The organism is Balneola vulgaris DSM 17893 (assembly GCF_000375465.1).
GTDB lineage: Bacteria > Bacteroidota > Rhodothermia > Balneolales > Balneolaceae > Balneola > Balneola vulgaris.
The window spans coordinates 980,414-1,095,756 of sequence record NZ_AQXH01000001.1 but is presented as its reverse complement, the minus strand read 5'-3'; the positions used below and the strand labels follow the sequence as shown (position 1 = coordinate 1,095,756).

Here is a 115,343-nt window from a genome sequence, read left to right as displayed (position 1 = left end):
CTACATCTTTATTGAGTAGTCCTTCTATCACTATTTCTGAGCCTTGATAGGATGATAACACTGAAAAAGGATAAGACTCTACCGTTGAATCTAAACGGGTATAGCTAGGCGGATATTGATTAGCCGTCAAATTCTGGAAGCGAGGACGTAATTGAACTGTAGCCGTATAAATTTCAGATTGAAACTCGTCCATTGCTACATAATAGCTTAAGGAGTTATTGAGGTTAATAGGCGCTGAGTTAAACTGCCCATTAGCTCTATCATTCATAGCGATAGGGCGAAAAGAGCTTTCAACATCAGTTTTTACCATTAAACTTAACTGTTCAGGAATTTGGTTGCCTTCAAAAGTGATGGTGGCAATAAACTCATTCCCTTGTTCAAGAGTTATATTCTGAGGAGATATGGAATAATTGTAGGGGTTGGGAGCTTCGAAATTTTTCCAAAACAGTGCACTTCTTTTCAATCCATCGCCAATCAAAAAGATACTCCCTAGCATACATAAAGCTAATACTCCAAGTACAATGGCACCACGAGTATAGGTTTGGCTTATGGGTTGTTCTTGAACGTAGTGCTCTAAGCTGTTATTAAAGTCCGACCGGTTTACAGTAGAGAGGTTTTGTTCGATAGCTGCTTGAACAAGAAGTGGGTCGGCTTGGGTATTATCCTCTAGATCTAATAGATATCGGATGTTCTCAAGTTGGGTACTGTAAGCAAAGTGCGTGATAAATGAATTCTTCTGAGTTGAAGAGGGGAGAGCCTTATACTTTCGATAACCAATGATGAGCGTAATGAGTGTTACTAAGCCGAAGTAAAGAGATTTATCACTCGCTTCTAAAAAAAATTGTTGCTCAATGAAGCCTAGGATTAGCCATCCCAAACCTACTACGGATGAACAAATTAGTAGGATGCTTAAACGACGACGAAACAGAATTTTTCCATATGCTTTATCAAGCGCTTTTTTGAAATAGTTAATCGCTGTGTTCGACGGTTGTGAATGCATGAGTTCAAGTAAAGAAAATCTCTACTAAGTTACTCTAAAAAACCGTAAATGCAGTGTATTATTGTCGCTTAGAGCTCATTCAATGTCAGAGAATCAGCAACTTTTACCTTCTTTCCGTCTTGCTGAAGGGTGATGATCTCTTTGTAGTAATCATGTTCTAAATACAGATAAATTGATTCTTCTACTGCTCGATGTAGAAAGGCTTCTTTTTCTTTGAGAGTAGTAGCTGGGTACATATCATATCCCATTACCCAAGGCAGAGGTACATGTACATGAGTAGCTAATAAATCGGCCACAAAACAAAGTTTCTTTCCATCCGCTTCAATAAGAGGAAGTTGCTGCCCTAAAGTATGGCCATTTACAACAATAGTGCTTAAACCTTCTTCATATACCACATCATCGTCTACCAAATTGAGATGCTTGGTTTCCTTAAGTGGATCAATGTTTTCTTTTAAGAAACTCGCTTTTTCACGTGCATTAGGGTTAGTTGCGGTTTCCCATTGTTCTTTGTGCACATGATAGGTTGCATTAGGAAATGTATACTCGGCTTCCCCTTGCTCATTGTAATATGTAGTAGCGCCACAATGGTCGAAGTGAAGGTGAGTAAAGATAACGTCGGTTACATCATCGAAGCTAAAACCATGCTCCTTAAATGAAGCTGCTAAACTGTGTGTGCTAAAATCGATTTCATAAATGGCTTGTAGCTTCTCGTTGAACTTAGTGCCCACTCCATTATCGATAAGGTATACACGGCCAGTAGTATTTGATTTAATGAGCAAACAGCGCATGGTCATTTGAATGCGGTTATTTTCATCTGCAGGTATACCTCTCGACCATAAAGTCTTCGGAACAACACCAAACATGGCTCCCCCATCTAATTTGAAGTCGCCGGTTTCAATGGTGTATAATTCAAAATTGCCGAGGGTGGTTTTAGATAAACTCATAGTTAATTCAAATACTCTTGGTTAGTAAGTGGGAAAGTACAAATTTGAAGACTTCTGTATACAAAAAAAGCCCGATCAAATAGACCGAGCTTTTAAAAGTGTTGAAGGTAGTTAGAATGAAGGAACTACCGGAATTCGATATAAGGTATCTAATAGGGTTACCGCAACCATTAGAATGAAGAATGCAAATGCACCAATTAATAGCATAGTATTGAATTTGGTGTCCCAGTAGAGGTTCATAAAGAAAGCAGCTACTAAGAATGCTTTACCCACTGCAATAGTTAGGGCTACAATGATATCGAATGGAGCAGGAATCTCAACGTACTTTGCTACTACTACAGTTAGAATAGTAAGTACAGTTAGGGCAATACCGATAGCCCAAAGTTGACCTGCTGAAGAAATGTGATGTTCGTGTTTGTGTGCGCTCATTTTAAATCTCCTATCATTCAATTAAGTAAAGTAGTGGGAATAAGAAAATCCAAATCACATCCACTAAGTGCCAGTAAAGTCCTACGATCTCAACATGTGTGTAATATTCACTGCTGAAAGCGCCTTTACGAGCTTTGCCGTAAATCCATAACATAAGTCCAATACCCACAATAATGTGAAGTGCGTGAATTCCAGTCATGATGTAATAGATGCTAAAGAACACGTGGGCTAGCGGATGGTCGATGCCATCATAGGTATACAGACCTTCACCTGGAAGGATACCAATGTGAATCTTATGCGAGTACTCGAAATACTTAATTACTAAGAACACACAAGCCAACGCTATTGTGATTAGTAAGTTAATCTCGATTCCTCTTTTCTGATTCTTTTGAGCCGAGCGGATGGCCATTGCTACCGTTAAACTACTACCGATAAGCACTACGGTGTTAACAGCACCCCAAAAGGTGTTGAGTTCGGTTGCTGCTTGAGTGAATAGATCGGGGTACCATGCCCTAAAGACAATGTATGCACAGAATAAACCGCCAAAGAAAAGAATTTCATTAACGATGAATACCCACATCCCCATTTTCGCTGCATCGAACTGCTGGTCAGAATCCACAAAGTGGTGCTGAACATGTGATGCGTGTGCTACTGAATGATTCGACATTTAGATTTCCGCGTTTAGTTTTATTGTTAATTTCTTAGTTAGATTAGCCTAAGCTGTAGTTTTTCCATTGCTCACGTTCACTATCAACTACTTCTTTAACTTCTTGAGTTGAATCGTGTCCGTTGCCCTCTACGGCTAGTCCTAACTGGAACTCTTCCATTGGCTGGTGGTAATCATATGGTCCATGAATTACTACCGGAGTATGGTCGAAGTTGTGGAAGTCAGGAGGTGAAGTTGCTTGCCATTCTAATCCACGGCTATTCCATGGGTTAGCTGGGGCTTGTGCTCCTTTGAATAAAGAGTGTAATAAGTAATACAGAATCAATAAGAATCCAACACCAAGAATGTATGAACCAATGGTTGATGTTTGGTGGAATGGAGTGAATTGATCGATGTAGTTATAATATCTACGTGGCATACCTTGCGAGCCCATAATGAACTGCGGTAGGAAAGTCATGTTGAACCCGATGAAGATGAATCCAGAACCGATTTTAGCTAATCGTTCGTTGTACATCTTACCAGTCATTTTTGGCCACCAGTAGTGTAAACCAGCTAGTAGTGCAATTAAAGTACCACCCATCATCACATAGTGGAAGTGAGCAACTACGTAGTACGTATCATGTAAGTGAATATCTACAGATAATGCACCTAGCGTAATACCAGTGAAACCACCGATAGAGAAAATAAACAGGAAGCTAAATACATAGATCATAGGGGTGTCCATCTTGATGGACCCTTTGTAGAGCGTAGCTAGCCAGTTAAAGATCTTAATACCCGTTGGGATACCAACTAAGAATGTTAAGAACGAGAATACAGTCGTTGCAATCGCAGACTGACCTGATGTAAACATGTGGTGACCCCAAACTAGGAAACCAATGAATGCAATTGCTAGAGATGAAAGTGCAATCGCCCAGTATCCAAATACTGTTTTCTTAGAGAACGTAGAGATTACTTCAGAGATGATACCGAAACCAGGTACAATCATGATGTATACTGCCGGGTGAGAGTAGAACCAGAAGAAATGCTGGAATAATACAGGGTCGCCACCAATAGCAGGATCAAAAATACCAACGCCTAACCACTTCTCCATCGTTAGTAGTAGAACAGTGATTGCAAGTACTGGAGTTGCTAATACCTGAATAATAGAAGTAGCGTATAAGGCCCAAATATTCAATGGAAGCTTACCCCAAGTGATACCTGGTGCTCTTAGCTTGTGTACCGTTGTAATGAAGTTGGTACCTGTTAAGATAGAGGAGAACCCAAGGATGAATACACCCATGGTAACCCAAATCACACTAGTGGTTGATTGTGTACTATACGGAGTATAGAAAGTCCAACCGGTATCTAAACCATTTTGCGCTAAAGCGATGAAAGTAAAAATAGCACCTGCTACATAGATGTAGAAACTAGCTAAGTTTAATCGCGGGAAGGCTACGTCTTTTGCTCCAAGTTGAATCGGTAAGATAAAGTTACCAAGAGCAGCTGGGATACTCGGTACCAATACAAAGAATACCATGATTGCACCGTGAAGGGTGAAAATCTGGTTGTAGGTATCTGCTTCAATAAAAGTTTTAGCAGGTGTTAACAGCTCTGTACGTAGAAGGATAGCAAGCGCACCACCTACGGCAAAGAAGAATGCTACAGCCACTAGATACATGATACCGATCTTCTTGTGATCGACGGTAGTCATCCATGCCCAAACACCTTTTTCTTCAGTGTAGCAGTTCGTTTCAGGATTATCAGAGGGTTTAAATCGCTGTACTTTCAGCGTTTTTACATTAGATACTTCAGCAGTTGCCATATCACTTCAGAGTTTTAAGATATTCGATAATATTGGTGATCTCATCGTCTGAGATACGTCCTTCATAAGAGCTCATTACGTTGTCGTAACCTTCAACGATTTTAGCTGCAGGATTTAAAATAGATTCACGGATGTAGTTTTCATCAACTGTAACCGTGCTGCCATCTGTTAGGTTTTCTTGGCTATCCCAAAGGCCTTTAAACGATGGGCCAATTAGGCGAGAGCCGTCTACAGAGTGGCAAGTTGCACAACCTTGTAAAGAAACGAGTTGCTCACCTTGCTCAGCTGGGGTACCTGTAACGCCGCCACCATTTTGCTCTAACCAAGTGTCAAAATCTTCTTCAGTGTGTACAATTACTTTTGCTAACATATCAGAGTGCCCTGTACCGCAATATTCTGTACAGAATACAATCGATTCACCCACTTCATTAGCTTCAAACCATACATAAGTATATCGGTTTGGGATTACATCATGTTTTACGCGGTAATCTGGCACGAAGAAAGAGTGAAGTACGTCCTGAGATTGCATTACTAACTTAATAGGCTGCCCTTCAGGAACATGGATTTCGTTTAATGTTTGTGCACCGTTTTCGTACTTAACGGTCCAGCCCCATTTGAAAGCGGATACTTGAATTTCATACGCATTATCAGGAACAGACTTTAAGTTCAACCATCCGGTATAGCCCCAACCAAATACTACAAAACAGATTAGTAGAGGAATCACAGACCAAGTGATCTCAAGTGTGTTATTATGTGTGATCACAGGTGTTTTGTCATCTTCTGATTTACGCTTGTATTTGAAAGCGAAATAGAGGAGTGAAAATGCGATCCCGATTAGGAAAATTAGACTCACTTCACTAATGAAGTGAAATAAGGCGTCGGTGCTGTCGGCTGTAGGCGATTTGGCCTCAGGAAGCATAAAATCGAATAGTCTGCCCATTAGTTATAATCGATGTTTTGTGATTGTTTTTTGCGTCTTTCTCGTACCCAAAATAGAGTCAGGAATATACCGAGAATTATTAGTGTAGCCAAGCCCCCGAGCTTCATTATATTCATAGCAACGGGTACATAGCTGTTTGAATCTGGATCGTATTGATAACAATACATGAGAATTTTATTCACTGTACTGCCAATTTCACCATCAGCAGATTCAAAAAGTGCATTTCGTACATCAAACTCTTTGTACCGAATTCCATACAGGTACCGAGTTATTTTGCCATCTGGCGCCAACATAATGATAGCCGCCGTATGCGCATATTCACCCGTGCCTTGAACTTCGCGGTATTCAAAACCAGTGGCTTCGATTACCGCATCAATTTGCTTCTTTTTACCTGTTAAGAAATACCATCCCTCTTCAGCATTAGTTGAAGTGAGTTTATTGATATACTTCGTACGATATTCTTTTGCGAGTTCATGATTCTCGGTAGGATCAATGCTAAAAGATATGATCAAATAATCTTTCCCGGGCTGCCATGCTAACTCATCTACCACATCTATCACACCATCAACTACAAGTCCACATAACATTGGGCAATCGTAGTACAGTGGATTCAGAATGATAGGCTTGCCTTCCTCTAGTAAATCGCCTAAACGGATGCTGTCACCATCTACGGTGGAAAAAGTGGCATCAAGAGGAATATAGTCTCCTAATTTCTCATCGATACCCACACCTTGCAGCGCTTCTAAGTTACTGCTGTTAACCTGTGCGTAACTTGACGGAGAAAGAAAAAGCACTGCAAGCGTAATAAAGGCATACAGTGCAAAGCGATTCATAATTATATTAGTCTACAGCTATTTTGTCGATAGCTTTGTCTACAGGGATACGGTATACACCGTTTTCTAGATCAACAACACCATAGCTATTGAGCGTTTCCGCATCTTTAGCTTTTATTTCATCAATCTCAGTTTCACCACTGTTGAAAGATGCTTTTTGTTGTGCTTTAAAGTAGCTGTCTTTTCCAAATTGGATTAGGCCGATAATAATAACGATAACTAATACAGTACCGAAAGTAGTCCAGAACGTCAGTGATTTGTAGTTCAGGTCATCATTATGAACACCGAAATTTACGGCTTGAGCTAGTTCTTCATCCTGAGTTTTAAGCTCTACATCTTCACCAACGGCATGATGATGTCCACCATGAGAGTCCGCTGATCCTTCAAAAATATTAGCGGATTTAGCTTTAAGAGCTGAAACCCACTCCAATACTTCGGTTTTAGTTACCCCATGTTTTTCTGCAAAGGCATCGAGTTCTTCAACTGGAAGCTTGATGGCTTCAAGAGCGATATTTGCTTTAAATTCTGCGCTGTGCTTAGACGACATAGTTCAGCTATTATTGATGATAAGATTTTGATAGACAGTCATCCATTTTAGGATCATTCAGTGGTACCATGCTTTCTTTCTTAAACTTGTTAAAGAAGAAACCAAAGAACATTCCACCTAGTCCTAAAAAGGTTGCGATATCGATCCAGCTAAAGTGTAAACCATGAGCATCACCCGAGTGGTTTGCTGGCATCGAGATCCAGTAAATTTCTAAGAAATGCATAACCAGTACAATGATAGACACGATGGTTAGCATTAAACGGCTCTTCTTTGTTTCTCTGTTTAACAGAAGCACAAATGGGAGAGCAAAACGGAAAATTAATAAGCCATATGCGATGTACTCAAAGCCGCCTTCTAATCTATGGTAGTACCAAAGCGTTTCTTCGGGAAGGTTAGCGTAGTAGATGAGTAAGAACTGGCTAAACGCGATGTATGCATAAAATACTGTGAAGGCAAAGAACCAAGCACCTAAGTCATAGATATGTACTTTTTGGATGGTGTTTGTGAGTAAGCCTTGGCGCTGTAAGAAAAATACAAGCAAGATCATTACTGGCCAGAATGCCTGGAAGTTGATTGCGAAGAAATACACACCGAACATAGTAGAGAACCAGTGTGGATCTAAAGACATCAACCAGTCGAAGCCAGCAAATGCTACTGATAGTCCAAATAATGGGATACCAGGTGCACTAATCTTTCTCATTAAGGTAGTGATGCCCCAATCGCCAGTTTTATCTAGCTCTATAGAAGCTTTGTATAATTTATGGCCTAACCATCCCCAAATAGCAAAGTAGAGTACTTGACGGATGATGAAAAAAGGAGTGTTTAAGAATGCTGATTTACCTTTAAGGATCTTATCAGCGGCAACTACATCTTCGTGAGACCAATGGTATAGGTTATGAATACCTAGTACTACTGGTAAGAAGAATACAGTCCATAACAATAGGTTAGAAGAGAATACTTCTGGAATTCTTCTGAATACTACACCCCAAGATGATCGTGTGATATGGTGTAACATGATCATGATAAGAGATGAAAGGGCAATACCTGTAAAGAAGGTAAAGCTTACAATGTATGAGAAGAAAAATTGGTCGGGTTGAAGAAAATAGCCGATTAGGCTGGCAATCAATCCGGCAAATCCAAGCCCGAATGCAGCACGAGGTATCATGCTTTGTGCGGGAAATTCTAAAGAATCGGTAATGGTTGGCTTATGACTCATTATAAATGTATTAAGCTATTTTCTTAGTTATCGCTGAGAGATTTAATGTAAAGGATCAAAGACTCAAGCTCAGTTTCAGATAGATAATCGTAGGGAGCCATCACGCCTTGTTCGTATCCTTCGGTCTTTTTAGCTTCTGGAGCTACAATAGATTCGCGGATATAGGCTTCGTCTTTATTGATGGTGATAGTCTCACCAGCTTCATTAATACCTTGTGATTGACTGCCGAATAGGCCTTTCCAAGTTGGTCCAATACCTCCTGGAGTGCCGTCCACGTTATGGCAAGTCTCACATGCATACTGTTGTACTAGTTTCTTTCCTTGATCGATGCTGGCTTCAGCTTCTTTTTCTGGCTTACGAGCCTCAGCAAGTGCCGCTAAACGCTCCTGTTCCGCCGTATATTCAGCTTCTAATTGCTCCACATCTACATCTTCAGCTCTTAATTCAGATTCAGATGCATTCTGAGACTCTTGAAGAGCACGGATATAAGCTACGATAGCCCAACGGTCTTCAACTTTAATTTGAGTAGCATACGAAGGCATGGTTCTTACACCATTGTAAATCGCTGAGTATAACTCACCGTCAGTAGCTTCACGTAAACGAGCTTGGTGATACGTTGGAGCAGGTACATAACCGTAGTTACCAGTCATAATGATACCATTTCCGTCACCTGTTCCACCGTGGCAAGGTGCACAATAAACATTGTAGCGATCTTGTCCTCTGTATAATAAAGCTCTAGTGATTTCAACGGGCATATCTTCAACCCATTCGCCATTGGCGTCTACACCTTCGTAATAAGCTTTATCATCTTTTTTGAGGCCACGAGCAACTGTGCCAGCAACGGGCTGGCGCATAGAACGGTTGTCCTCAAAGAACTTATTTACTTCTTGAGCCTCCATTCTTGGTTGCTGATCCATGTTCATGTTAGGATGAATAGGCGGTTTCTCTGAGATTTGTCCGCGACAAGCGCCTAACAATAACCCAACACCACACATGCAGGTGAGTTTTAAAATACCTTTGGTAGTCATCAAAGAGCTTTTCATATTTTTATTAGTCATAAACTTCCTCGATATGCGTTGCACCAGCTTCTTGGAACAGTTTTTTAACTGTTTCCGCCTCGAATAGAGAGTCTTCAGCTTCGATGTAAGCAAAGAAGCCATCATCGGTAGCTTTTTTGAAGCGCTCAACGTTAAATAAAGGATTATGAAGCTTAGGGAGTCCGTTTAGGAAGAACATTCCAAATACAGCTCCAAAAGCAGAAAGTAATACAGTTAATTCGAATGTAATAGGTACCCAAGCAGGCGCATTAAAGAATGGCTTACCACTAATGTTGATAGGGTAATCCATTACAGACATGTAGTACATCATTGCGAGTGCACCTGTAAGACCTAATAAGCCATGCCCTAATACAATCCAGCCAAGCTTAGATTTTTTTAGGTTCATTGCTTTGTCCATTCCATGAATAGGGAAAGGACTAAAAGTGTCAAAGTTTGTGTATCCAGACTTAACGATTGTTTTTGAGATATCCGTTAACTCTTTAGGATTTCTGAATTCGGCTAATATGCCGTATAACTTTGGAGCTTCTTCCGTTTTCTTTGCTTTAGTACTCATAGTCTTTAAACCTTCTCAACTTGAGGCTTAGGAATTTCAACTTTTGGTGCGTGGTATTCACCGGTTTCCTCATCATAGTTATGAGGGTCAGCCAATGGAATAACAGCTTTTACTTCGGCCAATGCGATCATTGGTAAGAAGCGTAAGAAAGCGAGGAACATGGTAAAGAATAATCCAAACGTACCTACGTAAGTTAATACATCCCATAGAGTTGGAGAGTAATAATCCCAACTTGATGGTAGGTAATCGTTTGCAAGAGAGGTTACGGTGATTACAAATCGCTCGAACCACATACCAATGTTTACAACAATAGAGATGGCAAATGTGAAGCCAACGCTAGTTCTTAATTTCTTGCTCCAGAAGAACTGTGGAGATAACACGTTACACGCCATCATCGTCCAGTATGCCCAAGCGTAAGGGCCAGTTGCTCTTTTAATGAAAATAGCTTTTTCGTACTCAACACCACTATACCATGCAATAAAGAACTCCATCATGTAAGCGAAACCTACCATAGATCCCGTTACAAGGATAATGATGTTCATTTTTTCCATGTGGTCATCCGTCATGATGTCTTTCATGCCATAAATCTTACGGCAAATAATCATCAGTGTAAGTACCATCGCAAATCCTGAGAATACCGCACCTGCCACGAAGTAAGGAGGGAAGATGGTAGTATGCCATCCTGGAATCATAGATACTGCGAAGTCAAAGGATACAATAGTGTGTACAGAAAGTACAAGAGGAGTAGCTAAACCAGCTAAGATCATGTACGACTTCTCATAATTCCACCAGTGGCGGTTTGAACCAGTCCAACCTAGTGAGAATAAGCCGTAAGCAAACTTTCTTACTTTATCTACAGCGCGATCTCTAAGTGTAGCTAAATCAGGAACTAAACCTACGTACCAGAATAGGAGTGATACGGTAAAGTAGGTAGATACTGCGAACACATCCCAAAGTAGAGGAGAGTTGAAGTTCGGCCACATCTGCATTTGGTTAGGAATTGGGAATACCCAATAAATAGCCCAAATACGCCCTACGTGAATACCAGGGAAGATCAAGGCACACATAACGGCAAAGATGGTCATTGCCTCCGCAAATCGGTTAATTGCAGTACGCCAGTCTTGTCGGAAAAGGAAAAGGATTGCAGAAATTAGGGTTCCTGCGTGGCCAATACCTACCCACCATACAAAGTTGATGATGGCCCAACCCCAACCAACAGGGTTGTTAAGTCCCCAGATACCGGTTCCTTCCCAAATTAGATACCCGATGGAGCCAAGTAGTAGTACCAACAGCCCATTGGCTGCGATCATTGCCAAATACCAGGCTTTTGGAGTAGGTCTTAAGTTTATATCAGTAACCAATCTTGTAAGGCTGGCGAAATCGTGATCACCTTTTACAAGAGCGGGTTCCGGTACGTATTCGTATTTACTCATGTTTGGATTTATTCCTGATTAATTTCTTATGCCAAAGCAGGGTTTGGGTTTCTTAATTTCGCCATGTACGATGTTCTAGGGCGTGTATTCAGCTCTTCAAGCATCTGATAGTTACGCGTATTGCGCTTCATCTTAGCTACTTCACTATTATCGTCGGTTAAATCGCCGAAGTAGATAGCATCTGCTGGGCACGCTTGCTGGCAAGCTGTCTTAACAGCACCGTCAGCCGGTTTTGGAGAACCAGTCTCGATTTTTGCTTCGATCTTAGCTCTGTTAACACGTTGTACACAGTAAGTACATTTTTCCATTACACCACGGAAACGAACAGTTACTTCAGGGTTCATCGCCATTTGGATGATATCTGGTTCGTCGCCTGTAATTAAGAATTCTTTCGGGAAGTTGAAGAAGTTGAAACGACGTACTTTGTACGGACAGTTGTTTGCACAGTAACGAGTACCAATACAGCGGTTGTAAGTCATCTGGTTCATACCATCATCACTGTGTGTAGTAGCAGCAACAGGGCAAACTTGCTCACATGGTGCTAATTCACAGTGCATACATGGCACAGGCTGGTGTACAGCATGTGGTGCATTTTCGTCTTCACCTACATAGTAGCGATCGGTACGAATCCAATGCATCTCACGTCCACGGTTCACTTCTTTCTTACCAATAACAGGGATGTTATTCTCAGACTGGCAAGCAATCACACAAACTCCGCAACCAAAGCAAGAGTTTAAGTCGATAGCCATACCCCATTGTGGCTCAGAGTCTGGGTAAGTTTGTTCGTCAAATAAAGAGATTGGAGCATCTTCCCCGAGTTCAGCGGCTTCTTTCATACCAGGAACTGGGTAGGTATGTACATCAGCGAATGACGCGAAGTCTGGGTTGCTCTTATATTCTTCTAGAGTAGCCATGCGATACATATCGCGGCCTTCTAAGCTATGGTGATCTTGCACACAGGCAATCTCATATGTGTCACCAGTTTTTGATACAGTAGCTTCGCTAAATAATGAATTAGCGTCTAGCATTGGGTAAGTATCAACACCACCGGTAGTAAAATCGATGTAACGGTTTGCTACACGTCCAATTCCATCTCTACCATAACCAACAGTTAAAGTAATAGAGTCGTCTGCATGACCTGGCTGAATCCAAGCTGCAATCTTAATGGTAGCACCGTTTGCTTTAATTTCTACAACATCTTCGTTCTCAACGCCCAGCTTTTTAGCAGTTCCAGCACTCATAAGAGCCACATTATCCCAAGTAATCTTGGTCATTGGGTCTGGAAGCTCTTGCAACCAAGCGATGTTCGCATAACGCCCATCGTTTAGTGTGCCGTCTTGTCGAATCACAACTTCAATACCTGAAATACTTCCTGTAGAAGGAGTAGCAGGCGAGAACGAGTTGCTTAAACGTACATTGGCTGAACGGAAAGAAGTGTTCGGCTCAATACCGTCGTGTAATAAATTGGTCCATTGAGTATCAAAAGAAGAACCAAAGTATCCTTTAAAAGTATCTTGAACTAAGTCGAAAGCGTTTTCAAGCTCACCATTAACAATGATGTTCAAGAACTCAATTTCATTTACGCCATCATATAATGGTTGAATCTGAGGCTGAATAATAGAACGAGCACCACCAAATGAGTGACCGTCGCCCCAAGTTTCTAAATAATGAGCGCGGTTTACATGCCAGCTTGCATTCTTAGAAGTCTCATTCACATAGTCAGAAAGGTGAATTACTTCTTCAACATTCTCAAGCGCAGCGTTAAAGTCTACATTCTGTGCCGAGTAAGATGGGTTTGTTCCTATCATTACAACCGCATCAATAGAGCCCGCTTTCATATCTGCAACAACGTTTGCAAATGCTTCTTTGCGTTGCTCATCTAAGTGAGGAACTTCAAGATAAGAAACCGTCTTGCCGTCGTTGCCAAGAGCTTTGTTGATTGCAGCTACAATAGCATGTGCATTAGCAGAATGCTCGAATCCAACAGATACTGCTGAAGTACCACGGTTATTTAATAAGTCGTCAGCTAATGCTGAAATCCATGGATGGTCGCTGTATGCATTGTTTGCATTGCTAAATGCGCCTAAACCTGAAATGCTTTTCGCTAATTCACCAGCAAGAGCATAAGCAAAAGCTTCAATCTCACTAGCTTTTAAACGTAAACGGTGATCAGCATAAGAACCCGTTAATGTAAAGCCGTTTTCAACTGCATAAATACGGCTCATAGAATCGTTGGTAGAAGTAACCTTACGTCTAGAGCTTAATTGCTTAGCGTATTCCACACTGTTAGGGTGGTTACCACTCATCATGTCGTCATCTAAAGAAACTACTACATCCGCTTTGCTGTAATCGTAGTACGCTCTTAAACGGCGACCAAACGCTAACTCAGTACCTGCGAGGGCATTGTCTTCACCAAATGCTTCGTAAGTAACCCAAGTTGCGTTGTTAAATTTGTTAAGTGCATTCTCTTTAACTCTTAATAGAGTAGGAGATGAAGTAGCTTCAGAGATGAATGCAATGTTTTTAGAGGTATCAGCGAAGTATTCAGCAGCAAAAGCAACAAAGTCATCCATTGTTGCTTCTGTACCTTTACGTAATACTTTTTTAGATCTATCAGGATCATACATGCCAAGCACAGAAGCTTGGTTATAGATAGATGTACCTCCACGGCTTCCAGGGTGAAGGTCATTACCTTCAACTTTAGTAGGGCGACCTTCATGGTTCTCTACTACTAAACCTGTTAAGCTGCCTTGATAAGGCATAGCCGATGCGTAAAATAAAGGAATACCAGGGACGATGTCTTCTGGTTGTTTTGAATATGGTAAAATCTTTTGAACCGGACGGCGAGCGAAATCACAACTCGCTAGTAATACGGCCGAACCCATGATGCCTAAGAATCCACGACGTGAAAAACCGTCGGTTAATTCAGATGCATTCTCAGGAAATTCACGATCAACAAATTTTTGATATTCCTGGTTTTTAGCTAATTCATTTAAGCTTTTCCAGTATGTATTTTGTTTAACTTCGCTCATTAGATAATGTATAAGTTCTAAAATCCGTAATTAGTAGTGGCAGCCCTGGCAATATTGAGGGGGACTCACATTTTTCTTCTTAACCAGCTCTGCGCCTAATTCTGCCTGGTTTTCGGCTTTGTAGCCCATAGTTGTTACTTCTTCAACAGGGCGTAAGAATTTTTCTGGTTCTCTGTGGCAATCTAAGCACCAGCCCATACTAAGTGGCTCTGCTTGATATACAACTTCCATTTTATCTACACGACCATGGCAGCTTTCACACCCTACACCCACATTTACGTGAGCAGCGTGATTAAAATACGCATAATCAGCTAAGTTGTGAACGCGAACCCATTCAACAGGCTCTCCTGTTTCCCAGCTTTCACGGATAGGAGCAAGTTTCTCGCTATCAGTTTTAATTTGGTTGTGGCAATTCATACACGTTTGTGTAGGAGGAATATTTGCCTGTTTAGAATCGAATACACTGGTATGACAGTATTGACAGTCTAATCCGAGCTTATCCACATGTAACTTGTGGCTATAAGGAACCGGTTGCGTTGGTGCGTAACCAACATCAGTGTATTGAGGAGAGAAAAAGTACCATATTGAGAATATCAGAGCATTGGCTACAACGATGATACCTATCAATAGTTTTCGGGGAACTTGATTTGTCCACTTGGGGAAAATCTGCGCCATAAAGATTGCTTATTTTAGTTAGCGGAACCGTGCTTAATTACCCTTAATTGAAGCGGCGCAAATCTACCGATATTTTCCCTCGAAGTGAAGGATGAGATCAATAGAACCTTTATTTAAAACGGTTCTAAATAAAAATGTGCCGAATCAAAACTTGGTTATTTTAAAGCAATGAAGATAACATACATTTCTAAAATATTCTTAGATAAAAACCGGAAATCTGTAAACATTTGTTTGAGTATGCATTAACTTTGACTCCCATTATATTAGAACGAATTTTGAATTATGTCTGCACGTATGAATATTCCTGAACAAGCAAAAATTCTGCAACAGGTGAGCGCGAAAAAAGCATTCACTACTATTATCGCAGTAAGCGTTGCAGCTCTCTTATTTCTGATTTGGTTGATCTATTTAAAAGATGGAGCTACCACTTCTTATAGCTGGGTGCCTTACCTGCCAGCTTGTAACGCAGCTTTTAATTTTTTGAGTACGGTATTCTTAGTGCTTGGATTGCGTGAGATTAAGCAACGTAATTTTAACAGGCATATGAAAATGATGACCCTTGCTTTCATCACTTCAGCTTTATTTCTGGTTAGCTATGTGATCTACCATCATTTTCAAGGTGATACTAAGTTCTTAACCGAAGGGATTATTCGGTATGTCTACTTCTTTATATTAGTCACTCATATTCTACTTTCAGCTTTTGTAGTGCCTCTAGTATTGAGCAGTTTCTACTTAGCATTGAGCGGAAATTTCCAGAAACATCGTAAAGTTTCGAAATGGACTTTTCCTATTTGGCTTTATGTTTCGGTAACAGGTGTGGTGATTTTCTTTATGCTGAAGTACATAGGCTAGATTTGAGCCTATATATAAAGGACAAAATTTTAAGGCATCTCAATTTCAGAGATGCCTTTTTTATTTATTCATCAAAAAGAGGAGAGCTGAGGTATCGATCACCTCGGTCGCATACTATACTAACTATTACGCCGTGATCTATTTCGTTGGCTACTTTCAAAGCAGCGGTCATAGCTCCGCCACTACTCATTCCGGCAAGAATAGCTTCTTCTTTTGCTAATCGTCGTGTCATGGTGGTGGCTTCTTCAGTACTTACATCAATAATACGATCAACACGATCTGCTTCATAAATTTTGGGTAAAAATTCTGGCGACCATCTCCTTATGCCCGGAATTCGTGAGCCATCTTTAGGCTGAGTACCTACAATCTGTACATCGCTATTTTGTTCTTTGAGATAACGAGACACTCCCATAATGGTACCTGTGGTTCCCATCGCTGATACAAAATGTGTGATTGCCCCTTGGGTATCTTCCCAGATTTCGGGACCTGTAGTTCTGTAGTGCATCTTATAGTTATCTGCATTCCCAAATTGATTGAGCATGAAGTAGTCTCCGGAGGCCGCCATTTCTTCAGCTAACTCTCTGGAATACTCTATAGTTTTTGCTTCAGGTGTGAGAATGAGTTCTGCTCCATAGGCACGCATTGTTTTTTTGCGCTCTTCAGTAGCACTTTCAGGCATAATGAGGGTGATATCTAAGCCCATGATGTTGGCAATCATAGCTAAGGCAATACCAGTATTTCCACTGGTGGCTTCTACCAAGCGGTCTCCCTTTTTTATTTCACCACGTTCTAAGGCGCCTGTAATCATACCATAGGCCGCACGGTCTTTAACGCTTCCTCCGGGGTTTTGACCTTCTAGCTTGGCATATATCTTCACATTTTTGTTCTGGTTGAGATGCATAATCTCAACTAATGGAGTATTTCCTATAATCTTATCTAAGCTCATGATTTATTCTCGTGTGTAGGGTTAGGCGTATACTGCTCTTGAATTACTTTCGTTTGATAGGTTACTCGGGTATCGGCTTCAACGCTATCGGTAAGCCACACATTTCCCCCTATCATTGATCCTCGCCCTATTATAGTTTTCCCTCCTAGAATAGTGGCATTGGCATACAATACTACATCATCTTCAATAGTTGGGTGGCGTTTCAACTTGGCATCTTCTTTCCTCACACTTAATGCCCCAAGTGTGACCCCTTGATATATTTTCACGCGGTTGCCAATAACGGTTGTTTCTCCAATTACTATACCCGTTCCGTGATCAATACAAAAGTGTGATCCAATAGTAGCACCAGGATGTATATCGATGCCCGTTTCGTTGTGAGCATGTTCGGTGATCATCCTCGGAATTATTTGAATTCCTTGTTTATACAACTGATGAGCAAATCGATAGGCAGCAATGGCATAGAAGCCCGGGTAAGATCGAATGACTTCTTCTGTAGATCGTGCAGCTGGATCCCCTTGATGCATGGCTTCTACATCTAAAACCAGTGCTTGGTAAACCTCAGGAATTTGGCTGAAAAATGAATCAACGTGCTCTTCAATGCTTTTGGGTAGCTGATGCTGTTGCGAAATTAACAGAGCGGCTAAATCCTTTTTTAAACCCTTTATGGTATGTAGAATGGCAGATTCTGAATCTAAAACTTCATTAGAGAAATTGGGGAAGAGGGTGCCCAAGAGTTTAGTGTAGAATGAGCTTACTTCTTCTTTCGAAGGGCACTGAGTGCACTCTGTATGTTTGGTTAAAAGGGTATGTAAAAAGTTCTTATCCATGGTTATGCTGTTTCAACCAAAGATAAGAACTTAAGGTTCTGATATCGAATTGCTTAAACCAATGAGCTCAATCGAGATTCTATTCTCCATTTGGAGGAGTGAATCTAGTTACTAGGTTCTTCACTGGTTTAATGCTTCTCAAGTATGCGTAAATAGCAGAAAGTTCTTCTTCGCTCATCTTGGAATAATTCATCCATGGCATCACCGTATTGTATTCACCTTCTTGTATTGGGTAATGCTGGAAGGTGGAGTCATTATGGCTTTTGAACCTCTTAATGAATGCTTCTTCTGTCCATGCACCTATACCTGTGCTTTCATCGGGTGTGATGTTAGCCGTGCGAACGGTTCCCCCCGTTTTTAAAGTAAAGGGTGAACTACCAGCCAAAGTTAATTCTTCAATAAAAGCACCTTTATTCCGGGGTGTATGGCAGTCGTTACAACTAGCTGCATTCACAAGATACTTACCATAGGCAATTTTATTGCTTGGCGAAGGACGTTCAGTAAAGTTTGCTGGTTTGGGAATGGTGTTGATGATAAAGTTCATCGGGAAATCTGAAGTTGATTCCGGTACCGTACTTTCAATAGGTTCTAAGGTACGTAAGTAGGCAATTACTGCTTTGATATCCTCTTCATCCATTTTGGCATAATTCTCATAGGGCATAATCGGAAATAGCGCCCGCCCATCTTTACTCACACCAGTTGTGATACTGTGAAAGATTTCACCGTCAGTCCATGAACCCAACTCTGCAGGCGTGATATTTGTAGAGTAATAAGTGCCCGGCAAAAGCTCGGCTTTCCCAAATTCAACACCACCTGCACCAAACTTAGTGCTATCCAGCGGATTGGTGAATTTTTTTGTGTCGTGAGGAGTGTGGCAATACATACATGCCATTACATTATTGGCTAAATGCCTACCTCGTTCGATGCGTTCTTGAGTTAACTCAATGTTCATTTCAGGAGCTTCACCTGCATTTGGAAGTGCTGTGGATATATATGTTAATCCTATACCTACAAGAAGTAGAAATGCTATTAAAACCCCGCTTATGATTTTTAATCCCTTTTTCATGACCCTATTATTTTATGTTGAGGGAACTCTCCATACCCCTATTCCCCATGTACTTAGATGCTTATAAAAATAACAATTGGTTCCAAAATTCCTAACCTAACCCTTTAAAAACTACAAGTGGGGGATACATTGAGGAAATCGTGCCCGAACTTTCTGTATATTCGTCGAAATTGAAAATCTACGATTCTACTATTCATGAAAATCATATCGTTTCTATTATTAGCCTTCTTATTTCTATCTGATGTAGCACATGCTCAACTTTTTGGTAGAGAAGCAACATTCACTAAGCAAGACACCTTACGAGGAAGTATAACTCCTGAACGTGCATGGTGGGATTTAACCTACTACCATCTTCAAATGCAGGTACATCTCGACGATAGCACCTTTTCGGGTTCAAATACCATTCGATATAAAGTGGACTCGCTTACCACGAATCGTATGCAGGTAGACCTTCAGGCTCCAATGAGAATTACTAAAGCCGAGCAGAATGGGAAAACTTTAAACATTGAACAAGTTGGAAGTGCCTATTTCATTGAGACGCAAAAACCTAATGAAGTTGGTGAAGAGCATGAGGTTGTAGTGTACTTCGAAGGCAAACCACATAAAGCGATACGTGCACCATGGGATGGTGGTATTACTTGGACACGTGATCAGAATGGGAATCCATTTATTGCTTCATCAAACCAAGGTATTGGAGCGAGTATTTGGTGGCCTAATAAAGATCATGGGTATGACGAGCCTAATAATGGAATGAAGTTGAGTATTCGTGTGCCTGATCCTTTAATGAATGTATCTAATGGTAGATTAGTGGAAGAGGAAAAGCATGGTGATGGAACCACCACTTGGCATTGGGAGGTGATCAATCCGATCAATAATTATGGGGTGAACATTAACATTGGTGACTACAAGCATTTTAAAGAAATCTATGACGGTGAAAAGGGCATACTCGACATGGATTTTTATGTACTCAGTTACAATCTCGAAAAGGCGATGACACATTTTGCTGATGCAAAGCGCACTATGCAAGCCTTTGAGTATTGGTTTGGGCCCTATCCATTTTATGAAGACAGTTTCAAACTTGTGGAAGCTCCTTATTTAGGTATGGAGCATCAGAGTTCGGTGACTTACGGCAATGGATATCAAAAAGGATATTTAGGTCGTGATTTAAGTCAGTCGGGGTGGGGACTTAAATTCGACTTTATCATTATTCATGAAACGGGACACGAATGGTTTGCCAATAACATCACTTACAAAGATGTTGCAGATATGTGGATTCATGAAAGTTTTACCAATTACTCCGAGTCTTTATTTCTTGAGTATCACTATGGGAAAGAAGCCGCAGATGAATATGTGATTGGTACTCGCTTAGCTATTCAGAATGATCGCCCGATTATAGGTATCTACAATGTGAATTATGAGGGCTCGTCTGACATGTATTATAAAGGAGCGAACATGCTTCATACCATACGTCAGTTAGTTAACAACGATGAAGCTTGGAGAGCCTTACTGCGTGGTTTAAATAAAGATTTCTATCATCAAACTGTAAGCTCAGCAGAGATTGAAGCATATATGACGGAGAAGACTGGATTAAACTTAAAGCCAGTATTCGATCAATACTTAAGAGATTACAGAGTGCCCATTTTGGAGTATTCATTCAAGAATAATCAACTGTTATATCGTTGGGGCAATGCTGTTCGAGGCTTCAATATGCCAGTGAAAGTATACATTGATGGCAAGGAAACGATGCTAGAACCTACCACTAGTTGGAGAGCAATGAACAGTAGAGGGGAAGATCTTGAAGTAGATAAGAACTTTTATGTAGGCTCAATGAATGTTCTGGGGAATTAACCTCAGAACATCCAAAGGCTTTAAAATAGTTTAGAAGTACGCGTGTAAAGCTAGGAAGAAGTTTCTTCCTGGGGCTGCAATTCCTGATGAGTATGGTTTGTAGCGTTGATCGGTAATGTTATCGATACCCGTGCTTACCATAAAAGAATCACTTAATTGATACACAGAGTTTAGATTCAGTGTGTACCAAGAGGGTGAATATGGAAGGCCTCTAGTGTTGCTGGCATAGATATAATCTTTGCTCTGTTCCGATGGTGCTAAGTCTTCATGTTTTATTTCGCCGTTGTATTCAGCAAATAAATCAACTTCAAGTCCGCTCATTGTGTAGGTTAAATGAGTGGAACCAAAGGTAGGGGCTGCATGGCGAAGGGGAGCATAGCTTCCATCTTCTTGCTCTTCTTCTCCTTTTTGTATATTCAGTTTTGAGGACAAGCTAAACCCGGATGGTAGTTCAAGGCGAATACCCGCTTGTATACCGTACACTCGAGCATAAGCCGCATTTTGAATAGCTTGAACCTTGCTGTTTTGCCCGTCATACATGATGCTATCTTGGCCATTGATGGTGAAGTCTCTGCGAATTAGTGCATCACTCAGGATGGTATAATAACCCGTTAAATCAATCTTGAGTGCTTCATTGATAACCTTCACAAAACCGATGTCGGCATTGTAAGCATATTCTGGTTTTAAGTTCGAGTTTGGCACTACCACTGAACCCGGCTCGGAATCAAATACTTTGGCTGCATCATCAATGTTTGGTGCTCTATAACCTGTGGAAAGGTTGGCACTCATTTGAAGGGATTCATCAGGACTGTATGAAATGCCGGCACTACCAGTAATAGCCCCTTCATTGATAGAAACATCGTTAAATGGGATAGGGTAATAAGTAGGGTCGAAGCTCGCATCTAAATAAAAGTGACTGTATCTAAAACCCGACTGTAGGGTAACTTGATTAGATATTTTGAACCTATGACTCAGGTAACCCGAGAATGAATTCCAATCAGAACCATCGGGGTAACGTGTAGAAGTTGGAGTGCTTTGCTCGTCCACAATGTCGGTTATTTTCCCCGTTGATGAGATATCGTTGAAAACCATCTCAGCTCCATAAAACAAACGGTGTTTTTTCGAAGCATTCTTCTCCAGATCAAGATTCAAGGTATATACATCTACTTGTTCTGTTCGTGATCGAAGGTTACGCGATTGATAATCACGATCATGTCTACTCTCTTCAAAAAATTGCGTGGATAAAGTTAGGCTAGCTTGATCAAACACAGAGTTACTATCCTGCAATAACACATTCAGATTGTGCATTCGCCAAATTTGAGGCCCATAATACCACTCAGCTGAGCGAGGTTCGCCATTGCGTGTTCGAATCAAACGATCGTATCGATCCATATCCGACGACTCAGACACATGTAAGCCGTAGTTTATATCCCATTTACTATTGGGTTGCCAGCGAAGTTTCTGAGTTAAATTAAATTGATTGAACCCTGTTGGAGTTTGCAGTTCCGGGTCGCCAGACATATTTACCGAATCGTTTCCATTTGGTGAAGGTATTACATAAAAACTACGTAGGTATTCGCTTGGGCCATACGATCCAATTCTTAAATCATCGTAGCTGGTATAACTTACACTGGTAAAAGATCCGAATTTCTTCCATCCTAAACTGAGTTCGCCATGATTGGTGAATTCACTGTTTGCTGATGAAGCACGTGATACCACTTTCCCTTTAGCTAGGATGCCATCACCAGTTGCAAATTGAGGTTTTACGCTATAGAAACTCATCACACCACCGATAGCATCACTGCCGTAGATAACAGAGCCTGGACCAAAAATGATTTCAGTATCCTGAAGGGCAAAGGGATCGATGGAAATTACATTGTGAACATTCCCACTTCGGAAAATGGCCGTATTCATTCGTACTCCATCAATAGCGAGTAAGACTCGATTGGTCGCAAAACCACGAATCATAGGGCTACCACCCCCTAACTGACTTTTTTGAACGTAAACTTCACCTGAAACAGTGAGTAAGTCGGCTGCGGTTTGAGGGTTGCGCAATCGAATTGTGTTGGGTTGAATAGTGGTTACTTTTAAGGGAACTTCACGCGTTTCTTGCTTCCATCGTGCAGCAGATACCACCATTTGATCTAAAGTGAGTTCAGAAGGGATTAGCCTCACTTCGAAGTCGTTGCGCTTTAATTTGCTAAAAGTAGTTGAAATGGTTCGGTAGCCAACTAGTCTAAAGTGAATTTCAGAAGATGATTTAAAGGCCTCAACATCCGCCTTACCACGAGAATTGGTGGAAGCAGAGAGGTTCATATCTTCGTTGTAGATTAAAACAAACTCTAAAGGTTGACCTGTTAAATCATCAGTTACGGTAACTGTTTGTGCAAGAGTTGGGCTTACTGAGATGATAAATAAGAAAGTAACTAGTAGCAGTTCCCTCATATACGTTTCGTTTTCTATTCGTTAAAACAATTGAGAATATATAATAACCTTAGGCTTAAAAAATTGTGTAATTATACCCTTTTAATTCAGCTATTGGGGCACTTTTTTGAAATGTTTTGTAAAAGGAAATCCAAGCCTACACAATCCAAGCGCTTATATTAAAAAAGCCGACTCGATATAAATCAAGTCGGCCTGTAATTAGTGTGCAAGCTTAATAGCTCATGCTTACAATTTTAGCGGCGTCATCAGGAGTTACATTTTTGCGTTCTCCTAAACCTTCCCAGCCACGTTCTTTAAAACGTTTAGCGATGATCTCAGCTGTGCCTTCATAGTCTTCGGTATAAGCAGAAAGCTTGGTATCGATTTCTAATGAGTGGAAGTACTCTTCTGTTTTCTGAATAGCTTGTTCGGCAATTTCTTCAATGGTTCCACCACGAATTCCCCAAACACGTTCGCCATACTGTGCTAGCTTCTCTTTCTTATCTTCAAAATTATGGCGTAAATGGCTAGGGTGAATGATAGCTAATGTTCTGGCATGATCAATACCATACAAGGCCGTTAATTCATGCGCCATCATATGTGTTGCCCAATCATTCGGTGTTCCCATTCGAAGTAGTCCATTAAGCGCCATGGTACAACTCCACATAAAATCGGAAGCCGCATCATAATCAGAAGGATCTTTCATGATTTTTGGTGCCACTTCAATAAGGGTCTGCATTACGCTTTCAGCAATACGGTCTTGTAGTTTGGCCGCTACAGGGTAAGTTAGATATTGCTCGATTACGTGCGAAAATGAATCCACTAGACCATTGGCAATCTGTCGTTTTGGAATTGAATGAACCACTTCGGGATCTAATACAGAGAATTGAGGGAATAAGCCTGGCCCACCCATGGTTCTCTTTTCTTTTGTTTCAGCACGTGTGATTACAGAACCAGAATTCATTTCTGAACCGGTAGCAGGTAGAGTGAGTACAGTTCCAAAAGGAACTCCTTCATAGGTACGGATGCCTTTGGCAAGTATATCCCATGCGTCTTCGCCATCAAATTTCGCAGCCGATGAAATAAACTTCACTCCATCTATAACAGAGCCTCCACCAACAGCTAATAGATAATCGATGTTTTGATCTTTCACAATCTTAACGGCTTCCATCAAAATGGCATATTCAGGATTTGGGGGCACCCCTTGGAATTCTACCACTTCAAAGTCTTCTAAAGCTTTTGTTACTTGATCGTACACTCCATTCTTTTTGATGCTTCCCCCACCATACACCATAAGTACTTTGGAGCCTTCAGGGATTTCGTTCTTTATTTTAGCGATTTGGCCTTTACCAAAGAGTACTTTGGTTGGATTATGAAATTCGAAATTCAACATGTGTTGAGTGCGTCCTTAATTTAAATTCTTATTTACTTCGAGTACCATTGTTTAAGTACAACATTGATGCCAGAGTCGGCTTCAGTCACAATTTCTTTGAATCGGTTTATATCTTGCCCTCTATGATGGTATGGATATAAAATGGCAGGCTTAAATTCTAACACAGCACTTGCCGCTTGATAGATATCCATAGTGTAGGGTAAGTTCATGCACACAAAGGCGATGTCAATATTTTCAAGTGCCCTCATCTCAGGAATGTCTTCAGTATCCCCTGATAAATAGACATGCTTGCCGCCAAAATTGATGACATATCCATTTCCACGACCTTTTCGATGCCTTGAGTTTTCATCATCTGGGAGGTTATACATTGGAATGGCTGTTACTTGGAAGCTTACCTCATCCGTCGTTTCACCATTATTGAGAACCAGTATCTGCGACTTCTTAACTCCTTCAAGTCGATCGGCAACAGCTTGTGGCACAATGAATGTAGTATTGCTTATATCTAGCTGGCCGAGAGTTTGTTGATTGAGATGATCACCGTGAATATCCGTGATTAAGATGATGTCTGGGGCTTTAAAAAATTCGAACTTTTCTGCACCCCCATAAGGGTCAACAAAAATCGTTTTATCATCAAAGGTGAAGGCAACCGTTCCATGATTGATAGGGTAGATGGTTAAATCACCCATTTCAGTTTTGTAGCTGTCGGCACTGCTATCTAGTTGAGCATAGCTGTGACTAGATAAGAATAGTAGGCCGAGGATGAGGGATAGGAGAGATTTCATGGCGAAAAATTTAAAGTTTCTATTTGAGGGTATAATTCATTTGAAATAGATTCCATTCAGTTTAGTTGAAAAATATATTTCTTCTTGTCGATGTGTAAGATATAGTTAAATTGTGCCTATGTAACAACGAAGCTTTGATTTTGTCTTTTTACAGGCGAATGGTTACCGTAAAGCTTCAAAATAATAAACCTCAGAAATTGACTTCTATGAATCCTAAACGACTGTTTACAAGCTTAAGAGTACCCATGGTACTCATTGGCGGAGCAGTACTTTTTGGAATGGCTTGTAAAAGCTCAGAAACCGTACAATCAAACGATATCAAACCCACCCGATCTACGGCAGAACTCGAAGAGCTTTATTGGGCTCGTCGTGACAGTGCAAAGATGAACTTCACACAAGCAGATGTAGATTTCATGACAGGAATGATAGGGCACCATGCGCAGGCATTAATTATGTCTCGTTTAGCTCCAGAAAATGGAGCAAGTCCTTCGGTTCAAACTTTAGCCGCACGTATCATCAATGCTCAGAAAGATGAGATTGCTACGATGCAACGCTGGTTAAAAGACAGAGGCCAACCCGTTCCTGAAGTACATATCGATGGTCTAAACCTAATGATACATGGTGCTGGATCACAGCATGCTGGTCATGGCGATCATACAATGATGCCGGGAATGCTTACGCAAGCACAACTAGTGGAGCTTAGCAAAGCTAAAGGCGAAGAGTACGACAAGTTATTTCTCAAATACATGATTGAGCATCATCAGGGCGCTGTAACTATGGTTAAAAAATTAATCAATACAGACGGCGCTGTACAAGATGAAGCGGCTTTTAGATTAGCTACTGATATCAATGTAGACCAGATCACAGAAATAGAACGCATGAAATTGATGCTGAGAGAAATCGAACTCGGCGATACCAACAGTGCGAATTAACCACTACGAATTAACATTTAACATTCATAAAAACTCACTATGAAAAAACGTTACCAATCTAAATTTATAACCAAAGGAGTTCGGGCTTCATTGCTAATGCTTACAGCATTAACGGTGACTTACGCTTGTTCTTCTTCTACCCCGATGATGGATGCTAATTATTCAGCACCTGATGTTCGATCAATAGAACGTATCAACAAGCCAACTCCAGATCCTCGTGTAGGACTAGAGCCCGGTTTATTTGATGCAGAAGAAGCATTTTGGAATCTTGAAATGCTATCACAAACGCCTCCACCATCCGACTTTGTTGGCGTTACTAACTCAGATTTAGCATTCAAAGACAACTATGTATTTCAGGGAAACTACAACGGTATTATTGTTTGGGATGTAAGCAATCCGAAACAACCTGAATTGGTTAAAGATTATTTATGCCCGGCTTCACAAAGTGATGTTTCTGTGTATGGAGACCTTTTATTTGTATCGGGAGAAGGCTACAGTGGTCGTTTAGATTGTGGTACTGAAGGTGTTCAAACAGCGGTAAGTAAAGACCGTTTACGTGGTATTCGTATTTTCGATATCAGTGATGTTCAAAACCCAGAGTATGTTGCAAATGTTCAAACATGCCGTGGTTCACACACGCACTCTGTACTAAAAGATCCAAATGACGATGATAATGTATACATCTATGTGTCTGGTTCAGCTTCGGTTCGTCCAGAAGAAGAATTGCCAGGCTGTGTAAGTGCACAACCTGAAGAAGATCCAAATTCTGCTTTATTTAGAATTGAGGTGATTAAAGTGCCTCTCGATAATCCTACTGAAGCGGCTATCGTAAACTCTCCACGTATTTTTGAAGATCTAAAAGCTCCACCTACACACGGACTTGCTCCTGCAGATATTGCTAAAGTTGAAGAAGCTAAAGCAAACGGTGCTATTACTTACACAAGAAATGGAACTGAGCGTGTACTACCTGAAAACTTTGCGCGTGCTCTATTGAATGAAATTGTTAAGCAGCGTGGTGGAACAGGTGAGCCAACTGAAGAAGATCGTGAGACGTTAAGAGCGAATATCGATTCTATTATTGCAGCTCGATTTGGTTCAGGCGAAGGTGGCGAACGTAAAGGCCCAACTCAGTGTCATGATATCACACTATATCCTGAAATTGGATTAGCAGGTGGTGCATGTGAAGGGTATGGTTTATTACTTGATATCTCCGACCCTGCAAACCCATTCCGTATTGATGCCGTAGCTGATTCAAACTTTGCTTACTGGCACTCTGCTACCTTCAGCAACGATGGCGAGAAAGTATTATTCACGGATGAGTGGGGTGGTGGTGGCCAGCCTAAGTGTCGTGCAACCGATCCAATGGAATGGGGTGCAAACGCTATTTTCACTCTCGAAAATGGTAAGATGAAATTTGAAGAGTACTTCAAAATGCCAGCCGCTCAAACAGAATTAGAAAACTGTGTAGCACATAATGGTTCACTTATTCCAGTACCAGGCCGTGATATCATGGTTCAAGCATGGTACCAAGGTGGTATTACAGTATTCGATTGGACAGATCCTAAAAACCCAGTTGAGATTGCATTTCACGATCGTGGACCAGTTTCAGGTGAAGAAATGGGTAACGGCGGTAGCTGGTCGGTGTACTGGTACAACGGCTTAATCGTGAGTTCTGAAATTGCTCGTGGTTTAGATGTATTTGAGCTAAAGGCTAGTCCATACCTAACTGAAAATGAAATTGCAGCAGCGAATACTGTTCAGTTAGACTACTTGAACCCACAAGGTCAGCCTAAATTTGTATGGCCAGCATCTTTTGCTCTATCAAAAGCATATGTTGACCAATTAGATAGAAACGGTGAACTAAACAGCACTGGACTATCTATGGTGCGCCAAGGATTAGCTAACGCAGAAGCATCTCCTTCAAAGAAAAGAAGCAAAATGTTAGCTTCTTTAGCTACTGAAGTTGAAGCAATGGCGGGCTCTTCTAAAAACAGTGCTAAAGTGAGAATGTTAGCTGCCAGCATTAGAGAGTTAGCAGCGAACTCTTAACCCAGAGAAAAATTACGTATCTTTGGTTTTATTAAGCCTTGATATAGTGGCAATATGATTGTTACTGTATCAAGGCTTTTATATGTGATCTAGATTGATAGAACCGATACGATGCAGAAAGAACTACAGCTACAAGTTACACCCGAACAAGCCGCCAATGGCGAGTTACTAAAACAATATGTAACACATACTACAGATATCGCAATGGATGATATAACGTATGTGGAGATCTTAAAAAGATCGATAGATGCGCGCCAGAAAGAGGTGAAAATAAACCTCAAAGTTCGAGTGTATATCAATGAAGAATATGTAGCTCCAGAGATCACAAAACCAAGCTATGAAGATGTAAGCAACCAACCGCCGTTGCTGATTATAGGTGCAGGCCCAGCCGGACTTTTTGCAGCCCTCAAGTGCTTGGAAGTAGGACGTAAGCCCATTGTTTTAGATCGCGGTAAAGATGTAAAGGCTCGAATAAAGGATCTCAAAAACATCAATGTAAACCACATTGTGAATCCAGACTCTAACTATTGTTTTGGTGAAGGAGGGGCAGGAACCTACTCGGATGGTAAACTGTATACCCGTTCCAAAAAGAGGGGAGATGTTCAAGAGATTTTAAAACTCTTAGTTGCCTTCGGTGCTAAACAAGAAATTACGGTAGATGCCCATCCTCATATCGGCACAAATAAATTGCCCAAAATCATAGCGGCCATTCGTAATCATATTCGTGAGTTTGGGGGCGAGGTTCATTTCGAACAGAAAGTAGTTGATATCCTTGTGGATTCTGATGCAGTACAAGGTGTGCGAACAGCGGACGGTACACTATTTGAAGCTCCTCAAGTGCTTTTAGCAACGGGGCATTCAGCCCGAGATATTTTTGAATTACTGTATGAAAAAGGTATCGAGATTGAAGCTAAACCTATAGCGATGGGTGTAAGAGTGGAGCATGAGCAAAAGCTTATCGATTCTATTCAGTATAGCTGTGAAGATAGAGGGGAATATTTACCACCAGCACCCTATCGCATTGTGAAGCAAGTTAATGACCGCGGAGTATATTCATTTTGTATGTGCCCAGGTGGGGTAGTAGCGGCATGTGCCACGCACCCAGGGGAAGTGGTTACCAATGGATGGTCGGGTTCTCAGCGTTCTAGGCCTACAGCGAATTCAGGCATTGTGGTAGAACTTCGCTTAGAAGATTTTAAGGACTACGAGAAATATGGACCTCTAAGAGTGATGGAATTTCAGAAAGCCATTGAACAAAAAGCATGGGAGCTAGCAGGTAAAACCCAACGAGTACCCGCACAACGGTTGGTCGATTTTACTAAAGGCAAAGTATCAACAGATCTTCCTAAAACATCTTATTCTCCAGGTTTAACTTCTGCGAACCTTAAAGAATTATTCCCTGATTTTATGTACGAAGCCTTACGAAAAGGCTTTATAGAGATGAATAAAAGCATGAAAGGCTACCTAACAAACGAGGCTGTAGTTCATGCACCTGAATCTCGAACCTCATCGCCTGTGCGAATTCCTAGAAATCGTGAGACTTTGGAACATGTGCGAATTAAAGGATTATATCCATGTGGAGAGGGTGCAGGCTATGCTGGCGGTATCATCTCTGCAGCTATAGATGGAAGAAAATGTGTGGAAGCTGCACACAAAATTTTTAATCAAACTCAGTAACTATCGGTTCCTCAAAAAAACTACATATAGTATTACTAGAACCTTTTTTCTCAGGATCACATCAGCAATGGGCTGAAGGTCTAAAAAAACACTCATCTCATCGCATTGAGATACTTAGTTTAAAAGGTCGACACTGGAAATGGAGAATGCATGGGGGCGCTATAAGCCTTGCAAAACAATTTAATGAGCTCACTGAAAAACCCGATTTGATATTGGGAACGTCGATGCTCGATTTAACGACTTTTTTGGCGTTAACAAGAGAAAAGTCATCAGGGATACCTGTTGCCATCTACTTCCACGAGAACCAGCTAACCTATCCGTGGTCGCCTCAGGATAGAGACCTCAAAAAGAAAAGAGACAATCACTACGCATTTATAAACTATGTATCTGCGTTAAGTGCCGATAAAGTATTCTTCAATTCAGAATACCATAAAAAGTCGTTTCTAGGCAGCCTGCCTAGTTTTTTGAAGCAATTCCCTGATAAACGAGAGAAAGATCAGTTAAAAGGCCTAACAGAGAAGAGTGAAGTATTGCCATTGGGATTAGACCTAAGCCGATTTGATGACTACAGAGATTCAGACAAAGAGAAGCAATCGGAACCGGTAATACTGTGGAATCATAGATGGGAATATGATAAACGACCGAAAGCTTTTTTTAAGCAATTGTTCCGGCTCAAAGAACATGGCCATGCTTTTAAGTTGGTTGTTCTTGGTGAGCAAAATGATGTGAACCCGCCCATTTTTGAAGAAGCCAAAGAGCACTTGAAAGACGAAATACTTCACTGGGGCTATGCCAATACTTTTGAAGAATATGCACGATGGCTTTGGAGAGCAGATATACTCCCAGTAACCTCAAAGCAGGATTTTTTCGGCGGCAGCGTGGTGGAAGCCATGTATTGCGATTGCCACCCAATACTACCGAATCGTTTAGCATACCCTGGGCATTTCCCTAAGAAGATACGGCGCGATTACTTGTATGAAGAGGGTGAACTTGAAGTACGTTTAGAAACAGCTCTCGAAACTTTTATGTATCTCCGCCAGATCGATTATCAATCACTTGTAAAGCATTACGATTGGTCTGAATTGATTGAGAACTATGACGACGCACTAAGAAATGTAGTTGAGTTGTAACATCCATAGTTGTTGATAGTAAGAGCCATAAATTTTTGGATAAAAACAGATTTATGGACCTATCAATACAGACTTTGCTTTCTCATCTTGAATTGGCTGCTCGTATTTATGCAGCTATAAAATTGTCGATTTACGGCTTAGGTAAAATAGTAGGTGGACAATTCTACCAAAATGAAATACCAGAGGCCGTGAACTCCCTACCTATATCAGAGCTATCGGGCTTCGATTTAGCATGGACATTCTTTGGGTACTCATTTGGCTATATACTGTTTATAGGTGGCACTCAGTTATTGGGTTCAATCATGTTACTATTCCAGAGAACTAAAATTCTTGGGGCAGCCATTTTAATTCCCGTACTGCTAAACATTATTGTAGTGGATTACTTTTACGAGATTTCGACAGGAGCAATGCTAAGCGCCATAAGTTATTTACTAGCAATCAGCTTTGTATTGGTTTATAACCGCGATCGAGTGATTGAAGCCGTGAAGTCGGTATTAGTTAAGAATGAGAAGACTCATCCCTTAAAGCAGAAAGTAACTCGAGTGGTTATCGCTTTTGCTTTTTTAGTGGTACTTATGTTTTTAGAGAATGAAATGTTAACTCTAGTAAGTAGGTAATTCAGAAATTACTCTGCAAAAACATCAAGCCAAAGTGCTTCTACTTCATCTCTTGCCCATTGGTGGCGACGTAGAAATTTAAGACTGCTTTTTACAGTGGGCTCGTTTTTGAAACAGTTGATATCAACATGATAGCTTAATTGCTCCCACCCGTAGTAGTTAACTAAGTCTTCTACTATTTGTTGAAGTTTAACGCCGTGTAATGGATTGTTAGGCTGTGAATTCATTCTTGAGATATCAGATAGTATGCGCAGGTTGACACAAAATTCCTTAGTACAGGAATTTTAGCTATCAAAGATAACTGTTCTCTTACTTTAAGGTTGAATTTATAGGTGTAAATCGGATTGATAAAAAAGAGTTTCTTAGCCTTAAAATGGAGTCCACTTGCTTTTATAATTCGCTCAAAGCGTTCGATACTAATCCCCGTCAATTTAATATCCACTAAGTTCTGAATGTTCTTTTCAGACTCTCCACCAATTTTTAAAACCCATTTATAAACGGGCATTGGGAGTAAGTGAAAGAAGGGGAGATACATCAAAAATTTATTGCGGCACATTTGCTGGTGGCCACCGAATGGCATTTGCCAAGGCGGAAACCCAAAGAAAATATGTCCGTTAGGCGCTAGGAATTTTTTGAGTTCAGGAATAAAGCGTTCTTGATCAAAAATGTGTTCAATCACATCTTTTAAGATAATGATATCGAATGTGTGACCGATTTCATCTTCTACATCCACTTCATAAATATCCTTAGCTATAAAGGAGATTTGCCCTGATTCGACGGCTTCTGGTAAAAATGATTTAGCAAGTTCAACACGGCTTTCACTCAGCTCAATTCCTGTACAAGTATTCCCATGTTCGAGGAATGCTTTTAATACTCCAGCTTCAGCACAACCGATTTCAAGAACTTTGTAGGTCTCTTTTAGTGGAACAGACCCCTGTATAAAAGGAATGATGTATTCTTTTGAAGTGAGGTACTGCATGTTGAAGTACCTTTTTTTATCTGTATGAAACTCATACATCTACTGCTCGGCTACTTCTTTAAGCTTTGGTAAAACGGCTTTCCACCCTTTTTGAGTTTCTATATAGCGCACTTTGCCATTAGCTACATAGTTATAGCCTTTTTGAGTGATAGTAAGCTCTGTGCTACCATCTTGTTCTTCTAGCTCATAGATGATTACGATATAATTTTCGAGAATATCTTCGATTTCTGAGCCTGCAGGGAAAATGGTGTGTTCAAGAAGTTTATGAGGTTCAGATCGAATCACCTCACCTTTCACAACCGTTACATCTTTATCACCCTGTTTGATGAAATAGTTTGCCTTTGCTCCGGGAACCCAAGCACTCTCGCAACGAGAGCCAAACATATATTGCTCGATCTTGTCTGGGTTTGTAATTGTATCCCATACCTTTTCGGCAGAGGCGTTTATAGTAATATTGAATATAATACTGTTTTCCATAGTAGATTATTTAATCACCTTATTTAACCACGTTATCATAGATGAAAAAGCCTGATCACGGACATCTTTTTTAGAGAGAAATATATCGTGCATTCCTTTTTTAATCGGCAGGAAGGTAACTTTTTTTCCTAATTTCTTACCAATTTCTTTTATGTGCTCAATATTAAGTACAATATCCATTCCCAAAATCTCAGGGTCCCATTTTCTGGGCTTCTTAGATTTTTCTGAATGCATTACCAAAACAGGTACTTTTATATCGGACTTTTCTTTGAGTGTATTTTGAGCTTCGTGAATAGCTATTAACCATTTGAAGTATGCGGGAAACCCACGTTCGGGCTTCCATTCTTCTTTAAAGTCCCATTCTCCATAATATTTCTTATGGATGCTTTTGGTGTATAATAGGGAAAGTGGTTTTCGCTTATTAGCATAGGGCATGAAAAATGAGAATGCCTTTGCAGCTAACAGATTCCAGAATTTCGTTGATGAGTTCACATTAAATTCAAAAAAGGGAGAGTTCAATACCAATGAATGAACTTCATGTCTTAATTCACCAAAATTCATATACATCGAGCAAATTAAGCCACCCGTAGAGTGCCCTAACAGTATTATTGGTGCCGTGTGGGTATTGCGAATAATTTTGATAGCCTCGTTGATGTCTTCGTAGTATTCGTTTACATCTCTGCAATAATTGGGATGTTGATGAGGTAGTAAAGACCGGCCATATTTTCTTAAATCGAGTGCATAAAAATTATAGTTCGCTTCATGTACGGCTTCAGCTACATGAGGATGAAAAAAATAATCATTATACCCATGTACATATAGGATAACAGGGTTTCCATCTTGATTGAAGGTTGACCGCAATAAAGTGGCAATTACACGGCCTTCATAGTCATCTTCAAGCTCAATGGTAAAAGGTTCAAAATCGTTAAGTGTCATAGTAGATGTTAATAGACGTTCAAGACTTCTATTTAGTCAATGATGTCATATTTCTGTGAACAGGCTTCATAAGAGGCTTCTATTAACTCTCGAAGCACATTGATATCAACGTCGGCTAATTTTTTGATGTATAAACAGGATTTGCCTGTTTTATATTTCCCAAGTTTATCCATTAAATCCTGATGCCTAGGAAAGCCTGTCATCACATAAAGGGTAATGGCATTTACTCTATTACTGAATCCCGTCATAAGCATATCCCCTTCACGTCCGCTTTCATATTTATAGTGATAAGTGCCAAAACCCACTATAGCATGCCCCCACATTTTTGGACTTTTTTGAGTAACCTCTTTCATCATGTCGTGAATAACCGTGCAATCTTCTCTTCTTTGGTCATTTTCAATTGCAGCCAAATAATCAGAGACTTTCAAATCGGTAGGACGTGTTTTATTTTCTGCCATAGGTCGGATTTAACGGGTTACGTGAAGCAGGATTTTAACCCCTACATTCTATATACTCAAACATGAATTTTCAAATTAAGAAATACTTTGGTCCTAGTACCTTAGTAACCGCTGCTTTTATTGGTCCTGGAACCGTTACCGTTTGTACTCTTGCCGGTGTTAATTCGGGATATATGCTTCTTTGGGCATTATTGTTTTCCGTAATAGCCACCATCATTCTTCAAGAAATGACTGCTCGATTGGGGTTAATAACTCAAAAAGGTTTTGGAGAAGCAATTCGAAATGAACTGAAACAGCCTGTTCTCCGCGTAGCCGGTATACTACTAGTATTAGGCGCTATCGTAATTGGAAATGCGGCATATGAAGGGGGTAACATTTCAGGAGCGGTGCTTGGGTGGCAGGCTATAGTGGGAGAGTGGTCCATTAATGTAGGGGCAACAACTATTCGATTTACCCCACTTCTGATAGGCGTAATCGCATTTTGGCTATTGTTTTCAGGGAATTTTAAACGTATTCAGAATTTTTTGATAGGACTTGTGATCATCATGAGTGTGGTCTTTTTAACTACAGCCATTATCGTAGCTCCTAATTTAATGGATGTACTAAAGGGGTTATTAGTGCCCACAGCGGACGCCGATCAACTATTGACGGTAGTTGCCTTAATCGGAACTACTGTAGTGCCTTACAACCTATTCTTACATGCATCCTCTGTTCAACAGAAGTATCACTCACCAAGCCAGCTAAGTGATTTAAGGAAAGAAAATATCACAGCTATCGTACTTGGAGGATTGATTTCCATGACCATTGTAATCACAAGTGCGGCAGCTTTTGGAGGTGAGGGGGCAACGATATCGAGTGCGGCCGATATGGCGGTTCAACTCGAACCACTATTGGGTAGTTGGGCAAAATATTTCCTAGCATTGGGACTGTTTGCAGCGGGTATTTCATCTGCAATCACGGCGCCATTAGCCGCGGCTTATGCGGCCCGTGGCATTCTAGGTTGGCAGGTTGATATGCATCATATCAAATTTAAAACAGTATGGATGATCATTCTTGTAATTGGGGTACTCTTTTCGATGCTGAATTTTAAGCCTGTACAAATCATACAGTTTGCACAAGTGGCCAATGGAATTCTATTACCACTGATTGCTATTTTCCTTTTATATATCGTAAATAAGAAATCGTTATTGGGTGATTATGTAAATACACTCACTCAAAATATACTCGGTGTTATTGTTATAACAGTAGCACTATTAGTGGGATTTAGAAGTTTAAACTCAGTTTTTCAATTTCTTTAATGGAAATAAAAGTTGATCTGAATTGTGATTTAGGAGAATGGCGAACGGATGATGGCCCCAAAAAAGATGAGGCGATTATGCCTTATATCTCCTCATGTAATATTGCATGTGGTGGGCATATAGGGGATGTGAGAAGTATGACGAAAACGGTGGAATTAGCCCGTTCGTACGAAGTGGCCATAGGCGCCCATCCATCCTATCCTGATAGGTCAGGTTTTGGTCGCCGTGAAATGGAAATGGATCCAAATGAATTGAGCGACTCCATTAAGCAGCAGATTTTAAATCTAAATAGGATAGTTGAAGAGAATGGGAGTTCATTGCATCATGTAAAACCACATGGGGCATTGTACAACGCAGCGAGTGTTCAAGCTGAAACAGCAAACTTGATTTCAAAAGCAATTGTCGACTTAGATTTAAATGTAATCGTGTATGGGCAATCTGGGTCAAAATTTGAACAGGCAGCTATAGATCATGGCTTGGTCTTCAAAGCAGAAGTTTTTGCTGATCGTAGTTATAATGATGATCTGACCTTAAGGTCGCGAAAGTTAGAAGGAGCCGTGCTCAGTAATGCAGAAGCGGTGTTAGAGCAAATAAGATCAATGGTACTATCTAGTACAGTTACCAGCTATAATGGCAATACCTATCCAATAAAGGCAGAAACTATTTGCCTACATAGCGATACGGACGACGCTCAGTCATTGGCAAAAAGCATTCATAAGTTTTTAGAGGATCATGGAGTTAAAATCACTTCAGTTTAACGAAGTTGAGTGGCGTGTATTTCAACTTTCCGAATACGCCATTCTAATATCACCTGTGGGTGTGGTTGATCCATTACGTGAAGTTCATAAGGCAATGGCCGCATTCAATAGCCTGAAAGATGCAAGGGTATCCGAATTTATCCCTGCCTTCGATTCTATCACAATTCTATTCAATAGTTGGAAAGATGCCACTATACATGCCTTAGAAGACCTTTTTGCACAATTAAGCACTATAAATGTGACGGCATTAGCTCCTCAAAAACACATCGTGAAGGTATGTTATGAACTCGGTCTTGATTGGGCTGAGGTTGAGGCACATACGGGGTTAACTAAAGAAAATATCATCCAACAACATTCTGGTACTGAATACACTATTGCAATGATGGGGTTTTTGCCGGGCTTTATATTCTTAAAAGGATTGGACGAAGCATTGCATTGTCCAAGAAAAGAAAGCCCAAGAGTATGTTTGCCAGCGGGTTCGGTTGGAATTGGAGGGGCTCAAACAGGACTGTATTCCTTGCAAAGTCCAGGTGGGTGGCAAATTATTGGTCGATCACCGGAGTCTTTTTTTAATGCCAATGAACAACCACCTACTACACTTAATGCTGGTGATACCTTGATATTTCAGCCCATTACTGAATCGGAGTACCAAAAATTGAGTGCACATGGCTGATACTATAAAGATTTTGGACCCCGGTGTGTTTGCTACTATTCAAGATTTGGGTCGAGTAGGGTACCGAGAATATGGGGTTCCACTTTCAGGTGCGATGGACCAAACGGCAGCTAAACTTGCAAATAGGCTGGTTGGAAATCCCGCTCATTTTCCGGTGATTGAATTCACCTTAAAAGGAGGGAGCTTCAAAGTTCTGCATTCAGCTACCATTGCTATAACGGGTGCCGATATGAAAGCTACGCTGAATGAAATGAGCTTAGAAAGAAATCAGAGCATTAATGTACAAGCCGGAGACATCGTTAAGATGAATTATGCTCGTTCGGGGGTACGATCGTACTTGGCAATAGCGGGTGAATGGGACATAGAAAAAGTGATGGAGAGCTATTCAACTTTTGTGCCGGGGCATTTTGGAGGTTTCAACGGACAAACATTAAAAGGTGGTGATGTGATTTCAGTGAAAGAGCCGTCTACTTCGGAGTTAAAGCAAGCATCACCAAACGAAATTCCCTATTACAGCCATAAGTTAACGGTGGAACTCCTTCTCGGACCTGAATTTGAATACTTGTCAAAGGATGCTATTGAGCAATTAACCAACACTGAATTTAGCATTCAACCACAAAGCAATAGAATGGGAATCCGTTTGGCTTCAGATATCCCTTTACCAACTCCTAATCTTGAATTGAAATCATCGGGTGTTGTACCTGGGGTAATCCAATTACCTCCATCGGGACAGCCAATCATATTAATGAGAGATGCACAAACAGTAGGGGGCTATCCTCGCATTGCGAAGGTACGTGAGCATTACTTGGATCCATTAGCGCAAATGCAGGTAGGAAGTGTAATCCGATTTAAAATTTCATAATAAAGCACTTACCGCTTCTAAATAAAAAAAGTGCTTCCCTAAATGAATAGAAAAGCACTGTTAAGACTGTGTAATTAGCTTAGTTTACTTTGCTAACATCAACTCTGGTAGGCGTATCGTCGCCTGATATAATACCTTCTGCTGCTCTAGAAATGGCACGAATGGTATTGGTCATATGACTAATATCAATGGTTTCGAATTCATCAGATACTTCATGGTAATCTGGATCAACATCGATAGGAGTTGTGCTTATTGAATGTGCAGGAACTCCAAGACGAGCTAAAGTAGCATTATCACTACGATAGAATAGATTCTGCGCTGGATACGGATCTGGGTAAAACTCATAGATAGTACCCTCGGTGCTTTTTTGAAGTAGCTCACCAAACGACGAACGTTCGAAACCTGTAATCCATGCTGAATTAGGGCCAGATACAGCTGGTTTACCAATCATTTCGATATTAAACATCGCCATGATTTCATCCGGGTTTAATTGCTCCGAGAAGTATTTAGAACCATATCCACCAGACTCTTCAGCGGTAAATCCCACGAATAATAAACTACGTTCTGGTTTACCCATACTTGCAAAGTAACGAGCTAGTTCAATCACTGCTGTTACACCAGAAGCATTATCATTGGCACCATTAGCAATAGAATCGGCGCCAGCTTCTTGTGGAGTACGAACACCAATGTGATCATAGTGCGCTGAGAAAAGAACATATTCATCAGTGCGATTTCCTTCAATCATACCTGCAACATTGGCCATTTCAATTACATCTACTTTCTTAGTGATGTTGATGTCGAAATTGGTTGATGCTGATGCGTTTGATAATACAAACACTACATTCGGACTTTGCTTATCGGGGAAGGTTCTGGATGCTCGTGAAAAGAAAGACTGATATCTTCTGAAGTTTTCTTCTTGGCTATTATGAACCAAAACGAGCGCGTCTTCCGTGCCATTTCTAAATTCATTGAATTTTGCTCTAAAATCTTCGCCTCGTTTAATTTGATGTGTGGTCACATCGTCAGCTGAAGACCATGAAATGGGTTCTGCATTTACCATAGCAAAGAAATCATTGCTACCAACAGTACGCCCGTTTACACTTATTGAAGCTTCATCTACACCAATAGAATACAATTCAAAGCTTTGTCTGTAATCAGACTCACCATTAAGTGGCTGAAGCCCGATTTCAGAAAATTCATTACTTATAAAATCTGCGGCCATTTCAATTTCAGGAGAGAAAGCATGGCGGCCTTTCATTTCATCAGAGCTCAATGTTTTTAAAATTCGAGCTGAGTTCTCTTCTGAAAACTCATAGGTGTTTTGGCACTGTATAAATACTGGCAGTGCGAATGCTATTAATAAGCTAATTCGTTGTAAGCGATTCATTTAATTTGGGTAAAGTGATCATTGATACGTGAAGTATAACAATGTGTATTATAGCAATCCGTAAAATTTTGTGCTATACCCAGTTCTTAATCACTCTATATAAAGACTCTAAAGTGATGGGTTTGGCTATGAAGTCATCCATACCCGAATCTAAACACCGTTGCTTGTCTTCGTTTAACGCATTAGCGGTCATGGCAATAATGATTGGTGCTTTATCCAGTTTGTGCAGGTTCTCTTGAAGCTTTATAGTTGTTTCAATCCCATCCATTTCTGGCATTTCGATATCCATAAACACTATATCATAATGTCCTTTCATGATTTCGTTATATGCTTCGATGCCGTTCTCTGCTATGTCGGCTTTATATCCTAAACGCTCTAATATTCTAATAGCCACTTTTTGGTTAAAAATATTGTCTTCAGCTACCAATACGCGTTTGTCAGATATGGTTTTAGGAATAGGAATACTTCTAGTTTCCTTGTCATCTCCTTCACGTTGATTTTGGAATAGTTTGTCTAGTTGATGAATCAACTGTGAGTGCTTAACGGGTTTGGTAAGATGGAGATTGAAGAGATCTTCTTCTTCAGAACTAATTTCGTTGTGAATAGAGCTTAATAACACAATAGGGAGTGTATTCAAGTCATATTCTTTGCGAATCTCTTTGGCGATGTAAACACCATCAAGTTTAGGCATATGCATATCCATGATCATAATATCAAAGTTTGCAAGATCCTTGATGTTGCCTGTTGTGAGAGAGAAATGCGTAGCGGTCTCAACTTCTATGTTATGAGCTGTTAGTTGTTGAGACAGTATATGTAAATTGGTTTTATTATCGTCTAATAAGAAGGCTCGTTTATTTTGAAGGGCCACTGATCTAAATGGCTTTAACGTAGAGGAACCTGCCTCAACTCGAATGGTGAACGTAAAAGTAGTTCCAATACCAAGGGCACTTTCAACATGTACGGAACCGCCCATTGATTCGGATAATCGTTTACTGATTACAAGACCTAATCCTGTTCCCCCATATTTACGAGATTTGCCTTCTTCAACTTGAGAAAAACTTTGGAAGAGCTTCTGTTTTCCTTCTTCAGAAATCCCAATTCCAGTATCCTTGATGTTTACTTTTAAATAAAACTCTTCGTTGTCTTCAATTTCTAACTTGTTCACAGATACAAACACTTCGCCTTCTTCCGTAAACTTTATCGCATTATTTATCAGGTTTACTAATATCTGTTGAAGTTTAACAGGGTCAGAAATAATGAAAGCAGGCACATCCTCATCTATATCGTAGATGAGTTCAACGTTGGGGTTATTGTTTAATGGGGCTACAACTTCAAGAGCATTTTCGATGATTTCACGAAGCTCAAATTCGGTTTGCTGAATCACCATTTCATTGGATTCAATTTTAGAGTAATCCAATATGTTGTTGATGATACTGAGTAAGTTCTCACCACTCATTTTGATGGTTTTAACAAAATCGTACTGCTTGATATTTAACTTTGTCTCACTCAGAAGTCCAGAAAGCCCAATAATGGCATTTAACGGAGTTCTAATCTCATGACTCATGGTGGATAAGAATTGAGATTTTGCCCGTGATGCTTCTTGTGCTTCAGCGGTTACACGCTTCAAAGAAGTAGAAAATCGATATGACAGCACCAACGATTGGAAGAAGAAAAAGGAGATGTAGCCTACAGCATTTATTATTAACGACCGTGGCAAATAGCCCATATAAACGAAGAGGTCGTGGAAAAAAACGAAGAATACAATGGTGGTACTTGTAGTTGCAAACAAGGATCCATCGCGTTTATGAATGGCTGCCCGTACATATACTAAAAAGGTATATAGAATATATACTACCATGATGGCAAAGAAGGTCATCAACATATTCGTGAAGTAGAAAACAGGAAGCACAATGGCGGATAAGGCAAACAATAAGGAGATACCACTTAGGAGGGATATAATTTTCCGAGAAGCTTCATGAGGGTATAAATTCACTGTGTACTCACCAAAAAAGAATACAGCCATGTAAAGAGTGAGGTATTCCAACTTCAGGCCAAGTATCCACGGCAAGCCTGGCATAATGAAGTGGATGGGGTAAATTCCTGTGCCTGCAATTCTGTAACTATACACTATACAGAATAGAGAGAAGTAGAGTATGGCCTTTTCATGGGTGCCAAACAAAAAGAGCCCTAAAAAGAAAAATCCACCCATCAGAATAGTGCCCGTTAGGATATAGGTATAAGCTAGTTCCTGCTCACGAGCACGGTGTAAAACTTCTTCATCACCAATGAAGATGGGCTTATAAGAACCCCCTCTACGATGATGGAAATTAGTTGTATGCACTACAATTTCAATTTCATCGCCCTCAATATTATCAATGGTTAAAGTTCTGGGATTATAATTTGGCTTATAGTTTTCTTTTGAAGTTCCTACTACACCATTACTATGAAATAATTTCCCATTTAAATACAGTGAAAATGCTAGATAGAAGTCTGGGATCTGTAAGGCGAGGGTAGGCCTGTTTCTAGGAATTTTAATTTTAGCCCGATAGGTAGCATAGCCAAAAGGGGTGTAGTCTTCATTCCAAAGTTTAGTGAATGCTCTATAATTTTTATCCTCTTGAAGGGCTATTTCAGAGGGTGGAATAAGTGACTCCCAATAGAATTCCCACTCCCCATAAAGAGGTACAGACCGCCCATATAACGAATATTCAGTTAAATCAATTACCCCTTCCTCTACTTTAGGGATATCATCTTGACCAAAGACAGGAGAAATAGACAATATCATAAAGAGTACTAAAAAGTAGAGTGCTTTAGGTACACCTGTCCCAGTAATAATTGATCTATTATTCCCCATCTATTTTCCGAATATGAGAGGTGAGTACATTATTTGTTGGTACTACACCTTAATTTAATGTGATTTTTTAAAGCTTTTTGATCGCTTCTTTCTTTTGTGCCCGATTCTTTGAATACCTCATTTGCAATAATTCTACTAACAAGGCAAATCCCATAGGTAGATAAATATATGCCTTAGGAACTTCTTTGTGGAATCCTTCCATGAATATGGTAATTCCGATGCTTATTAAAAATGAGAGTGCCAATATCTTTAATGCGGGGTTCTCAGTAATAAAATCGCCAATGGGCTTCGCAAATATCAGAATAAGGGTATAGGATAAAACTACAGCAGTGATGATTACCCAAACTATATCTGTTAAACCGATCGCTGTTATAACACTATCCACAGAGAATACTATATCTAGCAGCACGATTTGAGTAATCACAGAACTGAAGGTACTCTTTTTGTTGTTAGCTAGGTCTTCTTCGTCTTTTAGCTCTACGGTATGATGAATCTCTTTAACGGCTTTATATAGCAAGAACAAGCCACCCACTATCAAAATGATATCGCGTATGGAAAAGTCCATAAACACAGGATTGGTAAGTTCTGTGAGCTGAAGAAGGAGAGCTAATAATACCAAACGCCCAACCATGGCTAATGCTAAGCCAATATTCCTGGCTTTATTTTGATACTTCTCATCTAGGCGACTTACGAGAATGGTGATAACGAGAATGTTATCTATACCTAGCACTAATTCTAATCCAATAATAAGAGCGAAAACACCAATTAAATCTGCCATAGATAATTTTTTGCCTGAAAATGAGCATAGCTCATCGGATTTACAAGCTTCTAAATTTTAGATTGTGGGGTTTTTCAAATTTTTGAGTTTATTAGGAGAGTTGAAACGTTCTAGAAAACATATCGTCTGATTAACATGAAGTCTACTTTCCTAACATTCGTACTCTCATTTGTTTGCCTTACCATTTTCGCACAAAATGTAAGTTACCCAACTAGCTTTTCGGAGCCCATGCCACTTTACTTAAAGGCTTTAGGCGATTTTTCTTATCCACTGAATAATTCTAATGAAAAAGCACAGGCTTATTTCAATCAAGGCTTCCAAATGATGTATGCCTTCACAAAAGTGGATGCCGCTCGCTCTTTTCGAGAAGCTCAAAAAGCCGACCCTACGTGTACACTTTGTTATTGGGGTGAAGCTTGGGCTTGGGGTTCATACTTAAATGGGGATATGAGATCAGATGAAGGCCCACGAGCTTATGCCAAAATTCAAGAAGCGGTTGAGGTTGCCAAAGAACATGGAACTCAGAAAGAAAAAGAGTTAGTAAATGCATTTAGTGTACGCTACCTGCCTGAATACGATAATGACAAGCTTGCTAGGCAAGACACCTTATATGCCATCGAAATGGAAAAGCTTTACAAGAAATACCCAAACGATTTAGATATCGGTACACTGTATGCTGAATCATTATTTCTATTGGAGCCACGCAGAGGTACTCGCGATGTAAACGACCCCGATGTAATAAAACTTCATGATGTTTTAGAAGAGATTCTTCAAAAAGATATAAAGCACCCCGGGGCCTGTCATCTATACATTCATGCAACAGAATCTAGCCAGAACCCCGAATGGGCGGCTTCATGCGCAGAATATATTGGCACCTCGATTCCAGGAGCTAGCCATATCAATCATATGCCGTCACATACCTGGAATGAAATGGGGCGTTGGGCCGATGCTGTACGATCTAATATCATGGCTTGGCATTCAGATATGAAAGCGTCGGTAGGTGAAGGCTTCGCTATCTATCCTTCTCACAATCTTCATATGTTGGCTTTTGCAGCTAGTATGGATGGGCAAGGTGCAATAGCTATTCAAGCAGGTAAGGACTATGCGAAGCTAACAAATAACAACATGTATCATGTGCTTACCCTCATCCGTTTTGGCCGTTTTGATGAAGTTTCAGCAATCTCAAAAAAGCCATCTCATGATGTACATGGAGGGATGTGGGATTTTGCTCAAGGATATGCCGCTCTTAAACTTGGAGACATCGACAAAGCAATGGAGCATAAAGAAAAGGTGTTAGAAACAGCTGCTTCATCGAAGGCACGATTTAGATTTCACTCGGCAGAGCATCTACTTCATACTGTTGGGTACATCTTAGAAGGGGAAATTGCCTGGACAAATGAGGACTACCAAGGTGCGAAAAAAGCCTTTGAAAGTGCAATTAGCTACTACGATCAATTGACTTACGATGAACCTGAACCTATTCCATTTTCACCACGACATTGGTATGGTGCACTTTTAATTGAAATGGAAAACTTTGAAGAGGCGATTAGTGTTTACAAGAAAGAATTAGAGCATCACCCGAATAATGGGTGGTCGCTATTTGGCATCAAGAAAGCTTTGGAAGGATTAAATAGAGAAGATGAGGACATAAACAAAGCCTTTGCTGAAAGCTGGGCTCGGTCTGATACTTGGATTCGAGGATCCAAGTTCTAAACTAAACTAAAATATCATCGAGAAGAGGAACACTACATACCGAGGGTGGTTATTACTTAGCTTATTATTTGGGCTAGTAGGGATCGCATGTGTTCCTAATAAGATGATTGAGCCATCTCGGGATAGGGATATAGAGTTTGAAAGCCCCTACCGGTCGCGAGTTACCATTCCATTCGATGTAGTAAATAATTTGGTGGTAGTGCAGATGCGCATCAACGATTCTGCACCCCTGAATTTTATTTTAGACAGCGGCGCTACTCGGATTATCCTTACTGAAATTCCTGATGGTGAAGAACTCACCCTGAACTTTACACGTGAAGTGCTTATCAATGGATTGGGGAATGAAGCTCCCAAAGAAGCCTTGCTTTCATTAGGCAACAATGTGTTTATGAAAGAAGTGAAGGGCACAAATCAGGACGTAATCTTTCTTCATAAACATAAGCTTGATTTGTCCTCTTTCATGGGGATGCCCATACATGGCATTCTAGGGTATAATCTGTTTCAGGATTTTGTAGTTGAACTCAATTATCAGCGAGAGCGCTTAGTATTACATCATCCGGATGTTTACCAATCCAAGTTCAATGAGCTCAAAAAGAGCAAGAAGTGGCATTACCTGCCCATTACTGTTGAGGGGCGTAAACCTTATGTAGAAGCTCAAGTACTTCAAGAAAATGGAAATGCTATCAACACAAAACTTCTGGTAGATTCTGGAGCTAGTAACTCCTTTTCACTGTATGTAACCGAAGAAAGCGGGGTGTATTTACCACCAAAAACTATTGATTCATTTCTTGGTACAGGACTAAACGGGGAAGTCTTTGGCAAGATTGGACGTGTTGATCGAGTGAAAATACACGATGTAGTGGTCGACCAAGATCCGGTGGTTTTTTACCCTGATAGCGAAAGTATAAAGTTGGCACTCGAGGAAGGCGACCGGCAGGGGGTAATGGGTTCAGATTTCTTATCCAGATACAGAGTGATTTTTAATTATGAAGCAGATGGGATGTTACTGAGGCCAACGAGTAAGGCAAAAGAGGAGTATTCCTATAATAAAGCGGGGCTTGAAGTATTTGTATCGGATATTTCACCCGTACTAATAAAATATTCATACAGTGTGGCAGGCATGCAAAGAACGAAGAGTTTGAGTTCTCTTCCATTCTATGAAGTGTCGCAGGTTCGCAAAGGGTCACCAGCCGATGAAGCAGGGATATTACCGGGGGATCTCATCCGACAAGTAAATACACGAAGAGCCTATTTGTTTACTCTGAATGAGTTGATTGATATTCTTGAAGGCGGACGAGGAAACACCATTCGCATTACCGTTACGAGGGATGATAAACAGCTTAGATTTTTCCTGCGATTGAAGGATGAAATAGCATTAGATTCATAACCTTACTGGTCTAATACCTTACCCATATAGACTTGGCTCAAAACTTTATCATAAGCTTCAAAAACATCGGGTAAGTATGCCCATTGCTCGAAGCCAAATTTTTCAGTGAGCTTTATGCTTCTTTCATTCCCATCTAGAATAATAGCTATGATCACCTTGATTGAGGTTGTTTTAAGATAATTGATCAAGTATTGAAGAAGGGCAGAGGCTACGCCTTTTTGGAAATGCTTATTATCAACGAAATAACTAATTAGGGCTGTTCTATCTAGTGATGGACGTTGAGGCCGGTAAGCAGATAATGCAATATATCCTATCAGTTGGCCATCCTCCTCGTACACAAACACAGGGTGGTTTCTAGTTCTATGTTCTATCCAGTGTTTACGTTTTTCAATACCCATAGGAGATTGCAAAGCAGTCACATATTTTAAATCTAGCGACTGCTGTACAATCTCTTCGATGCGTTCAGCATCATCAATATGGGCATGTCGAATCATTACTTAGCCAAGAAATTGTTCACCAGCTTTAGGTATTACCACCTCAACATCTGCAATTTCCTCTAGCACTTCTTGAAATTCGGTTGGGTCGGCATCAATCGGAGGCCATGTTCCATAATGAATTGGAAGAGCCATTGTTGGATTTACCATTTCAACAGCATAAGCCGCTTCTTCAGGTCCCATTGTAAAGTGATCGCCAATAGGTGCAAGCACAACATGAGGTTCGTAAAGCTCACCATAGAGGGATAAATCAGAAAATATGTTGGTGTCGCCCATATGATAAATACATAGATCGTCTTCGAATGAAACAACCAATCCAGCTGGATCACCTGCGTATTCGCCATCAAAAGAAGAACTGTGATTGGCAGATACCATAGTTACAGAAAAATCTTCAAAATGAACGGTGCCACCTTTGTTGAAGGCAATCGCTTGGTTTTCGCTCAAACCCTTCTTTTGTAGTAGCCCCATCAACTCAACAATACCCACTACGGTACACCCTGTATTTTTGGCAATCTCCAAAGTATCGCCCACATGATCTTCGTGTCCATGCGTTAAAAGGATATAGTCGGCTTCTTTTACTTCTTTAAGTTCCTCAGGAGTACTAGGATTATCTTTGAGAAAGGGATCAATAAATATGATCTTTCCAGAAGGACTTACAAGTTTAACTGCAGAGTGACCGAGCCAATAAGCTTTAATATTCGTTTCCATTGTGAATGATTTATTAGTGTTCTAGCTTTAGTAGTTGAATGAGTATTGGACACAACACGTTCCATATTAATCATTAATGTAATATTTCCGAATAATAAATAGGTATGAGTTTCTTAGATAAACTTGGTAGTATTTTTAATTCAAGCCCAAATTCTGATGCCCATCAACTGTGGCACGAGTTAGAATCGGAAGAACAGTTTGATGAAATTATGATGGCATCAAACGAGAAAACACAGATTGTGTTTAAGCACAGCCCAAGATGCAGTGTTAGTTTCTTCGCGATGAAGAATTTAAACGATACTGAATTCTGGGCAGCCCATAATGTGGATTTACACCTTATTGATGTAATTAGAAATAGAGAACTTTCTCTAGCCTTTGGAGATAAAGTTTCGGTGCGTCACGAATCTCCACAACTATTTGTAATAAAGAATGCCGAAGTTATTTGGCATGGATCTCATAATGCAGTGAACACAGGAAGTGTAGCTCAAGCACTGCGTAATTTTTGATTCCTTAATAGCCTGAAGCGAATCCATCACTTCTAGGATCAACTCCACTCCATTTCAAACCATCGTGATCTACATAGATCATTTGAACTCTTCCCATTTGATGTGTTCTCAGTTTATGGCCTTTAGCCAATAATAATCGCTGGGTATCGGGGCTTATGCCAAATGCTTCATAGTAAATGTAGTTTTCCTGTCCGTTGTGATGAAAGCGTGGGGCGGATATGGCCTCTTGGGTATTCATCTTGAAGAGGAATTGGTTTAAGAATGTCTGTACTAAAGCTGATACTATTTCTTTACCGCCAGTTGCGCCAAAGGCTAAACGGGCTTTGCCGTTTTGGCTAACAATACTTGGCGCCATCAAGCTGATAAGGCGGTTAGAATCTGATGTTGTTATGGTAGAAGGAGTTTTACTTAATAGGAAACCAGCTCCTTCAACAGCTAGGAAGCTTCCAAATGGACCATTTAGAGTTGTAGTAACAGAAACGGCATTGCCTTCTTTATCAATTACCGAAAAGTGGGTGGTTTCTGAACTATTATTAAACTGATCAAATTCAGAATTTGATCCATTTCTAGATGCGATAGTATCCATGGAGAAGGAACGAGAAAATTGCTGTGAAATTGAATCATTGCTTCTATTTGATCTAGACCTTTTACTCAAGGTGGTTTGACTTTCATTAGTTGGAAGTCCAGAAAAAGTGGCGTTTAACGCTTCTGAAATGAGGTGAATATAGTTGGCAGAATTATGCCCCATTCTATAAACAGGGTAGTCTTGAACAAGCTGTAGTGTCTGAGTAAAACTAACACCTCCTAAACTTGGTGAAGGTACCGTATGGATCGTGTAATCATCATATTCCACTTGAATAGGAGTGCGCCATATACTTCTATAGTTATATAAGTCTGAACGGGTGAGTGAGCCTCTATTCGATCGTGCCGACTGAATGATCTTATCGGCTACCTCCCCAGAATAGAAACCATCTCTGCCATACTGTGCAATTTGCTCCAGTACATTGGCTAAATCTTTCTGCATAAATAAATCCCCTTCTTTGAATGGAACTCCATTCTCTTTCTGAAAGTAAGTTATGGATGAAGGGTGATCATAGAATTCATCGGCGTATGCATTTAAAATCTGTGCCTGTTGATAGGATAAGTAAAATCCATTGCGAGCTAGATCGATAGCGGGTTGTAGAACTAATTCTAGAGGCATTCGGCCATGGTGTTCAAGGGCTCGAACCATACCGTCTACCGTTCCCGGAATGGGTATCTGTTTTAAGTTGCGCCTATTATTTTGTCTAGAGTTCTCTACGATGGATTCTCTAAAATCTAGTGCTGTAGTCGAGCCATCTTCTAAGTGGATGATCATAAAACCCCCACCACCAATATTCCCAGATTGAGGCAGAGTAACTGCAAGGGCGAATTGGACCGCTACTGCTGCATCAATGGCATTTCCACCCCGTTGTAGAATCTGTTTCCCAACTTCAGAGGCATAAATTTCTTCCGTAACCACTAAGCCATTTTCATAAGATTGGCTTTGACGAAATTGAGCATGAATGGGAACCGTAATGGCAGGGTATATAATTATAAAAAAGAAGAGTGCTGATAGACTAGCTTTCATGTTAGGCGCGAGGATGGAATTCTTTATGTACTTGATGAAGGAATGAACGATCGACATGAGTATAAATTTCAGTAGTGTTAATGGAAGCATGACCTAGCATTTCTTGAACGGCTCGTAAGTCGGCGCCTCCTTCAAGTAGATGTGTTGCAAAAGAATGCCTAAAAATGTGTGGATACACCGGTTTTTGGATATCCGCCGCTTTGGCCGCTTTTTGCACAATATTCCAGATACTCATGCGAGTTAATGCTCCGCCTCTTTGATTGAGGAACACACGGTTTTTGGCTTTGTCTGCTTTACTTGGTTTATAGAATAAAGGGCGAATATGTTCCACGTAATGTTCGATTGCTTCTTGGGCAATTTCACCCACCGGTACCAAGCGTTCTTTGTTCCCTTTACCAATTACTCGAATGAAGCCTATTTCAAAGAATAAGCGATCTATTTCTAAGCCTGTTAACTCACTCACACGCATGCCTGTGCCATACAAACACTCTAAGATGGCTTTATCGCGAATTCCGGCTGGCTTTTCTAAATTTGGAGTGCTGAGAATTGCCTCTACTTCTATTGGGTTGAGAACTTCCGGTAGTTTCTTAGCCTTCTTAGGAAGCTCAATAAGTTCAGCAGGATTAGCATGCGAAAATCCTTCGATAGTGGCAAACTCATGAAAGCTTCGGATACTGGATATATTACGAGCAAGCGAACTAGCCGAAAGACATTCCGAATCGAGTAAATAACCTAGAAAATCTTCTATGTGATTTAAACTAACACCCGATAAATCATTGAGTTTTTTTTCAAAAACCAAGTAGTCTAAATAACGCTCTAAGTCGTTTTTATAAGAGATAATGGAGTTTTCAGATAAACCTTTTTCTAGTTTGGCAAATTGAAGGTATAAGTTAAGCTCACGCGTAAATTTCTCCATTACTCAGAACTCGGTTTAGACTCCTCTTGGGTTTGAGTTTGCTCGCTCTTATTCTCCGATTTTTCTGCATCTGAGCTAGATTCATCATCCGGTTTAGCATTCGAACGGTCTGATGTGTGCTCTTTCTCCTTGTCCTTACCTTTTGTCTTTCTCTCGCTGTCTTCAGGGTACTCGATTCTACTGTGGTACACCCCAACTAAGATGTTTAAAAAGGTCTCTTTGATAACACTTAAATCCCGGAAAGTAAGTGGGCAATGGCTGAGTTGACCTTCCGTTACTCGGTCATCCACCATGCGGTTTACTAAGTTTTCGAGTTTGCTATAATTTGGGTTCTTCATAGCACGAGAAGCCGCTTCAATGCCATCAGCTAATAACAGGATACCCGTTTCTTTTGTGCTTGGAAGTGGGCCATCGTATCTAAACTGCTCCTCATTTAGCATCTCTTTTAAGCTTTCATCTTCCTTTGCTTTCTCATAAAAATAACGGATTACAGACGTACCATGATGAGTTTCAATAAAGTGAGTAATAGCTTTTGGAAGTCCATGCTCTTCAGCCATTTTAACGCCTTCTGAAACATGCGCCTTTATCACCATGGCACTCATTTGAGGCTTTAGTTTGTCATGTTCGTTAACACTGCCTTGGTTTTCAACGAAATAAGAAGGTTTAACCATCTTCCCAATATCGTGATACAGGGCACCTACTCTACAGAGTAATGCGTTTGCTTTAATGGCACTAGCAGCGGCCTCTGATAAGTTGGCAACTTGTAAACTATGGTGGAAAGTACCCGGTGCCTTATTCATTAATTCCTTCAACAGTGGGCGGTTGGTATCGCTCATTTCAAGCAAGGTGAAATCGGTTGTAACACCAAATAACTTTTCAAAAAGAAGGATGATGGGATAAGTAAATAGAATGAATACCGCGTTGATCGCAATGAATAGGATTTGATTTAAATAGTCATCCCACCCACTTAGCTTTGCCAGCGCAAAAGCTCCAACTACAATTAAGTAAGTCACAAACACGATGCCCGGTGTAGTAAAGAAAAATTGAGATCGATCTTTAATATCACGTACTGAAAATACCCCCATGCTGCAGGCACAGAAGGTAGCGATGGTAAACTCAAAGTCGTTACCATTTACCAATCCTATAAGGGATGCCAAGGTTACCGAAGCAATGATACCCACTCTTGAGTCAAATATAATAGTGAGGATAATCGGCGCTATGGCAATGGGTATTACATAGATACTAGAGAGCTCAAAACGAAAGATGATCACACTCGCCAAACTCACCAAACTCATGGTTAGAAACACCAAGAAGAAGAGTCCGTTGTGATTACTGATGGGGCGACGATATAAATAGAGGTACATGAAAAAGACCATCGATATGGCGATGATGGCAATTACACCTCCACTAAATCGAAGCCATTTTTCCGCTAACGAAGCGTTTTTAGATCGTGTTTCCGAAAGGCTATTCAATACATTTGCTACTTGCTCGGTTACGATATCACCTCTTCGAATAATTACCTGCCCTTGAGCTATGGCGCCTTTGGTTTCACTGATGGTATTTAACTCTTCCTGAATCTTAGCCTCTGTATCAGCTTCACTATATATGTTATTAGGTTGAATGGCTTTGTTATAAAGCTCCATTCCCAACTGTGCAACTTCTTGGCTGAATTCTCTATTCAACTGAAACTGGGCATAGCTATTGGCTTCTTTTAAATCACGTACTCGAGCTTTTGTAACGATGCGATCGGTGCTGTTAACAGGATTGCGAACGATAATCTCGTTCTGATCAAACGTTGACTTATTTCTATTGATGATACCATCGGTGTGAAGCGTTTCAACAATTTGTTCTAACTCTTGTTTTACTCGAACGCCTAGAAATGAGCTTTGAGGTCGATTTCGAGTTTTCATTGTGTAATAACTCTCAAAAAGTAGATTCCATGAATCTTCAGTAAGCTGAATGCTTGTATTTGAATAGGATTGAGCAAATCGAATACTATCCTCAAAAACACTATTTAGGTTATTTTCTTTACTCTCTTGCCAAATATAATACCCTTCAAGCACGGGCATGATGCGTTTATACAGAGAATCGATTTTTGTTTGAGTATCAATCGACGCACTGGGTTCTACTCTGAAAATAGGGGAGATGGTTTGGTTGATTTGCTCTTGCTCTGTCTCTATTTCAGCTTCAGTTTTCTTAATCGCGAAGGTATAGGGAGCTACTAAATCGTCGGCTCTCCACGGTTGGCCAACGGTGTAATTCAATCCAGAATTGATGGTAGCATGAGGAAGCGATAGAATAGAGATGCCAATAAAGCAGATAAAAATGAACGCTCTTAGATAGGGATTCCGCTTCAGAGAATACGCCTCTTGCTCCTTTTTTAATTTCTCACCCATTAAAGGAGTTATCTCCTTTCGTTTGGGGCTTAAACCAATTTTTTCGAGTAAACTCATAAATATTATATAGATTCGCTAGTAAACAGATAGCAGCGTTAACTAAGTTACAACACTTGCTATTGATATCTAAACTGCGATTAATTTAACTAATTTGTAATGAAAACCTTTTTTCTTCTCATTTTTTTGAGTTGTTCTCCTTCGATTTTATCAGCACAAATTGTTGATAGTGCCACAACGAAACTATATCACCAGCAGCTCTTCGAACATATTGATCGAATCAATGTGGGTGATGTTAATAGTTTTATAGCGTCTTTTGACATTGAAAGGTTTACTGAAAGAGTATTTGATGATATCACAGTTGCATCGAATAATTTGGAGCAATTTAAAAATGGATTTAAGCGAGGCATGAAATCAGAGATGCACAAAGCATTAAATGAAATGTTAACGGCATTCGATAATTACCAATATGTAAACTTTAGTGTTACAGATAGTTCATTTTCAATGTTAATGCGAGGATTTGACGACGAGGGGTTAAACTATTATGAGTTAATAATAGACTACTCCAATAAAAATTCATTACGAATAATTGATATCTACCCATACTATTCAGGCGAGCTATTCAGCGACACCATTAATCGAATTGTTATAATTCTACTTTCAGAAACAGGGATGCTTGATACCACTGTTTCAGGTTTCGACACAAATAAACAATTGTTATCGAGTAATGTAGATAAAATGAAACAGATGGGAGAAATGAGGCGGCAAGCTAATCATCAAGGGATGGTAAACTTGTATAAGTCGCTTCCAGAGCCATTAAAAGTAGAAAAGATCTTTATAATCAACGTATTAACATCAGCATTTTATGTTGATGAGATGTTTTATTTATCAATTATTGAGCAATACAAAAACATATTTCCCGACGATCCAAGTCTTCCATTAATAACCTTAGACTATTATTTATTGAGAGGAGATATCGAAAACTCATATAAAATGATAAATGAGTTAGACGCTACAATTGGAGGAGATAATTTTTTAAATACGTACAGAGGATTTGTTGCTGAGGTAAATGAAGATACTACAAGGGCAATCAAATATTATACAACAGCAATTTCAAACGACCCCTATATCGAAGATGCATATTGGTCGTTGATTGAAATTTATTTGGACCAGGAAAATTTCAAATTGGTAACTGAGCAATTGATAGCTTTAGAGGAGTATATTGGGTACGAATTCACTGAGCAGGGATTTGAAGAAATTGATATCTATGCTCAGTACATTCAATCATCAGAATTCAAAGAATGGATAAAGCCATAGCGTAGGCATATTTCCAGCACTAAGTACAGTACAAATGGCATTTAAGACTAAAAAGAGTTTAGGACAGCATTTTCTTACCGACAGCAACATCATCTATAAAATAGTTGAGGCCATTGGTGCAAACTCAGACGATCGACTCATTGAAATTGGTCCTGGTACAGGAGCCCTCACTTCGTGGTTGACTAAAAAGTACAACGACTTACATGTGATTGAAGTAGATGAGCGAGCTATTGAAGTTTTAAAGCAACAAGTTCCAGATGTACACATCCATCAAAAGGATGTATTGAAGGTGGATTGGTCGGAAATTTTGTCTGACAAAAATGACAACTTTGTCGTAGGTAATCTTCCTTATTATATCACCAGTCCCATTCTATTTACTTTGCTAGCACAGCGCTCGAATTTCAAAGAAGCCATATTGATGATGCAGAAAGAAGTAGCTCAACGATTGGTCGCATCCCCATCATCTAAAGATTATGGCATACTTTCGGTACAAACTCAATTGATGAGTACTCCTGAAATTTTATTCGATGTATCACCTAATTCATTTAACCCTCCTCCAAAAGTAATGAGTTCGGTTATTCGACTCACTTTCGATAAACCTGCCTTAGAATGCTCAGACGAGGCATTAAAAAAAGTAGTTCGTACAGCTTTCAACCAACGGCGTAAAAAATTGAGCAATGCGCTTAAGCCTGTACTCGACGACTATAGGCCAGAAGGTTATAACTTTGATCAGAGAGCTGAAAACTGGACCCCTGACATTTATGCAGAGTTGTCTGCCCATCTCGAAAAGCAAAATCATTTGAAATGATTTGGTACGGAAGTTGCTTTAGTTGATGTGAAAAATAAAAGGGCATCTGCCCACATTAACTACTAACAACAAAAAAACAGGAGTCATAAATATGGCTAGCATTAAACCTTTAGGCGACCGTGTACTAGTGAAAGCGGACGCAGCTGAAGAAGTAACCAGCTCTGGTCTGTATATCCCAGATACAGCTAAAGAAAAACCTCAGCAAGGAACTGTTGTTGCTGTGGGTCCGGGAAAAGTTGAAAACGGAAATAAAATTGAGATGTCCGTAAAAGAGGGAGACAAAGTACTTTACGGAAAATACGCTGGTACTGAAGTTTCTTTCGACGGAGAAGAGTACCTGATTATGCGCGAGTCTGATATTGTTGGAATCCTGTCTTAAGCAGCTCGCCACTCAAACACATTTAATTCATAAATCAAAAATAGAAGAATATTATGTCAAAGTTAGTTCACTATGATGTGGAAGCACGCGACGCCCTAAAGAAAGGTGTTGATAAGCTTGCTAATGCAGTAAAAGTTACATTAGGCCCACGTGGACGCAATGTTGTAATCGAAAAGTCTTTTGGTGCCCCAAAAATTACTAAAGACGGTGTAACCGTTGCTAAAGAAATTGAGCTTTCTGATAAGCTTGAAAACATGGGTGCTCAAATGGTGAAGGAAGTTGCTTCCAGAACCAACGACAATGCAGGCGACGGTACTACTACCGCAACTGTATTAGCGCAAGCTATCATTAGCGCAGGTCTTAAAAACGTAACAGCGGGTGCAAACCCAATGGACCTTAAGAGTGGAATCGACAAAGCAGTTGCTGCTATTGTTGAAGCACTTAATGATGTTAAAATTGACATCGACAACGACATCAACAAATTAAAGCAGATTGCAACTATCTCTGCTAACGGTGATGATGAAATCGGAACTATGATTGCTGATGCTTACGAAAAAGTAGGTAAGTCGGAAGATGGTAAGTTCAACAACACTGGTGTTATCACTGTTGAAGAAGCAAAAGGTATCGAAACTACACTTGAGACTGTAGAAGGTATGCAGTTCGATCGTGGTTACCTTTCTCCTTACTTCGTAACTGATTCAGAGAAAATGACTACTGAATTAGAAGATCCATACATCTTAATCTTCGACAAGAAGATTTCTACGATGAAAGACCTTCTGCCAATTCTTGAAAAAGTAGTTCAGTCTGGAAAGCCATTATTAATTATTGCAGAAGACATCGAAGGCGAAGCACTTGCTACATTAGTAGTAAACAAACTTCGTGGATCACTTAAGATTGCAGCGGTTAAAGCTCCAGGCTTTGGCGACCGCAGAAAAGCAATGCTTGAAGACATCGCGATCTTAACTGGCGGTACTGTAATCTCTGAAGAAAGAGGCTACAAACTTGAAAATGCTACTCTAGATTTCTTAGGTCAGGCTAGCAGCGTAACTATCGACAAAGACAACACTACTATTGTTGGTGGATCAGGAAAAGCAGACGACATCAAAGCTCGTGTAAACCAGATCAAAGGCCAGATTGAGAACACAACATCTGACTACGATCGTGAAAAACTACAAGAGCGTTTAGCTAAGCTAAGCGGTGGTGTTGCTGTTCTTTACATCGGTGCTGCTTCTGAAGTTGAGATGAAAGAGAAGAAAGACCGTGTTGAAGATGCCCTACACGCTACTCGTGCCGCTGTTGAAGACGGTATCGTACCAGGTGGTGGTGTTGCACTTCTTAGAACACTTAAAGCTCTTGATAGCTTAAAGTCTAATAACGAAGACGAAGCGGTTGGTTTCCAAATCATCCGTAAGGCACTTGAAGCACCACTACGTACTATTTCAAACAATGCTGGTGTAGAAGGAGCTATCGTAGTTCAGAAAGTACTAGAAGGCGAAGGCGCTTTCGGTTACAACGCTCGTACTGAAACTTACGAAGACCTTATTAAAGCAGGTGTAATCGACCCAACTAAAGTAACTCGTGCTGCATTACAGAATGCTGCATCTGTTGCAGGTCTATTACTAACCACTGAAGCTGTTATTTCAGATAAGCCATCAGACGATGATGATTCTGCTGGAATGGGCGGTGGAATGCCAGGTGGTGGAATGCCAGGAATGGGTGGCATGGGCGGTATGATGTAATTCATCCCCTATATTCACTCTAAAGAGTATAGCCTCGATCATGTTTATGGTCGGGGCTTTTTTTATGGCCACGTTGTAGGGTGGCTTGTATAGCATCGCTAAAAGCGAAGCTGGAGCTTTAGAGAGTGTTTCCAATGAGGACGTTGGGAACGAGGGTAAGTGACAAAACAGGTGGTTTTTATCTCTTTGTCATATCGACCGCAGATAGATATTTAATGATTGATGTAATCACCCTAGATAAAACAACTGGAAAGGGAAAGAATTAATACTACTGTAGGCTAAACGAAACAGCCTTGACTTGTATAGCTTTACCATACAAGTGTAAAATAAAACATAAATATTGGCACTTCTTTATCAATAATTTGCTTTTCAATATTCCCTCGTTATTTTTGTCGTTATTCAATACGTGGGATGGCAAAAAGGACTTTAAGGCGGCTTTTATTTATTGGTATTCATCTACTCATATGTTCATCTACTTTTGCCCAAGAAGTAGCAGTAGAGAATTATGTCGTTACGCAATTCGGTTTGGCCGAAGGGTTACCTCAAAGTACCATTAATGATATCATTCAAACGAGTGATGGTTATATATGGCTAGCTACATTTGGTGGATTAGTTCGATTTGACGGCCATCAATTCAAAACTTTCAACCGATCGAATACGGAAGGGCTCGAGTACGATCGCGTAGTAAGTATATTTGAAGATAGTAATAAAAATATATGGGGAGCTTCAGAGCAAGGGGTAGTACGTTTGTCGAAAGGCAAAGCAACTTCATATACTATAGAGAATAGAACAACCTCAATATCTGCGGGATGGATAAGTGAAGATAAAGATGGAAGAATTTGGGGAGCGTTAAATGAGAGTTTTTATCTACTGAAAAATAATCGATTTGAACGCCAAACTCTTTGGCAGGCGGATGAGACCATCTTGGAACAAATGTCTAATGATACTTCAGGGGTTCATCTCTTTCTGGGTAAAACAATTGTAAAGAGCTACAAAGATAGGCTGTATAAAATTGTCGATCTAAGCAATGATGTTAATTCCCATATTGTAAAAATGGTTGAAGACCCAAAAAAGCCTGGGTCAATTTTTATCGGAACGTCCAATAATGGAATTCTGAAATTAGAAGGGAATAAAATTAAGCTACCTGAACAGAACTCGAGGTTAAGTGTGAATGATCTAATAGGGCTTTATTTAGATCGCAATGATAGATTATGGGCATATTCCAATAAAGAAGTCTTTATTAATGACGGTTCTCATTTCAAGCCATTTAAGATACCTGGTAAGAGTGAGGGATTAGGATTTCAAATTCGATTTATATTTGAAGATAACGAGGGTAATCTGTGGTTTGGTTCGGTTGCCAAAGGGGTGTTCCGGTTTAAAAAAACCAAAATATCCATGATTGATGAGAATAATGGCTTAACCAATCAACGAATGCTTTCACTTACAAAATTGAATGATGGCAGTTTAGTATTTGGGACAAACTGTGGAGGTTATTTTGTCTCAAAAAATGGTGTAGTTGATTACCCAGCTAGTAATGATTTTCTTCCAAATAATTGTGTTTGGTCAGTTTTTCAAGATTCAAAAGATAGAGTTTGGTTTAGTTCAGAAGGCTTGTATATGTCGAACTCTTTACATGAAGAGGGTAAAAGGTTTGATCTCTCGGATGGATTTGAAGGAGACAATATTTTTGCGCTCTATGAAGATAGACAAGGCAATATCTGGATAGGATGCAGTAACGGTATTTTTAAGTACAACGACGAGTCAGGCTTTAGTTCATACAAAAAAGCAGATGGCTCTGATGTGCCTGAGACACGAGTGATTTTTGAAGATACTCGTGGAGCTATTTGGGCGGGCACCGTTACGGGGGTGTACAAAATAGCTGACAGTACAGCGGTAAATGTTTCTTTGGTATCTGCAGAAGGATATTTAAATGAAAAAGATGAGCCTTATATACGAGCTATATATGAAGACAATGAGGGAATATTTTGGTTTGGTTCATATGGGAATGGAATATTCAGAATGGAGGGGGATAAGCTGCTAAACATTGGTAGTAAGGATGGTTTATTTGATAATGTTGTATCCCATATTGTGGTAGATAAGAATGAAAATTTCTGGATTGGTAGTAACAGAGGAATTTTTAGAGTTTCAAGAAATGAGCTAAATGATTTCGCAAAAGGTCAAATCAAAGAAGTTTCTTCGTATTCATATGGCACAGGCGATGGAATGAATTCAGCTGAAACAAATGGTGGTTTTCAGCCTAGTGCAATTAAAGATTCCGTGGGTAATATCTACTTCCCAACAGTGAGTGGTGTGGCAGTGGTTACAACAGAGCAAGTGAGTGATAAGAATGCAACACCTACCATTTATATTGAAAAGATTACTGGAAGTGAATTTGAACTCTCATCACCAGAAAAGGTAGAACTTTCATACAATGATACCTTTCTTGAAATCAAATACACGGCTATTAATTTCACAGATCCTGATAAAGTGAAATTTCGATATCGCTTGGCAGGCCTACATGAGAATTGGATTGATGTAGGGAGTGTACGTTCGGCTTTGTATACAAAAATTCCTCCTGGCGATTATACCTTTCAAGTTGTTGCAGCTAATAGCAGTGGAGTATGGAATGATGAGGGAGCATCCTTCAGAATAACAGTAGTGCCTCCTTTTTGGCAAACGGGTTGGTTTTACTTTTTTAGCATTATTACCGGTGTGATGGTAATAGTGAGCATGTACTATAGAAAAGTTCAGCAGCTAAAATCAGAAAATGAAAGACAGAAGCGATTTTCAGAACAACTCATAGAATCTGAAGAACAGGAAAGAAGGCGTATTGCAAACGAGTTACATGACAGTTTAGGTCAGCAGATCCTTGTAATTAAAAATAGGGCAGAGTTGGCTAAAAATTATCTAGACAACCCAATGGCTCTTCAAGAGCAACTGAACGATATCGTTGATAGTGCACAAAGTTCAATATCAGATGTTCGTACCATTTCACATGGTTTGCGACCTGTTCATCTTGAACGATTCGGCCTCACCGAAGCTATTATGAATTTATGCGACAATGTGAGACAGACTTCTGATATAGACTGGATTGTTGAAATTGACGATATAGACAATACTATAGAATCAGAAAAAGAAATCAATTTTTATCGTGTTATTCAGGAGGCCATTAATAATATTTTAAAGCACTCCTCAGCTACACAAGCTGAAATATTTGTCAAAATAGAAAACTCAGAAATTTCCACCACCATCATAGATAATGGGTCAGGGTTCAATCCAGATAAAAGGGAGCACAAAGAAGGCTTAGGACTTACGGGAATGATTGAACGAGTTGAATCATTAGGTGGGGTATTTAAAATTAATACAAATCATATAGGAACATCACTCTCTTTTAGAGTGCCAATTAACTCATGGGTAGAAAAATAAAATTATTGATTGCAGACGATCACCCACTAATGCTTAATGGACTTAAGCAAGTATTTGACTTAGAGGATGATTTTGAAGTTATAGAAGCAACTAATGGGGAGGAGGCCTTAGAGCTTATAAGAGAGCAAAAGCCAGAAATTGCAATACTAGATATAGAAATGCCCTTAAAAACGGGTATTGACGTAGCTAAACAAGCGCACTATGAGTCTCTATCTGTAGATATAATTTTTTTAACCATGTACAATGATGAAACAGTATTCAATAAGGCCATGGATATTGGGGTAAAGGGATTTGTGCTCAAAGAAAATACCGTATCAGAAATAGCTAACTGCGTAAGAACTGTTGCTGAGGGTAAATACTATTTAAGCCCCGTTATTTCTGAATATTTACTTCGCCGTAATTCAAGGCTTGCTCCTGAAGCAACGGATAAATATGGTATTGACTTGTTAACAGAGACTGAGCGGAAAATCATGAAACAGCTTACCTTAATGAAAACCAGCCAAGAAATTGCAGATTACTTCAACGTGAGTATTAAAACGGTTCAAAATCATCGTAATAACATTTGTAATAAACTGGGATTAAGTGGAGCACATGCCCTTCTAAAATATGCACTTAATCATGAGAAAAGATGGTAGCCTTACCATTTATATAGGTAGTTGTACCTAGAAGAATAGGTAGTTCTCTCTATAGATTATCGAAATCTATACACTCATTTTTCGGAAAATGTGAACAAAGTGGTTAGCTCTATAGCTAGAACCAGTTGAAAGGAATACATGAACGTTCTAATTGTAGACGACCATGGTGAGATACGACGATTACTGAGGCAATATATTGAAACAATTATCAGCAATGAGTTGGTTGTGAGAGAATGTGGAAGTGCTGAAGAGGCTATTTCAATATATCCACAGTTTAAACCAGATTTCGTTCTTATGGATATAGAATTAGGTGCAATGTCGGGGTTTGATGCTACTATACATCTAATGAAAATAGATTCGGAGGCAAAAGTAGTCATTGTATCAAGTCATAACTCCCCTCTATATAAAAAGAGAGCTAAAGAACTACAGGTTCAAGGCTATATCTGTAAAGATAATTTGCGTGAACTAGTTCCCATATTACATATGCTAATAACCAAATACCAATTGCGATGAAAAAGGCGATTACACTCATATATAAAACGATATTTATACTACTCATGGTTGGTGTGAATCCAGCCTTGGCTCAATTTTCGGGAGGTTCGGGAACGCAAGCTGATCCGTATCAGGTTGCAACTGCGGCTGATCTTGACAACGTTAGAAATTATCTCGACAGTCATTTTATCCTGACGGGAAACCTCGATTTAAGTACAGCCACAGGAGATCCTTCGGGGGATTTCTGGAATGCGGGGGCTGGCTGGATCGCCATAGGCTATGACGACACGAGTACCTTTATGCCCGTGGCTTTTACAGGCACCTTTGATGGAGGTGGCCATACTATACTTGGGTTGTATATGAGTCAAGCGGATAGTGCAGGGGTAGGGTTATTTAAATATTTGGGGAGCTTTGGGGTTATTAAAAATGTAGGCTTGGCGAATGTAGACATCACCGGGTTTACGAATGTTGGTGGGCTGATAGGTGGAACGGTTGTTGGGAACCCCGAAATGGACACCCTTCCAGTAATCGACTCAGTATTCGTTACAGGTACCGTAACTGGTGGAGATAATGTAGGTGGTGTGATTGGGAATCAATTTGCGGGGAATTTGAGCCATGCTTGGTCGTCGGCCACAGTAGTGGGAACCGGTGGGTTTGCCTACTATGGTGGATTAGTTGGTTATATGGATGGAGGGAGTATTTCGGAGAGTTACGCAACGGGGAGTGTTACAGAGTCGACAGGATTTGGGTCACAAGTGGGTGGTTTAGTTGGAGGTGCCGGTGGCGGTATTGCCCTAACCATCAGTGATAGTTATGCAACCGGAGCGGTAAGTGGCTACGATGATGTTGCAGGTTTAGTAGGGGCCGTATTCGGAGGGGTAACCATAACCAATTCATATGCAACTGGAGCGGTAAGTGGGGATGTATCTGCGGTGAACCTAGGGGGCTTAGTAGGGTTTGAAGATGATTACACATTGGAGACGCTAGGAAACACCTACAACAGTAGTTATTGGGATTCCATGACCACTGGCCAAGCCAGTAGTGCAGGGGGTACGGCAAAAACCACTACCGAAATGCAGACCCAAAGCACCTTTACGGGCTGGGACTTTACAGGGACGTGGCAGATGGATGGGTATCCTGGGTTGAGAAATCTAGGCTTTGGTCCGGCAAACTTTGCGCCAACAGCAACGAATGTAGTAGTGAGTAATACCTCGAACCCTGCACAACCGCCTGCGGAAGGGGATGTGCTCACGGTAAGTTATGATTACAACGATACCGAAGGAGATGTAGAATCAGGAACAAGTATTCAGTGGTACCGTGCCGATGATGGAGCGGGAACCAACGCGGTACTGATAGCAGGTGCTACGGGGACAAGCTACAGCGTAGCTGCAGCCGATGCAGGGAAGTTCCTACGCGTGGATATCACACCGAGTGATGGAACCAATACAGGTAGTACGTCATCTAGTAGTTATGTGGAGGTGCCAATTTTGAACACAGCACCTATAGTCTCAAATGCCGTGATAGATATCGTTGTAAACGAAGACAGTTCCGTAACTCCTATAGATTTTACCGATGTATTTAGTGATGCAGAAGACAATGATGCAGATTTGATATACACATTAGTTTCAAATTCTAACCCATCATTAGTATTTACATCGGTTGACAATACGCAAGATATTTTAGTAATACTTCTTCAATCTAATGCTAATGGTATAGCAGATTTTACTATACAAGCTGAAGACAGCGAAGGCTTAACCGTACAGGATAGCTTCACACTTACAGTTAATCCAGTGAATGATGGCCCTGAATTTACTTTAGCTGGAAATCAAACAATTTATGAAGATGATGGAGAACAAATAGTAGAGAATTTTCTTACTGTGAATTCAAAGGGTGGCACTGATGAGTCTGCTCAAAACTTAAGTATTCTTATAAATACTAATAATGACTCAGTTTTTACTAATCTTCCAACCATTGACCTTTCTACAGGAATATTAAGTTATACGGCGGCTCCTGATAGTAATGGAGTGGTCACAGTGTCCGTAACTGTGAGTGATGATGGGGGAACTGCAAATGGGGGTACAGATCAAACCATAGAGACTTTTGAAATCAACATTAGTGCTGTAAATGATGAGCCGTTTGCAAAAATAAATTACCCTAACCCAGTTGTGGACAATAATTCAGGACAATATGTGCAGGATCTTTTTATTGCATATTTCGAGCCTGGCCCTTCTAATGAATCCGGTCAGAAACCGTTGGAATATGCGGTTAGTACAGGAGATTCGAGTTTGTTCGAAGTGCAGCCTAAAATCGAAATTACTGGTACGGCACCTTCAGGTGGTTACCAATATGCGGGGACATTAACATTCACCCCTTCTCCAGATACCTCAGGTGTAGCTGCTATAACTGTTCAGGTCATTGATGACGGGGGTACAGAAAATGGTGGGGTAAACACCTATGAAATGGGATTTGTCATCACTATAAATCAGAGCAACAGAGCTCCTGTAGCTGAAAATGTACAAGTAGTTGGTTATCCTAAAATCGGAACTCAAATCACAGCAACATACGACTTTACCGATGCCGATGGTGATACAGAATCAGGAAGTACTTTCCAATGGTATCGAGCCGATGATGCAAATGGGGCAGGTGAGGTAGCTATCATTGATTCTACAGCGAAAACTTACACTCCAACCTCAGCGGATAATTTTAAATATCTAAGATTGGATGTAACTCCGAATGATGGAATGGATGCTGGTGCCACCATTTCCAGTGGATATATCTTGGCAAGTATATTTGATGGTGGAATTGGAACCGAAGCTGAGCCATTCTTGATTTCAACAGCTATACAGCTTGATTCTATCAGAACTTTGAATGATCCAATGGCTGGCATTAAAGATCATTTTAAATTGACTTCAGATATTGACCTTGATGTAGCTCCTTATAATCAAGGTGAAGGTTGGATTCCGTTAACCAGAGGTATTTCCATTGTATTTTCAGGGAGCTTAGATGGAAATAACCACACTATTAGTGGACTTTTTATTAATAACAATATTCAGGAGTATGTAGGCTTAATCGGGCATCACGTAGGAACTGTAAAAGATTTAAAGCTTACAAATGTTAATGTTACAGTTTCAAATGATAACAACGTTGGGGCAATTGGCTATGTAAGTGGCGGAATTGTTTCTAAAGTGCATGTAACAGGTTCGGTTACATCTACATCCCCTTCCTCAAATGGTGTAGGCGGTATCGCTGGAGCGTTATGGAATGATGGGGCTATTACAGAAAGTTCTTTTGATGGAACGGTTACCGGACCCATTGTTGGTGGTATTGCCGGTAATATTGAATCGTATGGCGATGAAAATACATTTATTAGCAAAAGCTATTCAATCGGATCAGTTTCAGGCGAACGAGCAGGTGGTATCGTAGGAGGTGTTAATGATGGAGGTACAATTTCCGACAGTTATTCACTGTCAACTGTATCAGGGAGTAATTTTGAAGGCGGTATTATTGGCTATAGTGTGGCAACCCAATCCCACAATTATTTCGCAGGCACACTTTCTGGTGTAGAAACCAATGCCCTTTGGAATTCAAACGGTATTGAAACTTCGAGTTTAACAAAATCGGCAATGAGAGATTCAATCTCATTTGCTAATGCTGGTTTTGATTTTACAAATACCTGGGCAATTATGACGGGGGACACCGTGAGTCATCCTTACTTAAAGGATAATCCACAAACACCGGTGCCGGGTAAGGTGAAAGCTAATTCTGCACCAATTGTGAGCACACCCATAACGGATGTTACGGTAGATGAAAATGCGCCAAATACAGTTATCGATTTAAGTGCAAACTTTAGTGATGCCGAGACAGCTTCGGGTGCACTTGCTTACACCATTGTATTGAACGACAATACTACATTGGTTACAGCTTCAATCGTTGGAAATACATTAACTTTGGATTATCACACCAACCAATTTGGAGTGGCGAATATCACGGTCAGCGCCAGTGATGGAGAGTTAAGTGTTGATGATAGTTTCATCATAACAGTAAATGAAGTAAACAATGCCCCTGTATTTGGTACTCCTTATGATTTAACTAAGGCGGAGTATGCTGGCCTGGAAAAAGAGTTTGCTTTGCCAACAGACACAACGGATTTACCCTATGATATCACTTTTAGTGCGGATGGTACCAGGATGTTTGTTGTAGATTTTTCTTTCATTCATGAGTATAAATTGAGTGTTGCGAATGATGTATCGACAGCAGCGCACTCAGGATTTGCAGAGGGAGTGAATACTTTTGAGCTAGCTAATCAGTCTCATCTTGGGGCTATGTCATTTAGCAGTGATGGATCCCAAATGTTTGTAATGGGAGGGGGTAATGGGTCTTTTATTTCAAAATTGAATTTAAGCGTTCCGTTTGATATCTCGACTGCGGTTTTCGCCGGTAGCGAGCAGGGGTACTATTTTAATCCTGATCGAGAAGCTTATACAACAGATTTCGAGTTTAACGCAGATGGAACTAAGATGTTCGCGCTTACTTATAATGGTAATGGACAAATTTCAACTAATGAAAACTCGGTGTTAGAATACAATCTTGGAGCAGCTTATGATGTATCTACGGCGGTGCTTGCTGATTCATTTAGTGTAGCTACACAAATAATTAATCCAAAAAATTTAGCCCTCAATAAAGATGGTTCAAAGATGTTTGTCAGTACCTCAGATAGTATAATAGTAGAGTATTCGCTGAGTACGCCCTATAGTTTGTCTTCTTCGGTATACAAAGCTAGTCATGAAAAAACTAATTCCAGTTTTTTATTGCATGAGGCGATAGCATTTAATGGAAATGGGACTAAGATGTTCTTGCTTGATTTGGGGACGTTTTCGGTCATAGAGTACAATATGGGAACTCCTGAAAAGGTAAGTTTTGCTGAGAACGAATCGGGCACAGTGATCGACGTGCAAGCCACCAATGGTGATGGAGGAGCTACGGATATAGGTATTACTTATTCCATAATTGGTGGTTTAGATGCAACAGCCTTTACAATAAATAGCGTATCAGGTGAACTAAGTTTCAATGCTATCCCAGACTTTGAAAATCCATCTGATTCAGATTCTGATAATGTTTATGAAGTAACCGTACAAGCCGATGATGGAGAAGTTTCAAATAATACAACTAGTATTACTCTAACAGTTACCGTTACAGATGTGGAAGAGAACAATGCTCCTATTTTTGCTACTTCTTATGATGTATCTACAGCAGTATATGCAGGTGATGAGGAAAAGTTTGATGTAAGTGCCCAAGATGTAAACCCACTGTCATTAGAGTTCAGTAATGACGGAATGAAAATGTTTGTACTTGGATATGATAATGCTGTTGTCGAGTATGAGTTGGGGGTAGCCTATGATGTATCTACAGCAGTTTATTCTGGAATCGAGGAAGAGTTTAATTTTGATGCTCAAGAAGTAACTACACATGATTTCACGTTTAATACTGATGGAACAAAAATGTATGTGATAGGTGTAGCGAATGATAAGGTGATAGAATATAACCTTAGTTCTGCTTTTGACGTGTCTACGGCTGTACATGCAGCTGGAGAAGGGTATTCTGTAGGTGTAGAGTTTACGAGGCCGTATGGTTTAACTTTTAACAGTCAAGGGACTAAGATGTATGTACTCGGCTCTAATGAAACTACGGAAGAGCTTTTGATTGTTGAGTATGTCTTAGGAATGGCTTTTGACGTGTCGACTGTTACACAAAGTGGGACAAGAAATCATTTTTCATTATTGTCTGAATTGATATCTCCAAAAGATTTAATCTTCAACGGAGATGGTACAAAGCTATTTGTTTTAGAAAATTCAGGTATATCTACAGATGGTTATACACTTGATGGATCTGTAGTAGAATATTCTCTTGGTACAGCTTACGATTTATCGACCGTGGTTTATGCAGGAGATGATCAAACAATTAATGTAAACAACCAAGAATCGGCTCCATATGGTATAGAATTTAATGCAGATGGTTCAAAAATGTATATCATTGGATTTACTGACTCAGTGTTAGAATATAATTTAGCATCAGGCACTCCAACACTTGTCAACTTTGCTGAAAACACTACGGGCACAGTGATCGACATACAAGCCACCGATGGCGAGGGCGGTGCCGCAGATGTTGGTTTAACTTATTCCATTGTGGGTGGTGCCGATGGTGACTTATTTGCAATAAATAGCTCAACAGGAGCACTTACTTTTAAAGCGGCTCCAGACTTTGAAAATCCATCTGATGTGGATGCTGACAACATGTATGAGGTTACCGTTCAGGCCGATGATGGGCAATCTTCAAATAACACAGCTAGTATAACCCTAACCGTTACCGTAACGGATGTGGAAGAAAGTAAATTCTTTATTGCTGATAACGGGGTTACCATTATTGCAAAACCGGGTACACAAGTGGGTGAAAGTGAAACATTAATGTATGATTTGGATAAGGATGGAGTTGCCGAGGAAGTGACTTTTACACTTAGAGACCGACAAGGAATTATTGCATTGCTGGATGAAAATGAAAATAATCCTGAACTTGCTCGTACGGTTACAACAGGAATAACTGATATGTCAAGTTTATTTGATTATAGAGAAAACTTTAATCAGAATATTGGGTCTTGGGATGTAAGTAGTGTGACAAACATGTCTCGAATGTTTGTTTGGTCTAATTTTGATCAAGATATTAGTAACTGGAATGTGAGTAACGTCACAACTACATATGCAATGTTTGGCTTTGCAACAAGATTCAACCAGGATTTAAGGAATTGGGATCTAAGCAGTACTATAAATACTGAGTTGATGTTTAGTAATGCATGGTCTTTTAACAATGGCTTTAGTCCAGGTGCTGCAAAAAGAAATAATAAAGGGGGTACGAATACAACAACATTAAACTGGGATGTTTCTAACGTCACCAACATGGCGAGCATGTTCCAAGGGGCAAAGTCCTTCAATCAGGACATAAGTTCTTGGGATATTTCGAGCGTGCAGTATTTTGATAATGCCCCTGATACATCTAGTACTCAGGCCAAAGTAAATTCTTCGGCCCCAGATTCAATCTCTGGTTTCCTAGTGGGTTCAGGCATGAGCTCTGATAATGTGAGTAAGATGTTTGTGGGGTGGAAAGACAAAGTGAATACTGCCGTACAAAGTATCAATATTGGAAGTATTGAACTTAACACTGAAGGGGCTACAGCACTCAGAGCCCTGCGTGAGTCGAGTAACATTGTAGTATCGTGGGGTGGGGAAGAAGGCGTAGATGACGAGCCTATATTTTCACCGCTTCCAGAACCTTTTGAGATCTTAACTGAAGATACCCGCATTCTACAGCTTTGGGATTATGTTAGCGATGCTTCCACTCCTGACAATGCCCTGAATTTCAGTTTTAGTGTAGTGTCAGATTCATTGCAAACCATAGGCTTCGATACCAACAGTGGAGAACTAGCTATTACAGCACCAGCTTATGCCGATACCTTCTTTGTGGCTATACAAGTGGCTAACATTGATAATATCGTAGCTTTAGATACCGTGGAAGTGCATTCAAGCCCAATGTTCACGAGCTCTGAAGATATGGTAGTGGATATCCCTACTGAGTTCGACTTAATGCAGAATTACCCAAATCCATTTAATCCATCTACGGTGATTAGATTTGGTGTTCCACAAGCAGGCGAAGTGCGCTTAGAGGTGTTCGACCTTCTAGGCCGTAAGGTAGCCACCTTGTTAAATAACGAACGCCGAAGTGCGGGATGGCATCAAGTAACCTTTGATGCGAGTAATTTGTCATCTGGAATTTATATATACCGAATTGCGACAGGTAATTATGTGAAGTCGCATAGAATGACCTTGATAAAGTAGTACCTATATTGACTTGTATCGCCTCAATCGAAGACTCGGTTGAGGCGTTTTTTAAATGGATCTAATCCTTTAAGGAGTTCAATACTTCTAGCTTTTTCCACTTTCTCTGTCATCATAATAAGTTGATATATGAGCATCTCTACGATGTTTATAGGTACTTGTACCTATAATAATGAGTACTAATACCTATGGACAATTGAACGGGTTGTCGTAATTTTTTTCATAAATTATCAATGAATTTTGTTCGGTGTGAGTAACACTATTTGTTAAAGAGTAAGAGAGGGTGATTCACGGGGTCCACTTATTTCATTTCAACAACCAAAGTGCAATCTCATAGAACATTTAAGAAGTATATTTCTGGTTGCGCAGCTTCAGAAAAGTCTACGCTATTATCATTGCTATTCGGATGAATATGCCCTGCAGAACTTGCTTCCTTTAAAAATTTCAAGCCAAAGAAGACAATGTTTGGCGTGATATTGCAAAAGCATAAACTTTGTACTCTCCCTTACACCAATAAGTAAATAACCAAATACGCATTTTATGAAAAAGGCGATTACACTCATATATAAAACGATATTTATACTACTCATGGTTGGGGTTAATCCAGCCTTGGCTCAATTTTCGGGAGGTTCGGGAACGCAAGCCGATCCGTATCAGATTGCAACTGCGGCTGATCTTGACAACGTTAGGAATTATCTCGACAGTCATTTTATCATGACGGGAAATCTTGACTTAAGCACAGCCACAGGAGATCCTTCGGGGGATTTCTGGAATGCGGGGGCTGGCTGGATCGCCATCGGCTATGACGACACGAGTACCTTTATGCCCGTAGCTTTTACAGGCACCTTTGATGGAGGTGGCCATACTATACTTGGATTGTATATGAGTCAAGCGGATAGTGCAGGGGTAGGGTTATTTAAATATTTGGGGAGCTCTGGGGTTATTAAAAACGTAGGCTTGGCGAATGTAGACATCACTGGGTTTACGAATGTTGGAGGACTGATAGGCGGAACGGTTGTTGGGAACCCCGAAATGGATACCCTTCCAGTAATCGACTCAGTATTCGTTACAGGTACTGTAACTGGTGGAGATAATGTAGGTGGTGTGATAGGGAATCAATTTGCGGGGAATTTGAGCCATGCTTGGTCGTCGGCCACAGTAGTGGGAACCGGTGGGTTTGCTTACTATGGTGGATTAGTTGGTTATATGGATGGTGGAAGTATTTCGGAGAGTTATGCAACCGGGAGTGTTACAGAGTCGACAGGATTTGGGTCACAAGTGGGTGGTTTAGTTGGGGGTGCCGGTGGCGGTATTTCCCTAACCATCAGTGATAGTTATGCAACCGGAGCGGTAAGTGGCTACGATGATGTTGCAGGTTTAGTAGGGGCCGTATTTGGAGGGGTAACCATAACCAATTCATATGCAACTGGAGCGGTAAGTGGGGATGTCTCGGCGGTGAACCTAGGAGGTCTGGTGGGTTTTGAAGATGATTACACATTGGAGACGCTAGGCAATACCTACAACAGTAGTTATTGGGATTCCATGACCACTGGCCAAGCCAGTAGTGCAGGGGGTACGGCAAAAACCACTACCGAAATGCAAACCCAAAGCACCTTTACGGGCTGGGACTTTACAGGGACGTGGCAGATGGATGGGTATCCTGGGTTGAGAAATCTAGGCTTTGGTCCGGCTAACTTTGCGCCAACAGCAACGAATGTTGTTGTGAGTAATACCTCGAACCCTGCACAACCGCCTGCGGAAGGGGATGTGCTAACGGTAAGTTATGATTACAACGATACCGAAGGAGATGTAGAATCAGGGACCACCATTCAGTGGTACCGGGCCGATGATGGAGTGGGAACCAATGCGGTACTGATAGCAGGGGCTACTGTGACAAGCTACACCGTAGCTGCAGCCGATGCAGGGAAGTTCCTACGCGTGGACGTAGTACCGAGTGATGGAACCAATACAGGCAGCGCAGCATCTAGTAGTTATGTGGAGGTGCCTGCAGGAAATACACCACCAGTTGTAGCAAGTGCCATTGCCGACTTTGCAGTAAATGAAGATGCCGCGGATAGTACTATAGATTTAACAACGGTGTTTGCAGATGGAGAGGAAGCTGCAGGTGAACTTACCTACACGTTGATCTCAAATAGTGATACCACTTTAATTTCAGCTTCTATAGATAATGTAACGGATCTTTTAACACTTTCACTCAAAGCAGATTCTTCAGGTACTTCAACCATTATCGTTCAAGCTGAAGATAATGAAGGATTAAGCGTACAAGATAGTTTCGTACTTACGGTAAATGCTGTAAATGATGCACCTGTTGTAAGCACACCAATTGCTGATGTAACGGTTGATGAAAACGCAGCAAACACCGTCATAGACCTAAGCACCAACTTCAGCGACGTGGAGACTACTTCAGGTTCACTAATCTACACGGTAGAAGTAAATGACAATCCTACTTTGGTAACAGCAACAATTAATGACTCTGCACTAACTCTCGATTATCAGACTAACCAATTCGGGGTAGCAAATATTACGGTGAGAGGAAGTGATGGAGAGCTTAGTGTAGATGACTCTTTTGTAGTTACTGTTAATGAAGCCAACAAAGCCCCGGTATTTGCCGAGAGCTATGATGTATCGACGGCGTTACACGCAGGAGAGGCGGAAGAATTTTCCGTAGGAGCCCAAGAATCAACCCCTCGCAGCATCACCTTCAATGGGGACGGCACAAAGATGTTTATAATAGGACCATCGGGCAATGCGGTAGTGGAATACGCGCTGGGGGTGGCCTGGGATGTATCCACGGCGGTATATGCGGGAGCGGAGGAGGAGTTCTCCGTAATAGCCCAGGAGACAGACCCAACTGGCTTGACCTTCAACGGGGACGGTACAAAGATGTTTATAATAGGACCATCAGGCGATGCGGTAGTAGAGTACACCCTGGGGGTAGCTTGGGATGTATCTACGGCAGTGTATGGAGGGTCGGAAGAAGAATTTTCCGTATCAGCCCAGGAGACAATCCCAACCGACTTCACCTTCAACGGGGACGGTACAAAGATGTTTGTGATTGGATTTAATGATGATGCAGTAGTAGAGTACAGTCTGGGGGTGGCCTGGGATGTATCCACGGCGGTATATGCGGGAATGCAGGAGGAATTTTCAATAGGAGCTCAGGAGACAATTCCATATGGTCTCATCTTCAACGGGGAAGGCACGAAGATGTTTATAATAGGACCATCAGGCGATGCGGTAGTAGAGTACACGTTGGGGGTAGCTTGGGATGTATCCACGGCGGTGTATAAAGGTGCGGAAGAGGAATTTTCCGTAGGCAACGAGGAGATATCCCCACTTGGTCTCACCTTCAACGGAGATGGCACAAAGCTGTTTGTGATTGGAGAAAATGGTATAGCGATCGTAGAGTACAGCCTGGCACCCGGCACTCCAAGAACTACTACATTTGCCGAGAACGGTACGGGCACAGTCATTGATGTTTTTGCCAACAATGGAAACGGGGGTGCTGCGGATGAAGGATTGACCTACTCCATATCAGGAGGGACAGATGGTAGTTTATTTAATATCGATGCTTCTACAGGTATTCTAACATTTAAAGCTGTACCTGATTTCGAAAATCCTGCTGATGCAGATGGTAACAATGAATATGAAGTAATTGTTCAGGCCGATGATGGCCAAGAAGTGAATAATACTTCATCCATTACCTTGACTATTACAGTTACCAATGCTAACGAGACGCCTTTTGTAACTACGCCAATTTCGGATGTGGTAGTTGATGAAAACTCTGGGGAATACAAAATAATTGTAAGTCCAAATTTTAAAGACCCGGAAACAGCATCAGAATTATTGTCTTACTCTGTTACTGCAATAGATGATCCAACCGTTGTTATTGGTTTATTTAGATCTGATACATTGAGCTTATATCCTCAACAAGACAAATTTGGAACTACAAACATTACAGTAAGCGCAAGTGATGGTGAGTTTTCAGTTGCAAACACATTTAATGTAACCGTGAACGAAGTTCTCTCCGTAAACCCTGCAAATGCTTTCATCACTACATGGACTACTACGGGTGTAGATGAAACAGTAACTATCCCAACAACTGGTGGCACAGAAATTACTGATTTTGATTTTACTGTTGACTGGGGCGATGGTTCTATTGAGCGATTTACAGGCGATGATCCGGATCCTTCCCATACTTACGCTACAGCGGGTACACATACCATACAAATAGAAGGGACTTTCCCTTACATGAATGCGGGTGCAGATGGAGATCTGAATCAATTATCTTCTATTGAGCAATGGGGTAATAATGCATGGGAAAACATGGTGAACACCTTCGCCTGGGCACGAAATATGGTATACAATGCCACAGATGCACCTAATCTGTCGAACGTTACTTCAACTGCGGGAATGTTTTTTGCCGCTGAAAAAGTGAATGGAGATTTAAGTAGTTGGAATACCTCCACCATCACCGACATGAGTTTTATGTTTGATGGAGCCACCATATTTAATGGCAATATTACCACTTGGGATGTATCTAGTGTGACCAATATGAAGGAAATGTTCCAGAATGCGGATTCCTTGAATCAGGACTTAAGTCAATGGAATGTATCTGCTGTAACCAATATGCAAGGAGTGTTCCAGGATACCGATTCTTTTAACGGCAATGTTTCCACTTGGAATACTAGCGCTGTTACAAACATGTTTGGTATGTTTGCAAATGCGGCTGCTTTCAATCAGCCTTTAGCAAATTGGGACGTAAGCAAGGTAACCGACTTTGGGGCAATGTTTTTGAATGCTGCTTCTTTTGATCAAGATATAAGCGATTGGAACATAAGTAGCGCCACCCGCTTGGATAACGGATCTTTCGGTTTTCTACAAGGAAGTAGTTTTTCTCAACAGAATTATGACATGCTCCTTCATAAATGGAATCAGTTAGCTAACCTGCCTGAAAATCTTTCGTTGAATGTAGGCTCTGCAAAATATGGCCCCGCTTCAGCAGCTCATGATAATCTAACTGGATTTAAAGGGTGGACACTGACCGATGGGGGTCGATACAATATGTTTGTTACCACCTGGGTAACTAGTACAGAACAGCCAACTATACAGTTAGGTACTGTTGGTGGTGAGAATATCACAGATTTTGATGTAGTAGTTGATTGGGGTGACGGAACGGTTGAACGATTTGTAGGTGACGCTCCGGTTATTACTCACACTTATTCAGAGTTTGGTACCGAAACCATTAGAATTGCAGGCATATTCCCTGAAATGAATGCAAGCGCGGAAGGAGCAACTATTTCAAATCTTCGCAGTGTAGTTCTATGGGGAGATATTCAATGGGAAAGTATGGCATCGATGTTTGCAGGGGCAGACAGTCTGGAGTTTAGAAACCTGGATACTCCAGATCTATCTTCTGTAAGTAGTATGGAAAATATGTTTTTCTCCCTAGGCATTCAGTCTTCATTTAACTCAGATATTTCAGGTTGGGATGTATCTTCTGTTACAAATATGGAGCTGATGTTTGCCGGAGCTAAAGACTTCAATCAGGATATTTCAGGTTGGGACGTAAGCTCCGTGACCAATATGGGTGGAATGTTCGCAGCTACCGAATCCTTCGATCAAAACCTTGGGAATTGGAATATCCAAAACGTAGACACCTTTGACTTTTTTGGTACTATTGGCTCATCTACAGTTCAAATAGAAATTGGCTTTAAGCAGGATGCCGAGTTATCTACTTCAAATTATGATTCCACGCTTATAGGATGGGCTGAAAAGGTTACAGCCAATAGTAATATTAAGATTTCGTTTGGTAATTCTTTGCGTTCAATCATTTCCACTTCAAGCTATAATAGTCTTACAGACCTTGGCTGGACAATTAACGATGGTGGTTCCTCTTCTGAATTTACAACTCGCTGGCAAACCACTTCACCCAACGAGACGGTTACTATTCCAACTGGTGGCGGAACTGAGATCACAGACTTCGATTTCATCATTGATTGGGGTGATGGTACAATAGAAACCGTCACTGGAGATGATCCTGATCCTATGCATACCTATGCAAATGCCGGAACCTATACAGTTATGATCGGTGGAGTGTTTCCACACATGAATGCAGAAGTGGATGGGGATCTTGATCAATTGATCTCGTTAGAAAGCTGGGGTTCAATTCAATGGGAAGACATGACTCGAATGTTCGCTTGGGCTCGAAATATGGTATACAATGCCACAGATGCTCCAGATCTTAGCAACGCAACATCAACGGCAGCTATGTTCTTTGCTGCTGAAAAGTTGAATGCTGACCTTAATAATTGGGACGTATCAACGATTACCGACATGAGTTTTATGTTTGACGGTGCAACAGCTTTCAATGGTGATGTATCAAGTTGGAATACTAGCAATGTGACTACTATGCGAGACATGTTCCAGTTTGCCACTTCCTTTAATCAGGATATTTCTGGTTGGGATGTGAGTAAAGTTACTGATCTGAGAAACATGTTGAACAACGCCTCAGCTTTTGATCAGAATCTGGGTGACTGGCAAATTGGTTCAGTAGAATTCATGCAAGCGGGGTCTCAAGGTTTCTTAGAAGGAACTGCACTTTCAATTATCAATTATGATTCTCTACTCATCAAATGGTCGGAACAAACGTTACCAATGAACCTAACCCTAGATGTTGACAGTACTAACTATTCTCGAAGATCTGAGCAGAGTCGCCAGAAAATAATCGATGCTTTTAACTGGACTATCATTGATGGTGGTATTGGGCTCAGCAAGATTGATTTGATAGCTCGCAACGATCGATTTTCCGTAGATTCCGTATTAATTATGGATGTTTTAGGGGATGATGTTCCACTTTCAGATAGTGAAGCAAATTTTACATGGACAGCAATTAATCTAGCAGATAGTACCAACTTAACAGGATTTGTAGCTCCAAGTTTTAATGCGGATAGCAGTTATTGGGAATTAGAAACTAGAGATATAAAATTAAATTATACCACTGGTGTTAATTTCAATATTTCAGTTGAAGTAGAAATCCCTGAATTAAGTGTACTTGAAACAGGTAAGGAGAACGTTGAACTGTACAATAACTTTTACTTCGCAGAAAATGGAGTAACCATCAAAGCACCAGATGCGGAGATTAACGAGCAAGGGTTTGTGATCATTGATGGAGAACCGGTGATACATACTAAGCGTGATCGTGCAGGCTTGGAATCACTTAGAAACAAAGATGTGAATAATCCTGAGTTTGTTACATCAGTTACTACAGGTATTACAGATATGAGTAACCTCTTTAGACCGGTTCAAGTTAATTTGTCAGGAGGGGGCAAAAAATATGTCTTTAGGGATTTTAACCAAGATATTAGTTCATGGGATGTTTCTAGTGTTACTAATATGGCTGGAATGTTTTCAGGTAGAATCATAGACTATTATTGTGAGCCTCATATCTTTTATGGGTCGTCATTTTGTCATGGTCTCATAGCGGTTCCATTTAATCAAGACATTTCAAATTGGGATGTTTCAAATGTAACTAACATGAGTGAAATGTTTCTTAATGCTACAGACTTCAATCAAGATATTTCAAACTGGGATGTATCGAAGGTAACTGATATGAGTAGAATGTTTTATAGAAAAGAATATGCCTTAGTTTTGTGGGGTAAAAGTGCATTTAATGCCGATATCTCAAGTTGGAATGTTTCTTCTGTGAGAAATATGGAACATATGTTTTACGGCTCAAACTCATTCAATCAAAACCTTAGTAACTGGGATGTATCAAATGTAACTAATATGAATGGTATGTTTAATGGTGCATCATCTTTCGATAATGGAAATAGACCCGGCCAAAAAACAAAGGTGGGTAATGGCAAAGAAGTAGTTAGCAGCTTGAATTGGAATGTCTCACAGGTCACCAACATGGCGAGTATGTTCCAAGGGGCGGAATCCTTCAATCAGGACATAAGTTCCTGGGATATTTCGAGCGTGCAGTATTTTGATAATGCCCCTGATACATCTAGTACTCAAGCCAAAGTAAATTCTTCGGCCCCAGATTCAATCTCTGGATTCCTGGTGGGTTCAGGCATGAGCTCTGATAATGTGAGTAAGATGTTTGTGGGGTGGAAAGACAAAGTGAACTCCGCCGTACAAAGTATCAATATTGGAAGTATTGAACTTAACAGTGAAGGGGCTACAGCACTCAGAGCCTTGCGTGAGTCGAGTAACATTGTAGTATCGTGGGGTGGGGAAGAAGGTGTAGATGACGAGCCTGTATTTTCACCACTTCCAGAACCATTTGAGATCCTAACTGAAGATACCCGCATCCTACAGCTTTGGGATTATGTAAGCGATGTTTCCACTCCTGACAATGCCCTTAAATTCAGTTTTAGTGTAGTCTCAGATTCATTGCAAACCATAGGCTTCGATACCAACAGTGGAGAACTAGCTATTACAGCTCCAGCTTATGCCGATACCTTCTTTGTGGCTATACAAGTGGCTAACATTGATAATATCGTAGCTCTAGATACCGTGGAAGTGCATTCAAGCCCGATGTTCACGAGCTCTGAAGATATGGTAGTGGATATCCCATCTGAGTTCGACCTAATGCAGAATTATCCAAATCCATTTAATCCAACCACGGTGATTAGATTTGGTGTACCCCAAGCAGGCGAAGTGCGCTTAGAGGTGTTCGACCTTCTAGGCCGTAAGGTAGCCACCTTGTTAAATAACGAACGCCGAAGTGCAGGATGGCATCAAGTAACCTTTGATGCAAGAAACTTAGCTTCTGGGATCTACATCTATCGCATTAGCACAGGAAATTTTGTGAAATCGCATAGAATGACCTTGATTAAATAATACCTGTCTAGGAAAAAATTAAAGCCTCTAGCATCTTGATGTTGGAGGCTTTTTTTATGGGTTGTTTATGTAAGTAATATAGATATAAGGTTAAAAAAGTTTGCCAGTTTTGGTTTTATAACTCATTAATTAAAAAGTGCTTATATGATGTTATAAGCTGGTGTATGAGTACAAGTGCCTATACGATTGAGTAGTCTTATCTATTGAACGAGCCTATCTAATTGAGAAACTTGTGGCTAGTAATTTGATACTAGCGTATTGGTTTTAGGGGTACAGTTTATTCTATGGGTATCACAACGCTTGTGGGGAGCAAATGAGAGACTACCATAAGTGAATCAGCAATTAAGAGTACTGTAAAGGATTCTATCAGCTGAAGGATGTGAAAGCACACGGTGGTACGAGATACCACCACTCATAGATAACTTGGAGTTCATCTAAACCAGGCGCGATAAACAATGGATTGCTTATTGCTATGGATTGTATAACAACTGGTTTAACTCATTACGAGTTTAAAAGCCCATCAAATACTGAGGATTTAACGCTAGTACTGCGCCCTCAGATTAGTACATCTATATCATTTCGAAATTCATTGAATCATTCATTGAATCCCTATCACATCTTAGTCTTATTAAAATGAAACAGCTATTCGGAACGGTATTTTTGGCCATAATTACGGTGTTTAGTGGGTTAGCTCAACCTGCAGTAACAGCCGTATCGCCACTAAAGCATAGTAACGATATTAGCACCGACGCTAATATTGTAATTACTTTTAGTGAAGCCATGGATATGGCCACTATCGACACTTCAACCATTATTGTAACTGGAAACTTCGGCACCATATATAGCGGTGCTTTTAGCACAAGTGGAAATCAAATAACATTCGACCCTTCTCAAGATTTTAAAGTTGGGGAAGAAATTAGTGTTATGATTACTACCGGAGCACAAGATGCTACAGATAATACCCCATTAGCTAGTGCTTATTATTACGGTTTTAAAACTACCAACAATAGTATTGGTGAATTTAAAGCTCCAGTTGATTATACCGTAAAAGGTGCAGGAAACTATGCAAACTACACTTCTGTAGCTGATTTAAACGAAGATGGATATCTCGATTTAGTGATTGCAACACCTCTCCAAAATGTGGTTACTGTGTTCATTAACAATGGAGATGGGACTTATGGTGCAGGGACTGATTTAGCTACCAATCAGTCGGTTTTTGAACTATCAACGGTTGATGTTGATAAGGATGGTGATAATGATATTGTAACTGCGAACAATGCTGCGAACAGTTTGTCGGTATTTTTAAACAATGGTAGTGGAACAGGTACCTTTGCAGCTCGAACAGATTATGGCACTTTAATGCAATCGCCGGCAAAATCTCAAGTTGCCGCAGACATGAATGGTGATGGCTTTGTAGACATTATTCAATCCAATATTGATTCGGACAGTCTACATGTTTTTCTAAATGACGGAACGGGATCTTTTAATGCTGAAAAGGGCGTTGCCACGGGTGCAAGTGTTTCTTCTTTAAAAGCCGTTGATTCCGATTATGATAACGATATTGATATACTTGTTGTAATTGGTACCTCAAGTTTACTTCAGGAGTTCACGAATGATGGTAGTGGTACACTTACTTCAGGTTCTTCTTGGAGTGTTGGAACAAATCCAGTTGCCTTAGCTACCGCAAATGTAAATGGCACCACTGGACGAGTTGACGCTATGGTATTGGCACTTGATGTAAACCGAGTGGATGTTAATTACGACCAATTTGGGGCCTCATATATCGGTACAAATACCACCACTGTAGGAACTTCACCTACTTGGATAACAGCACTGGATGTGGATTCAGATGGTGATCAAGATGCGGTGGTAACAAATGGTGTTGGCAATAACCTATCCATATTATCGAATGACGGCACTGGAGTTTTAACGGAGTCTACATTTAGTTTAAACTCAACATATGGTAATCATATAACATCAGCTGATGTTGATAATGATGGTGATTTAGATCTTATCACAGCTAATGGGAATGGTACTTTCTCAGTTGTGGAAGCGTACACAGGGCCTGAAGTGGCATCGGGTACACCACAAAATGGTACGTTTGGCATTGGTGCTGCTAGTAGCATTACTCTAAAATTTAATGATGCTATAAACGCTACTACTTTAGATGAGAGTAGTATTCAAGTAACAGGATCTATTCGAGGGTCATATTCAGCTTTGTATAGCTATTCATCATTAGATTCTACAGTGACTATTACAGCAGATTCAACTTTTCTTGCTGGTGAGCTCATCAAAGTAAGCGCGAATGGAAATGTTGAAAGTAGCACAGGTGCTGCAATGCAGAATCCATTTACTTTTGCATTCTTGAGCAGTGCAGGGTCTGGAGGATCTTATGGTGCAGGTACAGCATACGCTGCGGGATCTGGTGCGGATGATATCGTTGTTCGGGATTTTAATGCTGATGGTATTGAGGATGTAGCAACTGCTAACTTCACAGCTGATAGTATTTCTATTTTATTAGGAGTCGGTGATGGTACATTCGGAGCGGCAACTCAATATTACGCCGGTAATGAAGTAACAGCTTTAGATGCTGGAGATGTAAATGGTGATGGTAACTTAGATATCGTTACTGTAGCTAATGAATCATTGGTATCGGTATTTACTGGTACAGGAAGCGGAACATTCTCTGCACGTACTACCCAATCTATTTCAGGGATTGGTACTGATATAACCCTTGCTGACTTAGATGTTGATGGCGATCTAGACATCATCTATTCAAGTTCAGGTTCATTGAGACGTCAAATGAACGATGGAACAGGTACTTTCTCAACAGAATGGAATTTGAGTTCAAGCGACATAAATGTAGAAGTAGTTGACTTAAACAACGATGGGATATTAGATGCTGCTTATGTAGATAATAATGCCGGTATTTCAACTTTTAAAACCAGCTCGAATGTTGGCACCAGCACTCCTTCAACAAATACTTATACGTTGAATGCAGTTGCAGGTGCAGTTAGAACGGGCGACTTTAATGGCGACGGGTATTTAGATGCTGTCGTTTCTATAGCCGGGAAAATTGCATACTACCAAAATAATGGTGATGGTACCTTTGCAGCTAAAGCCGAAACGTCTTTGACCGAATATTTCGTAGCTGATGACCTTCAAGCTATGGATATAGATGGTGATGGAGACTTAGATGTTGTGTTAGCAAATAGTACTAACGATAATTTTGTAGTTCTTACAAATGATGGTTCTGCTTCATTAACTGAAACGGAAATCATTTCTTCAGGAGATGCTCCCAAGTCGATTGCCCTTGCTGATGTAAACAAAGATGGAGTTACAGATGTATTGAGTGCTAACTATAATACAGGGCAACTTTCTGTTCACCTTGGTGGTGTTCAGCCAGCGATTGTTTCTAGAACGCCGGATGTGTATAGCCTATCTGCAGACACCTCTGCAAACATTGAGGTAGCTTTTAATACAAGCTTGGATCCTACTACTGTAAACTCAACCAATGTAACCGTTTATGGTTCCAAAACAGGGAGTATTGATGGTTCAGTAAGTTATACAGGAGGAACAAATACAATTTCTTTTGATCCAACAAATACACTTAATCCAGGGGAAGAAATCATTGTAACACTATCTCAAGCAATTAGTTCAACCCAAGGCTTGAATCTAGAAGATGAAGTGAGCTACTCATTTACAGTGAAGAATTATGCGGCTGAAGTTTACCTAAGTGAAGCGACTTATAATCTTACAGGTTCTATGAAAATTCAAACCATGGCTACGGCCGACATGGACGGTGATGGTGATCTAGATATAGTAAATGGAATAAACTGGCCATATGCTATATCTGTTGCTTTTAATGATGGGAATGGTGGATTTGGCACTGTGGATACAACTACTATTTCGAATAATTCACCCATCGCATTGAAAGTAGCCGATATGGATAATGATGGTGATTTTGATGTAGTTATTACTCAAAGGGTATCTTCAAATACTAATATCTTAACCTATTCAAACGATGGTGTAGGCGGTTTAACGTTGGTTGAATCGTTTACATTAACGGGAGATTTAGCTTACGGAATTGATGTGAAGGATATTGACGCGGATGGGTATGTTGATATTCTGCTTGCTGGAAACTCTACTCAAAACCTGATCAAGTTAACCAACGATCAAGATGGAACATTTACTCAAAGCACAGTTTCAATGGCATTTGGAAATAGCCCAGATCGCTTAGAAGCTTTTGATGTAGATGGTGATGGTGATATAGATTTGGTTAGTTCGGATTACAATGATAACACCATATCTGTATTAAAAAATGACGGTTCAGGCACCTTCGCCGCTCGCGTTAGTTATGCTGTTACAAATAGGCCGAGTTACCTAAGAACTGGTGATTTGAATGGTGATGGGGCTCTAGATTTAGTGGTGTCTGATAATGATGGAGACGCATTCACTGTAATGTTAAATCAAGGAAGTGGAGTATTTAGTGCTTCTCAAAGCGTTGCTTCTTCTGTTCGAGACATCAAACTCTATGATTTTGATGGAGATGAAGATTTAGACATCATAATCCGCGATTCACAACGATTAATGGCATACCCTAATGATGGATCTGGATCATTTTCTAGCTTCCAAGAAATAAACTTTGGTGGTTATATGTCTGATTTTGAGTTGCTTGACTTAAACAAAGATGGGGCATTAGACTTGGTATATGGTGAAAGTAGTACCATTAAAACGACCTTGAATATGCCTAAAGTTGAAGTTGTGTCGGCAACTCCAGCACCTAATGCATTAGGAATTACGGTGTCAGATAATGTGACCATCACCTTCAGCAAAGACATGGACCCAGCTACTCTTACTAGTAGTAACGTACATGTTAGAAGTACTACTTCAGGTGTAATAGATGCGGTGTATACTTACAGCGCAGGTACAAAAACGCTTACCATTAACCCTAATACTGATTTTAAAGTAGGTGAAGAGTTAATTATTACTGTAAGTACAAACGTAACAAATTTGGATGGTGTAAAACTCTTCCAACCATTTATTAGTTCGTTCACAACCGCTGCTTCTGGTTTTGGTACCTTTGTTTATAGAGACTCAACCGATGTGAGTGCATACTCTAGTTTAAGCATTATGCGAGGTGCCGATGTAGATAACGATGGTGACATTGATTTGATAGCGAATAATGGTTCGTCTATTGAAGTATTCAAAAATACGGCAGGTACTTACAGTCATTCCTCTACTATTGCGATATCTAGCACTGAGAAGCTCATGCTTGATGATATTGATGGCGATGGAGATGTAGATATCGTATCCAAGCCATATGGTGATAATCACTTGTTTTCTAATGACGGTACGGGTGTATTCTCTATTGCTGATACGATTAGCACAGTTACTTTTTCGAACTATGAACATATCTTGGCAGATATTAACAGTGACGGTTACCCTGATATAATCCATTTACAAGGAAGCCAACTAATGTATTATAAGTTTGGAGCTGGTGATTTTAGTTTCCCAACCAGTGGTTATTCTACAATGCAACATGAAAGTTCAGGTACAGGCTTTAATTCAGATCATATTGCCGCAGGCGACATCGACAACGATGGGGATATTGATATCCTAGCCACTGAAAAAGGGCAGTCTAAGTTACTGGTAATGACCAATTCATTGGGCTCCTTTGAAGGTACGGCCATGTACGAAGTGGGTACTGATCCAGAGGAAATTAGAATTGCTGATTTCAATGGTGATGGCTTCAATGATGTAATAGTAATGCGTTCTGATAGTTATGCCTTCACAGTATTAGTAAACAATGGTGATGGTACCTTCGGAACGGCAAACGATTATGGTCTAGATGCCAATGCTTTCTTGAATGATGTGTATGTAAAAGATATAGATGGCGACAATGATATAGACATTGTTATATACTACGAAAATGATCTCACTGGAGGTCAAGAAATTCTGTTTGCATACAACAATGGTAGTGCAGTATTTGGAAACCAAAGTTTATTCAAATATCCAAATTCTTCTCCATATAGTTATGGTTCGTTCCCTAACGATCTCGTATTTGTAGATGTAAATGGTGATGCGGCATTAGATGTAATTACCCATGCGGCCGACTATAATGCTGCGGGGAATAGAGTATTACTTACGGCATTAAATGAAGAGGTTATTGCAACAACACCAACTCTAGCAGCAAGTAATATATCAGCTAATTCAACGGCTACATCTTCAGTAATAAGCTGGACAAATGGAGATGGCAATCGTCGCCTGGTAGTTCTTAAGGAAGCAAGTGCTGTGGATGCTATCCCTGCTGATAGCGCGAATTATAACCCGCATCCAGTATTTGGTTCTGGAACTCAATTAGGCACTGGTAATTATGTAATCTATGCCGGTGCTGCAAACTCAACGGCTGTTTCAGGACTTCAAGCTGAGACGGAATACTATGTAGAAATATTCGAGATGAATGGGTTGCCGGGAGCTGAAAAAATACTAACAGCTTCAACTGCTGTTGGTAGCTTTACAACAGCACCTCCACCAACCATCTGGAGTAAAAATGATTCTACCTTTACCTTTACGAAAGCTAATTATGCCGACGCTACCGATCCTGCTAATCAGGACAAGGTTTCCGAAACGGTTTGGTTTACCAGAGGTGATGACAGAGGTTTTTACAATGCGGCATTCGAAACTAGCTATTCAAGTTCATCCTCACCAGAAGGTACATTGTGGGCATTGGGAACAACTGATGACCTATCTACCTTAACTTTTAATACATTCGAGAATACTCTTCAAGGTGCAATTGGAGATTATATAGAAGGCACTGATATGGTAGTGTATGTAGAAGCAGAAAACTTATACTTTGATATTAACTTCTCTTCTTGGTCTTCTGGTGGCAGTGGCGGTGGGTTTAGCTACACTCGTGCTATAGGTCCTGAACCAAGAACAGAAGAATTCACCTACGAAACAGTAGCTGGTAGTGCTCTTGAATTTGATTCAAATACGAGTTATGCAGAGTATGTGAATATTAACACAGATTATGTTCCTGCCAACTTTACTACTGAAATGTGGGTGAAACCATCTGCTTTAAACACCGAGCAAGTGATTCTCTCTTACAGTAGTGATGATGTAATGATAGGGATTAATGCCTCAAATCAATTTTACGCATCCCATAACCAACCAAGCGTTGGTGGTGGCGGCGGTGGTGAAGGAGGCTTTGAACCAGAAGCTCCAACTAGTATGTGCTGTGGGCCTGGTCCAGCACCTTCAAATAAGATTGAGACAACTAGTTCAACTCTTGCTACAACGGATGCTTGGTATCACATCGCCGTTGTTGGTGAGACCAAAGGTTTGCTCACACTGTACATAAATGGAGTTGCTGAAGATACCGTTTCAGCAGACTTACTTGTTGCTGATGGAAGTGCTTGGAGGTTAGGTGCTCATAGATTTAATGGAAATGACTTCTATGGAACCGTCGACGAACTTCGCATTTGGGATGTAAAACGCACAGAATCTGAAATACGATCATTTATGCACCGCACCTACGAAGGTCAACAAAAATACCTACGTACTTACTTACAGTTCAACGATGGCAGTGGAAGCACGGCTACCGATGGAACGGGTAAAATGGATGGTTTTATCAATAACTCTAACGGTTGGGTAGTTTCTGAAGCACCAATAGGCCAAGGAACTATAGAGGAAGCCAATGATTTCCAAACAGGTTCAACAACCATCGGTAAAACAACCCTATCTATGGGCGATGGTTTCGATAACCCAGTTGATGTTCAGGTAACCGAAATATCTGGGGATCCTAATAGCTTCCCAGCAGGTGTTACTTCAACAATTGGTGGCACGTACTTTGTGATCAACTTATATGGAGATCCTGGTACATTCTCAGCTGATCTTACACTGAACTATGGTTCTGGTGCAATTACACCAGAGCAAGCGGCTATGCCATCTCAGATAAAACTATTCAAAAGAAGTTCAAATTCTTCGGGTAGTTGGACAGACTTAGGCGGCGCTTCTTCAGCAAATGCAACTACTGGTGAGGTAACCTGGACAGGTATTACTTCCTTCAGCCAGTTTATGTCGGTTTACAAAGAGTTCGATCTAATTCAGACTCCTGATACCACACTCATCAGCTATAATGATAGTACACTTACAATCCCTGGTAGCTTCTTCAACTTCGAGGCCAACTATATTGATACAACGATGACTATCACTTTAGATGAAGCCATTGAAGGTACCTTATTCATTGATAACAACAGTGATAACGTATTCAATTCAGGCGATGTAAGTATCACTTCTGCACAAACAGAATCATATTTACCATCAACAGGTTCGCTGAAATATGCTAACTCCCTAATGAATACAGATTCGTTAACCATTCGCTTGAATGCAGGTCAGTTTAGCGACTCAATAAAAGTGGCAGTAGCTACACTAAAAGCGAATCCACAGTTGCATCATACGGCTGATCAAAATGGTTGGTTCATGTTATCTAACCCAACAGATGTTACAATCAACGACTGGTTAGGAAGTCTATGGACACAAGGTGCTGTTAACTCAGATGCACCAGGTGCAGGCCCAACACTGTATACCTTTAATCAGGATAGTGCTTTCTTCGAGCCGATAACTACCGATTTGGATACCACTAAATTGGCAGCTGGACAAGGATTGTTAGCATATTTATTTGCTGATGATGATTTCTTAGATGGAAACCCACCTGCAAACGGTGGATGGCCTAAGCTGTTGCCGAATTACGGTAATCCATTTACTACCGATAATATTACAGTAACCATTAAGAACGTAGATAAAGACAATTCTACTACAACAAATGGCGATGAGGGTTGGGCTCTTATGGGTAACCCTTATGGGTGGAATATTAGCGTAGATTCACTACTCAACACCATTCAAAGATCGGATGCTAGTGCAAGTAACTTCATCTATAGATGGGATACTCAAAATGGTGAATACGTAGTAGCTGGTTCAGGACAAATCAGTCCATATGAATCGTTCTTCGTTCGCTTAGTTACTTCAGGAGTAACTGCTAATGTTGAACTAGGATATGATGACCATGTAGTGGATGCAGGTTTAAAAGCTGTAAACGAACAGAAGGATATACCTACACTTGCATTTAACTTAGCTAGTGAAGGTTCAGACAAAGTGAGTAAGAGTACAGTTCGCATAATGCCAGAATCAATGATTGGGGCCGATCGAAATGACGCGTATTACTTACAACCACTATCCGCACAATATTCAAATCTCTTCTCGAAAGTAGATGACTTGAATATGGTAATTAACACAGTACCTGAGTCGCTTGGCGAGATGATTGAAATTCCATTCTACCTAAATACTAATGTAGGTGGCACGTTTAATCTAAGTTGGGAAAGTTCTGAATTACCAGACGATTGGAAAATTACGATAGTTGATCTGCAAACCATGCAGGAATACGATGCTCGTATTGAAGAAGCCATTCAGATTACGAAAAAGGTAAAAACCACCACTGACTCAGATTTAAATAGCCTTGCTAAGGCAAAAGCATCAACAAGTGAGCAACCAGTGTATCTAGTTAGAATGGAACCTAGTACTTCCGTTTCAAACGAAGAAGTTGTTGACATACCAGATGCGATTGAGCTTCGTCAGAACTATCCGAATCCATTTAACCCAAGCACAGCTATTCAGTTTGGTGTTCCAATGGCTGGGAAAGTAAAACTTGAGGTATACGATGTACTTGGTAGAAAAGTAGCAACGCTTATCAATAATGAGTTTACCTCAGCAGGAAGGCATACGGTTACTTTTAACGCAAGAGACCTTGCCTCTGGGATGTATATCTACCGTTTAGAAGTGAACGGTAAGGCTCTCATCCAAAAGATGACATTAATTAAATAATCATTAATCCACCTATGATTACAGTATCCAACCTGAGGGGGTTGGGTACTGCTTTTTTAGGACCAAATCTTAAAACTATGAAGTATCTATTTAGCTTTTTTATAACGATCGCATTATTACTGCTACTGTCTAGTTTACTTGCAGCACAACCAGGCATGCCAACGACTCCAGCACAAGCACCGATCGACGGTGGCTTAGGCTTACTTGCAGCCGCAGGTGGAGCGTACGCTTTTAAAAAATTACGAAGCAAAGAAACGGAATGAGACCCAAACGTCAGGTTGCAATCACATTCATTGTAATCTTATTGTTTCAATCCAATATGAGTTACAGTCAAGGGGTACCAGGGCCTCCTTCTTTTCCTTCTAACCCGAAACAAGCTCCTATAGATGGTGGCTTAGGGTTATTAGCGATAGCAGGGGGAGCCTACGCGTACAACAAGTTAAAATCTTTAGAGAGGGAGTAAAGATTAGATTGACAATGAAGTGAATTTAATATCTATATGAGTAAACCCTCGTATTTGACCGTGCGAGGGTTTTTTATTTCTACCCTGCCCTCATCGTTTCCCGATTGCTGAAGAAGGGGGGTGACGTCTTGATTGGTTGACTGGTTGCTAAGAAAGAGAAAAGTGTTAATACCCTGAAATACTTTATTTGCTCCCATCATCTCCAGCGTTAGAATTGAGCAGGAATTGTCTTCATTTTGCATAGCGTCAGAGAAGCAGAACATGCGCCGCGACGTAAGGATTGCGGAGCGGAATTGCATGTTGTGCCTGACGCGGCTAATGAAGGCCCGAAGCAATTCTTGCTGGTGGTTTTTGCTCCCCTTTTGTCCACACAAAAGGGGAAGAGAAAGTGATTGTGTTTCTGTAGCTTAAGAAAGATCGTGATCGGATAGCTTAAGGATAGTATCGTGATAAGCGAAGCTAGAGCTTCTAGGATGCGTTCCCAACGTGGACGTTGGGAACGAGGTAAAAGATGTGGTCATCCTGAACTTGATTCAGGATCTGTAGGGGAATAGCTTTGAACAGTATGGCCCAATAACAACGCTTCACTTCGTTGGTGAGGATCCATAGACTTCTCGTATTCACACGAAGTGATAAAGCACAATAGGGCTATGATACATCATCAATGATAATCTCTGTTAAAACTCGTACCATCACGTAACTATTCATCAATGAAAGCGTTTTGAAGCTTTCTCACATAAAACAGAATTAAAAATGATACGAATGAAGCACCTATTATATGGAGTGTTTGCTCTTGGCTTAGTATCTGCCTGCTCACCTAAAATGGCAGAGACTGGAAGTTCAACTCAGGAAGCACCAGCCGAACAAACAGCAATAGTAAGCAGCCTAGACTTAGTGAATGTTAACAACGACCGAGTTTGGGTAGAAGTGAATCCCGGAAAATTATCTCAGAACACAGTCACCTTCCGATTGCCAAAAGTAGTGCAAGGAACTTATGCGATTAGTGATTTTGGTAGTTTCGTAGATAGTTTAGTAGTAACAGCTTATGACGGAAGTAGCCTGCCAGCAACAAAGCAAGATGCCAATACATGGATTATAGATTCAGCTCAACAATTGGATAAAATAGGGTACTACGTAAACGACACCTATGATATTGAAGGCACCGAAAAACCCACTCCATTTTCGCCATCTGGGACGAATATCGAAGAAGACAATTTTGTATTAAACTTACATGGTTTTATCGGCTATTTCGAAGAGCTCAAAGACAATAGCTATACCATTTCAGTGACTGCGCCTTCTTCACTGAAAAAAACTTCGGCACTACCAGTAGCGGCCTCTTCTACCGATACCAAAACGAATGTAACTACTGATATTTACTTGGCCGAACGCTATTTCGAAGTCACTGACAACCCAATGTTCTATGGAGATTTGGATGTGGAGACATTCCAAGTAGGGGACATCGAAATTGTGTTGAGTGTGTATTCACCCAATGGATTACATACCGCGGCAAAAATTAAAGATACTGTTTTCAAGATGATGGAGGCGCAAAAAGAATATCTAGGTGATATGAACAGCACGCCTCGTTACGACATCTACCTGTATTTAGCTCCTCAGTCACCTACAGCTCCTCAAGGCTTTGGAGCCTTAGAACATCACACTTCAACAGTAGTGGTGCTTCCAGAAGCTATGCCAGAGGCGAATCTTGCAAGTGCTATGATTGATGTAGTATCACATGAATTCTTCCATATCGTAACCCCATTGAGTGTGCACTCTGAAGATGTTCATTATTTCGACTACTACGCACCCACTTTCTCAAAACACCTGTGGATGTATGAAGGTGTAACGGAATACTTCGCCAGCCACTTCCAAGTATATGAAGATCTTCAAACTGAACAAGAGTTTTACGACAAAATTCAGGAAAAAATAGAGACTTCACTAACCATGGACGATGCAATGAGCTTCACTAAAATGAGTGAGCTTATTATTGATGAACCGTATGCGTCGAACTATTACAATGTGTACATGAAAGGTGCATTGATAGGAATGTGTATCGACATCTTGATGCGTGAAGAAAGTAATGGCCAGCGTAGTATGCTCTCGCTAATGAAAGAATTGTCTGAGAAATACGGTAAAGAACAGCCGTTTGAGGATGATAAACTCATTGCTGAAATCACTCAAATGACGTACCCATCAGTTGGTGAGTTTCTACAAACACATGTAGTGGGCGATACTCCGATTAATTATGAAGAATTCTTCGAGAAAGTAGGATTATATTATGAGCAAGAAGAAGTGCAAACAGCCTTTTTCTTTGAAGGACAGGTTCCCTTCATTGATGCCAATCCTCAATCTAAAGAAGTATTCTTCCGCAATATAAAACTGAACTCTTCTTTAGAAGCTTTAGGTGTTGAAGGCGGAGATGTAATAAAGTCTATAAATGGCACTGAGTATAACTTAGACAACATTCGAGCTTTGCTGCCAGCTTCAATGCAGTGGACACCAGATACAGATATTACAATGGTTGTACTTCGTGATGGGGAAGAAGTAACCCTTTCTGGTAAAGTGGGTTCACCTACACTTACTAAAACCAAGCTTCGTGAAAACCCTGAGGCTACGCAAGTTCAGCAATTATTAAGAAAGCGTTGGTTAGGGAACTAATCGAAATACTTTGCTTATAGAAACTCTAAAGCCCTTCTTCATCGAAGGGCTTTTTTTGTGCTGAATACCTCGTACCTTTGCACCCAAATAAATTACTCTATGACTATTTTACTTTTTGTTGTTGGATTAGTAGCGCTAATTGGCGGTGCGGAAATATTTCTAAAAGGTGTAGATCGATTTGGATTGAAATGGGGCATTTCTCCCATTGTAATGGGATTAACCGTGGTAGCATTTGCTACAGGTGCACCTGAGCTAGCCATTAGTATTCAAGCCGCAACAACAGGTAGTGCTGATCTTGTACTCGGTAATATCATCGGGAGTAACATTGCAAATATCTTGCTAATTCTCGGTTTTGCCGCCCTAGTAGGTCGACTTAATATCACGCGTAGAATTATTCGAATAGACGTGCCCATCGTGATTGGTGTAAGTTTGCTGCTATTTTTTTTGGCACTAGATGGAGGCTTATCCGGAACGGATGGGATGATTTTAATGGGTGGACTAGTGGCTTATTCGGTATTCACATTCATTCAGATTCGACGAGAAGATGCCGATGAAAAAATGCTGGAGGTGTTCGAAACAGATACCACCGCCGATGAGCTAGCAGATGGGGCTTGGTTTTATATTAAAAACCTTGGTCTATTAGCAATTGGACTTGCTCTAATTGTAAAAGGCTCAGATTTAATGGTGGATAGTGCGGTTACATTAGCTCGTGTTTTGGGTATCTCTGAACTCGTAATTGGCCTAACTATCGTTTCTATAGGAACATCCTTGCCAGAAGTAGCTACCTCTGTAGCAGCCGTTCGTAGAAATAACTCTGATTTAGCCGTTGCCAACGTTATGGGGAGTAACCTTTATAACATACTCCTCACATTAGGTCTCACTTTGATTATAGCTCCAGGAGTTTTACAGGTATCGGAAGCAGCTTTATATCTTGATTTACCCTTCATGGTTGCAGTAAGCATAGCGTGTATTCCTATTTTCTTAGCGGGACTAGACCTTACCAAAACCGACGGGGCCATATTCCTATTCTACTATTTTACTTATCTCACTTATTTAGTGATGGATGCAATGGGTTCTACGCTCACAGCAGATCTTAAATTTGCCATGCTCTGGTTCGTTATTCCAGCTACCATTATTTATATGTTTGTTCGACTTCGAGAGCGAAATCGATGGTCTGTAATCAGAAGTAAGTAATTTCTTTCTGATTCCTAACTGCCTACCAATCAGTTTCTTAGTGCAGGTGAAATAGTTTAACATTAAATTTTAATGTTCAGTCGGGAATGAAAGTCTGGGTTTAAAGCTTTTTAAAGCGTCGATAAACTATAATCAAGACTAGACTATTCATCATGAGAGAATTGAAAATGAAATCGGGGATCTTTGCACTTTTACTTGCAATGATCATAACTACGAACACGAAAGCACAAGATAAAAACATAGTAGAGTTAGCGGTAGGAACTGAGAGCCTATCAACATTAGTAGCAGCTGTAAAAGCAGGTGACTTAGTGGCAACCCTACAATCAGAAGGACCATTTACGGTTTTTGCACCAACTAATGAAGCTTTTGCTGCATTACCGGAAGGAATATTAGATATGCTTCTAAAACCTGAGAACAAGGATAAGTTAGTAGCAGTATTAACCTACCATGTAGTGCCAGGTAAAGTAATGTCGAAATCCATTAAAGATGGCATGAAGGCAAAATCGGTGGAAGGAAGTACCATCACTTTGAAAAAAGGATATGGTAAAGTAATGGTTGATAATGCAACGGTTGCAATGGCTGATGTAGTAGCAACAAACGGTGTAGTACATGTAATTGATACAGTAATATTACCACCAAGCATTGTAAAAGCATTGTCTAAGTAGTAGCATAATACTCTTTAATCCACATTAATAAAGAGTAAGTCTCAATACGAAGCCGAGTGTAATAGCTCGGCTTTTTTTATTCCTGCTAATTACCTATAGTTCATTGTTTACAATTAATATATAGGGTATGAGATTTATAATATTAGGGTTTTTATTGATGGGCATGGCATGTACGTCAGAGCCAAAGAAACAGACTACAAGTGAACGTATAGAATCAATTCCATCACTTACTCCAACCTTAATAAAGTCCGTTAGCCAAATCGATGATTTCTACTTCGGTTATCTAGGTCTAAATAGCATTACAACTGTTGATGAGAGTATACTCCTCCCAGTATTTCATCCGGCCTCAATCATAAAAACGGATAAGAGCCTTACTACAGTAATCACCGAAACTATAAAAGGAAGGGGGCCGGGCGAAGTTCAAGACGTTGGGGTTCCATCATATTTTGAAGAGCGTGTTGTAGTTTACGATCAGATGCAAGATCGTTATTCAGTATTTGATACGGATTTGAACCTAATAAGGGAGGCATTCCCACCAAAGGGCAATTATTCAATGTATGAAGTCTACGCTTCAACAGACTCAATAAACTTAGTTTTTACCAAAGGACGTGCGTATGGTAATCGAGAAATTAATTCGACAAATCTATTTCTCTATAATTTTGACACAGAAAAATTAGAACACTCTTTAGGTATAATTGGGAGATTACAGGCACCCATTGGAAAATCTATAAATGGAAGATTTGGGAGCTGGATTTATCTGCCCTTTGGTGTAAAACAATTAATATCCGAATCGGAAACCGCCGGTAGATTATGGCTATTTGATACTCAAACAACAGAAATTGCAGAGGTAAATCAGTCATTTGATACCCTCCGTACTATCACTGTTGAGTTGCCAACTGAAGATGTAACTACTGAAGAGGTAGATGAATTCATAAAACATGAAGATGGGGAGAATAACTATTTAGATGTGGAGAGTGAAGAGCGGATTCGAAATGCATTCCCTAAAACTAAAGCAGTAGCTGATAAAATGATCGTTAAAAATCAGCAAATCTGGCTTAAATCGAATCTTAGTGGCCCAACCCAACTCTGGTTTGTATTGAATATGGAAGGCGAAATTGAATATAAAGTCCATCTACCTAATAATGGGATGGTTACTCATGTATCGGACGATCATATAGGAGTTCGAATCGATGATTCCACCTTTGGGTTGTTTACCAATCCACTCATCAAATGAACTAAGTGGTCTATTAGAGAAGATCTTTACAGTGATGTTGGTTAACTGCCCTTACTTCTTTGCCTTCGCTTTTTGTTCTTTTTCCTTAATCACATAATTCACATGTAGAAATTCAAGTGCGGCAGATTCTTGGCCTTGCCAGTTCTGTATCATCTGCTGAAACTCTTCTTCAGTGGTGTTATGAGGATCGCCTCCATAACTCCAAATAATCCACCTGCGAAGTCCTTTTTCTTCATCTTTCTTCTTATTACTTGGAAAAACAGCATCGGTGCGCGCTCGCATCATCATTATATCTTGAGCCGCTGTTGGGCCAATACCTTTGATATTGGTGAGTTCTTCATAGGCCGTTGTTGGGTCACAATTCATGATATAATCCATATCCGTTTCGCCCCCAACAATATTATGAGACAGCTCTACAAGATATTGCCCTTTGCGTAGTGTAGGGCCAAGTTTACGTATGTTGGCAGGGTCCGCTTTCATCAACTGATGTGGCCGTGGCCAAGATGGTAAATTCTTACCATTGTGGGTTAATGCAGCACCGTAGGCTTCCCGAATAGCAAACATCATTTTTTTAGCGGTCGGTTTGTGGTTCATCTGCATTTCCACAATACGATTTTGAATATCCTCGAAAAGATTAGCTCGAGTCATTCTCTTCAACCCATATAATTCAGAAAGCTTATCGGCCAATAGTGGATCATCCGAGGCTTGGTCGTACAGCGGACGCGTATCCATTTCGGTGCCTAAGATCTTTTTTAAGCTCACGTTGGCCTCATCAATATCCTCTTTAGAGAGTGATTCTTTACATTCGATATGAAACTCAGGTGCATCAGGATCTCCATTAAAGAATACCGTAATCACAACATCACGATCTCCAATAGGAATAGGCCGAGTGAAGCCTTCTTCGAAAATGGTTTCGGGGTCGTGTTCATGATCGAAGTAAGATTCAACATCCAGGCATAAAAACCAGTCGTGTGGGGGGATGGATTTAAGCGTCCATGAGCTCATAAATTCAGGTACCTATGGGTGTAAGTTCACATTGTTGCAACTTCAACAATTCAATGAAATGTACAATCGTTCAGGAATCAACATCAAAATAAAATGAAGGATTTATCCCCTGTTGCCTTCGCTCTCGTTCTAATTTCTGCTCATACATCTTCTCCACATCTTTTAATGTATCGGCATCATTTGGACTTAAATCCCAACGAATGGCTTTAAAACGAGGAAAACGTAAGGTGTACTTTGCTTTCGTTCGCTTATTTACTTGAATGTCTTCGAATTCAAGTTCAATCACTAAATGAGGTTTTAAGAGAACAGTAGGACCAAAACGCTCGAGGGTAATATCTTTGATCAGCGCATTCATTTTCTTCAGTTCAACGTCTGAATATCCGCTATAGGCTTTACCAATAGGGATAAACTCTTCTTCGTAACGGTCATCGTCTTTCACGGAAATACCTAAAGTGAAGTCAGAGTAACTACCTCCACGCTTACCACTGCCAGCATGCGCATACAACATTACGGTATCTAAACTGCCACTCGGTTTTTTAACCTTCAACCATGACTTACGTCGCTGCCCAAATTCATACATCGAATCTTTACGCTTTAACATGAGCCCTTCATTCCCATGCTCTAAAGCCTGCTCAAACAATGTTGAGATATCCTGTTTGGATTGTACAGCAAACTGGTTGGTGATTGGTATGGAATGGCTATGTGCCACTTCTTCAAGACGCTTTCTGCGTTCATGAAGAGGAGCATCAAAAAGTGCATGTTCATCGAAATAAAGTAGATCATAACTAATGAATAGCACCGGGTATTTACTAAGCAGAAGCTCGGTAGGCTTCTTCACTCCCATACGTTGTTGGAGGTGTTGAAAGGGCATGATGGTGTTATCTATATACACACAAAGTTCACCATCCAGAACTGTGGGAGGGAGTTCTTTGTCCTCAAAAAAGGAAATTACTTCTGGAAAGCTATGGCTGATTTCATTGAGGTCTCGTGAGTAAAGTCTTACCTCATTGTCATGGATATGTGCTTGGCAGCGCATACCGTCGAATTTCTCTTCAGCGATATAAGTACTGAAATCCTCTACACTTCTACTTTCGATGGGGGAGGCAAGCATAAATGCTATAGGGCTAAACATCTTAAATTGAGCCGTATCCAACTTAGATTCACGAGCAAGCACAGCGGTCTTACCCATGCTCCCGCTTATCATATGGGCGTAGCGCACTTGATCTAGATTCGCATCAAAGGCTTTAGCTATGGCATGGAGAAGGCTCTTAGACTCGAAACCAATACGCAACGATCTTTGCCCTAATATGCGAATGAAGTACTTGATTTCAAGGGGGGTTATTTGGCTCCATGTATCCCAAATGATGTGCTGTTTTTCCACTCGTTTTCGGGTATAAGCTAATCGACTATAGACTTCAGCAATAGCACCTAAAGTAAGTCCACCATCGTTCCATTTATTTCGAGCTTCAGGGATGTTTTCAAATAATCGTTGAATGGTTTCAGAGGAGCTACCAGTGGCCGTTTTGCAAGGTTTGAAGACCAAATCGTAATCAATGTCACAGAAGTCGGCAGCTAAGGTAGCAAGCGTTCGATGACCCACTGATGCTCGAATTCCAGATACATTTGAAAAGGCTCCCTCACTTAAAAACTGAGTCGCAATTTCAAGCTCTTCCTTAGTAGTAATAGACTGGAGGAATTGAACACATAAAGCAATTTTAGCATTGTTTCCACGGGTATTAGCTATTCGTTCAACATAATCACAGAATGATTTAAAGGAAGTTTTCACAATTAGGTCTCCTCATCGGCTGGAAGGTCTAAGTACTCTGATGGAATACCTAGATTCGTTAAATAATGAAGTACGACTTGAGGATTGGGCGTATGAGTAATGAATACTTTTTTGGGGTTGAGACGCTTACACAGTTGAATTAACTCAAAGAAATCTAAATGGTCGGATATGGGAATCATGGCATCTACGGTAAGCTGAGATTGCCTAGATGCGTTACTTGCCCAGCCCGAACAGTAAGCGATTTTCTTCCGTTGAATATTACTCGCAAAGCCATTATTCAATGCTGAACTAGGGGTAATTAAAATTTTACCTTCACAGCTGTCACGGTCATAGCGTTCATATTCACCTAATGGGAAACCGTGCTCTTCATAAACCTTACATAAGTTATACCCAGCGCCATGAATCTGCATTGGGTGGCCAAGTTCTTTGAGGATGTACATCAACTCTTGAGCTTTGCCCAAATTATAGGCCGTAAATACTGGGGTGTAGTTTTGGTGCAAACACTCTGATGCAAACCCTTTGATCTGCTCTGCCAATGCTTGTTCACTCATCCACTTATAGATGGGCAGGGCAAAGGTGGCTTCGGTTATAAAAGTATCAATGGGGGCACTGGGAAGTTCAAACCCTTCGGTTGCTGGCGATGGTGGTGTTCGATAATCACCCGTATATAACAGATTCCCTAAGTCACTTTCGATGAAAGTCATTGCTGAGCCTAAAATATGCCCCGCTGGATAAAAAGTGATTCGTGCTCGTTCGGTTTCTAATGTTTGAGCAAAGGGTAGCTCATGAACCATGCCTTTGAATCCTCTGAGCTTCATAAAACTGGCAGTAGGAGGAGTCGCATATACTGTCATCGAACGATTTCGTGGTACATGATCGGCGTGGGCGTGGCTGATAAATACATACTCAGCTTTGCTCCCCGAATAGTCTAATCCTATTCCTAACTCAGGAAGTAAGATGCCATGATATCCTTCTTTTATAACCTTCTGCATTAATCACTATGATTCGTTTGTTGGTTAAACTAATCATAGTGGGTGACAGTTCGTGGCATACATAAATCAAGTTCTAGTCACCTCCACATACAAAAAAAGCCCGAATCAAATCCGGGCTTTAAGAGTCTGAATGTTGAAAGCTACTCAACAACGAGTTCTTCTTTCTTATTCTTTAATTCTTCTGGTAGAGATTCTTTAATAGCTTCTGCAAAAGCTGAAACCACATTCTGTTTCAAGAATTCACGGCTATACACTAAGCGTATTTTTCGAGTAGGAACGGGATCCATAAACTCTTTGATGACTCCATTCGCACAACGGGTGTCGTGATCTTGCATAGCAAGGTAAGGCATCAGGGTAATACCGAAATCCTGTTCTACCAATCGTTTTAGAGTCTCAAGGTTTCCGCTTTCAAAGGTCACATTGTTGTTTTTGATCTTGTCGTTGGTCTGCTTGCACAACTTAATCGTTTGGTCTCTGAAGCAATGCCCTTCATTCAATAACCACAACTCTTGAGAGTATAGATCATCGATGCACAACTTGTCTTTGGTGGCAAAATCGTGTCCATTACTCAAGTAGCCTAAAAATGGTTCTAAGAACAATTCTTGCTCATGAATATGCTGACTTGTGGATGTTGCAATAATTCCAACATCGAAGTGATCTTCGTGTAAGCCATCTAATACTTCACTGGTAAGTGCTTCCTCAAAAATGAGCTTTACGTTCGGATGTTTTAGAGTGAATGGCTTCAAAAATAAAGGAACAAGATAAGGAGCAATGGTGGGGATAATACCTACTCGAAAGGTTCCCGAAAGCTCTTTGTCTTTCACCGACACCATATCTTCAATGTGCTTAGAGCCACTCAGTATTACCTTCGCCTGTTCAATAATTTGTTCACCAATGGCGGTGGGTACTACAGGCGATTTTGAACGATCGAAGATGAGAACGCCGAGTTCGTCTTCCAACTTCTGAATTTGCATACTCAGTGTTGGTTGGGTAATAAATATCTTTTGAGCTGCGGTAGCAAAGTGGCGATATTTATCTACAGCCACGATATAAGATAGTTGAGTGAGGGTCATAAAAAAACGATTGAGTTCGTTGATAATCTACTTACTTAAAACAAAAAAAGCTCCCTGAATTAGAGAGCTTCCAAATCCAAGAAATCAGAATTTATAGGCTATCAGCATATTTAATGATTTTAGCTACATCTTGTTCCTTCTTAAAACTCAATTTGTTTTGTTTAGCATAAGCTTTCAAAGCGTCTTTATTTGAATCAAATGCCTTAAGCACATCCTTCTCTTTTAGCTTCTTAATTTTTTTGAGCTCACCATTCGGTAACTGTACAAAATAGTTAGTGTAAGTTCGAATGCGATCTCTATACTCACCAGATCCATAACTAGCTTGCTGGCCTTCGGTTTTACGAGTGTTGTAGTGCACAAAAAAGATGTGATCACCTTTGTATAGTGTTTGAACAAATGTCTCAGGCGTGATGTTCTCACTGCGATGGTTTAAACCTCGTTCAAAAACTATGCGCGTATCATCTTCTAAGTAGTAAAAGCCCAACACTTTCTCGGTGGGCATCATCAGCTTTTGGCCCTCTTGCATGAACTCTATATAATTTTCTAAGCTGTTAAATCGGAGAGGGGTTTTTACCGTCTGCTTTCCATTCGCTAACGTAATGCGGCCAATATTCCAGCTTTCATTGATATAGGGTGAACCTGATACCGTTCGGTACTTACTCTCTTTAACGGTGGAGCCGTAGTAGCCCATGTTTGCGAGGTCATCAAATTCAATTTCGCCTGCCGAGATATCTTGAGCAATGGCTGATGGCATGCTTAACAGAATCAGTGCTAAAGCAAGTAGGGATAGTCTTTTTGATAGTTTCATAGTCTCTTAAATAATCTTGATAATAGTATGGGGATAAGGATACGATTAATCTGAAAAAAGCTTGTGAAAAAGGTTGATAAGAATTGTGAAATGCTGAAAATAATCTCTTGAAATTCAACTTAGTTTTGAAGCTGTTGAACTGTATATTCACTACTCAGCAGAGTTTTCATTGACCCCTTTTTATGTATCTAATTTTTGATACCGAGACAACCGGTTTACCCCAAGATTTTTCAGCACCTATCACAGATCTAGAGAACTGGCCACGCCTTGTTCAGCTTGCATGGCAGTTACATGATCATACCGGTAAACTTATCTCGAGCGGTAACTATATCGTTAAGCCCGAAGGCTTTACCATTCCATTTAACTCTGAACAAATTCATGGGATCTCTACAAAAAGAGCCAATGAAGAGGGAATTGACTTAGTTGAAGTACTTCATGCCTTTAGAAAAGATATGGACCGTGCATTTTTCTTAATCGGGCACAATGTCTCTTTTGATGAGAAGGTGATGGGCGCAGAATACCTTCGTAAAAAAATTCCGTCGGCTATAATGGACAAGCCGAAAATTGATACGAAGGACGAAGGTACTGAATATTGCAAGATTGAAGGTTCGCGTGGCTACAAATGGCCAACTTTGATGGAATTGCATAGAGCACTTTTTAATCGTGGCTTTGATGATGCCCATGATGCAGCCGCGGATGTGGAAGCCACTTCTCGTGCCTTTCTGGAAATGGTGCGCCTAGGTGTAATCAAGGTAAACTTCCCGCTAGACGCTAAGCTGTATGAATCGTCGGCAAGTTACATGAAACGCGAGGAGTACATCGACCTAGTATCCCCATCTAGGATCAAAAAAAAAGATGATGAATTAATTGAGGGTGAAAAAAGTGAGGCGAATGAGGCTGTAGAGCCTGAAGTTGAATTAGATGAAGATCTAGTTTTTACTCACCTTCACTGTCATTCTAAGTTTTCCGTACTCCAAGCTACAGCCGGAATTAAAGATTTGGTTGCCAAAGCCAAAAATGAAGGAATGCCCGCCGTAGCACTTACCGATTTAGGCAATATGTATGGGGCTTTTAGTTTTGTGGCTGAAGCACATAATGCGGGTATTAAACCAATAGTTGGTTGTGAGTTTTATGTAGTTGAAGATCGCCATAAGAAAAAATTTACCCGCGAAAACAGAGATAAGCGCCATCAAATCCCGATTTTAGCTAAAAATCAAAATGGGTATAAGAACTTGGCAAAGCTTAGTTCTATTGGTTTCACCGAAGGTTACTATTACAAATTTGCCCGAGTTGATAAGGAAGTAATAAAGGAGTATGCAGAAGACTTAATCTGCTTGAGTGGTGGCATATATGGCGAGCTTGCCGATCTTATCCTGAATAAAGGGGAAGAGTATGCTGAAGAAGCACTACAGTGGTGGATGGAAGTATTTGGAGATGACTTCTATCTAGAAGTGCTTAACCATGGTTTACCGGAAGAGCAAAAGGTGAACGAGGTCTATAAGGAGTTTTCTAAGAAATACGGCGTAAAACTCGTTGCCACTAATAATGTATTCTATTTAGAAGAGGAAGACGCCAAAGCTCACGATGCACTCATTTGTATTGATGATGGTAAGTTGATGAGTACTCCTATTGGGCGAGGTAAAGATTTTAGATATGGATTCCCTAATAACGAATTCTATTTCAAGACCTCAGATGAAATGAAAGCGTTGTTTGTGGATATGCCACAAGCCATTATGTCAACCCAAGAAATCGTAGATAAAATTGAGCCAATCAAATTATCTCGTGATGTAATTCTACCAAATTTTGAATTACCAGATGGCTTTGAAACAGAAGATGATTTCCTTCGGCACATTACCTATGAAGGTGCGAAACCGCGATATGAAGATCTGAATGAAGAGGTAAGAAATCGCATCGATCATGAGCTGAAGATTATCAAGGATATGGGCTTTGCTGGGTACTTCTTGATTGTTCAGGATTTTATTTCAGCTGCTCGAGATATGGGGGTATATGTAGGGCCCGGTCGAGGTTCAGCCGCTGGTTCTGTGGTGGCCTATTGTACCGGTATTACCAATATCGATCCACTGAAATACGATCTTCTTTTTGAGCGTTTTTTGAATCCTGAACGTGTATCGATGCCTGATATCGATATCGATTTCGATGATGATGGTCGTCAAAAAGTGATTGAATATGTAGTAAATAAATACGGTAAAAATCAGGTAGCCCACATCATCACCTTCGGGTCTATGGCAGCACGGTCATCGGTTCGTGATGTAGCTCGAGTGCTTGATTTACCCCTTTCAGATGCCGATAGACTAGCAAAACTTGTCCCAGAACGACCCGGTACTTCCCTAGATGATGCTTTCAGTGAAGTAAAAGAACTGCGCGACTTAAAAGCTGGGGAAGGCTTAGAAGCTGAAACCCTCAAGATGGCTCATGTATTAGAAGGGTCGGTTCGAAATACAGGGATTCATGCCGCTGGTATTATAATCGCTCCGGATGATCTCACCGAATATATTCCTGTTAGTACGGCCAAGGATGCCGACTTAACGGTAACACAATTTGACGGAAGTGTTATCGAAAATGCAGGTATGCTGAAGATGGATTTCTTGGGTTTAAAAACCTTGTCGATTCTAAAAACCGCGATTGGATTAGTAAAAGAGAATCACGGTATAGAGTACGATCTCGATGATATTCCACTTGATGACGAAAAGACATATAAGCTTTACCAAAAGGGAGGAACTTTAGGAACCTTCCAGTTTGAGAGTGAGGGTATGAGGAAATACCTGAAAGATCTGAAGCCAACCAATATCAACGACCTTATTGCTATGAACGCATTGTATCGTCCAGGTCCGATGCAGTTTATCCCAGATTATATCAAGCGTAAGCAAGGCGTTGAAAAAGCGGAATACGATCATGAGCTTATTAAAGATATTCTAGAGCCAACATTCGGAATTATGATCTATCAGGAGCAGATCATGAATGTGGCACAGAAATTAGGGGGTTATACACTTGGTGGTGCAGATTTACTTCGCCGTGCCATGGGTAAGAAAAAGCACGACGTTATGGAGGCCGAGAAGCCTAAGTTCGTAGCTGGCGCCCAAGAACAAGGGGTTGACGAACAAACGGCGCTTTCTGTATTCGAGAAGATGCAGATGTTTGCGAGTTATGGTTTCAATAAATCGCATTCGGCGGCATACTCGGTGGTGGCATATCACACGATGTATTTCAAGGCGAATTACCCCGCTGAATATATGGCGGCAGTGATGAGCCATAATATGAACGATATCAAAAAAGTGGCCTCCTTTATCGAAGAATGCCAGAAAATGGGTATCGAAGTAAAGCCACCAAATATCAATACAGCTCGTGGAAAATTCGTAGCAAAAGATGGTACGGTGCACTATGGAATGTCGGCCATTAAAGGAGTTGGATCTTCAGCTATTCAGCATATAGTGGAAGAGCGTGAAGAAAACGGCCTCTTTAAATCAATTTTTGATTTTGCAGCTCGTGTAGACCTGCGCGTTTGTAACCGAAGAACTTTAGAGAGTTTAATCGCAGCCGGTGCTTTCGACGAGCTTGATGATAATAGAGCTCAGCTGATGGGAGGTGTAGAAGATATCCTTTCTTATGCATCTCGAAAGCAAGAAGAAGAACGCATGAACCAAGTTAATCTATTTGGTGGTGGCTCAGGAAATGCGGCGTATCAAGAACCGAAATTGAAGTCTGTTCCAAAATGGAGCAGTATCGAAAGGCTCAATAATGAAAGGGAGCTCATTGGCTTTTACCTGAGTGGACATCCTTTGCAAAAGTACGAAGAGGACATAAAGTTATTTGGAAAGCAGAATCTAAGCGATGATTGCTTGAATAGATTACCTCATGATTCTGATGTCCGTTTCATTGCGATTATTACCGGAAAGCGACAAGCCACAGATAAGAAGGGTAGACCTATCGCATTCCTGCAACTAGAGGATTTGAATTCATCTATTGAAGTAGCTGTTTTCAGTAACGAGTTCGACCGTTACAATGCGTTACTTCAAGTAGATAATGTAGTTTTTGTATCGGGTAAGTTTCGAAGAAGAGATCGAGGTAATAGTGTGATTGTAACGGCCGTTGACCGAGTCGAAAATCTTCGAGAAAAATACCAAGACAACCTTAAATTACATTTGAAAGTAGTTACTTCTGAACTACAGCCAGAAGATGTAAAGCAAATGGAAACCCTATTCCAGCTTCATAAAGGCACAACTATGGTGAAAATGAAAGTGCACAGCAGTGAAGCAAAAGGTCCTATTAGAATGAATGTTCGTAATTTTGTGGTGGATCCTAATGATGAATTACTAAAAGGATTGAGAAATGTATTGGGCGACGAGAAGGTGGAATTAAGCCTGTCGTGATAAAGCCTTGCAATGAACGGTATAACTACAAACAATGTGACTTATTAGTGGAAAAATTGTGATATTTAGACCGTTAAAGAAAAAAAGATTTTTAAACAATAACCTTAGGTGACAGGAATGGCAAAAGCACTTGAATTTACAGACAGCAACTTTGAAGCTGAAGTACTTAACTCAGATAAACCAGTATTAGTAGACTTTTGGGCAGAATGGTGTGGCCCTTGCCGCATGATTGGACCAGTTGTAGAAGAAATGGCTGGCGAATATGACGGCAAAGCTAAAATTGGTAAAGTAAATGTAGATAATAACCCAGAAATCTCTGTGAAGTACGGAATTCGTAGTATTCCTGCATTATTGATTTTCAAAAACGGTGAAGTTGTTGACCAAATCGTTGGTGCGGTTCCAAAACCACATTTAACAAAACAACTAGATGCTCAACTAGCGTAAATAGTTGAAGTACGAATATTAAAAAAGCCGGTTAGGATGTCCTAATCGGCTTTTTTTATGAGGATGAATTCATCCAGAAAATAGTGCAGAGCTGATTTTTTTAAACCTTGAACTTCAAAGTTAAACAGGTGCCGTTTTCAGTATAGGTAACTTCATCGGCGTATTCTTCCATTAAAAATACACCACGGCCACTTGTTTTAAGTAGGTTTTCTTCAGCCAAAGGATCGGCTACTTCAGAAGGCGTAAATCCTTCCCCTTCATCTTTAACCGAAACAGTGAGAACTTCCCCATCAAATTGAGCCAAGATTCTCACTTTTTTAGATTCGTCTAGCTTATTGCCATGAACAATACCGTTTGTAGCTGCTTCACTAACTGTTAGCATCAAACGAGCATAGAACTCATCATCAAAGTCTAAGGACGATTGAAGTTCATTCAAAAGTCCTTCTACTTTTTCTGCCTCTTCATAGCGAGACTCGAGTATAAGTTCCGTGCTATAATTCATGAAATTAATTAAGCGTAGATTCCGCGAAGCTTCAAAGTTGTAGCAACACGATCGATAGAATAAACATAAGCAGCCTGACGTAATGTGATGCTGTACTTTTCACTTACGGTAAATAAGTTATCGAAAGCTTCACGCATCATACGATTTAGGCGGCGGTTAACACGCTCTTCCGTCCAGAAGTAACCATGGCGATCCTGTACCCACTCAAAGTAAGAAACAGTTACACCACCCGCATTAGCAAGAATGTCAGGGATTACCATAATTCCATTTTCTTCAAGAATCTTATCAGCATTGGCAGTTACTGGTCCGTTTGCACCTTCAGCAATAATTTTTGCACGGATCTTGCCAGCATTGTCTTTGTCGATTTGATCTTCTTTCGCCGCAGGAATTAGTACATCACACTCTAGTTCAAGCAGATCTTTGTTCGAGATTTTTTCAGCACCGTCAAAGCCTTCGAGAGAATAGCCGTTGGTTTGAGAGTAATGGATAGCTTTTGGAATATCGATTCCATTCTTGTTATAGTAACCACCACTTACATCACTAATCGCGATGATTTTTGCTCCCTGCTCATATATTAATTGAGCCGAAACAGAACCTACATTACCAAACCCTTGCACTACAATAGAGGCATCGCTTGGGGAAATTTTCAGTTTATTTAAAGCCGCTAATGTAGTTGTAATTACACCACGTCCGGTAGCTTCGCGGCGACCCTTCGAGCCACCTAGAATAATAGGCTTACCAGTTACAACCGCAGTATCATTTTTATGGCTTTTCATGCTGTATGCATCCATAATCCAAGCCATAATCTGCTCGTTTGTATTCATATCTGGAGCTGGGATATCACGATCTGGACCAAATACTTCAAACATATTGGTAGTATAGCGACGAGTTAATCGCTCCAATTCTGGCATAGATAATTTCTTTGGGTCTACTCTAACGCCACCTTTAGCTCCACCAAAAGGAACATTTACACATGCACACTTCCAAGTCATCCATGCTGCTAATGCTTTCACTTCATCTAAGTGAACATCTTCAGCGTAACGGATTCCACCTTTAGATGGCCCAAGGATACTGTTATGAATTACACGATAGCCTTCAAATACTTCAATGCGTCCATCATCCATAGTAACAGGTATTGCTACCATAACTACTTTTTCTGGCGTTGATAAGTATTGGAATACGCCTTCGTCTAAATCTAAGATATCGGCTGCAAAACGGAATCTTTCCATCATGGAAGCAAATGGAGAATCGCTTTGTGGTATTGGGGCGGGTTCTTTATAGTACTCTTTTGAAAGAGCTTCTTTTAATTCTGACATATGTAGATGTAAAGTTCTTTAGGGTGCTAAAAAATGCATGCAAATATATAAATAAGACAGTCTAATCTCCTACTAAAAAGACATTATCGACACGAAAAAGTTAAGGTTTAAAAAATATTACAGTAATAGTGTGATTAAACTCCTGCTGTATTTAATCTAAAGCTGAGAAATAAAGAGGAATTCATAGTATTAACTCATTTTTGCATAGTAGAGCAAATTTGAATTTAACATAGAAATATATCATACTAAGGCTTGCTTGCGTTAGGTAAGCTCAGAGTTCATGATCCTGCATTTTCCATGAAAGAGAGATAATTAGTTACATCAACCTAAATCGGATGCACAATGAACGCAAATGTACTGGTGTTAAATCAGGATTATCAGCCATTGAGTATTTGCTCAATACAACGGTCCATGAAGCTCATCTTTTTGGATAAAGCCGAACTATTGCACGATCACCCTACAAAGAAACTTCGAACTACAAGGCAGCAATACGACTACCCTTCAGTTATTCGATTACGCTCATACATTCGTATCCCTTATTCAAAAGTGGTATTAACTCGACGAAATATCATGCGCAGAGATGGGTTCAAATGTCAGTATTGCGGAAAGAAATCGAATTTAACCATCGATCATGTGCTGCCAAAAAGTAGAGGGGGTAAAGATACCTGGGAAAATCTTACAACAGCATGCGATAAGTGTAATGTGAAAAAAGGAAATAGAACTCCTAAAGAGGCGCTAATGCCACTTCGAAGTGAGCCGTATCGTCCCGTTCCAATTACCTTTTTTAGAGACTTCAACGGCGGGGTTCAAGAGCCGTGGAAGCCGTACCTATATATGACTTAACGAGCTATTTAGTCAGGCTCAACTCACTTAAATCAACTTGCTATGAAAAATGTAATCATAGCTATTGGGGTTGTCGTTATTTGTATAGCTATCAGTTCTGCTTTCGGGAATATTAGAGGCGGATTATTGGTGGGTATAATTCTCGCAATTGTGATCCTCAAAAGAGTTAAAAGCAATACTTCCATCAAAGAAGCTGCAGATTGATTTTTCTTTGCCCCAGCTTATCAGAGGCATAGAGAATTCTAATTGATGAAGGCATACAATTCCAAATAAGGAGTAGAAAAAGCCTTATATTTTAGGTTCGCAAAAAGTGAACGGATATCGCACAACATCATGAGTAAAAAAGGAAGAGTTCTCGTTGCTATGAGTGGAGGAGTTGACTCCTCGGTAGCAGCTGTAATGCTAAGAGAACAAGGTTACGAAGTTATAGGCATCACCATGAAAACCTGGGACTATCACCGTAGTGGTGGTTCGAACGGGAAAGAAACGGGTTGTTGTACGGTTGAGTCGATGAACGACGCTCGCCATATTGCTGTAAATCATGGCTTCAAACATTTTATTGTTGATATCCGCGAGGAATTTGGAGATTGGGTAATCGACCGTTTTGTTGGCGATTACATGGATGGCCGAACACCTAACCCTTGTGTGCTATGTAACACGCATATTAAATGGGCAGCGCTACTAAAACGAGCAGATAACCTTGGTTGTGATTTTATTTCTACAGGACATTATGCAAGAGTTCGTGAAGAAAATGGCCGCCATATCATCTCAAAAGGTCTAGATCCTAAAAAAGACCAATCTTACGCACTTTGGGGAGTAGCTCAAGAACATCTTGAAAGAACTATTTTTCCATTAGGTGGATATTCTAAAACCGAGATTCGCCAAATTGCTGAAGATCATGGATTGCTGAATGTTGCTAACAAGCCAGATTCTTATGAAATCTGCTTTGTTCCAGATGATGACTACAGAAGATTTTTAAAAGACAAAGTACCAGGACTAGAGCAAAGGATGAAGGGAGGTAAATTCGTGGACAAGGATGGAAATATCCTTGGTGAACACGAAGGTTATCCATTCTACACAATTGGCCAACGTAGAGGATTAAATTTGCCTATGGGTAAGCCTGTGTATGTAACCGATATCAATGCGGTTACAAATACTATAACCATTGGTGAAAAAGAAGATCTTATTAGTACTACGCTTACAGCAAAGGAAATTAATCTGATTAAGTACGATAAAGTTCCGACTGAGAATATGGAAATAACCGGCGCTATTCGATATAATGATGATGGTGCGATTGGTTATCTAACTCAGCTAGGAGAAGATGAGATTAAAGTTCATTTCCCTGCGGGTCGCGAAGCAATTACTCCTGGACAAGCCGTTGTTTGTTATGAAGGAGACGATGTTGTGGCCGGTGGTTGGATTAGAAAAGTGAATGTTGGCATGGATGATTTAATCTAAGCGTAACATTACTACTTTTCGGACGTTTACTACTCGCGTAAATTAAATAACATTACTACTATGAAATCACGACTAGTATTTTCTTTCTCACTATTACTTTTTAGCATCTTTGTATCCACTTCAGCGATAGCTCAGTTTCAAGGGCAAATTACCATGAACATCTATAGCGAGGATAATGGAGTTCCAAACACCAGTGAGCTGAATATGTTTGTAACTGCTCAACGTATCTTTGTAAAGGGTGAGAACGAGGTGAGTTTAACAGAAGGCGTTAACTCTGGAGGTATCTTAATCCGAAATGATATGAAAGACTTTATCATTTTAATGGACGACAATGATGCTCTTCAAGTAACTAAGTCTGAAATCGAAGGACTTTTCAAGATGTTTTCATCAATGAGTGGTTCTTCCTCAAGTTCAAATAAAAGAGATCGCGCGGGTTTCGAATATACAGGCAAAACGAAGTCCATAAATGGCTATGAAACGTCTGAACTTCGTATTTGGAATAAAAGCAAAGATGAGAATGGTGAATATATCTCGGTATGGTTAACTCCAAATGTTGATATCAATTGGGGAATGCTTGCACAAACTTGGGAAAATTTACCAGAAGATGCCGATGAAGCGGTAAATCAAGTATCTCAAGAAGCGATTTTTAAATCGAAAAACTTCCCAATGCTCATTGAAGTTACCAGCGATGAAGGAACCGAAGTGATAATGGAAGTAACCAACATCTATAAAACAAACTTAGCTAAAGCAATGGTTGAAATACCAGCTGGGGTGAATTTAATCGGTGTTTCCGACTTGATGTTTAAGGTGATGTCGGGCGGCAGATAAAAATAATAGATAATAAAAAAGGCGTCTTCCCTTAAGGTTGACGCCTTTTTTTATGAACTGAAATCTCAGTTTATTTAATAATGGTCATTCGTTTTGTAATCGTTTGACCCGCTGCTCTTAAGCGATAGATATAAATCCCTGAGGATAAATTATCAGCGTTGAAAGTATAAGAATACTCTCCAGCACTTAATCGCTTATTTACAATCGTACGTACTTTCTGGCCTAGCATATTATAAACACTCAATTCAGTTAAACCTGCTTCCGAGAGGTTAAATGAAATGTTTGTACTAGGGTTGAAAGGGTTCGGATAGTTTTGTGATAATCGAACTTGATCTGGTGTATTAAGCTCGGTTTCTTCATTAGAAGTAACCACACCTCGTTCTATTACAACAGCTCTAGATTCACTGTAAGCTTCGTTGCTACCATCGGATGCTACCACTCTATGGTATAAAGTAGCCGAAGCACCTTGTTGAACATCTAATGAAGCTAGAATGCTATCTACAACGGCATACGTAGTAGTGAACGTTGTAGCACTTCCTGTAGAGGAGGTGATCACTTTTGCGTCAAAATTCACATCCGTTGAAGCTTCCCAAATGTAGGTTACTTCATTTCCATCAGGATCAGTGGTAGCTGTCCATGTCGCCGTGAAATCTGTTGACGCATCACCACTAATGGTAATATTTGCATCATCAGCAGGTGTACTTAATGTACTTGGGTCGGGGAGGGAATTGTCGCCAAATAGCAATTGGCCACGTATCTCGCCACCAGCTTCTCCAGCTGTGTGAACATTTACGTAGGTCCCCTCATCATATAGCGCGGTGATTTGCGCTTCTGTCATTGTATAGGTATTTGAAGCAACTGAATATTGACCTGCTGTATCTTGTGATACTGTTGCAGTTAAGGCAGTTACTACACCACCATTAGCTGTTACACCACCCTCATGTAGATGTGATGCATCATAGGTGCTACCTAAGTCAGCAAATCCACCCGTCATTATTGCGGTGGTTCCGTTTATCTCAAGATTAACAGCACCGTAACCCATCGTTACTACAGCAGGATTTTCATGTAAGCCATTTAATTTAGTTTTGAAGTATGCCGTTGCATCACCTAATACTTGTCCACGGAGTTCACCGCTTGCATGAGTAGTTGAGTGGATGTTTACATACAATTCACGATTCATCAACTTTGTAATCTGATCAGTAGTTGCTAAGAACTTATTATCTGAGTACAAATAAGTACCAGACTTAAGGTCAACAGCTACATCAGCAGTTAATGATAATTCAATGCCGCCTGATGCCCCTGCATGTCCAGCATGAACATGTGATCCGCCTGCTACAGAAGCGTCAAAATTACCTTCTAAGTTAGCAAATGCACCACTTACGATGATTGAGTCGCTTGGACTTAATTCTACTGTTACAGCACCAGCTGCCGCAGTTTTAATAGAAGGGTTTTCAGCAGTTCCAGATAAGGAAGCATAAAAAGATGCTTTTACGGGAGGTGTAACTTGCCCTCTTAATTCACCTGAAGCGTTGTTCGCTGTATGTACATTAACATAAAACTCGCGATTCATTAGTGAAGTTTTTTGGCTAGCTGTTAATTCGAACCTGTTCTCTGAGGCCAAGTATGTACCAGATTGGCTATCCGTTTCAAGCGTAGCATTAAGGGTAAATGCCACACCACCATTCGTGCCTGTTGTTCCAATGTGCAAATGAGATGCACTATAAGCGCTACTTAGGTCTTTAAAAGAACCAGATACGAAGAGGGAATCTCCATTGAGTTCAAAAACTAATCCACCACTCGCCATAGTTTTTACAGCGGGTACTTCGAATGCACCAGATAAATTAGTTCTAAAAGTAGCGTCAGCTTGTGGTGTTAACTGTCCGCGAATTTCACCTGAGGCATAACCTTCAGAGTGAATGTTAACATATAACTCTCTTCCTTCAAGCATAGCTACTTGATCTGTGGTAAGAGAAAATGTGTTATCTGCTGTTGCGTAAGTTCCACCTTTGCTATCAGTGTCAACTGTAGCGGTTAAAGTGAATACAACTCCACCTCCTTGTCCAGCTAAACCAGCATGAATGTGTGATGCTGAATAATTGCCTTCTAAACCATCAAAGTTTCCTTCAACAGTTAGGGTGGTTCCATTTAAAGTTGCAGTAATTTCGCCATAAGCGGCGGTAGTAGTATTTGTGGGGACTTCATTACTCCCACTTAACGTCGATGTGAAAACTGTTTGTGCTATACTTGATTCGGATACCCCAAATAGTAGTAAACACAGAACAGATACCAAGATTGGTAACTCTCTTATTTTCATATGTTGTGTGTGTAGTTAATTATTAAAGAACTCTAACGAGTTCATACTTATACTACACTACGAAGTGGAAAACCGTTCGGATTGTTCCGGAAACGGTCTTAGAAGGGGCTAAACACTACATACTTCCTAATAAATACATATCACCAGTAGGTTGAGGCGATCCACCTTCAGGTTCTAGGGTAATTGCAAATGCCCCACTTGTTGCCTGTTGGTTCAACTCCTGAATCTTAAAAAAGTTATCCTTTAAAGGATCATTTACGGAGAATACACCTGCACTTATCGGTTGATTATTGATTACAAACCATAATTGATAATCTTTAGCCGTTGGTACGGTTGGTAAGTTTGCAACTTGAAGAAGTGCTTGGCCATTATCTTTATCCCAAACTACTTTTCCATAACCATTAGGGTTCACGTTTAGGCCATCCATCAGTATCAAATCAACATCGCGAGCTTCAAGGATTGCAAGTAATTCCTCTTTTCGTTCTACTTCTGTTTCTAACAGCTGAATAGTGGTTTGTTGCTCTGTAATAACAGTAGAACGTTCATCTAAATCGTTTTCTAAATTTTGATTGAAAATGAACATCCCCAAAGTCATCATCATAAATACAACGGCTGCGGCAGCTGCAATTCTATATCTAGATAAGTAATGTACGGTTGCCTCAGCTGAGCCTCGTGAATGAACAGAAGCCCAAGCCATTTCTAAAAGTTGTTCTTTAACTTTCTCAGATGGTTTATCAGTATAAGCCAATAAAGCCATCTCAGAAGCTATGTGCTGCATATCTTGATATAATAACTGCTGTTCTTTTGAGGTATCCTCTAATAGGACTTTAAACTGCTTTTCTTCTTCAGCACTAAGTGCATTCAGTACGGAGCCTATACAAAGCTCTTCAAATAATGTGTTTTCTGATTCACTCATGCTAAGCCTCCCGATAAAATTTCTCTAAGTTTTAACATACCATCACGCATTCGGGATTTTACGGTTCCCAGTGGAATATCTAATTGTTCTGAAATCTCAGTTTGTGTTAATCCATCAAAGTAAGCCACTTGCAGTACTGTTCTTTGTTTTTCAGAAATCTTAGCTAAAGCCTCTTTCAGCATACTAGCACGATCTGATAAAATAGCATCCTCAAGTGGATTATTCTCCTCTGAAAATAAAGGCATATAAGTGTCTTCGTTGTCTAAGCTCGTCGACTGCTTTTTTTGCTCTTTATATACTTTGGACCTCAATCTGTCGATTCCTTTATTTCTTGTTAAAGAAACAATCCATGTATAAGCGCTACCTTTTTCTGGATCATATTGATCCGCTTTTTCCCAAATATTTGTAAACACTTCCTGTAAAATATCTTCAGCTTCTTCTTTCTTTTTTAGTATCGAAACTAAAAGTCCAAAGAGTAATCTATTATACTGGTCATACAAAAGGGATAGCGCAACGGGGTCTTTAGCCGCTATGCGAATTAAGAGTTCTTTATCTCTTGAATTATCCTGATTGAGAAATCTGCCAATTGCAGATATAAGAAAAAATAGCATATATCTTGTTTCTGTGAGTAAGTACGAATGTGGGTAACAATTAGATTGTTAGATAATCAAAATTATTACTTAATCATTCAGCATATAGCTTCTCTCTCAACTCTTTGGCAGTATAAAAGGGTTTGTCGCAGCTGTAGTTAGAGCAATAATAGATCGTCGTTTTACCATCAACAGGATGCATATTCGAGGAAAAAGGAGCAAGTGTTGACAACGATTTATTTTCGGTGCTTTTTGCGATACTGATTTTAAAGGGGTTAAAACCAGAGCGAAGTATTTTTAAAAGCTCATTATCAAAATCCAGAGCTTTTTCTGAGCTAATAACTATTTCATTTGTGCTAGCATGAGCGTATTGAATAGCTTGTAAACCAAGGGTAATACTTGAACCAGATCGAATTAAATCGGTTGAAAAACATTCACCAATTTTTTGAGCAAATTCTTCAAATTTAGAATCACCTGTTAGCCTTGATAGCTTCATCAGGTTTTGCATGGCTACAGAATTGGAGGAAGGAACAGCGGCATCATAAATCTGCTTCTGGCGACCTAATAATTCCTCAGTCTTAGTATCGGTTAAATAAAAACCCCCTTGCTCTGAATCCCAAAATAATTCAATCATCTGATTTTGTAGCAGAATGGCTTTTTCTAAATACTGCTCATCATAGGTTGCCTCATAGAGTTCAATACTTGCCCAAACTAACATCGCATAGTCATCAGCAAAGGCATTTATTGCATGTTCACCTTCTTTATAGCGATGAAACAATTGATTCTCGACATATAAGTTATTCAAGATAAAGGCATAAGCTTTTTTAGCTTTTTCAACAAACATGGGTTCCTGTAAAACAGCACCTGCTTTAGCATAGGCCATGATCATCATCCCATTCCAATCGCAGAGTATCTTATCGTCAAGAAGTGGTTTAATGCGCTTCTCTCGAATCTCATATAGTTGTTCCCTTATATCATTGAACCGAACTTGATTGCTTTCATTTAAAGTCGTTTTTAGGTGAGGAATGTTCGCGCCCGTTTTAACTTTAGTGGCCTCATCTTCAAAGTTTCCTTTTTCTAAAATTTGATAGTATTCCGTAAAGAATGCAGCATCTTCTTTGGATAAAACTTCTTGTATTTCGGAAAGGGACCAAACATAAAATTTCCCTTCTTCACCCTCGCTATCAGCATCTTCTGCACTGAAGAAAGCACCTTTCTCTGAAGTTAATTTGTTGGTTATATATTGATCTAATTCAACAATGGTTTGCTTAAAGAGGGGAGTATTTGATACTTGCCATCCTTCGGTATAAGCCAACATCAGTAATGCCTGGTCATACAGCATTTTTTCAAAATGTGGTAGTAACCATTCTTGGTCGGTTGAATAGCGATGGAAGCCATAACCAATATGGTCCCAAATGCCACCTAATCTCATTTGAGTAAGTGTATGTTCAACAGCATTTTTGAACCGTTCTTCTTTAGTGGTGTACCATTTTCGAAGTAAGAAACTCAAATTGTGTGGCGATGGAAATTTAGGAGCACTTCCGAAACCACCATGTTGATCGTCATATCTTGCGGCTAAT

The 115,343-nt window shown here is 40.3% G+C and carries 80 protein-coding genes (2 of these 80 running past the window's edge); 36 read left to right on the top strand and 44 right to left on the bottom strand.

Going from position 1 to position 115,343, the window contains the following annotated elements:
• From B155_RS0104725 to B155_RS0104660, 14 genes are all read right to left on the bottom strand, one after another.
• A protein-coding gene (locus tag B155_RS0104725) for a hypothetical protein (protein ID WP_018127095.1) crosses the window boundary here: on the bottom strand, positions 1–1,000 show its beginning. It extends 2,354 nt beyond the left edge of the window; the window shows 1,000 of its 3,354 coding nt (coding positions 1–1,000); the start codon lies at positions 998–1,000; the stop codon falls past the left edge of the window.
• Between the two features lie 68 nt (positions 1,001–1,068).
• Complete coding sequence (locus B155_RS0104720) at positions 1,069–1,944, bottom strand: MBL fold metallo-hydrolase (RefSeq protein ID WP_018127094.1); 876 nt, start codon at positions 1,942–1,944, stop codon at positions 1,069–1,071.
• Between the two features lie 111 nt (positions 1,945–2,055).
• Positions 2,056–2,373 (bottom strand): cytochrome C oxidase subunit IV family protein, encoded by a 318-nt coding sequence (locus tag B155_RS0104715; protein ID WP_018127093.1) that lies wholly within the window; start codon positions 2,371–2,373, stop codon positions 2,056–2,058.
• 13 nt (positions 2,374–2,386) lie between these two features.
• A complete protein-coding gene (locus tag B155_RS0104710; RefSeq protein ID WP_018127092.1) occupies positions 2,387–3,040 on the bottom strand; it encodes a cytochrome c oxidase subunit 3 family protein in 654 nt (217 codons plus the stop codon).
• 43 nt (positions 3,041–3,083) lie between these two features.
• Complete coding sequence (ctaD, locus tag B155_RS0104705) at positions 3,084–4,841, bottom strand: cytochrome c oxidase subunit I (protein ID WP_018127091.1); 1,758 nt, start codon at positions 4,839–4,841, stop codon at positions 3,084–3,086.
• A 1-nt stretch (position 4,842) separates the two neighbouring features.
• Positions 4,843–5,781, bottom strand: a complete 939-nt coding sequence (gene coxB / locus B155_RS0104700) for a cytochrome c oxidase subunit II (RefSeq protein WP_018127090.1) — start codon at positions 5,779–5,781, stop codon at positions 4,843–4,845.
• Complete coding sequence (locus tag B155_RS0104695; protein WP_018127089.1) at positions 5,781–6,614, bottom strand: SCO family protein; 834 nt, start codon at positions 6,612–6,614, stop codon at positions 5,781–5,783. The genes coxB and B155_RS0104695 overlap by 1 nt, the downstream gene beginning before the upstream one ends.
• 7 nt (positions 6,615–6,621) lie before the next feature.
• A complete protein-coding gene (locus tag B155_RS0104690) occupies positions 6,622–7,161 on the bottom strand; it encodes a hypothetical protein (protein ID WP_018127088.1) in 540 nt (179 codons plus the stop codon).
• Between the two features lie 10 nt (positions 7,162–7,171).
• Positions 7,172–8,377 carry a hypothetical protein gene (locus B155_RS0104685; RefSeq protein WP_018127087.1) on the bottom strand — a complete coding sequence of 402 codons (1,206 nt, stop codon included), beginning with the start codon at positions 8,375–8,377 and terminating at the stop codon, positions 7,172–7,174.
• 23 nt (positions 8,378–8,400) lie between these two features.
• Complete coding sequence (locus tag B155_RS0104680) at positions 8,401–9,435, bottom strand: c-type cytochrome (RefSeq protein WP_026167198.1); 1,035 nt, start codon at positions 9,433–9,435, stop codon at positions 8,401–8,403.
• A complete protein-coding gene (locus B155_RS0104675; protein WP_018127085.1) occupies positions 9,428–9,988 on the bottom strand; it encodes a DUF3341 domain-containing protein in 561 nt (186 codons plus the stop codon). The genes B155_RS0104680 and B155_RS0104675 overlap by 8 nt, the downstream gene beginning before the upstream one ends.
• A 5-nt stretch (positions 9,989–9,993) precedes the next feature.
• A complete protein-coding gene (gene nrfD, locus B155_RS0104670) occupies positions 9,994–11,421 on the bottom strand; it encodes an NrfD/PsrC family molybdoenzyme membrane anchor subunit (RefSeq protein WP_018127084.1) in 1,428 nt (475 codons plus the stop codon).
• Between the two features lie 26 nt (positions 11,422–11,447).
• Positions 11,448–14,453, bottom strand: a complete 3,006-nt coding sequence (locus B155_RS0104665; protein WP_018127083.1) for a TAT-variant-translocated molybdopterin oxidoreductase — start codon at positions 14,451–14,453, stop codon at positions 11,448–11,450.
• A 30-nt stretch (positions 14,454–14,483) separates the two neighbouring features.
• On the bottom strand, positions 14,484–15,128 hold the full coding sequence (locus B155_RS0104660; protein WP_018127082.1) for a cytochrome c3 family protein: 645 nt from the start codon (positions 15,126–15,128) through the stop codon (positions 14,484–14,486).
• Between the two features lie 282 nt (positions 15,129–15,410).
• Here B155_RS0104660 and B155_RS0104655 point away from each other — a divergent pair, with 282 nt between their 5' ends.
• Positions 15,411–15,980 carry a DUF420 domain-containing protein gene (locus B155_RS0104655; RefSeq protein WP_018127081.1) on the top strand — a complete coding sequence of 190 codons (570 nt, stop codon included), beginning with the start codon at positions 15,411–15,413 and terminating at the stop codon, positions 15,978–15,980.
• Between the two features lie 64 nt (positions 15,981–16,044).
• Here the strand turns inward: B155_RS0104655 and cysM are convergent, their stop codons facing one another.
• From cysM to B155_RS0104640, 3 genes are all read right to left on the bottom strand, one after another.
• Positions 16,045–16,926, bottom strand: a complete 882-nt coding sequence (gene cysM, locus B155_RS0104650; protein WP_018127080.1) for a cysteine synthase CysM — start codon at positions 16,924–16,926, stop codon at positions 16,045–16,047.
• Positions 16,923–17,753 carry a serine O-acetyltransferase gene (locus B155_RS0104645; RefSeq protein WP_018127079.1) on the bottom strand — a complete coding sequence of 277 codons (831 nt, stop codon included), beginning with the start codon at positions 17,751–17,753 and terminating at the stop codon, positions 16,923–16,925. The genes cysM and B155_RS0104645 overlap by 4 nt, the downstream gene beginning before the upstream one ends.
• Before the next feature lie 79 nt (positions 17,754–17,832).
• Entirely contained in the window at positions 17,833–18,819 is a 987-nt protein-coding gene (locus B155_RS0104640; protein WP_018127078.1) for a c-type cytochrome, read from the bottom strand.
• 195 nt (positions 18,820–19,014) lie between these two features.
• Here B155_RS0104640 and B155_RS0104635 point away from each other — a divergent pair, with 195 nt between their 5' ends.
• Positions 19,015–20,667 carry a M1 family metallopeptidase gene (locus B155_RS0104635; protein ID WP_018127077.1) on the top strand — a complete coding sequence of 551 codons (1,653 nt, stop codon included), beginning with the start codon at positions 19,015–19,017 and terminating at the stop codon, positions 20,665–20,667.
• Positions 20,668–20,697: 30 nt separating this feature from the next.
• Here B155_RS0104635 and B155_RS0104630 read toward each other — a convergent pair whose 3' ends face one another.
• The 3 genes from B155_RS0104630 to B155_RS0104620 all read right to left on the bottom strand — a co-directional run bounded on the left by B155_RS0104630 (position 20,698) and on the right by B155_RS0104620 (position 25,266).
• The gene (locus B155_RS0104630; RefSeq protein ID WP_018127076.1) at positions 20,698–23,112 is read right to left on the bottom strand and encodes a TonB-dependent receptor; all 2,415 of its coding nucleotides are present in this window, start codon (positions 23,110–23,112) and stop codon (positions 20,698–20,700) included.
• Between the two features lie 211 nt (positions 23,113–23,323).
• Positions 23,324–24,484, bottom strand: coding sequence for an iron-containing alcohol dehydrogenase (locus tag B155_RS0104625; protein ID WP_018127075.1), 1,161 nt, complete (start codon positions 24,482–24,484; stop codon positions 23,324–23,326).
• 32 nt (positions 24,485–24,516) lie between these two features.
• Complete coding sequence (locus tag B155_RS0104620; RefSeq protein ID WP_018127074.1) at positions 24,517–25,266, bottom strand: MBL fold metallo-hydrolase; 750 nt, start codon at positions 25,264–25,266, stop codon at positions 24,517–24,519.
• Between the two features lie 206 nt (positions 25,267–25,472).
• Between B155_RS0104620 and B155_RS0104615 the strand changes: the two genes are divergently transcribed.
• The 5 genes from B155_RS0104615 to B155_RS0104595 all read left to right on the top strand — a co-directional run bounded on the left by B155_RS0104615 (position 25,473) and on the right by B155_RS0104595 (position 31,671).
• Positions 25,473–26,198, top strand: a complete 726-nt coding sequence (locus B155_RS0104615; RefSeq protein ID WP_040368223.1) for a DUF305 domain-containing protein — start codon at positions 25,473–25,475, stop codon at positions 26,196–26,198.
• 39 nt (positions 26,199–26,237) lie between these two features.
• On the top strand, positions 26,238–28,247 hold the full coding sequence (locus B155_RS0104610) for an LVIVD repeat-containing protein (RefSeq protein ID WP_018127072.1): 2,010 nt from the start codon (positions 26,238–26,240) through the stop codon (positions 28,245–28,247).
• 111 nt (positions 28,248–28,358) lie between these two features.
• Positions 28,359–29,924, top strand: coding sequence for an NAD(P)/FAD-dependent oxidoreductase (locus tag B155_RS0104605; protein ID WP_018127071.1), 1,566 nt, complete (start codon positions 28,359–28,361; stop codon positions 29,922–29,924).
• 2 nt (positions 29,925–29,926) lie between these two features.
• Positions 29,927–31,054, top strand: a complete 1,128-nt coding sequence (locus tag B155_RS0104600; RefSeq protein WP_040368048.1) for a tRNA-queuosine alpha-mannosyltransferase domain-containing protein — start codon at positions 29,927–29,929, stop codon at positions 31,052–31,054.
• Positions 31,055–31,107: 53 nt separating this feature from the next.
• Complete coding sequence (locus B155_RS0104595) at positions 31,108–31,671, top strand: hypothetical protein (protein WP_018127069.1); 564 nt, start codon at positions 31,108–31,110, stop codon at positions 31,669–31,671.
• 8 nt (positions 31,672–31,679) lie between these two features.
• Here the strand turns inward: B155_RS0104595 and B155_RS0104590 are convergent, their stop codons facing one another.
• From B155_RS0104590 to B155_RS0104570, 5 genes are read right to left on the bottom strand one after another with little or no spacing between them, the layout of a single operon-like run.
• Complete coding sequence (locus B155_RS0104590; RefSeq protein ID WP_018127068.1) at positions 31,680–31,898, bottom strand: VF530 family protein; 219 nt, start codon at positions 31,896–31,898, stop codon at positions 31,680–31,682.
• Entirely contained in the window at positions 31,895–32,650 is a 756-nt protein-coding gene (locus B155_RS0104585) for a class I SAM-dependent methyltransferase (RefSeq protein ID WP_240386246.1), read from the bottom strand. The genes B155_RS0104590 and B155_RS0104585 overlap by 4 nt, the downstream gene beginning before the upstream one ends.
• Before the next feature lie 39 nt (positions 32,651–32,689).
• Positions 32,690–33,127: an SRPBCC family protein gene (locus tag B155_RS0104580; RefSeq protein ID WP_018127066.1), complete on the bottom strand. Its 438-nt coding sequence runs from the start codon at positions 33,125–33,127 to the stop codon at positions 32,690–32,692.
• A gap of 6 nt (positions 33,128–33,133) precedes the next feature.
• A complete protein-coding gene (locus tag B155_RS0104575) occupies positions 33,134–34,063 on the bottom strand; it encodes an alpha/beta hydrolase (RefSeq protein WP_018127065.1) in 930 nt (309 codons plus the stop codon).
• Between the two features lie 32 nt (positions 34,064–34,095).
• Positions 34,096–34,521, bottom strand: coding sequence for a DUF1801 domain-containing protein (locus B155_RS0104570; RefSeq protein ID WP_018127064.1), 426 nt, complete (start codon positions 34,519–34,521; stop codon positions 34,096–34,098).
• 62 nt (positions 34,522–34,583) lie between these two features.
• On the opposite strand from B155_RS0104570, the gene B155_RS0104565 reads away from it, so the two are divergent.
• Genes B155_RS0104565 through B155_RS12980 form a run of 4 tightly spaced genes read left to right on the top strand, consistent with a single transcriptional unit; the run spans position 34,584 to position 38,112 of the window.
• A complete protein-coding gene (locus tag B155_RS0104565; RefSeq protein WP_018127063.1) occupies positions 34,584–35,819 on the top strand; it encodes an Nramp family divalent metal transporter in 1,236 nt (411 codons plus the stop codon).
• Positions 35,819–36,577, top strand: coding sequence for a 5-oxoprolinase subunit PxpA (pxpA, locus tag B155_RS0104560; RefSeq protein ID WP_018127062.1), 759 nt, complete (start codon positions 35,819–35,821; stop codon positions 36,575–36,577). Before B155_RS0104565 ends, pxpA begins: the two co-directional genes overlap by 1 nt.
• The gene (gene pxpB, locus B155_RS12985) at positions 36,552–37,250 is read left to right on the top strand and encodes a 5-oxoprolinase subunit PxpB (RefSeq protein WP_018127061.1); all 699 of its coding nucleotides are present in this window, start codon (positions 36,552–36,554) and stop codon (positions 37,248–37,250) included. The genes pxpA and pxpB overlap by 26 nt, the downstream gene beginning before the upstream one ends.
• Positions 37,243–38,112, top strand: coding sequence for a 5-oxoprolinase subunit C family protein (locus B155_RS12980; protein ID WP_018127060.1), 870 nt, complete (start codon positions 37,243–37,245; stop codon positions 38,110–38,112). The genes pxpB and B155_RS12980 overlap by 8 nt, the downstream gene beginning before the upstream one ends.
• Positions 38,113–38,191: 79 nt before the next feature.
• Here B155_RS12980 and B155_RS0104545 read toward each other — a convergent pair whose 3' ends face one another.
• The 3 genes from B155_RS0104545 to B155_RS0104535 form a co-directional block, all read right to left on the bottom strand.
• Complete coding sequence (locus tag B155_RS0104545; protein WP_018127059.1) at positions 38,192–39,499, bottom strand: M20/M25/M40 family metallo-hydrolase; 1,308 nt, start codon at positions 39,497–39,499, stop codon at positions 38,192–38,194.
• 73 nt (positions 39,500–39,572) lie between these two features.
• Entirely contained in the window at positions 39,573–42,353 is a 2,781-nt protein-coding gene (locus B155_RS13555; protein ID WP_018127058.1) for a hybrid sensor histidine kinase/response regulator, read from the bottom strand.
• Positions 42,354–42,420: 67 nt separating this feature from the next.
• On the bottom strand, positions 42,421–43,131 hold the full coding sequence (locus B155_RS0104535) for a TerC family protein (RefSeq protein WP_018127057.1): 711 nt from the start codon (positions 43,129–43,131) through the stop codon (positions 42,421–42,423).
• A 228-nt stretch (positions 43,132–43,359) separates the two neighbouring features.
• On the opposite strand from B155_RS0104535, the gene B155_RS0104530 reads away from it, so the two are divergent.
• Together B155_RS0104530 and B155_RS0104525 are read left to right on the top strand one after the other, a co-directional pair.
• Positions 43,360–44,844: a tetratricopeptide repeat protein gene (locus B155_RS0104530; protein WP_157464727.1), complete on the top strand. Its 1,485-nt coding sequence runs from the start codon at positions 43,360–43,362 to the stop codon at positions 44,842–44,844.
• Between the two features lie 103 nt (positions 44,845–44,947).
• Positions 44,948–46,231 (top strand): aspartyl protease family protein, encoded by a 1,284-nt coding sequence (locus B155_RS0104525; protein ID WP_018127055.1) that lies wholly within the window; start codon positions 44,948–44,950, stop codon positions 46,229–46,231.
• A gap of 2 nt (positions 46,232–46,233) precedes the next feature.
• Here B155_RS0104525 and B155_RS0104520 read toward each other — a convergent pair whose 3' ends face one another.
• Together B155_RS0104520 and B155_RS0104515 are read right to left on the bottom strand one after the other, a co-directional pair.
• Positions 46,234–46,725, bottom strand: coding sequence for a GNAT family N-acetyltransferase (locus B155_RS0104520; RefSeq protein WP_018127054.1), 492 nt, complete (start codon positions 46,723–46,725; stop codon positions 46,234–46,236).
• Between the two features lie 3 nt (positions 46,726–46,728).
• A complete protein-coding gene (locus tag B155_RS0104515) occupies positions 46,729–47,433 on the bottom strand; it encodes a metal-dependent hydrolase (RefSeq protein WP_018127053.1) in 705 nt (234 codons plus the stop codon).
• Between the two features lie 104 nt (positions 47,434–47,537).
• On the opposite strand from B155_RS0104515, the gene ytxJ reads away from it, so the two are divergent.
• Positions 47,538–47,939, top strand: coding sequence for a bacillithiol system redox-active protein YtxJ (ytxJ, locus tag B155_RS0104510; protein ID WP_018127052.1), 402 nt, complete (start codon positions 47,538–47,540; stop codon positions 47,937–47,939).
• Between the two features lie 4 nt (positions 47,940–47,943).
• On the opposite strand, the gene ggt is transcribed toward ytxJ, so the two are convergent.
• The 3 genes from ggt to B155_RS0104495 are packed head-to-tail and all read right to left on the bottom strand — an operon-like array spanning position 47,944 to position 52,917.
• Positions 47,944–49,548, bottom strand: coding sequence for a gamma-glutamyltransferase (gene ggt / locus B155_RS0104505; RefSeq protein ID WP_018127051.1), 1,605 nt, complete (start codon positions 49,546–49,548; stop codon positions 47,944–47,946).
• 1 nt (position 49,549) lies between these two features.
• Positions 49,550–50,464, bottom strand: coding sequence for a site-specific tyrosine recombinase XerD (xerD, locus tag B155_RS0104500; protein WP_018127050.1), 915 nt, complete (start codon positions 50,462–50,464; stop codon positions 49,550–49,552).
• Entirely contained in the window at positions 50,464–52,917 is a 2,454-nt protein-coding gene (locus B155_RS0104495; RefSeq protein WP_018127049.1) for an HD family phosphohydrolase, read from the bottom strand. Before B155_RS0104495 ends, xerD begins: the two co-directional genes overlap by 1 nt.
• Before the next feature lie 99 nt (positions 52,918–53,016).
• Here B155_RS0104495 and B155_RS0104490 point away from each other — a divergent pair, with 99 nt between their 5' ends.
• The 16 genes from B155_RS0104490 to B155_RS0104395 all read left to right on the top strand — a co-directional run bounded on the left by B155_RS0104490 (position 53,017) and on the right by B155_RS0104395 (position 94,500).
• Positions 53,017–54,174 carry a tetratricopeptide repeat protein gene (locus B155_RS0104490; RefSeq protein ID WP_018127048.1) on the top strand — a complete coding sequence of 386 codons (1,158 nt, stop codon included), beginning with the start codon at positions 53,017–53,019 and terminating at the stop codon, positions 54,172–54,174.
• 34 nt (positions 54,175–54,208) lie between these two features.
• Complete coding sequence (rsmA, locus tag B155_RS0104485) at positions 54,209–54,982, top strand: 16S rRNA (adenine(1518)-N(6)/adenine(1519)-N(6))-dimethyltransferase RsmA (protein ID WP_018127047.1); 774 nt, start codon at positions 54,209–54,211, stop codon at positions 54,980–54,982.
• Positions 54,983–55,073: 91 nt separating this feature from the next.
• Positions 55,074–55,361: a co-chaperone GroES gene (groES, locus tag B155_RS0104480; RefSeq protein WP_018127046.1), complete on the top strand. Its 288-nt coding sequence runs from the start codon at positions 55,074–55,076 to the stop codon at positions 55,359–55,361.
• A 53-nt stretch (positions 55,362–55,414) separates the two neighbouring features.
• Positions 55,415–57,100 carry a chaperonin GroEL gene (groL, locus tag B155_RS0104475; protein WP_018127045.1) on the top strand — a complete coding sequence of 562 codons (1,686 nt, stop codon included), beginning with the start codon at positions 55,415–55,417 and terminating at the stop codon, positions 57,098–57,100.
• Positions 57,101–57,511: 411 nt separating this feature from the next.
• Entirely contained in the window at positions 57,512–60,526 is a 3,015-nt protein-coding gene (locus tag B155_RS0104465; RefSeq protein ID WP_018127044.1) for a ligand-binding sensor domain-containing protein, read from the top strand.
• Positions 60,511–61,161 (top strand): response regulator transcription factor, encoded by a 651-nt coding sequence (locus B155_RS0104460; protein WP_018127043.1) that lies wholly within the window; start codon positions 60,511–60,513, stop codon positions 61,159–61,161. The genes B155_RS0104465 and B155_RS0104460 overlap by 16 nt, the downstream gene beginning before the upstream one ends.
• 138 nt (positions 61,162–61,299) lie before the next feature.
• Positions 61,300–61,674 (top strand): response regulator, encoded by a 375-nt coding sequence (locus tag B155_RS0104455; RefSeq protein WP_018127042.1) that lies wholly within the window; start codon positions 61,300–61,302, stop codon positions 61,672–61,674.
• 44 nt (positions 61,675–61,718) lie between these two features.
• Positions 61,719–69,536 carry a BspA family leucine-rich repeat surface protein gene (locus tag B155_RS0104450; protein ID WP_018127041.1) on the top strand — a complete coding sequence of 2,606 codons (7,818 nt, stop codon included), beginning with the start codon at positions 61,719–61,721 and terminating at the stop codon, positions 69,534–69,536.
• Between the two features lie 588 nt (positions 69,537–70,124).
• The gene (locus B155_RS14010; RefSeq protein ID WP_018127040.1) at positions 70,125–78,407 is read left to right on the top strand and encodes a BspA family leucine-rich repeat surface protein; all 8,283 of its coding nucleotides are present in this window, start codon (positions 70,125–70,127) and stop codon (positions 78,405–78,407) included.
• Positions 78,408–79,040: 633 nt separating this feature from the next.
• Entirely contained in the window at positions 79,041–88,289 is a 9,249-nt protein-coding gene (locus tag B155_RS0104430; protein ID WP_018127039.1) for an FG-GAP-like repeat-containing protein, read from the top strand.
• 77 nt (positions 88,290–88,366) lie between these two features.
• Complete coding sequence (locus tag B155_RS0104425) at positions 88,367–88,552, top strand: PID-CTERM protein-sorting domain-containing protein (protein WP_026167195.1); 186 nt, start codon at positions 88,367–88,369, stop codon at positions 88,550–88,552.
• Entirely contained in the window at positions 88,549–88,752 is a 204-nt protein-coding gene (locus B155_RS14095) for a PID-CTERM protein-sorting domain-containing protein (protein ID WP_018127037.1), read from the top strand. The genes B155_RS0104425 and B155_RS14095 overlap by 4 nt, the downstream gene beginning before the upstream one ends.
• Before the next feature lie 762 nt (positions 88,753–89,514).
• Positions 89,515–91,407, top strand: coding sequence for a M61 family metallopeptidase (locus B155_RS0104410; protein WP_018127035.1), 1,893 nt, complete (start codon positions 89,515–89,517; stop codon positions 91,405–91,407).
• 99 nt (positions 91,408–91,506) lie between these two features.
• The gene (locus tag B155_RS0104405) at positions 91,507–92,601 is read left to right on the top strand and encodes a calcium/sodium antiporter (RefSeq protein ID WP_018127034.1); all 1,095 of its coding nucleotides are present in this window, start codon (positions 91,507–91,509) and stop codon (positions 92,599–92,601) included.
• A gap of 152 nt (positions 92,602–92,753) precedes the next feature.
• Positions 92,754–93,266 carry a fasciclin domain-containing protein gene (locus tag B155_RS0104400; protein ID WP_018127033.1) on the top strand — a complete coding sequence of 171 codons (513 nt, stop codon included), beginning with the start codon at positions 92,754–92,756 and terminating at the stop codon, positions 93,264–93,266.
• Between the two features lie 127 nt (positions 93,267–93,393).
• A complete protein-coding gene (locus B155_RS0104395; protein ID WP_157464724.1) occupies positions 93,394–94,500 on the top strand; it encodes a hypothetical protein in 1,107 nt (368 codons plus the stop codon).
• Positions 94,501–94,551: 51 nt separating this feature from the next.
• On the opposite strand, the gene B155_RS0104390 is transcribed toward B155_RS0104395, so the two are convergent.
• From B155_RS0104390 to B155_RS0104370, 5 genes are all read right to left on the bottom strand, one after another.
• Positions 94,552–95,505, bottom strand: a complete 954-nt coding sequence (locus B155_RS0104390) for a DNA-3-methyladenine glycosylase family protein (protein WP_018127031.1) — start codon at positions 95,503–95,505, stop codon at positions 94,552–94,554.
• Positions 95,506–95,575: 70 nt separating this feature from the next.
• On the bottom strand, positions 95,576–97,291 hold the full coding sequence (locus tag B155_RS0104385; protein ID WP_018127030.1) for an ATP-dependent DNA ligase: 1,716 nt from the start codon (positions 97,289–97,291) through the stop codon (positions 95,576–95,578).
• A 2-nt stretch (positions 97,292–97,293) separates the two neighbouring features.
• On the bottom strand, positions 97,294–98,283 hold the full coding sequence (locus B155_RS0104380; RefSeq protein WP_018127029.1) for an MBL fold metallo-hydrolase: 990 nt from the start codon (positions 98,281–98,283) through the stop codon (positions 97,294–97,296).
• A gap of 140 nt (positions 98,284–98,423) precedes the next feature.
• A complete protein-coding gene (locus B155_RS0104375; RefSeq protein WP_018127028.1) occupies positions 98,424–99,356 on the bottom strand; it encodes a LysR substrate-binding domain-containing protein in 933 nt (310 codons plus the stop codon).
• Positions 99,357–99,447: 91 nt separating this feature from the next.
• Positions 99,448–100,164 (bottom strand): hypothetical protein, encoded by a 717-nt coding sequence (locus B155_RS0104370; protein WP_018127027.1) that lies wholly within the window; start codon positions 100,162–100,164, stop codon positions 99,448–99,450.
• Between the two features lie 182 nt (positions 100,165–100,346).
• Here B155_RS0104370 and dnaE point away from each other — a divergent pair, with 182 nt between their 5' ends.
• Both dnaE and trxA read left to right on the top strand, forming a co-directional pair.
• Positions 100,347–104,552: a DNA polymerase III subunit alpha gene (dnaE, locus tag B155_RS0104365; RefSeq protein WP_018127026.1), complete on the top strand. Its 4,206-nt coding sequence runs from the start codon at positions 100,347–100,349 to the stop codon at positions 104,550–104,552.
• Positions 104,553–104,669: 117 nt separating this feature from the next.
• Positions 104,670–104,996, top strand: coding sequence for a thioredoxin (trxA, locus tag B155_RS0104360; RefSeq protein WP_018127025.1), 327 nt, complete (start codon positions 104,670–104,672; stop codon positions 104,994–104,996).
• 100 nt (positions 104,997–105,096) lie between these two features.
• Here the strand turns inward: trxA and B155_RS0104355 are convergent, their stop codons facing one another.
• Together B155_RS0104355 and B155_RS0104350 are read right to left on the bottom strand one after the other, a co-directional pair.
• The gene (locus B155_RS0104355; RefSeq protein WP_018127024.1) at positions 105,097–105,498 is read right to left on the bottom strand and encodes an ATP-binding protein; all 402 of its coding nucleotides are present in this window, start codon (positions 105,496–105,498) and stop codon (positions 105,097–105,099) included.
• 8 nt (positions 105,499–105,506) lie between these two features.
• Positions 105,507–106,814: a Glu/Leu/Phe/Val family dehydrogenase gene (locus tag B155_RS0104350; RefSeq protein ID WP_018127023.1), complete on the bottom strand. Its 1,308-nt coding sequence runs from the start codon at positions 106,812–106,814 to the stop codon at positions 105,507–105,509.
• Between the two features lie 342 nt (positions 106,815–107,156).
• On the opposite strand from B155_RS0104350, the gene B155_RS0104345 reads away from it, so the two are divergent.
• The 4 genes from B155_RS0104345 to B155_RS0104330 all read left to right on the top strand — a co-directional run bounded on the left by B155_RS0104345 (position 107,157) and on the right by B155_RS0104330 (position 109,943).
• A complete protein-coding gene (locus tag B155_RS0104345) occupies positions 107,157–107,657 on the top strand; it encodes an HNH endonuclease (protein ID WP_026167191.1) in 501 nt (166 codons plus the stop codon).
• 42 nt (positions 107,658–107,699) lie between these two features.
• Entirely contained in the window at positions 107,700–107,861 is a 162-nt protein-coding gene (locus B155_RS13845; RefSeq protein ID WP_018127021.1) for a hypothetical protein, read from the top strand.
• A 129-nt stretch (positions 107,862–107,990) separates the two neighbouring features.
• On the top strand, positions 107,991–109,115 hold the full coding sequence (gene mnmA / locus B155_RS0104335) for a tRNA 2-thiouridine(34) synthase MnmA (RefSeq protein WP_018127020.1): 1,125 nt from the start codon (positions 107,991–107,993) through the stop codon (positions 109,113–109,115).
• 60 nt (positions 109,116–109,175) lie between these two features.
• The gene (locus B155_RS0104330; protein ID WP_018127019.1) at positions 109,176–109,943 is read left to right on the top strand and encodes a DUF4412 domain-containing protein; all 768 of its coding nucleotides are present in this window, start codon (positions 109,176–109,178) and stop codon (positions 109,941–109,943) included.
• Between the two features lie 70 nt (positions 109,944–110,013).
• Here the strand turns inward: B155_RS0104330 and B155_RS0104325 are convergent, their stop codons facing one another.
• The 4 genes from B155_RS0104325 to B155_RS0104310 all read right to left on the bottom strand — a co-directional run.
• The gene (locus tag B155_RS0104325; RefSeq protein ID WP_018127018.1) at positions 110,014–112,257 is read right to left on the bottom strand and encodes a CHRD domain-containing protein; all 2,244 of its coding nucleotides are present in this window, start codon (positions 112,255–112,257) and stop codon (positions 110,014–110,016) included.
• A gap of 115 nt (positions 112,258–112,372) precedes the next feature.
• Positions 112,373–113,173, bottom strand: a complete 801-nt coding sequence (locus B155_RS0104320) for an anti-sigma factor (RefSeq protein ID WP_018127017.1) — start codon at positions 113,171–113,173, stop codon at positions 112,373–112,375.
• Positions 113,170–113,784 carry a sigma-70 family RNA polymerase sigma factor gene (locus B155_RS0104315; protein ID WP_018127016.1) on the bottom strand — a complete coding sequence of 205 codons (615 nt, stop codon included), beginning with the start codon at positions 113,782–113,784 and terminating at the stop codon, positions 113,170–113,172. Before B155_RS0104315 ends, B155_RS0104320 begins: the two co-directional genes overlap by 4 nt.
• 73 nt (positions 113,785–113,857) lie before the next feature.
• Positions 113,858–115,343: the 3' portion of a thioredoxin domain-containing protein gene (locus B155_RS0104310; protein WP_018127015.1), read on the bottom strand. It continues 554 nt past the right edge of the window; only the last 1,486 of its 2,040 coding nucleotides appear in the window; its start codon lies beyond the right edge, outside the window; it ends in the stop codon at positions 113,858–113,860.

Excerpts from the sequence above, each read along its gene's own strand:
- B155_RS0104580 (WP_018127066.1), bottom strand. The coding sequence starts at position 33,127 with ATGGAAAACAGTATTATATTCAATATTACTATAAACGCCTCTGCCGAA.
- B155_RS0104610 (WP_018127072.1), top strand. The coding sequence starts at position 26,238 with ATGAAAAAACGTTACCAATCTAAATTTATAACCAAAGGAGTTCGGGCT.
- B155_RS0104590 (WP_018127068.1), bottom strand. The coding sequence starts at position 31,898 with ATGAATTCACAGCCTAACAATCCATTACACGGCGTTAAACTTCAACAA.
- B155_RS0104715 (WP_018127093.1), bottom strand. The coding sequence starts at position 2,373 with ATGAGCGCACACAAACACGAACATCACATTTCTTCAGCAGGTCAACTT.
- B155_RS0104345 (WP_026167191.1), top strand. The coding sequence starts at position 107,157 with ATGAACGCAAATGTACTGGTGTTAAATCAGGATTATCAGCCATTGAGT.
- B155_RS0104460 (WP_018127043.1), top strand. The coding sequence starts at position 60,511 with ATGGGTAGAAAAATAAAATTATTGATTGCAGACGATCACCCACTAATG.
- B155_RS0104350 (WP_018127023.1), bottom strand. The coding sequence starts at position 106,814 with ATGTCAGAATTAAAAGAAGCTCTTTCAAAAGAGTACTATAAAGAACCC.
- cysM (WP_018127080.1), bottom strand. The coding sequence starts at position 16,926 with ATGAGCTTAGATAAGATTATAGGAAATACTCCATTAGTTGAGATTATG.
- groES (WP_018127046.1), top strand. The coding sequence starts at position 55,074 with ATGGCTAGCATTAAACCTTTAGGCGACCGTGTACTAGTGAAAGCGGAC.
- B155_RS0104690 (WP_018127088.1), bottom strand. The coding sequence starts at position 7,161 with ATGTCGTCTAAGCACAGCGCAGAATTTAAAGCAAATATCGCTCTTGAA.
- B155_RS0104675 (WP_018127085.1), bottom strand. The coding sequence starts at position 9,988 with ATGAGTACTAAAGCAAAGAAAACGGAAGAAGCTCCAAAGTTATACGGC.
- B155_RS0104570 (WP_018127064.1), bottom strand. The coding sequence starts at position 34,521 with ATGGCAGAAAATAAAACACGTCCTACCGATTTGAAAGTCTCTGATTAT.
- B155_RS0104320 (WP_018127017.1), bottom strand. The coding sequence starts at position 113,173 with ATGAGTGAATCAGAAAACACATTATTTGAAGAGCTTTGTATAGGCTCC.
- B155_RS0104615 (WP_040368223.1), top strand. The coding sequence starts at position 25,473 with ATGAATCCTAAACGACTGTTTACAAGCTTAAGAGTACCCATGGTACTC.
- B155_RS0104565 (WP_018127063.1), top strand. The coding sequence starts at position 34,584 with ATGAATTTTCAAATTAAGAAATACTTTGGTCCTAGTACCTTAGTAACC.
- B155_RS0104585 (WP_240386246.1), bottom strand. The coding sequence starts at position 32,650 with ATGCAGTACCTCACTTCAAAAGAATACATCATTCCTTTTATACAGGGG.
- B155_RS0104465 (WP_018127044.1), top strand. The coding sequence starts at position 57,512 with ATGGCAAAAAGGACTTTAAGGCGGCTTTTATTTATTGGTATTCATCTA.
- B155_RS0104635 (WP_018127077.1), top strand. The coding sequence starts at position 19,015 with ATGAAAATCATATCGTTTCTATTATTAGCCTTCTTATTTCTATCTGAT.
- ytxJ (WP_018127052.1), top strand. The coding sequence starts at position 47,538 with ATGAGTTTCTTAGATAAACTTGGTAGTATTTTTAATTCAAGCCCAAAT.
- rsmA (WP_018127047.1), top strand. The coding sequence starts at position 54,209 with ATGGCATTTAAGACTAAAAAGAGTTTAGGACAGCATTTTCTTACCGAC.
- B155_RS13845 (WP_018127021.1), top strand. The coding sequence starts at position 107,700 with ATGAAAAATGTAATCATAGCTATTGGGGTTGTCGTTATTTGTATAGCT.
- B155_RS0104330 (WP_018127019.1), top strand. The coding sequence starts at position 109,176 with ATGAAATCACGACTAGTATTTTCTTTCTCACTATTACTTTTTAGCATC.
- B155_RS0104545 (WP_018127059.1), bottom strand. The coding sequence starts at position 39,499 with ATGAATCGCTTACAACGAATTAGCTTATTAATAGCATTCGCACTGCCA.
- B155_RS0104680 (WP_026167198.1), bottom strand. The coding sequence starts at position 9,435 with ATGACTAATAAAAATATGAAAAGCTCTTTGATGACTACCAAAGGTATT.
- B155_RS0104515 (WP_018127053.1), bottom strand. The coding sequence starts at position 47,433 with ATGGAAACGAATATTAAAGCTTATTGGCTCGGTCACTCTGCAGTTAAA.
- B155_RS0104405 (WP_018127034.1), top strand. The coding sequence starts at position 91,507 with ATGACTATTTTACTTTTTGTTGTTGGATTAGTAGCGCTAATTGGCGGT.
- B155_RS0104450 (WP_018127041.1), top strand. The coding sequence starts at position 61,719 with ATGGTTGGTGTGAATCCAGCCTTGGCTCAATTTTCGGGAGGTTCGGGA.
- B155_RS0104630 (WP_018127076.1), bottom strand. The coding sequence starts at position 23,112 with ATGAGGGAACTGCTACTAGTTACTTTCTTATTTATCATCTCAGTAAGC.
- B155_RS0104325 (WP_018127018.1), bottom strand. The coding sequence starts at position 112,257 with ATGAAAATAAGAGAGTTACCAATCTTGGTATCTGTTCTGTGTTTACTA.
- B155_RS0104605 (WP_018127071.1), top strand. The coding sequence starts at position 28,359 with ATGCAGAAAGAACTACAGCTACAAGTTACACCCGAACAAGCCGCCAAT.
- B155_RS0104710 (WP_018127092.1), bottom strand. The coding sequence starts at position 3,040 with ATGTCGAATCATTCAGTAGCACACGCATCACATGTTCAGCACCACTTT.
- B155_RS0104375 (WP_018127028.1), bottom strand. The coding sequence starts at position 99,356 with ATGACCCTCACTCAACTATCTTATATCGTGGCTGTAGATAAATATCGC.
- B155_RS0104410 (WP_018127035.1), top strand. The coding sequence starts at position 89,515 with ATGAAGCACCTATTATATGGAGTGTTTGCTCTTGGCTTAGTATCTGCC.
- B155_RS0104695 (WP_018127089.1), bottom strand. The coding sequence starts at position 6,614 with ATGAATCGCTTTGCACTGTATGCCTTTATTACGCTTGCAGTGCTTTTT.
- dnaE (WP_018127026.1), top strand. The coding sequence starts at position 100,347 with ATGTATCTAATTTTTGATACCGAGACAACCGGTTTACCCCAAGATTTT.
- B155_RS0104575 (WP_018127065.1), bottom strand. The coding sequence starts at position 34,063 with ATGACACTTAACGATTTTGAACCTTTTACCATTGAGCTTGAAGATGAC.
- B155_RS0104625 (WP_018127075.1), bottom strand. The coding sequence starts at position 24,484 with ATGTTGAATTTCGAATTTCATAATCCAACCAAAGTACTCTTTGGTAAA.
- B155_RS0104720 (WP_018127094.1), bottom strand. The coding sequence starts at position 1,944 with ATGAGTTTATCTAAAACCACCCTCGGCAATTTTGAATTATACACCATT.
- xerD (WP_018127050.1), bottom strand. The coding sequence starts at position 50,464 with ATGGAGAAATTTACGCGTGAGCTTAACTTATACCTTCAATTTGCCAAA.
- B155_RS0104640 (WP_018127078.1), bottom strand. The coding sequence starts at position 18,819 with ATGAAAAAGGGATTAAAAATCATAAGCGGGGTTTTAATAGCATTTCTA.
- nrfD (WP_018127084.1), bottom strand. The coding sequence starts at position 11,421 with ATGAGTAAATACGAATACGTACCGGAACCCGCTCTTGTAAAAGGTGAT.
- B155_RS0104685 (WP_018127087.1), bottom strand. The coding sequence starts at position 8,377 with ATGAGTCATAAGCCAACCATTACCGATTCTTTAGAATTTCCCGCACAA.
- B155_RS0104370 (WP_018127027.1), bottom strand. The coding sequence starts at position 100,164 with ATGAAACTATCAAAAAGACTATCCCTACTTGCTTTAGCACTGATTCTG.
- coxB (WP_018127090.1), bottom strand. The coding sequence starts at position 5,781 with ATGGGCAGACTATTCGATTTTATGCTTCCTGAGGCCAAATCGCCTACA.
- B155_RS0104430 (WP_018127039.1), top strand. The coding sequence starts at position 79,041 with ATGAAACAGCTATTCGGAACGGTATTTTTGGCCATAATTACGGTGTTT.
- B155_RS0104395 (WP_157464724.1), top strand. The coding sequence starts at position 93,394 with ATGAGATTTATAATATTAGGGTTTTTATTGATGGGCATGGCATGTACG.
- B155_RS0104390 (WP_018127031.1), bottom strand. The coding sequence starts at position 95,505 with ATGAGCTCATGGACGCTTAAATCCATCCCCCCACACGACTGGTTTTTA.
- mnmA (WP_018127020.1), top strand. The coding sequence starts at position 107,991 with ATGAGTAAAAAAGGAAGAGTTCTCGTTGCTATGAGTGGAGGAGTTGAC.
- B155_RS0104530 (WP_157464727.1), top strand. The coding sequence starts at position 43,360 with ATGCCACTTTACTTAAAGGCTTTAGGCGATTTTTCTTATCCACTGAAT.
- B155_RS12980 (WP_018127060.1), top strand. The coding sequence starts at position 37,243 with ATGGCTGATACTATAAAGATTTTGGACCCCGGTGTGTTTGCTACTATT.
- B155_RS0104315 (WP_018127016.1), bottom strand. The coding sequence starts at position 113,784 with ATGCTATTTTTTCTTATATCTGCAATTGGCAGATTTCTCAATCAGGAT.
- pxpA (WP_018127062.1), top strand. The coding sequence starts at position 35,819 with ATGGAAATAAAAGTTGATCTGAATTGTGATTTAGGAGAATGGCGAACG.
- B155_RS13555 (WP_018127058.1), bottom strand. The coding sequence starts at position 42,353 with ATGGGGAATAATAGATCAATTATTACTGGGACAGGTGTACCTAAAGCA.
- B155_RS0104400 (WP_018127033.1), top strand. The coding sequence starts at position 92,754 with ATGAGAGAATTGAAAATGAAATCGGGGATCTTTGCACTTTTACTTGCA.
- B155_RS0104655 (WP_018127081.1), top strand. The coding sequence starts at position 15,411 with ATGTCTGCACGTATGAATATTCCTGAACAAGCAAAAATTCTGCAACAG.
- B155_RS0104455 (WP_018127042.1), top strand. The coding sequence starts at position 61,300 with ATGAACGTTCTAATTGTAGACGACCATGGTGAGATACGACGATTACTG.
- B155_RS14095 (WP_018127037.1), top strand. The coding sequence starts at position 88,549 with ATGAGACCCAAACGTCAGGTTGCAATCACATTCATTGTAATCTTATTG.
- B155_RS0104520 (WP_018127054.1), bottom strand. The coding sequence starts at position 46,725 with ATGATTCGACATGCCCATATTGATGATGCTGAACGCATCGAAGAGATT.
- B155_RS0104495 (WP_018127049.1), bottom strand. The coding sequence starts at position 52,917 with ATGAGTTTACTCGAAAAAATTGGTTTAAGCCCCAAACGAAAGGAGATA.
- groL (WP_018127045.1), top strand. The coding sequence starts at position 55,415 with ATGTCAAAGTTAGTTCACTATGATGTGGAAGCACGCGACGCCCTAAAG.
- B155_RS0104660 (WP_018127082.1), bottom strand. The coding sequence starts at position 15,128 with ATGGCGCAGATTTTCCCCAAGTGGACAAATCAAGTTCCCCGAAAACTA.
- B155_RS0104490 (WP_018127048.1), top strand. The coding sequence starts at position 53,017 with ATGAAAACCTTTTTTCTTCTCATTTTTTTGAGTTGTTCTCCTTCGATT.
- B155_RS0104595 (WP_018127069.1), top strand. The coding sequence starts at position 31,108 with ATGGACCTATCAATACAGACTTTGCTTTCTCATCTTGAATTGGCTGCT.
- ctaD (WP_018127091.1), bottom strand. The coding sequence starts at position 4,841 with ATGGCAACTGCTGAAGTATCTAATGTAAAAACGCTGAAAGTACAGCGA.
- ggt (WP_018127051.1), bottom strand. The coding sequence starts at position 49,548 with ATGAAAGCTAGTCTATCAGCACTCTTCTTTTTTATAATTATATACCCT.
- B155_RS0104665 (WP_018127083.1), bottom strand. The coding sequence starts at position 14,453 with ATGAGCGAAGTTAAACAAAATACATACTGGAAAAGCTTAAATGAATTA.
- B155_RS0104380 (WP_018127029.1), bottom strand. The coding sequence starts at position 98,283 with ATGCAGAAGGTTATAAAAGAAGGATATCATGGCATCTTACTTCCTGAG.
- B155_RS0104535 (WP_018127057.1), bottom strand. The coding sequence starts at position 43,131 with ATGGCAGATTTAATTGGTGTTTTCGCTCTTATTATTGGATTAGAATTA.
- B155_RS0104425 (WP_026167195.1), top strand. The coding sequence starts at position 88,367 with ATGAAGTATCTATTTAGCTTTTTTATAACGATCGCATTATTACTGCTA.
- trxA (WP_018127025.1), top strand. The coding sequence starts at position 104,670 with ATGGCAAAAGCACTTGAATTTACAGACAGCAACTTTGAAGCTGAAGTA.
- pxpB (WP_018127061.1), top strand. The coding sequence starts at position 36,552 with ATGGAGTTAAAATCACTTCAGTTTAACGAAGTTGAGTGGCGTGTATTT.
- B155_RS0104525 (WP_018127055.1), top strand. The coding sequence starts at position 44,948 with ATGATTGAGCCATCTCGGGATAGGGATATAGAGTTTGAAAGCCCCTAC.
- B155_RS0104620 (WP_018127074.1), bottom strand. The coding sequence starts at position 25,266 with ATGAAATCTCTCCTATCCCTCATCCTCGGCCTACTATTCTTATCTAGT.
- B155_RS14010 (WP_018127040.1), top strand. The coding sequence starts at position 70,125 with ATGGTTGGGGTTAATCCAGCCTTGGCTCAATTTTCGGGAGGTTCGGGA.
- B155_RS0104645 (WP_018127079.1), bottom strand. The coding sequence starts at position 17,753 with ATGGATAAGAACTTTTTACATACCCTTTTAACCAAACATACAGAGTGC.
- B155_RS0104355 (WP_018127024.1), bottom strand. The coding sequence starts at position 105,498 with ATGAATTATAGCACGGAACTTATACTCGAGTCTCGCTATGAAGAGGCA.